Raw genomic sequence first — 115343 nt, 5'->3', positions numbered from 1 at the left:
CCCGCCCGGGACCTCCGGCGCCCCCGCGACCGTACGAAAGCAGGAGCTGAACCCACCGTGGCAGGAGTCGCACGCCGCCGTCTGGACGCCGAACTGGTCCGGCGGAAGCTCGCGCGGTCGCGTGAGCACGCGAGCCAGCTGATCGCCGCCGGTCGGGTCACCGTCGGCAAGACCGTCGCGACCAAGTCCGCCACCCAGGTGGAGACCGCGGCCGCGATCGTGGTCGTGAGCGACGACAGCGACCCCGAGTACGTGTCCAGAGGCGGCCACAAGCTCGCCGGAGCCCTGGAGGTCTTCGTCCCGCTGGGGCTGGCCGTCGAGGGGCGCCGGGCGCTGGACGCGGGGGCGTCCACCGGGGGGTTCACCGACGTACTGCTGCGGGCCGGTGCCGCGCACGTCGTCGCCGTGGACGTGGGATACGGACAACTCGCGTGGACCTTGCAGAGCGATGAACGCGTCACCGTCAAGGACCGTACGAACGTACGCGAGTTGACGCTCGAAGCGATCGATTGGGAGCCTGTGGATCTTGTCGTGGGGGATCTGTCCTTCATCCCGCTCGGCCTGGTACTGCCCGCCCTGGTGCGGTGCGTGAAGCCGGACGCCGATCTGGTGATGATGGTCAAGCCGCAGTTCGAGGTGGGTAAGGAGCGGCTGGGCAGTGGGGGAGTCGTGAGGAGTCCGGAGCTGCGCGCCGAGGCGGTGCGCGGGGTGGCCCGGCGGGCCGGGGAGCTGGGACTCGGGGTGAAGGGTGTGACGGCCAGTCCGCTGCCCGGTCCCTCGGGCAATGTGGAGTACTTTCTGTGGCTGCGTGCCGGGGCACCCGCGCTGGACCCGGCCGACGTCGACCGAGCAGTGGCGGAGGGCCCGCGGTGACCCAGGACCGATCTCGAACTGTTTTCCTGCTCACCCACACCGGGCGGCCGGCGGCGATCCGCAGTGCCGAACTCGTCGTCAAGGGGCTGCTGCACCACGGCATCGTCGTGCGCGTCCTGGAGTACGAGGCCGAGGACATCCCGCTGCCGGAGGAGGTGGAGCTCGTCAAGGAGGCCACCCCGCAGTGCCTCGACGGGTGCGAGCTGCTCATCGTCCTCGGCGGTGACGGCACGCTGCTGCGCGGCGCCGAGTTCGCCCGCGCGTCCGGGGTGCCGATGCTCGGCGTCAACCTCGGCAGCGTCGGCTTCCTCGCTGAGGCCGAGCGGGACGACCTCGACAAGGTCGTCGACCGGGTGGTGACCAAGTCCTACGAGGTCGAGGAGCGGATGACCGTCGACGTCGTCGTTCATCAGAACGGGGACATCGTCCACACGGACTGGGCGCTGAACGAGGCGGCCGTGCAGAAGGCCGGCGCCGAGAAGCTGCTCGAAGTCGTCCTGGAGATCGACGGGCGGCCGGTGACCGGGTTCGGGTGCGACGGGATCGTGCTGTCGACCCCGACCGGGTCGACGGCGTACGCGTTCTCGGCGGGCGGGCCCGTGGTGTGGCCGGAGGTCGAGGCGCTGCTGATGGTGCCGATCTCCGCGCACGCGCTGTTCGCCAAGCCGTTGGTGACGTCGCCGAACTCGGTGCTGGCGGTGGAGGTGCTGCCGCACATTCCGCCGGGGGTGCTGTGGTGCGACGGGCGGCGGACCGTCGAGCTGCCGCCGGGGGCGCGGGTCGAGGTGCGGCGGGGGGCTGTGCCGGTGCGGCTGGCTCGGCTGCACCACGCTTCGTTCACCGACCGGCTGGTGGCCAAGTTCGCGTTGCCCGTTTCCGGGTGGCGGGGGGCTCGGCACTAGCGCGATGAGGGGGCGGCGGGGACTCGTGGGCGGCTGCGGGTTCGTGGTGGTTGCTCGCGCAGTTCCCCGCGCCCCTGACGGGGCGCTGTAGCTCTCCGGGGTGACATTGGGGACGGGGGGCGTCGCACTTCCGTCTCCGGACCTCGTATGGTCGTGTCCGTGTTGGAGGAGATGCGGATACGGTCGCTCGGAGTCATCGACGACGCTGTGGTCGAGTTGTCGCCCGGCTTCACCGCCGTGACGGGTGAGACGGGTGCGGGCAAGACCATGGTCGTCACCAGTCTCGGCCTGCTGCTCGGTGGGCGGGCCGACCCGGCGCTCGTGCGGATCGGTGCGAAGAACGCCGTCGTGGAGGGCCGGATCGCCGTGCCCGAGGGCGCGTCGGCGGTGGTCCGGGCCGAGGAGGCCGGGGCCGAACTCGACGACGGGGCGCTGCTGATCAGCCGTACCGTTTCCGCCGAGGGACGGTCCCGGGCCCATCTGGGCGGGCGTTCCGTCCCCGTGGGCGTGCTCGCCGAGCTGGCCGACGAACTCGTCGCCGTGCACGGGCAGACCGACCAGCAGGGGCTGCTCAAGCTGTCCCGACAGCGGGCGGCGCTCGACCGGTACGCGGGCGACGCGGTGGCCGTACCCCTCACCAAGTACGGCGAGGCCTACCGGCGGCTGCGGGCCGTGGCCGGCGAACTCGACGAGATCGTCACGCGCGCGCGGGAACGGGCCCAGGAAGCCGACATGCTGCGGTACGGCCTGGACGAGATCGCCGGCGTCGAGCCCCGCGCCGGTGAGGACGTGGAGCTGGCCGAGGAGGCCGAGCGGCTCGGGCACGCGGAGGCGCTGGCCTCCGCCGCCACGGCCGCGCACGCAGCGCTCGCGGGCAATCCCGAGGACCCGGAGGGCGTGGACGCCACCACCCTCGTCGCGGGCGCCCACCGCGCCCTGGAGGCCGTGCGGTCGCACGACCCGGCGCTGGCCGTGCTCGCCGAGCGGATCGGGGAGGTCGGGATCCTGTTGGGCGATGTGGCCGGGGAGCTGGCGGGATACGCCGACGACCTGGACGCCGACCCGCTGCGGCTGGCGGCCGTGGAGGAGCGGCGGGCCGCGCTGACGGCGCTGACGAGGAAGTACGGCCAGGACATCACCGCGGTGCTGTCGTGGGCCGAGGAGGGCGCCCAGCGGCTCACCGAACTCGACGGCGACGACGAACGCATCGACGAGCTGACCGCCGAGCGGGACGCGCTGCGGGCCGAACTGGGCGGCCTGGCCCAGGCGCTGACGGACGCCCGAGCGGACGCCGCCGAGCGGTTCGCCGCCGCCGTCACCGCCGAGCTGGCCTCCCTCGCCATGCCGCACGCGCGCGTGTCGTTCGAGATCCGGCAGACCGACGACCCGGACGGCGTCGAGGTGGGCGGGCGCACGGTCGCGTACGGGCCGTCCGGTGCCGACGAGGTCGAACTGCTGCTCGCCCCGCACCCGGGGGCGCCGCCCCGGCCCATCGCCAAGGGCGCGTCCGGCGGTGAGCTGTCCCGGGTGATGCTGGCCGTCGAGGTCGTCTTCGCGGGGACGGACCCCGTGCCGACGTACCTCTTCGACGAGGTCGACGCCGGTGTCGGCGGCAAGGCCGCGGTCGAGATCGGCCGGCGCCTGGCCAAGCTCGCCAGATCGGCGCAGGTCGTGGTGGTCACGCATCTGCCCCAGGTGGCGGCGTTCGCCGACCGGCAGTTGCTGGTGGAGAAGACCAACGACGGTTCGGTGACCCGGTCCGGTGTGAAGGTGCTGGAGGGCGAGGACCGGGTGCGTGAGCTGTCGCGCATGCTCGCCGGCCAGGAGGACTCGGAGACGGCGCGGGCGCACGCGGAGGAACTGCTGGCGGCGGCCCGCGCGGACGCGTAGGAGTGGCGTAGGACTGGGGCTGGAGTCACCCAGAGGGGCAACCCCGTGCGGGTGTTCACTCGTGTGGGTGACTCTGGGTCCGGGGTTGCCCGCGCCTCCGGCGGCTGCCCCGTTCGGCTGTCCCGGAACACCCTTGCGGCCTGGCATCCTTGGTCAGGTATGTCCGACCCCGAACCAGGAGCCCCGGCCACGTGAGCCACGTGAGCAGCCACTCACCGCAGGGCCAGTCGCCGCTGCGGACCGTGCAAGTGCTCGGCGGTGGCAGCGCGGTGAGTAGCGCGCATGTGCGATCGCTGGCCTCGGGGCTGGTCGCCAGGGGCGTGCGGGTCACCGTCTGCGCCCCCAGTGAGACGGACGGCCTGTACGACTTCACCGGCGTCGGCGCCCACCACGTCCATGTGCCCCGCAGCAGCGACCCGGCCTCGGTGGCCGGCCTGCGCAGCGCCTGCGCGGACGCCGACCTGGTGCACGCGCACGGACTGCACGCCGGCTTCCGCGCCACCCTCGCGCTCGGCCGGCGCACCACCCCGCTCGTCGTCACCCTGCACACGCGGTCGTACGCCGAGGGGGCGCGGGCCCATCTGCTGCGGCTGCTGGAGCGGCGGGTCGCCAAGGCCGCCGCCGTGGTCCTCGGTACCTCCTCCGACCTGGTCGACCGGGCCCGCAGCCGGGGCGCGCGCGACGCCCGGCTCGCCGCCGTGGCGCTGCCCCTGTCGCGCCGGGCCGTCCCCGGCGAGGACCCGGACCGCCCCGCGTCCAAGGTCAGGGCCGAACTGGGCGCCACGGACCGCCCGTTGCTCATGGCCGTCGGCACGCTCGACCGCCCGTGGGGGTACGAGACCCTCCTCGACGCAGCCCGGGAGTGGCGTGGTCTGGACCCGGCCCCGCTGCTCGTCGTCGTGGGCGAGGGGACGCTGCGGGGTGTGCTGCAGCGGCGCATCGAGGACGAGGAGCTGCCCGTACGGCTCGTCGGGCGGCGCGACGACGTCTCCGAACTGATCGCGGCCGCCGACCTCGCGCTGCTGCCCGGCGGTCCCGAGGCCCGCTCGATCCTCGCGCAGGAGGCGCTGCACGCGCGCGTGCCGCTCGTCGCCGCCGCCGTCGGATCGCTGCCCGACCTGGTGGGCGACGGCGCCGAGCTCGTCCCGTACGGCGACGCCGGGGCCCTTGCCGGGGCCGTCGTACGCCTTCTCGGGGACCCGGCCGGGTGCGAGGCGCTGCGGGAGCGGGGCGCCCGGCAGGCTGCCACCTGGCCGACCGAGGACGAGACGGTGGCCCAGGTGCTGAGCGTCTACGACGAGTTGACGCAGCTCAGGCCGCTGACCTGACGGTCGTGCGAGGGGCGGCGGCCCGACCGTCAGTGCGACGGGCGAGGCCTCAGCCGACGTGTCGGCGTGCCCGCAGGGCCAGGCTCAGGGCCAGCACTGCCTGGGGGTCGTCCAGGTCGGTGCCGAGCAGTTCGCCGATGCGGGCGAGGCGGTTGTAGAGGGTCTGACGGTTGAGATGCAGCTCGCGGGCGGTCTCCGCCTTGCGGCCGGCGTGCGCGAGATAGGTCTCCAGCGTCGGCAGCAGCGCGGGTTTGGCCCGGTCGTCGTGGTCGCGCAGGGGGCCGATCGCGCGGTCCACGAAGGCGGCCAGGTCGGGGTGGTCGCGCAGCCGCCACAGCAGCAGGTCGATGTCGAGGCGCCGGGCGTCGTACCAGGGGCGGTCGGCCAGGCCCTGCGCGGCCGTCGCCGTCTCCGCCGCGTGCCGGAGGCCCGCCGAGGCGGCCGCCCAGCCGCCGGGCACACCGACGACCACCACGGGCGACCGCCCGCCCGGCCGCCGCATCCCGGCCCGCTCCACGCCGGCCCGCAGCGCCGCCGCGACCCTGTCGGCCACCGCCGGGCGCTCCGACTCCGCGCGCAGGCCCACCAGCAGCGGTACACGGCCCTCCACGGGGCGCACACCGAGCAGCACGGGCACGCCCACGGAGGCCAGCTCCTCGGCCACCGCGCGGGCCAGGACGGCCCAGCCCCCGCCGGGGGAGAGGCCGTCGGCGAGGCGCATCACGACGGGCAGCAGCGGGCCGGAGCCCGGCTTGAAGCCGAGGACGCGGGCCTGCGCGGGGGCGTCCTCGGCCTGGACACGGCCTTCCGCGAGGTCGGTGAGGAAGTCGCCGCGTCCCCGTGCCGCCAGCTCCTCCTCCTGCCGGGCCTGCATCAGGACGACGGCGATGATGCCGGCCGCGCGTTCGGCCGCCATCCGGTGGACGGGCGCCAAGGGGGCGACGACGGGCAGCAGGACCAGGCGGGCCCGTACCGAGCCGGTGCCGGGGCCGCCGCCCGGTACGTCGACGAGGGCCGCCCCGGTCGGCGGCTCGTCCTGCTGCCGGTTGCGCAGCCCTTCCCACACCTGCAGTGGATCGGTGTCGGCCGGACCGGTCCCGGCGGCGTACAGCAGCTGTCCGTCGGGGGTCTCCAGGAACACCGGGTTGCCGCTGAAGTCGGCCAGGATGCCGAGGACCTGCGGGACCCCGCCGCCGCCGAGCAGGGCCTCGGTGCAGCGGCGGTGGACCTCCTCGGCCTGCTGCAGGAGCGCGTAGTGGCCGTTGACGATCTCGGTGTGGATCTCCTCGGTGACCGTCACGAAGGCCACCTCGCGGTGCAGCTGGACGAGCGGGAGCCCGGCCGAGCGCGCCGTCTCGACGAGGGCCGCCGGGAGCCGGGCGAAGCGCGGGCCCAGTTCGACGACCAGGGCCGAGATACCGCGCTCGGCGAGGGTGCGGACGAACGCGCGCTGGTCGGCGGGGCGGGTGCCGAGCCCGTACCCGGTGGTCAGCAGCAGCTCGCCGCCCTTGAGGAGCGAGGCGATGTTGGGGACCTCGCCCGCGTGCACCCAGCGCACGGTGCGGTGCAGCCGGTCGGCGCCCGCCAGGATCTCCGGCAGCCCGCCACGCAGCCCGGGCAGCTCCAGCGCCCGTCGCACGGTGATGCCGCCCTGCGCCTCGCGGCCGTCACCTGGTGCGCGGCCTCCACGGGTGTCCATGGAGCGGACGGTACCCGGTGCTCAGGCCGGCGGGATGTTGTGGTTGAAGCGGAAGACGTTGTCGGGGTCGTACTCGGTCTTCACCGCCGTCAGCCGCCGGTAGTTGTCGACGCCGAGCCCGGCGACGACCCGGTCGGCGCCCTCGTCGCCGACGAAGTTGAGATAGACGTCACCGGTGCTCCACGGCCGTACGTCGGCGCGCACGTCCCGTACCCACCGGACGCACCGGTCGTCGTCCTCGGGGGCCTCCCAGACGCCGAAGGGGTGCACGACCCAGGGGGAGTCCCGGTAGGGCACGGGGTAGTGGGCGGGGCCCTCCGGTATCGCGCCGCCGAGCGGGAAGAGCACGTGCTGGGTACCGGTCGGCACGGGCATCGACCAGGCGCGGGTGGCGAACACGTCCACCAACTCGTCCGGCAGCCCGGTCAGATACTCGGCCGACCAATAGTTCCGCATCCCCGGCGGATCGTCGATCATGCACTGCACGTCCGCGTACGGCATCGCGCCGACCACCTCGGCCTCGTGCGGCATCGCCAGGAGCGGCTGGGCGACCTTGCGCATGTCCTCCTCGGTGCCCGCGTACGTCAGGAGGACGGCACAGGTGAGCCCGCCCACCAGATGCTCGGGGACGAACTCCTCGGGCGGGGCGGTGAGATACAGGACACCGCCGCTCGCCTCCCGCGGGCCGGTCTCGATGAGCTCGCGGTACACGCGGATCACCTCGGGGCCGTGCTCCGGGCGGTAGAACAGCAGGGCGACGGCGAAGGCGGGCAGCTCGTGCAGCCGGAGGGTGAGCGCGGTGGCCACGCCGAAGTTCCCGCCGCCGCCGTGCAGGGCCCAGAACAGGTCCGGGTTCTCCTCGGTGGTGGCGCGGACGGTGTGTCCGTCGGCGGTCACCAGGTCGACGCCGAGCAGGTTGTCGACGGCGAGGCCGAAGGTGCGGTCCAGCCAGCCGCTGCCGCCGCCGAGGACGAAGCCGCCCACGCCCGTCGTCGACGCGCGGCCTCCGGTGGTCGCGAGACGGTGGGGTTCGGTGGCGCGGTCGAGGTGACTCATGGTGGCGCCGCCGCCGACCCGTGCGGTCCTGGCCGCGGGGTCCACCGTGACCCCGTGCATCCGGCGGAGGTCGATGACGAGCCCGTTGTCGTTCAGTGCCATTCCGGCCACGCTGTGGCCGCCGCCGCGCACCGCGATCCGCAGGTCGAGGTCGCGGGCGAAGCACACCGACCGGACGACATCGGTCTCGTCGGCGCACTGCGCGATCACCGCCGGACGCCGGTCGATCATGGCGTTGAAGACCGTGCGGGCGTCGTCGTACCCCGGGTCTCCCGGGGCGAACACATCACCGGCCAGATCCTCGCGCAGTGCGGCGAGGGCCGCCCGCGCCTTCGAGAAGGGAGCCATGGTGAGCCGCCCCCTTTCGGTCGGGGGACAGGGCTCCTTCCAGGCTAGGCGGGGGTGGCGGACGGGGCCTGTTCGGGGGGTGTGGCGCCCGGTGCCGGTGCCGGTGCTGGTCGGGGGAGGGCCCGCTGCTCGGCGGTCACGAGGTGCCGCCTGCGCCCACCTGTGCTGCCCCTAGCGGCACGACTGCCCGCAGACAGGACAAGGCGAGGCAAGACGAGGCAAGACGGGCAAGACAGGTCAGGGCAGCGTGAGTACCCGTACCAGTGAGCGCAAGCGCTTGCCGTGTGCGCCTGGGCGCGCCCCGGTCCGCCGCCGTGCGCGCCGGACCGGAGGGCGCGCACGGCAGGCCGTACGCCCCCGACGCGGTCAGCCGCCGTACGCCCCCGAGGCGGTCAGCCGCAGGGCCGTGTCGATGAGCGGGACGTGGCTGAACGCCTGCGGGAAGTTGCCCACCTGGCGCTTGAGCACCGGGTCCCACTCCTCGGCGAGGAGGCCGAGGTCGTTGCGCAGCGAGAGCAGCTTCTCGAAGAGCTTGCGGGCCTCGTCGACCCGGCCGATCATCGCGAGGTCGTCGGCCATCCAGAACGAGCAGGCCAGGAACGCGCCCTCGTCGCCCGGGAGCCCGTCCACGCCCTCCTCCTCGCCGGAGGTCGGGTAGCGCAGGATGAAGCCGTCGGGGGTCGACAGCTCGCGCTGGATCGCCTCGATGGTGCCGATGACCCGCTTGTCGTCCGGCGGCAGGAAGCCCATCTGCGGGATCAGCAGCAGCGAGGCGTCCAGTTCCTTCGATCCGTACGACTGTGTGAAGGTGTTGCGCTCCTTGTCGTAACCCTTCTCACACACGTCCCGGTGGATGTCGTCGCGCAGCTCGCGCCACTTCTCCAGCGGGCCGTCCGCGTCACCGGACTCGATGAGCTTGATCGTCCGGTCCACCGCGACCCAGGCCATGACCTTGGAGTGCACGAAGTGGCGGCGCGGACCGCGCACCTCCCAGATGCCCTCGTCCGGCTCGTCCCAGTGGTCCTCCAGGTAGCGGATCAGCTTCAGCTGGAGGAGCGAGGCGTAGTCGTTGCGCGCCAGGCCCGTCATGTGGGCCAGGTGCAGGGCCTCGGTGACCTCGCCGTACACGTCCAGCTGGAGCTGGTGCGCGGCGCCGTTGCCGACCCGGACCGGGGCGGAGTTCTCGTACCCGGGCAGCCACTCCAGCTCGGCCTCGCCCAGCTCCCGCTCACCGGCGATGCCGTACATGATCTGCAGGTTCTCCGGGTCGCCGGCGACGGCCCGCAGCAGCCACTCGCGCCAGGCGCGGGCCTCGTCGCGGTAGCCGGTGCGCAGCAGCGAGGAGAGGGTGATGGCCGCGTCGCGCAGCCACGTGTAGCGGTAGTCCCAGTTGCGGACGCCGCCGATGTGCTCCGGGAGGGAGGTCGTCGGGGCGGCGACGATGCCGCCGGTCGGGGCGTACGTCAGGGCCTTCAGCGTGATCAGAGAGCGGATCACGGCCTCGCGGTACGGGCCGTGGTACGTGCACTGCTCCACCCAGTCGCGCCAGAACTCCTCGGTCGCCCGCAGCGACGGCTCGGGCTCCGGCAGCGGCGGGGGCTGCTTGTGCGAGGGCTCCCAGGAGATCGTGAACGCGATCCGGTCACCCGGCGTCACGGTGAAGTCGGCGTAGGTGGTCAGCGCCTTGCCGTAGGTCTCGCACTCGGTGTCGAACCACACCGAGTCCGGCCCGGCGACGGCCACCGTGCGCCCCTCGTGCTTGTGCACCCAGGGCACCACCCGGCCGTACGAGAACCGCATCCGCAGCGCCGAGCGCATCGGCACCCGGCCGCTGACGCCCTCCACGATCCGGATCAGCTGCGGGGCGCCGTCACGCGGCGGCATGAAGTCCGTCACACGGACCGTGCCGCGCGGGGTGTCCCACTCGGATTCCAGGATCAGCGAGTCGCCGCGGTACCGGCGGCGGGAGGCCGTCGGCGGTTCGGCGTCGGCCGCGTGGGCGGGACCCAGTCTCCAGAACCCGTGTTCCTCGGTGCCGAGCAGTCCCGCGAAGACGGCGTGGGAGTCGAAGCGGGGCAGGCACAGCCAATCGACCGTGCCGTCCCGGCAGACCAGCGCGGCGGTCTGCATGTCTCCGATGAGTGCGTAGTCTTCGATGCGCCCGGCCACGTGCAACTCCAGTCGAACGGCCACGTCGTCGCCCCCCGAGGGGCGGTCGCTGTGCGGTGTGCGGTCAAGGGACCCAAGGGATCGACAAAGAAACCATGTTTCCAGAGTGATCCAAGGGACGGTGTCGTGCGATGTCGCTCAACGATCCTCAACGCATATGAGGCGGTCGTTGCTCAACGGACTGCCGAGCTCTCATGATTACCGGAGACGGGCGGGGGTGGTGCCGTCGCGCCGGCCGCGCTCGGCAGCGAGTGTCCGAAGAGGATACGACGCACCGGAGGGCTCCGCGTGCCGCTCCAGGCAACACGAGTGAGCCGAACGGGTGAGCTAATGGTGAAGGCCGACCGGGATGCGCCGACCATCGTACGAGGTCCGTGTCGGCCCGTGCGCGGAGCGTGGCCGGAAGCGATCGTGTTCTGTCGCTGATACCCTGGTAGCCCGTGGACCGGTGGGCGCCCCACGTCGAAGATCGCGAGAGGGACCCCCGAACCGCAGCGAAGGCACCCCCGACGGATGAGCTCGGGCGGCGGCCGACCCGCACACCGAACCGCGACCACGGGAGCCCCCTCTTGGCCATGCCGCCCGCTGCATTTCGAAACACGACGACAAAGCACATCTTCGTCACCGGGGGTGTCGCCTCCTCGCTCGGCAAGGGTCTGACCGCCTCCAGCCTCGGCATGCTGCTCAAGGCCCGCGGGCTGCGCGTCGTGATGCAGAAGCTCGACCCCTACCTGAACGTCGACCCCGGCACGATGAACCCCTTCCAGCACGGCGAGGTGTTCGTCACCAACGACGGCGCCGAGACCGACCTGGACATCGGCCACTACGAGCGCTTCCTCGACCGCGACCTGGACGGTTCGGCCAACGTCACCACCGGTCAGGTCTACAACACGGTCATCGCCAAGGAGCGGCGCGGCGAGTACCTGGGCGACACCGTCCAGGTCATCCCGCACATCACCAACGAGATCAAGCACCGCATCCGGCGTATGGCCTCCGACGAGGTCGACGTCGTCATCACCGAGGTCGGCGGCACCGTCGGCGACATCGAGTCGCTGCCGTTCCTGGAGACCGTCCGCCAGGTCCGTCACGAGGTCGGCCGTGACAACGTCTTCGTCGTCCACATCTCGCTCCTGCCGTACATCGGGCCCTCGGGAGAGCTGAAGACGAAGCCGACGCAGCACTCGGTTGCGGCGCTGCGCAACATCGGTATTCAGCCAGATGCGATCGTGCTGCGCTGCGACCGTGAGGTTCCCGCCGCGATCAAGCGCAAAATCTCCCTGATGTGCGACGTCGACGAAGCCGCCGTGGTCGCCTGCCCCGACGCCCGCTCGATCTACGACATCCCGAAGACCGTGCACGGCGAGGGTCTGGACGCCTATGTCGTCCGCAAGCTGGACCTGCCGTTCCGCGACGTGGACTGGACGACCTGGGACGACCTGCTCGACCGCGTCCACAACCCGCTGCACGAGATCAACCTGGCGCTGGTCGGCAAGTACATCGACCTGCCCGACGCCTACCTCTCGGTCACCGAGGCGCTGCGCGCGGGCGGCTTCGCCAACAAGGCCCGGGTGAAGATCAAGTGGGTCACCTCGGACGACTGCAAGACCCAGGCGGGCGCCGCCGCCCAGCTCGCCGACGTCGACGCCATCTGCATCCCCGGCGGCTTCGGCGACCGTGGCGTCTCCGGCAAGGTCGGCGCCATCCGGTACGCCCGCGAGAACAAGATCCCGCTGCTCGGCCTCTGCCTGGGCCTGCAGTGCATCGTGATCGAGGCCGCGCGCAACCTCGCCGACATCCCGGACGCCAACTCCACCGAGTTCGACTCCGGCACCGCCCACCCGGTCATCTCCACCATGGCCGAGCAGCTCGACATCGTCGCCGGTGAGGGCGACATGGGCGGCACGATGCGGCTGGGCATGTACCCGGCCAAGCTCGCCGAGGGCTCGATCGTGCGCGAGGTGTACGACGGCAAGGAGTACGTCGAGGAGCGCCACCGCCACCGCTACGAGGTGAACAACGCCTACCGCGCGGAACTGGAGAAGAAGGCCGGTCTGCAGTTCACCGGGACCTCGCCCGACGGCAAGCTCGTCGAGTACGTCGAGTACCCGCGCGAGGTCCACCCGTACCTGGTCGCGACCCAGGCGCACCCCGAGCTGCGCTCCCGTCCGACCCGCCCGCACCCGCTGTTCGCGGGGCTGGTGAAGGCCGCCGTGGAGCGGAAGACCGGCAAGTAAATCCGAGCGGCGCGAGAGCTGTACGGTGACCGGGGTGCGCGTCTTTCGGGATGTGTGCCCCGGTTTCTTTTTGCATGTGTGGGAGGACGAGTCGACATGACGATCAAGGACACCGCCGAGGAGTGGGAGGTCCGGGCGAGCGAGACCCCGTTCGTCGGCAAGAAGACCTCCGTGCGCACGGACGACGTGGTCATGCCCGACGGGTCGGTCGTCCGCCGCGACTACCAGGTGCACCCCGGGTCCGTCGCCGTCCTCGCCGTCGACGACCAGGACCGGGTCCTCGTCATCCGGCAGTACCGCCACCCGGTCCGCGAGAAGCTCTGGGAGATCCCGGCCGGGCTGCTCGACGTGCCCGGCGAGAACCCGCTGCACGCCGCCCAGCGCGAGCTGTACGAGGAGGCGCACGTCAAGGCGGAGGAGTGGCGGGTGCTCACCGACGTCTACACCACGCCCGGCGGCTGCGACGAGGCGGTGCGGATCTTCCTGGCCCGGGATCTCTCCGAGGCCGAGGGTCAGCGGTTCGAGGTGGAGGACGAGGAGGCCGACATGGAGTTGGCCCGGGTGCCGCTGGACGAACTGGTGCGGGGGGTGCTCGCGGGGGAGTTGCACAACAACTGCCTTGTGGTGGGGGTGCTTTCGCTGGTGGCCGCGCGCGGTGCGGGCGGGGTGGAGTCGCTGCGGGCGGCTGAGGCGCCGTGGCCTGCGCGGCCGTTCGAGAATTAGGGGTTCTTGGGGGCATAGGTGAACTGCGGGCCGACTGTGGCTGGTCGCGCAGTTCCCCGCGCCCCTAAAAGCGTCTGGGGCGCGGCTCTTCTTCACAGCACCCCGACCGAACCAGTCGTACGATCTGCTGATCCGATCGAGCGACCTCACCGCCCTGCTCCGCCCGGACCGTCGCAGAGCGTGAACTAGGCTCGGGAGACGCCCGAACCGGAGTCCCGGCGGGCTTGCTCGTGCGGTGGGACGGGAGTGTGGCCCGTGGCGGATCAGGCGGTGGACCTCGGGGGTGCCCGGGGGTCCGGAACGGGGCGACCCCCGGCTGTCGAGGCCGCCCCCACGGACAGTCAGTTCCTGGGCCGTACACGCGAGTTGAAGGAACTGCGGGCCGACATCGGCCGGGCCGGGCTCAACACCCTCGCGGGCCGCAAGGCACCCCACGCGCGCGTACTGCTCATCGCCGGCCGACCCGGTTACGGCCGCACCGCGCTCGCCGAGGAACTCGTACGGCAGGTTACCGATGGTTACCCCGACGGGGTGCTGCGGACCCGGCTCACCGAGCCCGACGGCACCCGGGTCCCGGTCGAGCGCGCGGCGCGGGAACTGCTCGGGGAACTCGGGCTGCCGGCGCCCGCCGGTGCCGACGAGGACGACCTCAGCGAGGCGTTGCGCGAGGCGCTGGCCGACCGCCGGGTGGTGCTCCTGCTGGACGACGCCGCCGACGCCGAGCAGGTGGACGCGCTGCTGCCGGGCACCCCCGACTCCCTGGTCGTCGCGGTCTCCGGAGGGCCGCTGACGGGCATCTCCGACGTCCGGCCCTGCACCCTGGGCGGACTGGACACCAAGTCCGCCGTGGAGCTGCTGGAACGCTTCAGCGGCTCGGTGCGCATCACCGTGGACCCGCGCTCGGCCGAGGGGCTCGCCGAGGTGTGCGGCGCCCAGCCCGCCGCGCTGCGGCTCGCCGGCGGCTGGCTGGCCGCCCGGCCCTCCGCCGCCGTCTCCGACCTGGCCAAACAGCTGCGCTCCGACGAGGACGACAGCCCGCCGCTCGTCAAGATCTTCAAGCTGTCGTACGCCTCGCTGCCGACCACCGCCGCCCGGATACTGCACCTGCTGTCCCTGGCCCCCGCCGGCCTGGTCGATACGCACATCGCCTCCGGCCTCGCCGGCTGCTCGGTCGGCACCGCCCGCGGCATCCTGGACGATCTCGTGGCCCTGGGCTTCCTGCACGAGGTCGACTCGCCGCTGCCGCAGTACGAGGTCCCCGGCTGTCTCCAGCCGCTGCTGCGCTCCCTCGTCGAGAGCCAGGAGCGGCCGGGCGAGCTGCAGCTGGCCCGCGCGCGGATGCTGGAGCGGACGGTGCGGCTGCTGCAGTCCTGCCGGGCCATCACCGAGACCGACAGCCCGCTGGCCCGCGAGAAGCTCCTCGCGATGCCCAAGGCGCTGCGGTTCCCGACCCCCAGAGCCGCCGAGGAGTGGCTGCGCGTGCGGCGGCCCGCGCTGCTGGCCGCGGCCCGGCTCGCGGTCGCCGACGGCGAGCTGGACACCCTCGCCAGGCGCCTGATGTCACAGCTGGTCCGGGCCCTGGTGGCGCACTTCGGCACCCAGGCCGCCGCCCCCGACCTGTACGACCTGCACGGGCTCGTCCTCGATGTCGCCGAGCGCCGCGCCCTCCACCGCGAGCAGGCCGCCGCCCTGCTGAACCTCGGCGACCTGGACGCCCGGACCGGCCGTACGGCGGCGGCGTTGGCCCGCTACCGGGCCGCGCTCGACGCCGGACGGCGGGCGAACGACCCGTACGCGACCGGCCGCGCGATGGAATCCGTGGGCGCCGCCCACCAGGAGCTGGAGGACTACGAACGGGCCGCCGACTGGTACGGCAGGGCGCTGGCCCAGCGGCTCGCCCGGGACGAGCGCGAGGACGCCACCCGGCTGTACGGCCGGATCGCCGCCGCGCACACCTACGCGGGCCGGTACGGCGAGGCGCTGCGCAACTGGAGCTCGGCACTCACCGGCCACCGCCGGCTCGGCGATGTGGGCGGCCAGGCAAGGGTGTTGAGCGAGATGGCGCGCGTCCAGGAGTACGCGGGCCGGCCCGAGGAGGCGCTGCGGACCTGTCAGGAGGCCGCGGAGTGGGCGCGGCGCGCCGACGACGTCCGGCTGCAGGCCGCGATCCAGCTGCGGATCGCCGACACCCTGGAGCGGCTCGGCGACCCGGCGGCGGCCCGGCTGCACCGGGCGGCCGCCGAGCGACTGCTCGACGACGAGGCCCCGGACCCCGAAACCGATGAGATCGAGCCGGAACAGGGTGCTAACGCCTACGAAATCCGTAGTGCATCTGCGAAAGATTGATGCATTGAAAGGCTAGACAGCGGAGACACCTTCATTAGACTGGCTGCGCCGCCGGTTCTCCTGCGGTGTCTCCCGGTGCGCTCAGATGCGTACGGGTATGTCCTGCATTGCGTGGGCATGTTCCGCCTGTGCGTGCGAGCCCCCACACCCCTCCGAGCCAAGGACCGTGATCGACGTGAAGGTCGGCATCCCCCGCGAGGTCAAGAACAACGAGTTCCGGGTGGCGATCACCCCCGCCGGTGTGCACGAGCTCGTGCGCCACGGCCACCAGGTCGTCATCGAGCAGGGCGCCGGAGTCGGCTCGTCGATCCCGGACGCCGAGTACGTCGCCGCCGGCGCCGAGATCCTGGCCACGGCCGACGAGGTGTGGGCGGCGGCCGACCTGCTGCTCAAGGTCAAGGAGCCCATCGCCGAGGAGTACCACCGCCTCCGCAAGGACCAGACGCTCTTCACCTACCTGCACCTGGCCGCCTCCAAGGAGTGCACGGACGCCCTCGTCGAGTCGGGCACGACCGCGATCGCCTACGAGACCGTCGAGCTGCCGAACCGCGCGCTGCCGCTGCTCGCGCCGATGTCCGAGGTCGCGGGCCGACTCGCCCCCCAGGTCGGCGCGTACCACCTGATGCGGGCCAACGGCGGACGCGGGGTGCTGCCCGGCGGTGTGCCGGGCGTGCTGGCCGGGCGGGCCGTCGTCATCGGCGGTGGGGTGTCGGGCTGGAACGCGGCGCAGATCGCCATCGGCATGGGCTTCCACGTGACCCTGCTCGACAAGGACATCAACAAGCTCAAGGAGGCCGACAAGGTCTTCGGCACCAAGATCCAGACCGTTGTCTCCAACGCCTTCGAGCTGGAGAAGGCGTGCCTGGAGGCCGACCTCGTCATCGGCGCCGTCCTCATCCCGGGCGCCAAGGCCCCGAAGCTGGTCACCAACGAGCTGGTGTCGCGGATGAAGCCGGGAAGTGTCCTTGTCGACATCGCGATCGACCAGGGCGGCTGCTTCGAGGACTCCCGCCCCACCACCCACGCCGAGCCGACCTTCCCGGTCCACGAGTCGGTCTTCTACTGCGTCGCCAACATGCCCGGCGCGGTGCCCAACACCTCCACCTACGCGCTGACCAACGCCACGCTGCCCTACATCGTCGAACTCGCCGACCACGGCTGGGCCGAGGCGGCGCGCCGCGACCCGGCGCTGGCCAGGGGGCTCAACACCCATGACGGCAGGGTCGTTTACCGCGAGGTGGCCGAGGCGCACGGGCTGGAGCACGTCGAACTGGCCTCGCTGCTCGTCTGACCGGCTGTTTTTAAGTCACCTTTCGGTAAAAGGCGATACGTCAACACGGGTCGTCAACAGCACCTTCCCGGCCGGATCTTGCCCGACAAGGTCCGGCCGGATGTGTGTATGGTCACTTTGCGACACTCGTGCAACTCGCCTCGAACGTAACCGTTCGGTTGTTTCGCGCACCGGTGAAACCTGCCGTGCGACGGCCCTACGCCCTTGACAGCCGCATGTTTCATTGCCGACACATCGGGCCGGGTCCGGCGGATTGTGTTGCTGCGGACCGCCGACACGCCATAGAGTCGCCAACCGTCGGCATGGTGCCACGCTGACCTATCTAGAAGTTTCCTGGTCACCAAGGAGGTAAGACGACTTGTGAATGAGTCGACATTTACTCCCGGGGGTGGTCAACCAGGAATGCCTGCGCCGGTCTCGGGTCCCACGGGGTTCGCGGCTGTCGGCTCGGTCGCTGTCCGCACCTTCGCGGCCCACCAGAGTCCGCAGGCAACTCCGACAGCACTCCAGAGCATGGATGGCCAACACGTGAACGCCATGGCCGGCGACGGAAGTGGCGGGGTCCACAACCACTTCGCCGACTACGACGAGCTGCCCGACGGGCACTTCTACGACCCCGACGCCGAGTACGAGCCCGATCCGGAGTACGCGGCCACGCTCGCGCCCGACGCGGCCCGTCAGCGCCGCGAGCGCATCGGTCCCACCGGTCGCCCGCTGCCCTACTTCCCGATCCCGGGCCCGCTGACCGACCACGGTCCCGCGAAGATCATCGCGATGTGCAACCAGAAGGGCGGCGTCGGCAAGACGACGTCGACCATCAACCTGGGTGCCGCGCTGGCGGAGTACGGCCGCCGGGTCCTGCTCGTCGACTTCGACCCGCAGGGCGCCCTCTCGGTCGGCCTCGGCGTGAACCCGATGGAGCTCGACCTCACGGTCTACAACCTGCTCATGGAGCGGGGCATGTCGGCCGACGAGGTCCTGCTGAAGACCGCGGTCCCCAACATGGACCTGCTGCCGAGCAACATCGACCTGTCCGCGGCCGAGGTCCAGCTCGTCTCCGAGGTCGCGCGCGAGTCGACGCTCCAGCGTGCCCTGAAGCCGCTCATGGCCGACTACGACTACATCGTGATCGACTGTCAGCCCTCGCTCGGCCTGCTCACGGTCAACGCCCTGACGGCCGCGCACAAGGTGATAGTGCCCCTGGAGTGTGAGTTCTTCGCCCTCCGTGGTGTCGCGCTGCTGACGGAGACCATCGAGAAGGTCCAGGAGCGGCTCAACCCCGAGCTGGAGCTCGACGGCATCCTCGCCACGATGTACGACTCGCGCACCGTGCACAGCCGTGAGGTCCTCGCGCGCGTCGTCGAGGCGTTCGACGATCACGTCTACCACACGGTCATCGGGCGCACGGTCCGCTTCCCGGAGACCACGGTCGCCGGTGAGCCGATCACCACGTACGCCTCCAACTCCGTCGGCGCCGCCGCCTACCGTCAGCTCGCCAGGGAGGTGCTCGCCCGGTGTCACGCCGAGTGAGTCTGCCGGGGGCCGACGAACTCTTCCGCACGACAGGGGGAATGGCGCTGCAGCCGTCCACTCCCCGGCGGGGGCCGAACGGAGAAACCCGTGTGCCCGCTCCCGCCGGGGAGAGCGACGGAGCCGTCGGCGCGGAGGACGCGCCGCCGTCCGTGCCCGTGCAGGGCGGTGACGGCGAGGGGTCGGAGCACGTGGCCGCGGACGCCGAGTCCGACGGTGAGCAGCCGCGCAGCCGCTCCGCCGCCGCCGGGGCCGAACGGGCCGCCGCGGCCGGGCGTCTGCCGAAGCCGCAGGAAGGTTCTGCCGCCGCCGCGCCCCGCAAGAAGGGGCGGGCCTCCGGGCGCCGGCCCAGCGGGCGGGAGCGGCACGACGAGAAGATCACCGTGTATGTCTCCGCCGAGGAGCTGATGGATCTCGAACACGCGCGGCTGGTGCTGCGCGGGGAGCATGGGCTGGCCGTCGACCGGGGGCGGATCGTGCGGGAGGCCGTCGCCGTGGTCCTGGCGGATCTGGAGTCCCGTGGGGACGCGAGCATCCTCGTACGGCGGCTGCGGGGGCGGTAGGGGTAGCCTGCGGGGGCTATGACCTCGTTTGACTCCTCTGGCTCCGGCCCGGCTTCCGGTGGTTCCGGGGGCCGTCGGCGTGCGCTGGGGAGGGGGGCGCTGGCTCCGCCCTCGGCTCCGCCGGTCGAGCCGGTTTCGAACGAGTCTTCGGTCGAGGACCGTACTGCGGCCGAGGCCGGTGGGGCGTTGTGCCCACCCGTTCCGCCCTGCGGAACGTCTGCCCACAACGCGAGCGGGAGTGACGAGACGTCGCCTGCCGCAGTCCCCGCCGAAGCCGAAGCCGAAGCCGAAGCCGAAGCCGAAGCCGAAGCCGAAGCCGAAGCCGAAGCCGAAGCCGAAGCCGAAGCCGAAGCCGAAGCCGAAGGGGTTTCCTCCGGTGTCGCGTTCGATGGGGCGGAAGCGGGCGGCGGTGGGGGTTTCAAGGTTCGGTTGGCCAATTTTGAGGGGCCGTTCGATCTTCTGCTGCAGTTGATCTCCAAGCACAAGATGGACGTCACCGAGGTGGCGCTGTCCAAGGTCACTGACGAGTTCATGGCGCACATCCGGGCCATGGGGTCGGACTGGGACCTCGACGAGACGACCGAGTTCCTCGTCGTGGCCGCGACGCTGCTGGATCTGAAGGCCGCGCGGCTGCTGCCCGCCGCCCAGGTCGAGGACGAGGCCGACCTCGCGCTCCTCGAAGCCCGGGACCTGCTGTTCGCCCGGCTGCTCCAGTACCGCGCGTACAAACAGATCGCGGACATCTTCAACCGGCGCCTCGACGAGGAGGCCCGGCGCTACCCCCGGACCGTCGGCCTGGAGCCGCACCACGCCGAGCTGCTGCCCGAGGTGGTCATCAGCATCGGGGCGGAAGGATTCGCCAGGCTCGCGGTCAAGGCGATGCAGCCCAAGCCGAAGCCGCAGGTCTACGTCGATCACATCCACGCGCCCCTGGTGAGTGTGCAGGAACAGGCCGGGATCGTGGTCGCACGGCTGCGGGAGCTGGGCGAGGCGTCCTTCCGCGTGCTCGTCGAGGACACCGACGACACCCTCACCGTGGTCGCCCGCTTCCTCGCCCTGCTGGAGCTGTACCGCGAGAAGGCCGTGGCTCTCGACCAGGAGACCGCGCTCGGTGATCTGCTCGTGCGCTGGACCGGTGGGGACGGGGACGCCGAGCCCGTGGTCACGGACGAGTTCGACCGGCCGCCCGAACCGCCGAAGGAGGAGACGAAGGCATGAGCGAGGAGACGACCGGGGGGACGACCGAGGCGCCCGCGGGGGCGCGTACCGTCGCCGACCTCGACCTCAAGCCCGCCCTGGAGGCCGTCCTCATGGTCGTGGACGAGCCCGCGACGGCGGAGCATCTGAGCAAGATCCTGGAGCGGCCGAAGCGGCAGATCTCCAAGGCGCTGCGGGAACTGGCCGACGAGTACGCGACACAGGGACGCGGCTTCGAGCTGCGGCTGATCGCCGGGGGCTGGCGGTTCTATACCCGGCCCGAGTACGCCGCCGCCGTCGAGCGGTTCGTGCTCGACGGGCAGCAGGCCCGGCTGACCCAGGCCGCGCTGGAGACGCTGGCCGTGGTCGCGTACCGGCAGCCGGTGAGCCGGAGCAGGGTCTCGGCCGTACGAGGAGTCAACTGTGACGGGGTCATGCGCACCCTGCTCCAGCGGGGCCTGGTCGAGGAGGCGGGCGCGGAACCCGAAACAGGTGCGATCCTGTACAGGACGACGAACTACTTCCTGGAGCGGATGGGCCTGCGCGGCCTGGACGAACTCCCGGAACTCGCGCCCTTCCTCCCGGAGGCGGAGGCGATCGAGGCCGAGACCCAGGAAGCCGTACCGTCGTTCGATCCGGATGCTCCGGATTCCGAGGACACAGACGACAAGACGGAATTTTGATGCGAAGCAGCAGCGGCAGGAACAGCAGCGGAAACAACGGCGGGAGCCGTGGTGGCAACAGCGGCGGCCGCGGCGGAAGCGGTGGTGGACGCGGCGGAAGCGGTGCCGGACGCGGCGGAAGCGGTGCCGGACGCGGCGGGAGTGGCGGGAGCGGCGGTGGCCGCGGCAACTACCGCGGCGCCGGCAACGACCGCGACGACAGGCAGGGCGGTCGGCCGAAGAAGCCCCGCCCCGAGGAGCGCCGTTACGACGTGGGCCCCGGCGGCTCCCCGGACGGTCCCAAGTCCGGGCGCGGCGCCTCGGCGCGCGGAGGGTCCAAGGGCGGTCCGAAGCAGTCCCAGCAGCAGCGCGGCCGTTGGGCCCCGGCGACCTCGCGTGAGTACGACGCGCGGGCCGAGGAGCGCAACCGGGAGCGGTACGCGGACAAGAAGGACGTCAAGCTGCCCAAGACCTTCCCGGGCGCCGAGCAGGAGGGCGAGCGGCTGCAGAAGATCCTCGCGCGCGCGGGCTACGGCTCGCGGCGGGCCTGCGAGGAGCTGATCGAGCAGGCGCGGGTCGAGGTCAACGGCGAGATCGTCCTGGAGCAGGGCAAGCGCGTCGACCCGGAGAAGGACGAGGTCAAGGTCGACGGCCTGACGGTCGCCACGCAGTCGTACCAGTTCTTCTCGCTGAACAAGCCGGCCGGCGTCGTCTCCACGATGGAGGACAACGAGGGCCGGCAGTGCCTCGGTGACTATGTGACCAACCGCGAGACGCGGCTGTTCCACGTCGGGCGGCTCGACACCGAGACCGAGGGCGTCATCCTGCTCACCAACCACGGTGAGCTGGCGCACCGGCTGACCCACCCCAAGTACGGCGTGAAGAAGGTCTATCTCGCGCACATCGTGGGCCCGATCCCGCGCGACCTGGGCAAGCAGCTCAAGGACGGCATCCAGCTGGAGGACGGGTACGCGCGCGCGGACCACTTCCGGGTCGTCGAGCAGACCGGCAAGAACTACCTCGTCGAGGTGACCCTGCACGAGGGGCGCAAGCACATCGTGCGCCGGATGCTGGCGGAGGCCGGCTTCCCGGTCGACAAGCTGGTGCGCGTCGCCTTCGGGCCGATCACCCTCGGCGACCAGAAGTCGGGCTGGCTGCGCCGCCTGTCGAACACCGAGGTCGGCATGCTGATGCAGGAGGTCGACCTCTAGGTCCGATCGAGCAGGAGCCGGTCCCGTGTTTGCCGTCGGGGCCGGCTCTTTGCCGTTTCCGGCACCGCTCTTGAGGCCCTTCTAGCCGTTCCTTTCCTCGTAAAGGGGTTGTGCCCCGGCGCACGCAGCTTTATAGTCGTGATGACTATTAGTCATGGTGACCATTAAGGGGGCGATGGGCATGACCTCACCCGAGGGCTACGACAAGTACGCCTTCGAACCCTTCGCCGTCACCGTCGACCTGGCCGTCTTCACCGTCCGCGCCGGCACCCTCCAGGTGCTGCTCGTCGAGCGCGGCCAGGAGCCGTACGCGGGCCGCTGGGCGCTGCCCGGCGGGTTCGTGCTGCCGGACGAGTCCGCCGAGGAGGCCGCCTGGCGGGAACTCGCAGAGGAGACCGGCCTCAAGGACGACTCCGGCCTCCACCTGGAGCAGCTGCGGACCTACAGCGAGCCCGGCAGAGACCCGCGGATGCGGATCGTCACCGTCGCGTTCGCCGCGCTGCTCCCGGACCCGCCCGTCCCGCACGGCGGGGGCGACGCCGCACAGGCGCAGTGGCTGCGCTTCAACGCCATCGGGCCGCTCGCCTTCGACCACGACCGCATCCTCGCCGACGCCCACGAACGCGTCGGCGCCAAGCTCGAATACACCTGTCTCGCCACCTCCTTCTGCCCGCCCGAGTTCACCCTCGGCGAGCTGCAGCAGGTCTACGAGACCGTGTGGGGCACTCCGCTCGACCGGCCCAACTTCCGGCGCAAGGTGCTGGCCACGCCGGGCTTCGTCGAACCGGTGCCCGGTGCCGCCCGCCTGACCGGCGGTCGCGGCAAGCCCGCCGCGCTGTACCGCGCGGGTGGGGCCACCGCCCTGCACCCGCCGCTGCTGCGACCCACCACAGAAGGACGGCCCTGATGACCATGACGCTCCGCACGAAGCGCTCCGCCACCGGCTCCCTCATCGGACTCGCCCTCGGAGACGCCCTCGGCTTCCCGACGGAGTTCAACGACGTCGCCTCGATCCTCGCCAAGTGCGGCCCCTGGCGGAAGATGGCCCTGCCGAAGCCCGCGATCGTCACCGACGACACGCAGATGACGCTGGCGCTGGGGCACGGGCTGCGCGCCGCCATGGACCGGGGATCGCTCGGCCCCGAGGCCCTGGTGCGGGCCGTCCGCAAGGAGTTCGTGGAGTGGTCGCGCTCCCCGGAGAACAACCGCGCCCCCGGCCACACCTGCCTGGTCGCCTGCGACCTCCTCGCGGTCGAGCGCCACCCCTGGCAGTTCGCCAGCCAGATCCACTCCAAGGGCTGCGGCGCCAACATGCGGGTCGCGCCGCTCGGGCTGATCGGGCCGCTCAGCGACGAACAGCGCGCGGGCGCCGCCCAGTTGCAGGCCGCCCTCACCCACGGCCACCCCACCGCGCTCGCCGCCTCCGACCTCACCGCCCACGCGATACGGCTGCTCGCCCAGGGCACCGAACCGATGGGCCTGGTCGGCCGGCTGCGCTCGTACGCCTACGAGAACCGCGCCCGGTACCACGCGCGCTGGCTCGGCGACCTGTGGACCTACAGCCAGGACCCCTCGCCCGAGCACTACATCGCCCGCGGCTGGGACGACTGCCTGGAGGCCCTGGACCGCGTCCAGGCGGCCCTGCGGCTCCCGTCGCCCGAGACGGACCCCTGCCTGGCCACGGGGGAGGGCTGGATCGCCGAGGAGGCCCTCGCCACCGGGCTGCTCTGCTTCCTGCTCTTCGTCGACGAGCCCGTCACCGCGCTGCGCCGCGCCGCCTGCACCTCGGGCGACTCCGACTCCATCGCCTGCCTCACCGGTGCCTTCGCGGGGGCCTACCACGGGCCGGACGCCTGGCCCGCCGAGTGGGCCGACCGGATCGAGTACCAGGGCGACCTCGTCTCGCTGGGAGCCCTCTGGGACGCTTGAGGGATGACCGACGCCCTGACCGACCCCCTCGACATCGACCTGGCGCCCGTGGTGGCCGAACAGCCCGACCCGCTCCTTTTCGCGACCGTCTCGGGCGCCCACCTGTACGGCTTCCCCTCGCGCGACTCGGACGTGGACCTGCGCGGTGTGCACCTGCTGCCCGCGGCCGAACTGGTCGGGCTGCGCGAGCCGGAGGAGACCCGGTCGCGGATGTGGGACCGGGACGGTGTCGAGATGGACCTCGTCACGCACGACCTGCGCAAGTTCGCCCGGCTGATGCTGCGCCGCAACGGCTATGTGCTGGAGCAGCTGCTCTCGCCGCTCGTCGTGCACACCGGTGAGGCGCACCGCGAACTGGTCGCGCTGGCCCCCGGGGTCCTCACCCGGCACCACGCCCACCACTACCGGGGCTTCGCCATCACCCAGTGGCGGCTCTTCGAGAAGACCGGCGAACTCAAGCCGCTGCTCTACACGTTCCGCGTGCTGCTCACCGGCATCCACCTCATGCGCAGCGGCGAGGTGCAGGCGCATCTGCCCACGCTGGTGCCGCAGGTGGACGAGGCGCCCGGGTATCTGCCGGACCTCGTCGCGGCGAAGGCGGCCCTGGAGCACGGCAAGGCCGAGGTCGACCAGGAGCGCGTCGCGCAGGACATGGAGCGGCTCCAGGAGGTGCTGGAGCGGGAGCAGGCGCTGTCAGCGCTCCCGGAGAACCCCACCGCGTACGACGCCCTGCACGATTTCGTGGTCCGGGTCCGTCTCGGCGGTGTGCGGGTCTGAGCCGGTCCCGGGGTCCTGGGCGGTCTCGGGGTCCGGGCCCGTGCCGAGGGCCGGGCGGGCGCGCAGGGCCGACGCGTGCCGGGTGCGTACGAGGAAGTCCTCGACCCGGGCGCGGTCCGGTTCCGGCGGCAGCGGGCTGCGGTGCACCGCCTCCTCGGCCTCCGTCGCCAGCCGGGCCATCCAGGACTCGACCCGGGCCCACGCCACCTCGCCGTGCTTCACCGCCAGCAGGGGCTCGCGCTGGTCGCCCACGTCGACGGTGAGCGCGCCGGTGCGCAGCAGGTCGCGGCAGCTCATCAGGAGGCGGAGGAGATGCATGACGTGCTTCCAGCGCGGGGCGCCGTGCGTACGGACGTCCGCGTCGAGCCTCTTGCGCTGGCCGAGGGCGTAGCGGGCGAACGTCTCGTGGGCCTGCCGGGAGAGGAACGCCCCGCGCAGCGCGAGCAGCTCCCGGCCGGTGGCGTCGACGTGCTCCACCAAGGGGGAGTGCAGGCACTCCAGGATGTTCGGGTTGGCGCGCAGGGCCAGGTTGCAGAAGCGCTCCAACTCCCAGCTGAACTGCTCCTCCGCCGGGCCCTCCACATGGGTCGGCGGCTTCTCGAAGCGCCAGAACATCTCAGTGGGGGCCAGGAAGACGCCCCGCAGGTCGGTGTCGCTGTCGTCCGTCGCGAGACCGAAGGCCCGCGACCCCATCACACAGGCGTAGACGGTGTGGTCGCGGACCAGGCTGTGCGGGTGCGGGGGCTGCATGCCCGGGAGCGTACGGGGTGCCTCAGGCCAGCTGAATCGAATTTCCCGAGACCTTGATCTTTTCCTCGGGCAGCGGCCGTGTGGCCGGGCCCCGCACCACCGCACCATCCGTGATCTTGAACTTGCTGCCGTGGCAGGCGCAGTCGATCGTCTCGTCCGAGACGCTGCTGACGATGCAGCCCTGGTGCGTGCAGACCGCCGAGAAGGCCTTGAACTCGCCCTCCTGCGGCTGCGTCACGACGATCTTCTGCTCCTCGAAGATCCTGCCGCCGCCCACCGGGATGTCGGCCGTCTCGGTCAGCTCCTCACCGGCACCGCCCGTGTCGGCGTCCCCGGGGGAGGTCTCCTCCGGGGAGTCGCCCTCGGAGTCGCCGCCGTTGCCGCCGCCGCACCCCACCAGCAGCGCGGCCGTGCCGGCCGCGCCGGTCGTGAGCACCGTGCGCCGCGTCGAACCCATCGTCATGTCGTCACTCCGAACGTGCGGAAGAACCCAACCTAGGAGAGAGTGCCACAAAACGCGCTATCCGCATGTCACGGGCGTCTTGGGCGTCACGGGCGTCTCGGCAGGCGGGCGCCGCGCACCGGCCGGGGGCGGGCTGACTAGGCTGGTCGTGCAACGAGTCGGCGGGTACATCAGCGAGGAGCAGAGTCGTGGCGGTACGAGCGGTCCGGGGCGCCGTCCAACTCGAACGGGACGAGGCGGGGCACATGGACGAGCAGGTGGGCGAGCTGCTCACCGCGGTCCTGGAGCGCAACGGACTCGGTCCGGACGACCTGATCAGCATCTGGTTCACGGCCACCCCCGACCTGCACAGCGACTTCCCGGCCGCCGCGGCCCGCAAGCTCGGCACCGGCTTCGCCGACGTACCCCTGATCTGCGCGCAGGAGTTGGACATCGAGGGCGCCATGCCCCGGGTCGTACGGATCCTCGCGCACATCGAGTCCGACCGGCCGCGCTCCGAGATCGCGCACGTGTACCTGGGCGCCGCGGCCGCGCTCCGCAAGGACATCGCCCAGTGAGAACCGCACTCGTCATCGGCACCGGGCTGATCGGCACCTCCGCCGCCCTCGCTCTCGCCCAGCGCGGGGTGATCGTCCACCTCACCGACCGCGACCCCGAGCAGGCCCGTACGGCCGCCGCGCTCGGCGCGGGCACCGACGAGGCGCCCGAGGGCCCGGTGGACCTCGCGATCGTCGCCGCCCCGCCCGCGCACGTGGCCGCGACCCTCGCCGACGCCATGCGCCGGGGTCTCGCGCGCGGTTACCTCGACGTGGCGTCCGTGAAGGGCGGCCCCCGCCGGGAGCTGGAGGCGCTGGGCCTCGACCTCTCCTCCTACATCGGCAGCCACCCCATGTCGGGCCGCGAGAAGTCGGGGCCGCTGGCCGCGACCGGTGACCTCTTCGAGGGCCGCCCCTGGGTGCTCACCCCGACCCGGGACACCGACACCGAGGTCCTGAACCTCGCCCTGGAGCTGGTCTCGCACTGTCGCGCCGTGCCGGTGGTGATGGACGCGGACGCCCACGACCGGGCCGTCGCCCTGGTCTCGCACATGCCGCACCTCGTCTCCAGCCTGGTCGCCGCGCGGCTGGAGCACGCCGAGGAGGCGGCCGTCCGGCTGTGCGGGCAGGGCATCCGGGACGTGACCCGGATCGCGGCCTCCGACCCGGGCATGTGGATCGACATCCTCTCCGCCAACCCCGGCCCGGTCGCCGACCTCCTCGCCGACGTCTCCGCCGACCTCGACGAGACCGTCCAGGCCCTGCGCGCCCTCCAGGCCTCCGACGAGGCCAAGCGCCACGAGGGCGTCACCGGCATCGAGGACGTCCTGCGCCGCGGCAACGCCGGCCAGGTCCGCGTCCCCGGCAAGCACGGGTCCGCGCCGCGGAGCTACGAGGTGGTGGCGGTGCTGATCGACGACCAGCCGGGCCAGCTGGCCCGTATCTTCGCCGACGCGGGGGCCGCCGGCGTCAACATCGAGGACGTACGCATCGAGCACGCCACCGGGCAGCAGGCCGGTCTGGTGCAGCTGATGGTGGAGCCGAAGGCGGCGGTGGTGCTGACGGGGGCCCTGCGGGAGCGGGGTTGGGCGATCCGGCAGTAGGAGCGGGCCGGACGGGGCTGTCGGAGGGCCGGGCCGAGGGGCTTCGGGCAACCAGTACCCTTGTCCGGGGCGCTTTTCGCCCCGCCCCACCGCCTCGGACCAGGAAAGGTGCTCCCCAGTGGAACGCGCCACAGTGATCGTTGCCATCGACGGCCCCTCCGGCACGGGCAAGTCGAGCACCTCGAAGGCCGTGGCCGCACAGCTCGGGCTGAGCTACCTGGACACGGGCGCCCAGTACCGGGCGATCACCTGGTGGATGGTCAACAACGGCATCGACATAGAAGACCCCTCGGCGATCGCCGCCGTGGCGGGCAAGCCGGAGATCGTCTCGGGGACCGACCCGTCCGGGCCGACCATCACCGTCGACGGCACGGACGTCGCCGGGCCCATCCGCACCCAGGAGGTCACCTCCAAGGTCAGCGCCGTGAGCGCCGTCCCCGAGGTGCGGGCCCGGATCACCGAGCTGCAGCGGTCCATCGCGTCGGGCGCCGAGAACGGCATCGTCGTCGAGGGCCGCGACATCGGCACGACCGTCCTGCCGGACGCCGACCTGAAGATCTTCCTCACCGCCTCCCCGGAGGCCCGCGCCGCCCGCCGCAGCGGCGAGCTGAAGGGCTCCGACGTGCAGGCGACCCGCGAGGCGCTCCTCAAGCGGGACGCGGCGGACTCCAGCCGCAAGACCTCCCCGCTCGCCAAGGCGGACGACGCGGTCGAGGTGGACACCTCCGACCTCACCCTCCAGCAGGTCATCGAGTGCGTGGTGACCCTCGTCGAGGAGAAGCGGGCGGGGAAGTGAGCGGGGCGTCGGCGGACCGGACGACCTCGGCCGGGGCATCCCCGACCGGGATGTCTCCGGCCAGGACGCCTTCGGCCGCGGCTCCCTCGGTCACGGCTCCCTCGGTCACGGCTCCCTCGCTGCTCGGCGCCGAGGTCGGCCGGCGTATCGGCGTCGGGCTGATGTACGGCCTCTGGAAGCCGCGGGTGCTGGGCGCCTGGCGGGTCCCCACGACCGGACCGGTCATCCTCGCCGTCAACCACTCCCACAACATCGACGGTCCGATGGTCATGGGCGTGGCACCCCGCCCGACGCACTTCCTGATCAAGAAGGAGGCGTTCATCGGTCCCCTCGACCCCTTCCTGCTCGGCATCGGACAGGTCAAGGTGGACCGGTCGACCGCCGACCGCACCGCCATCACCCAGGCGCTGGCCGTCCTGGCGAACGGCGGAGTGCTGGGCATCTTCCCGGAGGGCACCCGGGGCGAGGGTGACTTCGCCTCGCTGCGCGCCGGGCTCTCCTACTTCGCCGTGCGCGGCGGAGCGCCGATCGTCCCGGTCGCCGTACTGGGAAGCACCGAGCGGCGCGGACGGTTGATCAGAGGGCTGCCCCCGCTGCGCTCCCGCGTCGACGTCGTCTTCGGCGACCCGTTCGAGGCGGGCGACGGCACCGGGCGGCGGACCCGCAAGGCACTGGACGAGGCGACCGTGCGCATCCAGAAGCAGCTCGGCGCCCACCTGGAGAACGCCCGGCGGCTCACCGGCCGCCGGTAAAACGCCGGGCGTCCGATCGGGCGCCGGGTGACACTGAGTAGTGGATCAGCCGGTTCGACAGGCCGGGCGCTCCACCGATCACCACGATGAACTACGAGGTACGGACTTCATGAACGACCAGTTTCCCTCCGAGCACGAGCACGGAGAGCTTGGCGACGCCGAGTACGCGGAGTTCATGGAGCTCGCCGCGGAAGAGGGCTTCGACATCGAGGACGTCGAGGGCGCGATCGAGGAGGCGGGTCACGGCCCGCTGCCCGTCCTCGCCGTCGTCGGCCGCCCGAACGTCGGCAAGTCGACCCTGGTGAACCGCATCATCGGCCGCCGCGAGGCGGTCGTCGAGGACAAGCCCGGCGTCACCCGCGACCGCGTCACCTACGAGGCCGAGTGGGCGGGCCGCCGCTTCAAGGTCGTCGACACCGGCGGCTGGGAGCAGGACGTCCTCGGCATCGACGCCTCCGTCGCCGCCCAGGCCGAGTACGCCATCGAGGCCGCCGACGCGGTCGTCTTCGTCGTGGACGCCAAGGTCGGCGTCACCGACACCGACGAGGCCGTCGTCCGGCTGCTCCGCAAGGCCAACAAGCCCGTGGTGCTCTGCGCCAACAAGGTCGACGGCCCGAGCGGCGAGGCCGACGCGACCGCGCTGTGGTCCCTCGGCATCGGCGAGCCGCACCCGGTCTCCTCGCTGCACGGCCGTGGCACCGGCGACATGCTGGACGCCGTCCTGGAGGCCCTGCCGGAGGCGCCCGCGCAGAGCTTCGGCACGGCCGTCGGTGGCCCGCGCCGCATCGCCCTGATCGGCCGCCCGAACGTCGGCAAGTCCTCCCTCCTCAACAAGGTGGCGAACGAGGAGCGCGTCGTCGTCAACGAGCTCGCGGGCACCACCCGTGACCCGGTCGACGAGCTGATCGAACTCGGCGGTGTCACCTGGAAGTTCGTCGACACGGCGGGCATCCGCAAGCGCGTCCATCTCCAGCAGGGCGCCGACTACTACGCCTCGCTGCGCACCGCGGCCGCCGTGGAGAAGGCGGAGGTGGCGGTCATCCTCATCGACGCCTCCGAGTCCATCTCCGTGCAGGACCAGCGCATCGTGACGATGGCCGTCGAGGCCGGTCGCGCGATGGTCATCGCCTACAACAAGTGGGACACCCTCGACGAGGAGCGCCGCTACTACCTGGAGCGGGAGATCGAGACCGAGTTCGGTCAGGTCGCCTGGGCGCCCCGGGTCAACGTCTCGGCACGCACCGGCCGCCACATGGAGAAGCTGGTCCCCGCGATCGAGACGGCCCTCGCCGGCTGGGAGACCCGCGTCCCGACGGGCCGGCTGAACGCCTTCCTCGGCGAGTTGGTCGCCGCCCACCCGCACCCGATCCGGGGCGGCAAGCAGCCCCGCATCCTCTTCGGCACCCAGGCCGGCACCAAGCCCCCGCGCTTCGTCCTCTTCGCCTCCGGCTTCATCGAGGCGGGCTACCGCCGCTTCATCGAGCGCCGGCTGCGCGAGGAGTTCGGCTTCGACGGCACCCCGATCCACATCTCGGTGCGGGTGCGCGAGAAGCGCGGCAAGAAGAAGTAGGCGCGCGAGACACGAGGAGGCGGCCACCCGGACATCCGGGTGGCCGCCTCCTCGTGTGCTGCGCTCCGCTTCAAAGACCTCGGCGCTTCAAAGACCTCGGCGTGGCCCCGGGGGCAGCGGGGACGGGATGTGGTGCATCCCCGTGTGCCCGGTGGGGATCCGCCCCACGGGCTGCCACACGGCCGTCGTCGTGGTCGTGTGACCGGGCTGGGTCTCGCGCTGGGTGGCGAGATGCCCCGCCGCGTGCCGGGCGCCGTACGAGCCGGAGGTGTACGACGCGGTGGCGCGCTGTCCCCCGGAGCCGTGCGACAGGCTCCCGAAACCCGTGAACCCCAGCTCCTCCTCCCCGTGCCGGTCGCCCGGCAGGGTCCGGTAGGTCCTGACCCACTCCGCGTAGAGCGAGTCGTAGATGGGCGTGGCCGAGGGCCCGCCCGACGGATCCTGAGTCGGCCGCATGGACGGGATCGACTGATAGGACTGGCGGCGAGGAACGTCGTATGCGTGCACGTCTGTGCCAACGACCCCACGACGGAAGGGATGCGCTCCCTCAACCATTCAGCCTCCGGCCCGGGAAGCGCCCTGAAGGGGCGCGGGGAACTGCGCGACAAGCCCCACACGACTCGCAGCCGACTGACCAGCCGCATTGCTACGGCGGGTTGTCACGGCTCGCCGAGCGGAGCGATCAGGTGCCGGCCAGCGGCAGCGTGGCGGCCACCAACTTCCCGTTCGCTGCCGCCTTGTCGAGCGCGTCCCGCAGCAGGTCCTCCCGCGGCTGACGCCCGATCGACCCGACCGGCGCCGCGAACATCAGCACCTGCTGGTGTTTGTTCGCGGCCGCCCGCCACGCGTCGGCGACCTGGAGTGCCTGGTGGGCCTGCCACCACGCGACCGGCGAACCACCAGAGTTACCCGGCTGCAGGATCGCGTGCAGCTGCCCCATGGCGAGCAGCACGGACCAGCCGTGCAGCACGGGAGGCACGGAGTCGATCTGGGGGAGCGGCATGAAGCCCTGCTCGATGAGCAGCGGTAGGAAGTCGTCGCCCGCGCCGGTCGTGCCCGGGCGTGCGATGGGGGCGGTCGGCTCGACGACCAGGGCCGGGTGCAACTCGCCGCTGAGCAGGATCAGTCCGCTGGTCACACCGAGCACGGCCTGCTCGGGCGCGGCCTGGGGCTGGCTGTCCCCGGCGATGGAACGGGCGGCGCCCTGCAGCTGCTCCTCGGTGACCTGGACGACCTGGGAGGGCAGACAGGTGGCGTGGGCGAAGGCGAGTACGGCTGTCTCGTCGCCGACGAAGAGGACGGTGCTGGTGCGCTCCTGCTCGGAGTCGCCGGGGGTGCGGCACGACGTGCAGTCGTAGCCGCCGGGGGCGTTCTCTCCGGCGAGCAGCCGGTCGGCTTCTTCGTCGCCGATCTCGGCGCGTACCTCGTCGCTGACCTCGAGCATGCGCGGCACGGGTGGCTCCTCGGGATGCGGTGCGTGTCGGTGCCGGGTGGCGCCCGGCCCATGAGCGCGGAGGTTCCGGCCCATGCAGAAGACAACGGGCGATCTGTGGCCGGAGTCACGCCCGAGGACGAACGGAATCGAACCAACCACAGCGCAGGGTGAATCCCTGGGCGGAATCGGTTACTCCGCGCCAACTTCCCGAGGGTCCGGCGAAGTTGGTCCGGTGAAGTGGGTCACAGGCCGTCGAGGTCGCGAGCCGACATATCAGGAAATCAGGGAATGAAATGAGTGGCCGGAATTGGTCGCTACTCCGGGTAACAGTGAACTGGCCTCGCAGGACAGGCGATTCCTTGCTGACAACCCGTCAACCTCCCTACATTCCCGGCCGTGTGCAACGAGCACCGCTCGGGTACGTCCACCGGTCGCGCAGAGCCAGACAGCGCGCAGCACCACCTCCGGCGGACGGGGCGGAGCGCGACACCCGCGCCCGTGCGCGGGAAGCGCCCCGCTCGGGGGGACCCCGGGTCCGTGGAGAGGGATCTTCATGTCCGACTGTGCTGATACCACGCGCGGCAACGCCCGGAAGACGCGTACGACGGCGGTTCTCGCCGGGGCGGTACTGCTCGCCCCGCTCGGACTCCTGGCCGTCGGCGGCAGCGCCTCGGCTGCCGACAGCGGAGTGTGGGACCGCATCGCCAAGTGCGAGAGCGGCGGCAACTGGCACATCAACACCGGCAACGGCTACTACGGCGGCCTGCAGTTCGCCGCCTCCACCTGGCGTGCCTACGGCGGCACCGCCTACGCGGCCACCGCCGACAAGGCCTCCAAGGCCCAGCAGATCGCGATCGCCACGAAGGTCCAGCGCGCCCAGGGCTGGGGCGCGTGGCCCACCTGTTCCGGCCGCGCCGGAGCGTCCGGCAGCGCGCCCGCAGCGCCCGCCGCGGGTTCGGCCCCCGCCGGGGCGGACGCGTCCACCGGGGCCGGGAAGTCCGCCAAGTCGGCCCCCGCGAACCCCTCGAAGGCACCCTCGAAGGCGCCGTCGCGCTCCGCCGGTCACCCCGACCGCAGCGCGTCCCGCGGCGACTACACCGTCCGGCAGGGCGACTCCCTGAGCGGCATCGCCGCCCGGCACGGGACCACCTGGCGGCAGGTCTACGCCGCCAACAGGGACGTGATCGGCGGCGACCCGAATCTGATCGTCCCGGGGCAGCGGCTCGACCTCTGACCTCTGGGCTCTGACCCGCTCAGCCCTGTCGGCCGGCCGGTCAGGCGAGTTCGGCCGCCTCCCCGGCGAACGTCAGTGCCCCGCGCCGGAGTTCGTGGACGAGGACGCCCGGTACCGCGCCCAGTCCCGGCGGCAGGCGCTGCTCGGCGACGACCACGCAGGCGTCGAGGCCGCCCAGCAGCTCGTACGTGCGGGCCGCGACCGCGGGTGACAAGCCCTGGGCGGGTTCGTCGACGAGCACGACACGCGCCCGTGCCGACAGGGCCCGGGTGAGGGCGAGCATCCGCTGCTCGCCGCCCGAGAGGGTGCCCGCACGGCGGGGGAGCAGGGGTTCGAGCGCCGGGTAGGCGTCCAGGGCGCGGGCGAGCCCGGGCGCGTCGGGTGCGGCGAGTTCGAGGTTCTCGCGCACGGTGAGCGTGCCGAAGACGGCTCGTCGTTCCGGTACGAGGACCAGGCCCCGCCGGGCGCGCTCGTACGCGGGCGTCCCGGTGATGTCGGCCCCGTCCCACACCACGGCACCCCCGGAGAGCGGGACCGTGCCGGCGAGGGCCCGCAGCGAGGTCGTACGGCCGGAGCCGTTGCGGCCCAGCAGCACGGTGAGGCCGGGGCCGGGGGCGGCCAGGGTGAGGCCGTGCAGGGCCTCCAGGGGGCCGTAGCGGACACGGGCGCGGCGCAGGGAGATGAGCGTCATCGGCCGGCCTCCGGGGCGAGGGGGCCCAGCGGGTCGAGGACGCGGTCGGCGGGGCCGGAGGTGACGATCCGGCCCGCCGCCATGACATGGACGACGTCCGCGAGTTCCGCGACGAGGTCGAGGTCGTGCTCGACGACGAGCAGGGCCGTGCCGTCGTCGGCGAGGGCGCGCAACACGCGGGCGAGGGCGGCCACCTCGGCCGAGTCGAGGCCGGCGGCGGGCTCGTCGAGCAGCAGTACGCGGGGGCTGCCGGCGAGCGCCCGCGCCAGTTCGACCCGCCGCAGCGTGCCGGTAGGCAGCCCGGCTGCCGGTGCGGTCCGTACCGCCCCGTCCAGCCCGAACAGCCGCAGGGCCCGCTCCACGGCCCGGGGGTCGGCGATCCGTCCCTGCTCGGCGCCCACGCGTACGTTGTCCGCCACGCTCAATGACGGGAAGACCGCCAGCTGTTGGAACGTCCGTGCGATGCCGAGCCGGGTACGGGCGTGTGCCGACAGCCGGGTGATGTCGCGCCCGCCGAGGCGCACCTGCCCGGTGTCCGGCCGCAGCGTTCCGGCGAGACAGTGGAAGAGGGTGCTCTTCCCGGCGCCGTTGGGACCCACGACCGCGCTGACCCGTCCCGGGAGGACGTCGAGGTCGACACCGTCGAGCGCGGCGAACTCGCCGTAGCGGAGCCGGAGCCGACGGGCGCGTAGGGAGGGGGCGGGAGAAGGGGAGGGAGCCGGGGCGGCGCCGATGGGGGTGCGGGCGGCCTGGGCGGGGCCTACCGGATCGGGGGCGGTACGAGGAGTGGAGGCGCCGACGCGGCCTTCGGGCGGACGGCTGGTGCTGGTGTCGGCGTCGGGCCCGAGTGGCTGGCGCGGGGCCCCGGACGTGGCCTTGTCGCGACCCACAGTTCGTGTCCAACCGGGCTGGCTCGCCCCCTGTCGCCCCTTCGCCGTCTCGCGCGTGCCCGTTCCGGCTTCGGCTGCCCCGCTGTCCACCGTCCCGTGCCTGCCCGTCTCGGCTCTCGCGGCTGCCTTGCTCACCGGTCCCCTCCGCCCCACCCCGGCTGCCGGCGCGCCCGACCGCAGCCGTTCCCGAGCGCGTACCCCGGTCCACGTCAGCTCGCGTCGTCCACCTGGCTCCAGCCCCGGTCGCAGGCGGGCGAAGCCCCTCCGCGCCGCCTCGTACGGGCCGTCGGGGAAGCGGCCGACCAGGGCCGCCAGGACGCCGATGACCGCGGTGGCCACGCCGGCCTCGGTGCCCGCGTCCAGGCCCACCAGCAGGGCGGCCGCCGCGAGGGCGCCGAGGGAGTTGTCGGCGCCGAGGACGACGATCGCGGCGAACCAGAGGAGGCTGCGGACGGGGTCGTAGGCGGCCGGGTCGAAGGCGCGGACACCCATCGCGAGCATGCCGCCGCCGAGCGCGGCGAGGGCGGCGCCCGTGACGAACGCCGAGAGCTTGAGCGACGGGACGCGAACGCCCGCCGCCGACGCCCCCAACTCGTGGTCCCGCACGGCGGCGAGCGCTCTGCCCGTGCGGCCCCGGCGCAGGGCGTGGGTGGCCAGGAGCGCCAGGCACAGCAGACCCAACTCCAGGACGTAGTACGCGCGGTCGCCCTCGAAGCCCGGGGGCCGGGAGAGGGTGAGGCCCGAGGTCGCGTACGGCTGGGCGAAGACGAACCGGCTCACGCCGACACCCACGGCGAACGTGGCCAGCGCCAGCGCCAAGCCCTGGCGGCTGATGGCGGGCCAGCCGGTGAGCAGGCCGAGGGGAGCCACCAGAAGGACGGCCACCAGCAGGGCGGCCGGCGCGGGGAGGCCGGGCAGGAACGGGAAGCGGCCCGCTGTCAGGAGGGCCGTGAACAGGGCGCCCAGACCCGCGTAGGCCGCCTGACCCAGGGAGATCTGGCCGCCTCGGCCCGTCACCACCACCAGGGAGAGCAGGATCACGCCGAGCGCCGGCACCTGGACGGCCGTGTGCAGGTCCTGGCCCGCGAAGCCCAGCGGGATCAGGAACAGCAGCAGGGCCACGATCCACGCCCCGCCGGGTGTGCCGGCCCGCGCGGTCGCCGGGCGGGGCAGCGCGTCGCGGTCGCCCACACCCGGCAGGACCAGCGCCGCCACGAGGAGGGCGACCACGAACAGGTTGGCGCCCACGGCCTGGAGCAACGGTTCCGCCCAGCCCGACGGATGCAGCCGGGTGAGCTGGCTCTGCGCGACCGCGACGCCCAGCGCCACCAGCACCGCCACCGGCAGGCTCCGCATCCGGGCGGCGACCGCCACGGCCACCACCTCCATCACCAGCAGCGGCATCCCGTACGGGTCGAGCCGTACGTACGGCGCCAGCAGGACGCCCGTCAGGCCGGCCGTGAAGGAGCCGAAGGCCCAGCCGGCGGCGGCGACCCGGTCCGCGTCGATGCCGCCGAGCACGGCGAGGGAGCGGTCGTCGACGACGGCGCGCAGCTCCCGGCCGAAGCGCGTCCAGCGCGTGACCGCGCCCACGGCCGCCGTGACGGCGACGGCCACCGCCAACGGGCCCCACGGGTCGGCGGAGAACAGCGTTGGCGCGTCGTCCCGTGCGCCCTGGCCCCACAGCAGTGTGGTCCCGCCGACGAGGAGGACGAAGACGCCGATGGAGGCGACGAGGGTCTGCGCCGGGTCACCGCCGAGCACGGCGAGCGGGCGGAAGACGAAGCGCTCCAGGACCAGGCCGATCGAGGGGGCCACGACCAGCAGGGTCACCACCGCCCCCGCCCAGAGGGGCCACCCCCACTCCACGGTGAACTGGCGCAGCAGATACGCGCACACCACGGCGATCGCCCCGTGCGCGAAGTTGAGCACACCGGTCGCCCGGTAGGTCACGATCAGACCGATCCCGGTGAGGGCCGCCGCGCTGCCGACCGACAGGCCGGCCAGCGTGAGGTCGTACGTCAGCGACGCCATCAGTTCTCCGGGGAGTCGTCCCGGGAGGGCGCTTCACAGATCGGGCACGGCCGCAGTTCGCCGCTCGTCAGGACCCGGGAGTCCACCGGCACCGCTTCCGTCTTGCCGGCCACCAGCGGGCAGTCGGCGCGGTGCCAGAGGGTGCCGCCGGGCACCATCAGCAGGGTGCCGCTGGTGGCGAGGGGCCCGAGCGGCTCCCGCGCGGACGCGTCGTCGTCGGCGGGCTCGGCGGCGACCAGGAGGCCGTACAACTCCTCGACCCGCGAGGCGGCCAGGGCGTTCCGGCCGTGGGCCAGGAGGACCGCGCCCGCGACGATCAGCGCGGCGCCGGGGACCGTGCAGGAGGCCAGGTAGGGGAGTTGCCGTTCGGCGAAGCGTTCGCCGGAGACGCCGTACCAGCCGACGACGCACAGCACCGCGCCGCCGGCGAGCGCGGCCCAGCCGGCCCAGAGGACGGGGTGCGCGGTCTGTAGTCGGGCTGTCCGCATCCGGGGCATCCGGGGCTCCCACACGTCGTGTGTCTGTCCATCGCAGCCGATGGCTTGCACTATGCCTTCTGCAAGCTGACCCTGAAAGAACCGGGCGCATGCCGCCCGGTCCGACACCCGGTGGTGAGCCAGATGGTTCTCGGGAGCGACCTCAGGCGGGCGAACGGACGCAGGTCCGGGGCGGCGGGACGGGGCACGGCCATGGCGGCCGCCCTGGTCCTCCTCCTCGCCCCGGCCCTCGCGGCGTGCAGCGACGACAGCGGTGGCGGCGGCGACAGCCCTCCGCCCACCCCCTCCGTGGAGCGGACGACGAGCGAACCCGCCGAGGAGACCACGAGCGCGCCCGCGGACACGGCGGCGGCCGAGCAGGAGATCAAGAAGAACTGGAAGGCGTTCTTCGACCCGGCCACCTCCACCGAGGAGAAACAGGCCGTCCTGGAGAACGGCGACGAGATGGGCCCCGTCCTCGCGGCGTTCAGCGGTGACGAGCGCGGCGGGCAGGTCGAGGCGGAGGTCCGGAAGATCGAGTTCACCTCGGCGACCGGCGCCGATGTCACGTACACCCTGCTGCTGGAGGGCGCCACGGCACTGCCGGACGCGGCGGGCACGGCCGTCGAACAGGACGGCACCTGGAAGGTGTCCGTGAAGACCCTGTGCGGGCTGGTCGCGCTGAGCGGCAATGCGACTCCGGGCCCGGGCTGCTGAGACGGCCGCCGCGGGCCTGCTGCTCCTGCTGGCCACGGCCTGCGGCAGCCGGCTCCCGGAGAGCGACTTCGAGCGGGGGAGCGCCACGCCCGCCCCGTCGAACCGTGAGCCGTTGCGCGTCGGGATCATCACCAGTGTCACCAGCCCGGTCGGCGGCGCCGCGTTCACCGGTCCGCGCGACGGCGCGAAGGCCTACTTCGCCGCGCTCAACGCGCGCGGCGGCGTCGACGGCCGCCGTGTCGAGGTGCGGGAGTGCGACGACGGCGGCAGCGGTGTCGGCAACAACGAGTGCGTGCACCGGCTCGTCGAGGAGGACGGCGTGGTGGCGCTGGTCGCCACCACCGCCCTCGACTACGCGGGCGCCGCCCGGGTCGCACGCGCGCGCGTGCCCGACATCGGGGGCCAGCCCATCGGGCCGGCGTACGACACGTACCCGTATCTCTACAGCGTCTACGGCAGCCTCGCGCCCCGGGACGGCACGACCGGCTGGGACGGGAAGCAGTACGGCGGCACCGAGGTCTACCGCTACTTCAAGCGCGAGCACGGTGCCCGGACCGCCGCCGTGGTCTCGTACAACCAGTCGGCGTCGGCCGCGTACGCCCGCCTGCTGGTCCAGGGGTTGCGGGCCGAGGGGTACGAAGTGGTCACCGAGCAGGTCGACTTCGCGCTGCCCAACTTCCGCGCGGCCGCCGCCGACCTCAAGGAGCAGGGCGCCGACCTGGTCTTCGACGCCATCGACGGCCACGGCAACGCCCGCCTCTGCGAGGCGATGGACGACGTGGGCGCCGACGTCACCGCCAAGGTCACCAACGTCCAGAACTGGACCTCCACGGTCGCCGAGGACTACGCGGACGCCCCGCGCTGCCGCAACGCCCTGTGGGCCACCGGCTCCAGCCGCAACCACGCGGACGTCGGCGACGCGGCCGTACGGGAGTTCCGGGACGCGACGAAGGGCCTGAAGACGCACTCCCAGTGGCAGTTGGAGGGCTGGGCGGCCGCGATGTGGTTCACGGACGCGGCGAGATCGTGCGCGGGGAGCGCGGAGGGCGTCACCCGCGCGTGCGTCGACCGGTTCATGAACCGCGACGAGCCCTACAGCGCCGACGGACTGCTCGTCCCCGTCCGCTTCGAGCGGCTCGCCGAGCCGCCGGCCACGCGCCGGACCTGTGTGTCGGTGGCCCGGTGGCGGGACGGGAAGGGGTGGGTGAGTCAGGGCGACATGAACGACACCTGCTTCGACGTTCCTCAACTGCCGTACAGACCCTGATGCGTTTCGAGGTGAACAGGTTGCCTCGTCCGGCTATCGATCACACAACCGTTCAAAAACAAGTTGATGATGATGTCCAACCATTCCAGGGGACGCCGGGTCTAACCGTATGGCGCTGGACCAGCAGTGCCATTGACGGACGACCAGGGAAAACAGGGGGCTCGGGGGACGCATGCACATTTCTTTCCTGATACACAACGCGTACGGGATCGGGGGAACGATCCGGACGACGTACAACCTCGCCAACACCCTGGCCGAACAGCACGACGTGGAGATCGTCTCGGTCTTCCGCCACCGTGACGAGCCGGTCTTCGCCGTCGATCCGAGGGTCCGGCTGCGTGGCCTCGTCGACATCCGGGAGGGTGGCGCCGACAAGGGCCACGCCGACCTGGAGCGCCCCGCCAAGGTCTTCCCGCGCGCCGAGGGCCGCTACGGGCAGTACAGCGTCATGACCGACCGGCGGATCGCCGAGCACCTCGCCTCGGTCGACGCCGACGTCCTGATCGGCACCCGGCCCGGGCTGAACGTGCACATGGCCCGGCAGACCCGTCGCGGCCCGATCCGCGTGGGCCAGGAGCACCTCACGCTCGACAGCCATTCCGCCGCCCTGCGCGCCACCCTGCGCGGTGTCTACCCGAGGCTCGACGCCCTCACCACGACCACCGAGGCCGACGCGCGCGCGTACGGCTCGAAGATGCGGCTGCCGGGCGTCCGCCTCCAGGCCGTGCCCAACCCGGTGCCCGCACCCGGCATCGACCCGGCGGACGGCACCGGCAAATGGGTCGTCGCCGCCGGGCGGCTCGCCCCCGTCAAGCGGTACGACCTGCTCATCAAGGCCTTCGACAAGGTGCGCGAGGAACGGCCCGACTGGCGTCTGCGGATCTACGGCGGCGGCAAGCAGAAGGACAAACTCCGCGCCCTCGTCGACAAGTTGGGCCTCTACAACCACGTCTATCTGATGGGCCCGGCCAACCCCATCGAGCCCGAGTGGGCCAAGGGTTCCGTCGCCGCCGTCACCTCCAGCCTGGAGTCGTTCGGCATGACGATCGTCGAGGCCATGCGCTGCGGTCTCCCGGTCGTCTCCACCAACTGCCCGCACGGCCCCGGCGAGATCATCGACGACGGCGTCGACGGCCGCCTGGTCAAGGTCGGCAGCGTCAAGGCCATCGCCGACGGTCTCCTGGAGCTCATCAACGACGACGACAGGCGTCAGCAGATGGCGCACGCCGCGCTCAAGGACTCCGAGCGCTTCGACCCGTCCCACATCGCCGAGCGCTACGAGACGCTCTTCGGCGACCTCGTCGCCCGCGGCGGCGCCTCCTCGGTGGGCCGGATGCGCGGCTCGCTGCACCGCACCCGTGGCGCTCTGCTCGGCGGCGCGTACGCCGTTCGGGATGCCGGACGTTCCGCCTTCAAGAAGGGGCGCACCACATGATGACGCTGGCTCCGCGGCAGTCCACGCACCGCGACGACCCGGAGGACAGGGCCACGATCCCCCGCACCGACTGCGTCGCCGACTTCGCGGGCGGCCTGACCTTCGAGGTCCCCGCCCGCGGCGAGTCCGGCCCCGCCCACCTGCTCCTCGTCCCGCGCGACGGCGACCGGAAGGTGCGCCTGCCGCTCACCCCGGCCGGGGACGGCCTGCTGCGGGCCGCGCTGCCGAGCAGCGTGGACGTCCCCGAGGGCTTCTGGGACGTCTACCTCCAGACGGGCGAGGACGAGCCGCGACGCCTGGCCCCGGGCGTCAACGACCTGCGCTCCCTCGTCGACCGTGCGCCCGCCACGTCGTCCGAGCGGATCGTCGTCCGCATCCCGTACGCCACGAAGCACGGCAACCTCACCATCCGCAGCTGGGAGCGCTCCCCGCACGCCGAGGCCGGTGAACTCCACATCGGCGACGGCCGGTTGGAGGTGACCGCCCGGCTGTACGGCACCGGGCCCACCTCCGAGGCGTACGCCGAACTCACCGACCAGAACGGGGTGCTGACCGCCGTACGGACCGACCTCACCGCGCACGACGAGGGCGAGGTCCGCTTCACCGTGGCCTACGGCGATCTGCGGCCCGGCCACTGGGACCTGTGGCTGCGGCCCCGGGGTGAGGACGGCCCGAAGGTCCGGGTCGCGCGGCTGCTCGACGACGTCGTCGACAAGCACCCGGTCTTCGTCTACCCCAAGGCCCGCGCCGAGTCCGCGCACGGCCCGGTGGAGGGCGCGCCGTACTACACGGCCCACAACGACCTGTCCGTCACGGTCGTCGCCGTCGACTGAACCGGCCACCGGCCACCCTCGGCGGGCGCCCCGGAGTCCTGGACCATCAGGATCCTTCGGGGCCGCCTGTCGACCGTTCCTGACCGAACCGGGGGTGCGGGGTGCGCTCCTGGCCCTTCCGGGTCTGCGGCGGTGTGATCGCCGCGAACCTCGGATGGTGCAGGTCGAACGCCGGGGACTCCGAGCGCACCCGGGGCAGCGTCACGAAGTTGTGGCGCGGCGGCGGACACGAGGTCGCCCACTCGAGCGACCGGCCGAAGCCCCACGGGTCGTCGACGTCGACCCGTACGCCGTACCGGGACGTCTTCCAGACGTTGTAGAGGAACGGCAGCGTGGACAGGCCCAGCAGGAAGGAGCCGATCGTCGAGACCGTGTTGAGGGCCGTGAACCCGTCGGCGGCCAGATAGTCCGCGTACCGCCGGGGCATGCCCTCGGCGCCCAGCCAGTGCTGCACCAGGAACGTGGTGTGGAACCCGACGAAGAGCGTCCAGAACTGGATCTTGCCGAGCCGCTCGTCGAGCATCTTCCCGGTGAACTTGGGCCACCAGAAGAAGAACCCCGCGAAGGTGGCGAAGACGACCGTCCCGAAGACGACGTAGTGGAAGTGCGCGACCACGAAGTAGGAGTCGGTGACGTGGAAGTCCAACGGCGGTGACGCGAGGATCACCCCCGTCAGACCGCCGAAGAGGAACGACACCAGGAAGCCGGTCGCCCACAGCATCGGGGTCTCGAACGACAGCGAGCCCTTCAGCATCGTCCCCGTCCAGTTGAAGAACTTCACCCCCGTCGGCACGGCGATCAGGAAGCTCATGAACGAGAAGAACGGCAGCAGCACCGCGCCCGTGGCGAACATGTGGTGCGCCCACACCACCACCGAGAGACCGGTGATCGCCATCGTCGCCCCGACCAGCGTGAGATAGCCGAAGATCGGCTTCCGGCTGAAGACGGGGATGATCTCCGTGATGATCCCGAAGAACGGGAGGGCGATGATGTAGACCTCCGGGTGCCCGAAGAACCAGAACAGGTGCTGCCACAGCAGCGCGCCGCCGTTGGCCGCGTCGAAGACCTGCGAGCCGAAGCGCCGGTCCGCTTCCAGGACCAGCAGCGCCGCCGCGAGCACCGGGAACGCCATCAGGATCAGGATCGATGTGAACAGCGTGTTCCAGGTGAAGATCGGCATCCGGAACATCGTCATCCCGGGCGCCCGCATCCCGATGATCGTGGTCAGGAAGTTCACCGCGCCGAGGATCGTCCCGAACCCGGACAGCGCCAGCCCCATGATCCACATGTCGGCCCCGATCCCCGGCGACCGTTCCGCGTTGTTCAGCGGCGCGTAGGCGAACCACCCGAAGTCGGCGGGCCCCGACGGCACCAGCAGCGAGCCCATCACGATCAGCCCGCCGAACAGGAACAGCCAGTACGACAGCATGTTCAGCCGGGGGAAGGCCACATCGGGCGCGCCGATCTGGAGCGGCATGATCTCGTTGGCGAACCCGGCGAAGGTCGGTGTCGCGAAGAGCAGCAGCATGATCGTGCCGTGCAGCGTGAACAGCTGGTTGAACTGCTCGTTGTCCACGATCTGGGTGCCCGGCCTGGCCAGCTCGGCGCGCATCACCAGCGCCATCAGACCGGCAGCCAGGAAGAACAGGAAGGACGTGACCAGATAGAGATGGCCGATCTTCTTGTGGTCGGTCGTGGTCAGCCAGTCGACCATCAGCCGCCCCGGTGCCCTCGCCCCCACGGGCCGGGTCGGCGCCTGTACGGTCTCGGTCCCCATCGCTCGCCCCTTCGCTGCCGCGTCCTGGGCCCGTGATGCACGCACGCCATGATGCTCGTGCCCCGGTCGCTCCGACAGGGGGCGTACGGGGGAAGTGTGCGGGAACCGTGTATTTCCCATGAGGTGAGGGCTTCCGGGAGCCGTCCGGGAATCAGTGGGAAAAGGCTGGACATGCACCGGACACACACGGCCCCGGACATGCTTTCCGACGGGCTATTCGCGATGGTGTCGAAGCGGTCGGGAATTACGTTCGGCAGCACGCGGAAGGCGTAAGGAACCGCTCGTACGTGTGACTGCGTTGGGCCGAAACGGGTGTCGTGGTTCTGTGACAGAAGCGTGACTGCGGGGCGACAGCGGGGCCTGGGTCCGCCTACCGTGGCGGTCATGGCACCCTTTCCCACCCCTTCCGAAGAGCCCCGGGACGACCCCGACGCCTACGTCGGTCTGGAGGCATCGCAGGCCGAGCGCCGAGCCGCCGAACGGGGCTGGTCCACGGTCAGAAAGCTGCCGCCGGGCGCGATCATCACCATGGAGTACCGCTTCGGCCGGCTGAACCTGGAGGTCGAGGACGGCCGGGTGAAGCGAGCCTGGAAGGGCTGAACCCGAGCGTCGTCGGTCGAGGACGCCGAAGGCCCGGCTCCGAAGGGAGCCGGGCCTTCGCCGTGCGGGGCATGGGCTGTGCGTACCGGGCCCCGCTGTCTCGTGTCAGCCGCCTCCGACTGGTCGGGCCGAGGTCGCGTTGCGTGCCACCCGGTCCGCGTGGGGCGGCCTACGGGTGCCGAGCGGGGTCACGGGGGTCCGCTCCGACCTGGTCAGATGCGGGCCTGGGGCGAGGTGCAGCGGCACGATGGAGGGGTGGGCGGCGCGGGCCGCGATGCCGGTCTCCCGGGCGCTCGCGGGCTCCTCCTCGGGCGCGCGCAGCGGGGACGTGCCCACGGCGGGCGTCGGCGCGGACACCGGTGCGGACACCGGGGCGGTCGCGGTGCGACGGTCGCGCCAGGCGTCCCGCAGCGAGAACAGCCAGACCTCCGCGCGGGCGATCAACGGCTCGAACCAGGGCAGCGCCAGCATGATCAGCAGACCGGCGGCCCAGCCCAGCAGGACGTCGCTCAACCAGTGCGTACCGAGGTAGACCGTGGTGAGACCGACGCCGAGCGAGATCACGGCGGAGAGCGCGGACAGCCAGCGCCTGGCCCTCGGCGTCGACGCCAGATAGGCCAGGATGCCCCAGGTCACCACGGCGTTGGCGGTGTGTCCCGAAGGAAATATGTCGCCGCCCAGCCACATCTCGTTGGAGCCGATCTCGGTGGCGTAGTGCGGACCGAGCCGGCCCATGCCGAGCTTGGCGGCGCCGACGGTGATGTTCAGCAGCAGCAGCGAGACGCCGAGCGCGAGCATCGGCCGCAGGGTGTGCTGTCTCCAGGAGCGCCAGCCCAGCCAGGCGGCGACCATCACGGCGGTGGGGCCACGCTGGCCCAGGACGACGTAGTAGTCCAGGAAGGCGTGGATCTGCTGCCACTGCTGGTACGGCCGGAAGAACATGATCTGCCAGTCGAGCCGGACCAGCCAGGACGTGATCACGACGGCCCACACGATGGCGACGTAGAAGGCCAGGGTGGAGGCGAACAGCACCACCCGGTGGCGGGTCATCGCCGGTACATCGATGTGGGCCGGCCGTTCCGGCTCACGGTCCAGCCTGGAGAAGACCCGGTCCAGACGGGTCGGCTTTAGTTCGGTACGCACTCAATCGACGTTACAGCGAGTGAGCTCCGACGCGGTGAGAATCACCGGCTTTGTGATGACGCCGTGATGTGGGATTCATCTCAGAATGATGTTTATTTCTGCTGAATGGCGAATCGTTGCGCCACTCGGCCTTCAATTCCATGGGTCAATGCTGAGCGGTCGTTTTGCGTCCCTTTTGAATTCGTTCACCGATTGCTCGCACGGAATTACCCGTTCGCTTGCTGTCCGTCGCGGCCGGTCATGGCGGACCGGAACCATTCAGCCAGAACGCGCCGTAGACCGCCGACACCGCCGCGACACCCCCGACGATCGCCGCTGACCTGGGCGTACGCGCACCGGCGAGGGCCCGCGCGAGAGGCAGCAGCAGCGGGAAGGCCGGCATCAGCAGCCGGGGCTTCGAGCCGAAGTAGCTCGACGCGCACAGCGCCAGCGCGGTGACGACCCCCGCGTAGACCAGCAGCGGGAGCGGCTGCCGCTGACGCACACAGACCGCGTACAGCCAAATGATCGACGCCACTCCGACGATCAGCCCGGCACCGGCCAGGGCCGACGGGAACGACGTGAACTTGTCGGCGACAAAACGCGCGAAGGCGTAGCCGCCGTCGAAGCCGTTGCGCCACCCCGCCTGGACGTCGAGATAGCCGAGCGGGCCCTTGCCCGTGCGTCGGCCGACCCACAGGACATAGCCGAGGGCCCCCAGGGGCGCGAGGAGCATCCCGAGAGCGCGCGGCCACACGCGAGCGCCTCCTGATACTTCCTCACTCCGGTTGCGTACGAACGGGGGACGGGTGACGGAGTCTCCGGCGCGCGGGAGGGTGTGTCGCCGCTCCCGTACGTACGTCACGATCGCCGCCGCCCACACCGCCGCCACCACCGCGAGCCCCACCGGGCGGGTCAGCCCGGCGAGCGCCGCGAGGACGCCCGCCGTCACCCAGCGGCCGGTGAGGACGGCGTACAGCGACCAGGCGGCCAGCGCGGTGAACAGGGACTCCGTGTACGCCATCGACTGCACCACCCCGACCGGCAGCACGGCCCACAGCAGCACCGCGCACACCCCGACCCGGCGCCCGTACACCCGGTCCGCGACCGCGAAGATCCCCCAGGCCGCGGCGAGCGAGGCGAGGGTGGCGACGACGAGACCGGCGTGCGCGTGCGACAGCGGGGTCACCGCCGACACCCCCCGCTCCAGCCAGGGCAGCAGCGGGAAGAAGGCCAGGTTCGAGTGGATGTCGCCGTTCGGCAGCCGCACCTCGTAGCCGTAACCGAGCTCGGCGACGCGGGTGTACCAGAGCGAGTCCCAGCGGGCCGACAGCAGGGTCAGGGCGCTCTTGTCGCGCGCCGCGCTCCACACGGCGAGGACGACGAGGCCCAGGACACGCACGGCCGCGTACCCGAGGAGCGCGGGGGCGGCCCGCCTCAGGAGGGGCGCCGCCGGGCGTGTGGCGAGATCGGTCACGCGCTCGATTATCGACGGCGCCGGGAACCGGTCGGGGACGCCGTCACGTGGTGGCCCGTGATGGACCGTGACCGAGGAACCACGGACGAGTGATGAAGGAGCCATGGAGGACCGGTGGACGGCCCGGCGCGTGGCGTATGCCACACCTCACATGAGGGTTCCATGAGACACCCACCACGTTCCACCGGCGGGAACTCGCGTACGCTGACGGCTCGCTCGCCTTTCGTTGCGCGGGCCCGGGACACCGCTCCTTCCGGGCCGTGACCGCCGGGGACTCCCCGCCCCGCCGGTTCCGCCGAACGCGAGAGCCTTCTGGGAGGTACGTACATGTCCGGGATGCCCACGGCCGCCGCACGACGCCGTCGGGACGCCGGGGCCGGTGCACACCGCTGGGTCGTCCTCGTCGTCCTCTGCGTCAGCCTGCTGCTCGTCGCCGTCGACGCCACCGTGCTGCACGTGGCGGTGCCCGCCGTCACCGAGGACATCAAGCCGAGCGCCATGGAGCTGCTCTGGATCGTCGATGTCTACCCGCTGGTCTGCGCCTCGCTGCTGATCCTCTTCGGCACGCTCGGCGACCGGGTCGGCCGCAGACGGATCCTCCTCCTCGGCTACGCCCTCTTCGGCATCGCCTCCGCCCTGGCCGCCTTCGCGGACAGCCCCCAGGTGCTGATCGCGGCCCGTGCCCTGCTCGGCGTCGGCGGCGCGATGATTATGCCGGCGACGCTGTCGATCCTGCGCCAGGTCTTCCCCGACCGCCGGGAACGGGCGCTCGCCATCGGCATCTGGAGCGCGGTCGCCGCCGTGGGCGCGGCCGTCGGACCCCTCCTCGGCGGGTTCCTGCTCGAGCACTTCTGGTGGGGCTCGGTCTTCCTCGTCAACATCCCGCTGATGCTCGTCAGCCTGCCGATCGGACGGCTGCTGCTGCCCGAGTCGACGGGCGACCGCGACGGTCCCTGGGACGTGGTCGGCGCCCTGATGGCCGCCGTCGGTCTCTTCGGCCTCGTCCTCGCTGTCAAGCGGCTCGGCGGCGGCCACCCGCCGTTCGAGCCGGCCACCGCGCTCGCGCTCCTCGGCGGCGCCGCCCTGATGATCGCGTTCGTGCGACGACAGCGGCGCCGGACGCATCCGCTGGTCGACCTGCGGATGTTCGCGCGGCCCGCGTTCAGCACCTCGGTCGGCTGCATCGTCCTCGCGATGCTCGCGCTGGTGGGGCTCGAACTGATCGCCGCGCAGTATCTGCAACTCGTCCTCGGCCTCTCGCCGCTGGAGACGGGGCTACGGCTGCTGCCGCTGACCGTCGCCGCGATGGCCGCCGGGCTCTTCGGCTCCCACCTGCTGCACCGCTTCGGGCCGCGCCGCATGGTGTCCCTCGGCTTCTGCCTCACCGCCTTCGCGGTCGTGCTGCTGACCGCGATGGGCCGCCACGACAACGCGGGGCTGCTGCTCACCGGGTTCGTGCTGCTGGGCTTCGGCCTGGAGACGACCCTGTTCGGGGCGTACGAGTCGATGCTGAGCGAGGCGCCCGCGTCGTCGGCGGGCGGGGCGGCGGCGATCGGCGAGACCTCCTACCAACTGGGCGCCGGCATCGGGATCGCGCTCCTCGGCAGTGTGATGAACGCGGCGTACGCACCCGGGCTGTCGTCCGTGCCGGGGGTGCCTTCATCGGCGTCCGCTGCCGCCGGGCACTCGCTGGGGGAGGCGTACGAGGTCGCGGACCGGCTGGGCGGTTCCCCGGGCGAGGCCCTGCGCCATGCCGCCCGCGACTCCTTCGTCCACGGCCTGCACGTGACGCTGCTGGTGAGCGCGGCGCTGCTGGTGCTCGGTGCGGTCATGGCGCTGCGGCTGCCTCGAGGGATGGAGTGCGAGGGCTCCGCCGAGGTGCCGGGACCGCGGGAGGCCTCGGGGGCGACACCGGTGCGCGCGGAGTCGATGCGCTGAGCTCGTCCGCAGCTGAGGACGGCGCGGACTGGGTACGGTGGTTAGCGTCGCTAGTTTTTGAGCCGGAGGTGCACCCATGAGCTTCGACCCCGCCGATCCCCTCGGTCTCGACGATCTGCTCGACCCGGAGGATCTCGCCGTGCGGGACACCGTGCGGAGTTGGGCGGCGAACCGGGTGCTGCCGTACGTGGCCGAATGGTACGAGCGGGGCGAACTGCCCCAGATCCGGGAGCTGGCGCGGGAGTTGGGGGCGATCGGGGCCCTCGGGATGTCGCTCGAGGGGTACGGGTGCGCGGGGGCGAGCGCCGTGCAGTACGGCCTTGCCTGTCTGGAACTGGAGGCCGCGGACTCGGGGATCCGGTCCCTCGTGTCCGTGCAGGGGTCGCTCGCGATGTACGCGATCCACCGGTTCGGCAGCGAGGAGCAGAAGCAGACGTGGCTGCCGCGCATGGCCTCCGGCGACGTCATCGGATGCTTCGGGCTGACCGAGCCCGACCACGGGTCCGACCCGGCGTCGATGCGCACGTACGCCAAGCGGGACGGCTCCGACTGGGTGCTCGACGGGCGGAAGATGTGGATCACCAACGGGTCCGTCGCCGGGGTCGCCGTGGTGTGGGCGCAGACCGAGGAGGGCGTGCGGGGCTTCGTCGTCCCCACCGACACGGCCGGGTTCTCCGCCCCGGAGATCAAGCACAAGTGGTCCCTGCGCGCCTCCGTCACCAGCGAACTCGTCCTGGACGACGTGCGGTTGCCCGCCGACGCCGTGCTGCCGGACGTGATCGGGCTGAAAGGCCCGCTGAGTTGTCTTTCGCACGCCCGCTACGGAATCGTCTGGGGTTCGATGGGCGCCGCGCGCGCCTGTTTCGAGTCGGCCGTCGAATACGCGAAGACGCGGGAGCAGTTCGGGAAGCCGATCGGGGCGTTCCAGCTCACCCAGGCCAAACTCGCCGATATGGCGGTCGAGTTGCACAAGGGGATTCTGCTCGCCCACCATCTGGGGCGGCGGATGGACGCGGGACGGCTCCGTCCCGAGCAGATCAGTTTCGGCAAGCTGAACAACGTGCGTGAGGCGATCGAGATCTGCCGTACCGCCCGCACGATTCTCGGCGCGAACGGGATCTCCCTGGAGTACCCGGTGATGCGGCACGCGACGAATCTGGAGTCCGTGCTCACCTATGAGGGCACCGTCGAAATGCACCAACTCGTGCTGGGCAAGGCGCTCACCGGTCTTGACGCCTTCCGGTGAGCCGCGTCGGGTGACCCGGACACCGAAAGGACGGGCCGGCGAGCGGCCCTGCCTCAGCTCTGGTTGAAGAAGCCGTCCACCGGACGGCTCGCGACCTCGCCGCTGACGATCTCCGTGTCGGCGGGGGTCAGCAGGAACACGCGGTTCGACACGCGCTCGATGGACCCGCGCAGACCGAAGATCAGGCCGGCCGCGAAGTCGACGACACGCTTGGCGTCGGCGGGCTCCATGTTCGTGAGGTTCATGATCACCGGGACGCCGTCCCGGAAGAGCTCGCCGATGTGCCGGGCGTCACGGAAGCTGTCCGGCGTGACCGTGCCGATCCGGCGGCCGTGGTCCTGCGCGGCCTCGGACGCGACCTTGACGCGAGGGTCGGTGACCCAGGCCTCGCCGGAGCCGGACTCCCGCTCATCGGCGTAGTCGTCGTCGTAGTAACGCTCGTCATCGTTGTCGTCGACGAGGCCAAGCCAGGCACTCGCCTTGCGCACCGATCCCATGGACGCCTCCTCTCGCAGCGGTCTTTCGTGCTTTCCGCATCCCTATCGTCGTCCATGATGCGGATGTCTCGCCAAGTGGATTGACGCCGCACGGGGGTTTCGTGACGGTACTGGTGCAGAACGAATTCGTCGAGAGTCCATGTGCCCCAAGGGCTCCGCTGTACACACCTGCTGACAGGGAGTGAAATAATATTGTTCACGGCGTTTGGGTGAGTCCTGCTGCGTCCGGGTGAACGTTCCGGCGGCTACGATGCGGCGACGCCGACGGGCGTGCGGATGCAGCGGGAGACACGGGGGAGTGTCGTGTTCGGAATCGTGAGGCCCTGCAGCCATCGGCTGGGCGAGGGGCTGCGGACCCAGTGGATGGCGCATCTGTGCGGGCTCTGTCTCGCACTGCGCGGGGATCACGGGCAGTTCGCTCGGATCGTCACCAATTATGACGGTTTGCTGGTCTCGGTTCTGACGGAGGCTCAGGCCGAACGCACCACGGACTGGCGGCGCACCGCCGGTCCCTGTCCACTGCGCGGGATGCGCACCGCCTCCGTCGCACGCGGTGAGGGCGCGCGGCTCGCCGCCGCCGTCTCTCTTGTTCTCGCCTCGGCCAAGGTGCGTGACCATGTCGCCGATGGGGATGGACTGCTCGCGCGCAAGCCGGTGGCGCACGCCGCGCGCCGGATCGCGACGAACTGGGGGCGCGCGGGGGCGCGTACGGGATCGGACATCGGGTTCGACACGACCGTGCTGGTCGACGCCGTGGACCGGCAACTCGGCATCGAGGCGCTCGCCGGCCTGGGCACCCCGCTGCTGACGGTCACCGAACCGACCGAGACGGCGACCGCGGCGGCGTTCGCGCACACCGCGTTCCTGGCCGGACGACCGGGCAACGCCGAACCGCTCGCCGAGGCCGGACGGCTCTTCGGGCGGCTCGCCCATCTCCTGGACGCGGTGGAGGACCGGACCGCCGACGCCGCCGTCGGCGCGTGGAACCCGCTGACCGCCACGGGCACCTCCCTCGCCGAGGCCCGACGGCTCGCCGACGACGCCCTGCACGGCATCCGCCTCGCCCTGCGCGAAGTCGACTTCGTGGACGCCCAGCTGGCCCATCTGCTCCTCGTGCACGAGCTGCGCAGGTCGGTGGAGCGCGCGTTCGGAACGGTGGCGGTGTGCTCGGCGCATCAGCAGGGCGGGGCGCCTCAGCAGGGTGGGGTGCCGGTGCCGGGCAACCCGTACGCGGGTGGCGCCGGTGACCCCTATGCGGGCGGCGGGGGCAATCCGTACGCCGGCGGTGGTGGGAATCCCTTCGGTGGTGGCGCGGGATACGGCGGTGGCGGAGGCGGTGGCTTCGGTGGTGCGCCGGCGCCGCAGCCGCCGCGGCGGCGGGGGTTCTGGGCGGGGTGCGGGATGTTCACGCTGCTGTGCTGCACCTGCCAGATGTGCTGTGCGAACGAGTACGAGGGCCCCTGGTCCCGGAAGAAGCGCGAGGGCATCTGCCGGGACTGCGACTGCTGTGACGCGTGCGAGTGCTGTGGCTGTGACTGCTGAGAAGGCAGCCGCGCGGGACCGGAGAACAGGGGAACGCGAGGGGAGGGGCGCGTGTGTGAAGGCCGGGGGAAAACGCGAACGGCGCCCCTCGGAATCGGGGCGCGCAGTGGGATCGGCTCAGCTCAACAGGAGGAGGACCACACTCGACCGAAGTCGATGTGGGAGCGCTTGACCAGCCACTGCTGCGGATGCATGGACCAAGTGGAACAGGCATACGAAGGCACGTCAACCGACTTGAGACGTGGCGCTCACAGTTCGGACAACCTTGACAGCGAGGGGAAAGACCGCCGTACTCTCGGCGCAGACCGCTGCTGAGGGGCTCGGTCGCCCGCGTCCGTCTCACCGGACGCGCTCGTGTGAAGGCACCCGTGTTCGACTCGGACATCACGGAGCCTTTCGCATGCCGTCTGCCCCTTCCTCTCGTCCCTCCTCGCCCTTCTCCCGTCCGTCCCTGGTGATCGTCGGGGCCGGGCCGCGCGGCACCGGGCTGATCGAGCGGATCGCCGCCAACGCCGGTGCGCTCTACGCGGGCGCGGGCTTCGACATCCATCTCGTCGATCCGCATCCGCCGGGCGCCGGGCGGATCTGGCGGGCGGAGCAGTCGCCGCTGCTGTGGATGAACTCGCAGGCCGAGGACGTCACCATGTTCACCGACGAGACGGTGACCATGGAGGGGCCCGTACGGGAGGGACCCACCCTGCACGAGTGGGCGGGCCTCGACGGACGGGTCTTCCCGGACCGGCGGACCCAGGGCGAGTATCTGCGCTGGGTGCACGGACGTGCCGTGGCCGACCTGCCCGAAGGGGTCACCGTCCACCATCATCCGCGGCGGGCGCTCCGGGTGACCGGTCCGCCCGAAGGGCGTCAGCAGGTGTGGCTGGAGGGGCGGCCCCGTCCGCTGTCCGCGGACCTCGTCGTCCTCGCACTCGGCCATCTGGACGCCGAACTCGACGAGGAACAGCGCGAGTTGGCGGCATACGCCCGTACTCATGGGCTCGTCCATCTGCCGCCCGACTTCACCGCCGACAGTGACCTGTCGTCGCTGGCGCCAGGGGAACCGGTGCTCGTAAGGGGCTTCGGGCTCGCGTTCGTCGACCTCATGGTGCTGCTGACGGAGGGGCGGGGCGGGCGGTACGAGGGTGACACCGACGGGGGCAACGACGGGGAGTTGACGTATCACCCCTCGGGACGGGAGCCCGTGCTGTACGTGGGGTCGCGGCGCGGAGTGCCGTACCACTCGAAGATCGGGTACGACCTGGAGGGGGAACGGCCGCCGCTGCCACGGTTCTTCGGGCCGGCCGAGGTCGACGCGGTACTGGAGCGGGCGGGCCGGGCCGGGCGGGTGGACTTCCGGCGTGACGTGTGGCCGTCGGTGGAGAAGGAGTTGGGGTTCGCGCACTACCACCGGCTGTTCCGTGCCCACCCCGAGCGGACCGCCATGGCCTGGGCGGACTTCGAGGAGAAGTACGCGGCGGCCGACGTGGGGGAGCGGGCGGCGCTGGTGGCCTCGGCGGTGCCGGACGCGGCCGACCGGCTGGACCTGGCCGCGCTGGACCGCCCGTTGGAGGGGGTGCGGTACGGGTCGTACGAGGAGTTCCAAGTCGGCCTGCGCGGCTATGTCGAGGCCGATCTGGCACGCCGTCATGATCCTTCGTTCAGCCCGGACCTGGGGGTCTTCTTCGGACTGCTCTCCGTCTACGGGCAGTTGATCCGGCTCGGGGACGTCGGCCCCTGGTGGCACGGGTTCTTCAGCTACCTCGCCTCCGGCCCGCCCGGCCCCCGGCTGCGGCAGCTGCTCGCGCTGTCGCGGGCCGGCGTCCTGAACTTCGTCGGGGCGGACATGACCGTGACCACCGGGGACGGGGTGTTCCGGGCGTCCGGGGCCACCGTGCCCGGCCGGTCGGTCGAGGCGAGGGCACTGGTCGAGGCACGGCTCCCGGAGCCGACGGTCGCGCGGGTACGGGACGGGTTGCTGCGCGAGCTCTACGAGGACGGGGGTGTCGTCGAGACGGCGGAGGGGCTGGTCGCCGTCGATCCCGGGGACGGACGCGTCCTGGACCGGGCCGGACGCCCGCACCCCAGACGCTTCGCCCTCGGCCCCTACACGAACAGCCGTACGCCGGGCGCGTTCACCCGGCCGCGTACGGGCGGGCCGGCCTTCCGCCAGAACGACGCGACGGCCCGGGCCGTACTGACGTTCCTGCGCGACCTCGGGCAGCGCGCGGCCGCGTGAGGACGGGCCGGGGGGAGGGGGTTTCTGTACGTGGTCGTGCGGTCGTGCGGTCGTCATGGGTCGGAGTGGAGAGAGGTCGGTCGGTATGGGGTCGTCGTACGGTCGGGGGCGGTTGCACCTGGCCGCAGCCATCGATCAGCGGGCGGAGGGCGACGGGGAGGCGTTCGTCGAACTCGCCCGGCTCGCGGAGCGCGGGACGTTGGATTTCGTGACGGTCGGGGACGCGTTCGCGCGGCCGGGGCTGGACGCGTTGGCGGTGTCGGCCCGGGTGGCGCCGGAGACGGACCGGCTCGGCCTCGTGCCGGTGGTGACGGCGGCGCCCACCGAGCCGTGCCGGGTGCGGGCGGCCGTGGCGACGCTCGACCGGGTCAGCCGGGGGCGGGCCGGGTGGTGGATCGAGGCGCCGGGGACGGAGGAGGAGACGCAGCCGGTGAGGGCGCGTCACATCGGCCCCGGGGCGGTCGCGGATGTCGAGGGTGTCGGGCTCCCGGCCCAGGGGGCTTCGGTGATGACCCGGTCGGCGCAAGGGCATCCCGTGCGGGTCGTCGACGTGACCGAGGAGGAGAGCCGCGGGGCCGCCGCCCGGTACGCGGAGGTGGCACTCCTGCGGGTCGCCGACCCGGCCCACGCCGGCGCCGTACGGACTGAGCTGCGGGACGGGGCGGCCCGGATGGGACGGGACCCCGATGAACTGCGGATTCTGGTGAGCCTCAGAGTGGATCTCGGCGGCGGGGAGCACGCGGCCGAGCCGGGCCACGGCGGGGGAGGGCCACGCCGTACCTCGGACGGCCCGCTGTACCGGGGCGGCCCCGTCGCCCTCGCCGAGCTGATCACCGACTGGCACCGGGCCGGGGCCACGGACGGCTTCCATCTCGTCCCCGTCGAACCGCGCCGTGACCTGGAGCGACTCGTCAACGGGACGGTGGCGCTGCTCCAGCACCGCGGACTGTTCCGCACCTTCTACCCGGGCAGCACGCTCCGCGAGCACCTGGGCCTCACCCGGCCCGCCCACCGGCACGTCGTGACAGGGGGAGCGTCATGACACACCGCCGAACGGCTGAACGGCCCAACGCATCACTTCCGGACACCCCCGGGCGGTGGACCCGGGTACTCCGACCGGGCGCCCCGGGCGGTGGCCTCCACCGCGGCCGACGATAGTGGTGATCAACGCTTCCGGGCCCTGCGGCCTGCTCCGACGACCCGTCAGCCGATCCCTCCGGGAGCCGACAAGGATTCACACAGAACCCGCACATATGGCCTGGTGAGATCAACTGGCATGGAAGGCGAGCCGGTTGGGTTCCGAGAGGCCGAAAGGCACCCTTGCGTGGGTCGGCGGTACGGCCGAATACTTCCCCCCAGCGCCTTGTCAGGGGCACGGCGTGTCCGGAATCCGGACCGATGTCCTTGATCTGCGCCTCACGGGCCCCGACCCCACGCGGGCCCCCGACTTCCCTTTGGAGGGAACGAACAGTGAGGATCACGCGCACCACCCCCCGCAGCGGCATAGCGAGACGGACCCGGCTGATCGCCGTGACCGCCGGACTCGCGGCCGCGGCCGCCGTCACGGTCCCCACCGCCAACGCGGCAGGCACCCAGACGTTCAGCGCCTCCGAGCTCAAGAGTGCCAGCTCATCGGTGCTCAAGGCCGATATCCCGGGTACCGCCTGGGCGATCGACCCGGCGACGGACAAGGTCGTCGTCACCATCGACAGCACCGTCTCCCAGGGCGAGCTGGCGAAGATCAAGGAGGCGGCGGGCGAGAACGCCGACGCCCTGACGATCAAGCGGACCCCGGGCAAGTTCAACAAGCTGATCAAGGGCGGCGACGCCATCTATGCGAGTAGCTGGCGCTGCTCCCTGGGCTTCAACGTCCGCAGCGGGAGCACGTACTACTTCGTGACCGCCGGTCACTGCACCGACGGCGCGGGCACCTGGTACTCCAACTCCGGCCGCACCACGGTCCTCGGCCCGACCGCCGGGTCGAGCTTCCCGACCAACGACTACGGTCTCGTCCGCTACAGCAACACGTCCATCGCCAAGGACGGCACCGCGGGCAGCGTGGACATCACCAGCGCGGCCACCCCGAGCGTGGGCACCAACGTCATCCGTACCGGCTCCACCACCGGTACCCGTACCGGACGCGTGACCGCTCTCAACGCGACCGTGAACTACGGTGGCGGCGACGTCGTCTACGGCATGATCCAGACCACGGTCTGTGCCGAGCCCGGCGACTCCGGCGGCCCGCTCTACGGCAGCAACGGCGTGGCGTACGGTCTCACCTCCGGCGGCAGCGGCAACTGCACCTCCGGTGGTACGACCTTCTTCCAGCCGGTCACCGAGGCCCTGAGCGCGTACGGCGTCTCGGTCTACTAGGTCGGTAGATCGTCCGGTCGTCCGGTCGAGAGGCTGACAGGTAGGCAGGCCGACAGGCCGAGTGGGAGCCGGCGCACTTCCCCCCGGCGCCGACTCCCCACCCGGCCGCAGTCGGCAGCACGCTGCAACAGGCGAGCCCCCGCACATCCTGTGTGCGGGGGCTCGCCCTTGTTCCGGCGGCGGGGTTACCTTCGATCTGTACTCCCTCTCATACGCCCACTTCGGACCCTGGGGGGCCGTGATGGTCGAGGAGCTGGTGACGGCGGGGGTCGCCCTCGCGTCGGTCGGCACGGCGTACGTGATGTCGGCGGCCCGGGTCGTGAAGCAGTACGAGCGGGGGGTGGTGTTCCGGCTCGGCCGGCTGAAGCCGAAGGTGCGGGGGCCCGGGTTCACGATGATCGTGCCGTTCGTCGACCGGCTCCAGAAGGTCAACATGCAGATCGTCACGATGCCGGTGCCCGCGCAGGAGGGCATCACCCGGGACAACGTCACCGTGCGGGTGGACGCCGTCGTGTACTTCAAGGTGACCTCGGCGGCGGACGCGATCGTGCGGGTGGAGGACTACCGGTTCGCCGTCTCCCAGATGGCCCAGACCTCGCTCAGGTCCATCATCGGCAAGAGCGAGCTGGACGATCTGCTCTCCGACCGGGAGAAGCTCAACCAGGGGCTGGAGCTGATGATCGACAGCCCGGCGGTGGAGTGGGGCGTCACCATCGACCGGGTCGAGATCAAGGACGTCTCGCTGCCCGAGACCATGAAGCGGTCCATGGCGCGGCAGGCCGAGGCCGACCGGGAGCGCCGGGCGCGGGTCATCAACGCGGACGCGGAGCTGCAGGCGTCGAAGAAGCTCGCCGAGGCGGCCAAGGAGATGTCCGAGCAGCCTGCCGCGCTGCAACTGCGGTTGCTGCAGACGGTGGTGGCGGTGGCGGCCGAGAAGAACTCCACGCTGGTGCTGCCGTTCCCGGTGGAACTGCTGCGGTTCCTGGAACGGGCACAGCAGGGGGCTCCGCCGGTGCAGGAGGCTCCGCCGGTGAGTGGGGGGCCGTCCTAGGCGGTGGGGCGTCTGCGGGCCGGTGGGGCGTCTGCGGGCCGGTGGGGCTTCTCGCGCAGTTCCCCGCGCCCCTAAAAGATCAGGCCCTGCGGGCCTGGAAAAGTTGGGGCGTAGCCCCGTTTTTTCAGGGGCGCGGGGAACTGCGCGACCAGCCCCCACCGACCCGCAGCCGACTGTCAAGGTTGGGGGCAAAGGGGATGCGGATGCAACTCCCGCACCGCGAGACCCGTTCGGTTCCGAGCCTCCCATGGGTGAATTCAAGCCAGGCCTAGACCTCACCCGTTGCTGACGAGGCCGTTGCTTCCCGTGTTTGCAGTGCGAATTCCCGTGACTCTCAAGTGGTGCGTTACCGGACGGTAATGACATAGGGGGCGTGCGCCCTCGTTGTGCGCTCGGCCTGAAGTCGACCTTGTGTGCCCCCCGCGCGCCTAGGAATAGTTGTCGCCGCACAGTTGGCATGGACGCGGCGTTTTTACCGTCTGTCGCCTCCTTGCCCGCACACCTTCCGGTCGAGAGGGCCCCCACGCCCCTCTCGACCAACCCCCCACAGGAGGACGCGAGTTGAAGCACCGACGCATACCCAGGCGCCGTGCCGTCGTGACGGGTGCCGGCATCGCCGCACTGGTCGCCGCGGGAGTGACCTTCCAGACTGCGAACGCGAGTGAGACCGCACCGACCCCCGAGCCGAAAGCGCTCTCCATCACGGCGGCCGGAAAGCTCGCCCTGACCCTCGACGCGGACCTCGGCGCCGACGCGGCGGGAACGTACTACGACGCGAAGAGCAAGCTCCTCGTCGTGAACGTGCTCGACCAGGCCGCCGCCGAGACCGTCGAGGCGGCCGGCGCCAAGGCCCGCATCGTGGAGAACTCCCTCGCCGAGCTGAAGAGCGCCCGGACCACCCTCAAGGCCGACGCCACCATCCCCGGTACCGCCTGGGCCACCGACCCGACCACCAACAAGGTCGTCGTCACCGCGGACCGCACCGTCTCGAAGGCCGAGCTGGCGAGACTCACCAAGGTCGTGGACGGTCTCGGGGCCAAGGCCGAACTCAAGCGCACCAAGGGCGAGTACAAGCCCTTCGTCGCGGGCGGCGACGCCATCACCGGCGGCAGCGGCCGCTGCTCCCTCGGCTTCAACGTGGTCAAGGGCGGCGAGCCGTTCTTCCTGACGGCCGGTCACTGCACCGAGGGCATCTCCACGTGGTCGGCCGGCGGCCAGGTCATCGGCGAGAACGCGGACTCCAGCTTCCCCGGCGACGACTACGGCCTGGTCAAGTACACCGCCGACGTCGACCACCCGAGCGAGGTCAACCTCTACAACGGCTCCACCCAGGCCATCTCCGGGGCCGCCGAGGCGACCGTGGGCATGAAGGTCACCCGCAGCGGCTCGACCACCCAGGTCCACAGCGGCACGGTCACCGGACTCGACGCCACCGTGAACTACGGCAACGGCGACATCGTCAACGGCCTCGTCCAGACCGACGTCTGCGCCGAGCCCGGCGACAGCGGCGGCTCGCTCTTCTCGGGCGACAAGGCCATCGGCCTCACCTCCGGCGGCAGCGGCGACTGCACCTCGGGCGGCGAGACGTTCTTCCAGCCCGTCACCGAGGCGCTCTCGGCGACCGGCACGCAGATCGGCTGACAGCCGGTCAGCTGATCGGTCGGTCAGAAGCGGGCTGAGTAGAAGCCGGTCGGTCAGAAGCCGGTCGGTCAGAAGCCGGTCGGTCAGCCGGTCGATCGGAAGTCGACCGATCAGGAGCCGGCCGATCCGTCGGCTTCTTTCTCAGGGCCGCCATCGCCACGGTGATGGCGGCCCCCGCCACTGCCCAGGCGGAGAGCACCAACAGCGGGCCGGTGGTGTCGTTGCCCTCGAAGTACGCGATCGAGCGGGCCACCCAGACACCCGCTCCCGGTGGCAGGGCCGGGCCGATCGCCGCCCAGAACGGCGGGAGCAGCGGCGGCGGCAGCGCGCCGCCCGCGCTCGGGTTGCCCGCGATCACCACCAGCAGGACGGCCACGCCGATGCCGGCGATCCCGAAGACGCACTGGAGCGCCAGCGTGGCCGCGCCCACCGCGAAGACGACCAGAGCACCGAGCCCCCACAGGGCCGCCAGGCTTCCCGGCAGGGCGCCCAGGACCGGCCCCGCGATGACCGCGCCGCCGAGTCCGCCGAGGATCGCGAACAGTGCGAGGGCGCCGAGGCGGATGATCCCGCGCCGGATGTTGGTGGGCCGTGCCCCCGCGCTCATCGCCAGCGCCGACGCGCACAGATAGCCGCCCACGCACCAGCCCACGACCAGATAGAAAGACGTGAGCCCGTTGGCGTCCCCGGTGTCGGCCGGGGCCACGTCCACCGTCCGCACCGTGCGGCCCTCGGACCGCTCCAGCGCGGTGACGAGGGTGGCCAGCGCGTTGGCCAGGGTGCGTCCGCCGCCGGAGGCGACCAGCAGGGTGTCGGTCGTGCCGGCCGGGTCGATCAGCAGGGCGCCGTCGATCTCCCGGTCCACGATCCGCTCGCGCGCCGCCGCCCGGTCGGCCACCGTACGCGGGTCCAGCGGCTCGCCCGGCAGGCCCTCCAGTCGGGTCACCGCCTGCTCGGCCGCCGCCCGTGGCGCGACCACGCCGAACGGCACGTCCCTGAGCTTCGGGTGGTGCAGCGCCCCCACGTACGAGGCGATGAAGAGCAGCTGCAGGGCGAGCACCCCGACGACGAGCAGGGTGGCCCGTGGGGTGACCCCGTCCTTGAACTCGTCGAGGAAGGACCTGGAGGCGGGCTCGGCCGTCTGTGTCATGTCCCCACGGTCGGAGGAGGGCGGTGTTTGCGCAGGTGGGACGGGGCCGAATGGTTGTCGTACAGAAGTTCGAAAAGTGGTCTATGGTGGAGGCGAGGAGGCTGTGAACTGATGTTCGAGCCGAGTGGCTGATCGAGTGGCCGACGGGTGGCTGGGCGACTGGTGGATCGAGTGCGGGAGGTGCGTGTGCCGGGGTTCACGCATCTGCACACCGTCTCCGGGTTCTCCCTGCGGTACGGGGCCTCGCACCCGGAGCGGCTGGCCGAGCGCGCCTCCGAGCGGGGCATGGACGCCCTCGCGCTCACCGACCGGGACACCCTCGCGGGCGCCGTCCGGTTCGCCAAGGCGTGCGCCGGGGCCGGGGTCCGCCCGCTGTTCGGGGTGGAGCTGGCGGTGGGGGCGCCCGCGCCTTCCGTACGGCAGGCGCGGCGGCGTACCCCCGTGCGCGGTGGCGCCTTCCTCGACGAGTCGACCCGCCGGGTGACGTTCCTCGCCCGGGAGGGTGCCAAGGGCTGGGCCGAGCTGTGCAGAATCGTTTCGGCGGCGCATGCGGGCGGCGGCCCGGACAGGAACAGGAGCGAGGTTCCGCCGCTGCTGCCCTGGTCGGAGTGTGCCGCCGAGGGGCTGACCGTGCTCCTCGGCCCCGCCTCCGACGTCGGGCGCGCACTGGCTGCCGGGCGCCCCGACCGGGCCGCGAAGCTCCTGCTGCCCTGGCGGGAGAGGTACGGCGACGCCCTGCGCCTGGAGGCGATGTGGCACGGCCGCGAGGGCACCGGCCCCGGTTCGCTGCGGCTGGCCGCCCGGACCGTCGGCTTCGCCGCCGAGCAGCGGATACGGCCCGTGCTCAGCAACGCCGTCCGGTACGCGGACCCCGGCATGGGTCCGGTCGCCGACGTCCTGGACGCGGCCCGGCGGCTCGTCCCCGTCGACCCCCGGGGTGAGCTGGACTCCGGCGAGGCCTGGCTCAAGGGCGCGGACGCCATGCTGGGCGTCGCCGAGCGGATCGTCGAGGCCGCCGGGTACCGCCGTGACACCGCGCACCGGCTGCTGGAGCAGACCCGGGCCACCGCCGCCGAGTGCCTGGTCGACCCGGAGGACGACCTCGGCCTCGGCACCGTCCACTTCCCCGAGCCGCGTCTCGTCGGCGCGGGCCGCCGCACCGCCCAGCGGGTGCTGGCCTCGCGGGCGGCCGCCGGGATGATGCGGCACGGCTACGGCACCCGGCGCGACTACTGGGAGCGGATGCACCGGGAGCTGGACATCATCGCCCACCACGGCTTCGCCTCCTACTTCCTGACGGTCGCTCAGGTCGTCGACGACGTACGCAAGATGGGGATTCGGGTCGCCGCGCGCGGTTCCGGCGCCGGTTCCCTGGTGAACCACCTCCTGGACATCGCGCACGCCGACCCCGTCGAACACGGGCTGCTGATGGAGCGGTTCCTGTCCAAGCGGCGGGTCGCGCTGCCCGACATCGACATCGACGTGGAGTCCGCGCGCAGGCTGGAGGTCTACCGCGCGATCATCGGCCGCTTCGGCACCGAGCGGGTCGCGACCGTCGCGATGCCCGAGACGTACCGTGTCCGCCACGCCGTCCGGGACGTGGGTGCGGCCCTCTCCCTGGACCCCGCCGACATCGACCGGATCGCCAAGTCCTTCCCGCACATCCGGGCGCGGGACGCGCGGGCGGCGCTCGAAGAGCTGCCCGAGCTGCGGCAGTTGGCGGGGGAGCAGGAGCGGTACGGCCGGCTGTGGGAGCTGGTCGAGGCGCTGGACGCGCTCCCGCGCGGGGTCGCCATGCATCCGTGCGGGGTGCTCCTCTCCGACGCTTCCCTGCTCCGCCGTACGCCGGTGATGCCGACCAGCGGCGAGGGCCTGCCCATGTCCCAGTTCGACAAGGACGACGTCGAGGACCTCGGGCTGCTCAAGCTCGATGTGCTGGGTGTGCGGATGCAGTCGGCGATGGCGCACGCCGTGGCGGAGGTGGCGCGGGCGACGGGGGAGCGGGTCGACTTGGACGCGCTCGACTTCGAGCGGGGCGCGGGCGATCCGGCGACGTACGAACTCATCCGCTCCACCGAGACGTTGGGCTGCTTCCAGATCGAGTCGCCGGGTCAGCGGGACCTGGTGGGGCGGCTCCAGCCGGCCACCTTCCACGACCTCGTGGTGGACATCTCGCTGTTCCGGCCCGGTCCGGTCGCCGCCGACATGGTGCGGCCGTTCATCGCGGCCCGGCACGGGCGGGCGCCGGTCCGCTACCCGCACGACGATCTGGCGGAGCCCCTGCGGGAGACGTACGGCGTGGTCGTCTTCCACGAGCAGGTCATCGACATCGTGCACCGTATGACCGGCTGCGGCCGGGACGAGGCCGACCGGGTGCGGCGCGGGCTGTCCGACCCCGAGTCGCAGGGGCGGATCCGGGTCTGGTTCGCGCAGCACGCGGCGGCGAAGGGGTACGACGCCGAGACGATCGCCCGGACCTGGGAGATCGTCGAGGCCTTCGGGTCGTACGGCTTCTGCAAGGCGCACGCGGTGGCCTTCGCGGTGCCGACGTACCAGTCGGCGTGGCTGAAGACGCATCATCCGGCGGCCTTCTACGCCGGGCTGCTCACGCACGATCCCGGGATGTACCCGAAGCGGCTGCTGCTGGCGGACGCGCGGCGGCGCGGGGTGCCGATCCTGCCGGTGGACGTGAACCGGTCCGCGGTCGCTCACCGGATCGAACTGGTGTCTGAATCAAAGGGGGTGGAGGAGAGAGAGGGGAGAGCGGAGACAAGGCGGGTGCCGGGGAAGGGCTCGGCCGGGGAGAAGGCCTGGGGTATCCGGCTCGCGCTCTCCGATGTGCACGGCATCAGCGAGGCCGAGGCGGCGCGGATCGCGGACGGGCAGCCGTACGCCTCGCTGCTGGACTTCTGGGAGCGGGCGCGGCCGAGCAGGCCGCTGGCCCAACGGCTCGCCCAGGTCGGCGCGTTGGACGCGTTCGGCGCCAACCGGCGTGATCTGCAACTGCACCTGACCGAGCTGCACCGGGCCGGCCGGGGCGCGGGCGGCGGTCAGCTCCCGTTGTCCGGCGGGCGGCGGACCGCGTCGGCCGGTCTGCCGGACCTGTCCTCCGCCGAGCGGCTCAGCGCCGAGCTGGGCGTGCTGTCGATGGACGTCTCGCGCAATCTGATGGACGACCACCGGGCCTTCCTCGACGAGCTGGGTGTGGTGTCGGCCCGGCGGCTGCGCGAGGCGCGGCACGGCGAGACGGTGCTGGTCGCGGGGGCCAAGGCGGCCACCCAGACCCCGCCGATCCGCTCCGGCAAGCGGGTCGTCTTCACCACCCTCGACGACGGCACCGGCCTGGTCGACCTCGCCTTCTTCGACGACTCCCACGACACCTGCGCCCACACCGTTTTCCACTCCTGGCTGCTGCTGGTGCGCGGAGTGGTGCAGCGGCGCGGACCGCGCAGCCTCAGCGTGGTGGGCGCGGCCGCCTGGAACCTCGCCGAACTGGTGGAGCTGCGGCGCGAGGGCGGCCTCGACGCGGTGGCACCCCGGCTGGCGGCGCCGGTGGGCACCGGGAACGACGGAAACACCGGGGGTGCCGGGAGCGCCGGTGGTGAGCCGGACGGCAGGCGCGGCGACACCGGGCGGCGGATCCGGATGCCCACCGGCTACGAGATGCATCCATGGGCCGATCTGCGGCCCGCGGGCGAAGAGCCCTCGCAAGGTCCTTCTCAGCTGCGGAAGTTGTGGCACCAGAGCCCAGGGAGTGCGGGATGACCATCCTCTGCGTACGTTTCCAGCTGCCGTCGGGGTACGAGGCCGCCCTGTCCGGGCTCCTCGGCCTGATCGAGGACTTCACCCCGGTCGTGGAGGCGCTGCCGCCGGACGGCGCGCTGGCCGATCTCCGGGGCGCCGAACGGTACTTCGGCCGGGACGCCGAGGAACTGGCCCGGCTGATCCGGGTCCGCGCCCTCGCGCTGTACGGCGTCGACTGCGTGATCGGCGCCGGGCCCGGACCGCTCACGGCTCGGCTGGCGCTGGGGGCGGCGGCGCCCGGCTCGCCCTGCGCGGTGCCCGAGGACCTCGTCGTGGACTTCCTCGCCGAACTGCCCGTCGGCGCGCTGCCCGGCGTCGGCACCGCGACCGCCCGCACCCTGCGGGAGTACGGCCTCGAAACCCTCGGCGGGGTCGCCTGCGCACCCCTGTCCACACTGCAGCGTCTGGTCGGCGCGCGCACCGGCCGCGACCTGCACGAGAAGGCCAACGGCATCGACCGGGGACGGGTGGTGCCGAACGCCGTCGCCCGCTCCCTCGCCACCGAACAGACCTTCCCGTACGACGAGTTGAACCCCGACCGGCACCGCCGCGCCCTGCTCGCCGGCGCCGAGGAGCTGGGCTCCCGGCTGCGCGCCCTGGAGAAGGTCTGCCGCACCCTGACCCTCACCGTCCGCTACGCCGACCGGTCCTCGACGACCCGCACCCGCACGCTCAAGGAGCCGACCGCGCACTCCCCGGCGCTCACCGCGACCGCCTACGCCCTGTACGAGGCCCTCGGTCTCCAGCGCGCCCGCGTCCGCGCGATCGCCCTGCGCGCCGAGGGCCTCACCCCCGCCGACCAGGCCTCGCACCAGCTCGCCTTCGACCCCGTCGACGAGAAGCTCCGCCGGATCGAGGAGGTCGCGGACCGGGCTCGGGCGAAGTTCGGCCCGCACGCGGTGATACCGGGGACGCTGGCCGCGTAACCGCCCTCGTACGGTTGCCGGTTGCGGCTGTCAGTTGGCCCACGGTGGCACGATCCGCGTGCCGTCGGCCAGCTCCGCCTCCAGGCCGAGGGAGGTGGTGACCCAGGTGACGGCCGTCTCCGTCGTCGGGTTCTCGACGGTGAGGGTTGCGCCCGGGTTGATGATCAGGGTGTCGCCCGCGGCGACGCGGTCGGTGCGGCCGTCGAGGGTGACCAGCAGTTCGCCGCTGAGCAGATGAAGGATCTCCTCCTTGGTGACGGTGTGCGCGGGCGCCTTGGTCCCCGGCGGGATCTCGCCCCGCCAGGCGGCCAGTTCCCTGCTGCCCGTGCGGGGAGTGGCGTACGAGACGAAGCGGGCGCCGTGGATCTCGTGGACGACGGCTTCGGACGGGCGGACGACAGGCATGGGTGTCTCCTGGGTCTTTCGGGGCTCCGGCCGCTCCGGGGCTCCGGGAACTGGTTGGTCAAGCAGATTGACTATATGGTCAAGCTACTTGACCAGTTCGTCAAGGGTGTTTCAATGCAGGCGTGCAGAACTCCGAAGCCCTGGCCCTGACCGCCGCCCTGATCGCCGCCGCCGGTGAGCTGACGCGGCGTATCGACGAGGGCGTGACCGCGCGCGGCTTCGACGGGCGGCCCTCGTACGGCTTCGCGTTCACCCGGCTCGCCCCGGGCGGGGCGACGGTCACCGAACTCGCCGTCCATCTCGGGGTGACCAAGCAGGCGGCGAGTCAGCTGGTCGACGAGATGGTGCGCAAGGGGTACGTGGAGCGCCGGCCGCATCCCGGCGATGCCAGGGCTCGGCTCGTCGTCATGACCGAGCAGGGATGGGCCTGTGCCCGGGCGGCGGAAGAGGTGGCGGCCGAGGTCGTGGCGGGGTGGGCCGAACTGCTCGGCGGCGAGAGCGAACTGCGGGTATTGCGTGGCCAGTTGGGACGTATCGCTCCCTACGGTCCCATCAGGCCCGCCTGGTGACGGTTCGGCGTCACGTGTCAGTGGTCCCGATCATCACTTGAATATTTTACTGACGCGTAACTTCCCACTTTTTCTACTCGCCCGTAACTTGGCGAAGAAGAACAGCATCCTCGTGATCCGGATCACAGGGCGAACGTCGTCGCACGTCCCTTGAGCCGCAAGGAGATCACCCGATGCTGCCCTGGAAGCGCCTGATCAGACCGTTGGCGGCCCTGTGCCTGGCTGCCGCGGCGACCCTCGTGCCCGTCACCGCCGCGGAGGCCGCCGACACGGCCGCCGCACCGAGTCGTGGCTGGAACGACTACTCCTGCAAACCCTCCAGCGCCCACCCCCGCCCCGTCGTCCTCGTCCACGGAACGTTCGCGAACTCCGTCGACAACTGGCTGGGCCTCGCGCCGTACCTCGTGAACCGCGGCTACTGCGTCTACTCCCTCGACTACGGCCAACTCCCCGGCGTGGCCTTCTTCAACGGGCTCGGCCCCATCGACAGGTCGGCGGAGCAGCTCGACGCGTTCGTCGACCGGGTGCTCGCCGCGACCGGCGCCGCCGAGGCCGACCTCGTCGGCCACTCGCAGGGCGGCATGATGCCCCGCTACTACCTCAAGTTCCTCGGCGGGGCCGCCGAGGTGAACGCGCTCGTCGGCATCGCGCCCTCAACGGCCTCACCCAGCTCCTCGACCACTTCCCCGGCGCCGGCGACCTGCTCTCCACCGCCACCCCCGCCCTCGCCGACCAGGTCGTCGGATCCCCGTTCCTGACCAGGCTCAACGCGGGCGGCGACACCGTCCCCGGTGTGACCTACACGGTCCTCGCCACCCAGTACGACGAGGTGGTCACGCCGTACCGGTCCCAGTTCCTCGACGGGGCGAACGTACGCAACATCGTCATCCAGGACCTCTGCGCGCTCGACCTCTCCGCGCACGCGGCGATCGGGCTCCTCGACCGGATCGCGTTCCACGAGGTCGTCAACGCCCTGGATCCGGCCCACGCCACCCCGACGACGTGTCTCTCGGTCGTCGGCTGACACGTGCCGACGCGTTCCACCGGGGCCTGTCCGGCCTGAGCCGCCCGACAGGCCCCGGAAGTCGTCAGCGGCCGTGCCGGCCACCGGTCGTCGCACGGCGGCGGGCGGCGGCGAAGAGGAGGGAGGAACCGAGCGCCAGGACGGCCGCGCCGCCGAGGGCCAGATACGGGGTCAGGCCGTCGCCGCCGGTGTCGGCGAGCCCGTCCTCGCCGCCGGCGGGCTCCGCGAGGCCGCCCGAACCGGTCCCCGCCACCGACTCCCCGACCGTCGTCGACTTCGCGGCCGTCGTCGACTTCGCGGTCGGCGACGCGTCGTCGGAGGTGGCCCCCGCGGGCCCTTGGGCCGAGGTCTGCCCCGATGTCTTCGCCGACGCCTTCGGTGTCGGGTCCGTCGTCGAGCTCGCGTCGTCGTCGCCGTGGCCGCCGTGCTCGACGGTCGACTCGTCGGCGCCCTCCTCGATCTGCTCCTCCGAGGGAGTGGACGCGCCGGCCCCGCTGTCGCCGAACGAGACGTCCGAGCAGGAGTAGAACGCCTCCGGGCTGTCCGAGCGCTGCCAGACCGCGTACAGCAGATGCCTGCCGGAGCGCTGTGGGAGGGTGCCCGAGAACCTGTAGAAGCCGCCCGACGCGGCCGGGTCGGTGGCGGTCGCCACCGGGTTCGCCAGGTCGAGGTCGTCCCAGGCGAGCGGCCGGGACGGGTCGTAGCCGCTCCTGGTGACGTACACCTTGAACGTCCCCTTGTGAGGGGCCGTCACCCGGTACGCGAAGGCGTACGACCCGGCGCGCACGCTCGTCGTCGGCCAGTCGGCGCGGGCCAGGTCGAGGCCCTTGAACGCCTCGTCGCCCGCGCCGCACAGCTCGCCGTCCGGGATCAGCTCCCGATGGCGGCCGACCGCGTCGCCGATCCGTACGCCGTTCCAGTCGTAGAGTGCCTGGGTGCCGCCGGCCGCGACCGCCGCCCGGCAGGCCGCCGACCTCGGGTTCTCGGGGCCCTCCGCGTAACACTGCGCCACCCGGCTCACCGGGTCGTCCAACGAACCGTGCGCCACGGCCGGTCCTGCGGCGAACACGGTCAGCGCGAGCGGGACGGCGCCGACCGCCCCCAGCGCGCCGACGACACGTGCGGTGGCGGACGCGGTGGCCTCGCGGCGGGCAGCGGGCATGGCGGCGCACTCCTCGAAACGGTCCTGGACGGCTCCCGGGTGGTCCCGGATGCCGGGGGCGATCAGCAAGGTAGCCCCAAGGAACCGCGGAATCGCCTGCTGAGGGCGGGTGCGGGGGATCCTTATGGTGGCGTTAAGGATGGGCTAACCGAGGGCTCAGGAAAGGCCGTTGGGAACCTGCCGAAGATCCGGTTCTTACCTCGGTGCGTGACACTGGGCCCGTTCGTACCCGTCAGAGAAGGGAACCCGCGCATGAGCGCCGTACGCGGAACATCCGTGGACATCACCACCGAGGACGGCACCGTCGACGCCTACCTCGTGCACCCCGACGACGACGCCGCGCATCCGGCGGTCCTGTTCTACATGGACGCGTTCGGGCTGCGGCCGCATCTGCGGGCGATGGCCGACCGGCTGGCCGGTGCCGGGTACACGGTCCTCGTGCCCAACGTCTTCCACCGCTCGGGGCGGACCCCGGTGTTCGACCTGCCCGAGTTCATCGATCCGGCCGCGCGTCCGGAGATATGGGACCAGATCCTGCCGGTCATGCTGTCGCTGACGCCGGAACTCGCGCTGCGGGACGCGGCGGCGTATCTGGGATGGCTCGCCGACAGCCCGCACGCCGCCGACGGACCCGTCGGGATCACCGGGTACTGCATGGGCGCCCGGCTGGCCCTGCACACCGCCGGCGCCTTTCCCGAACGGGTCGCCGCCGCGGCCGGTTTCCACGGGGGACGTCTGGCGACCGACGACCCGGACAGCCCGCATCTGGCGGTGGCCCGGATCACCGGCGAGGTCTACCTCGGCCACGCCGACGAGGACCCGTCGCTGCCCCCGGAGCAGATCGAGCTGCTCGACAAGACGCTCACCGAGGCCGGGGTCCGCCATCGCACCGAGGTCTACGCCGGTGCCCCGCACGGCTACACCCAGGCCGACACCGCCGCGTACGACGCGGAGGCGACGGAACGCCACTGGACGGCCCTGCTGGACCTGCTGGACCGCAATCTGCGGTCAGGGACCTGATCGGCCCCCCGAGGCTCCCCGGGGCGGTCCGTCCCCGACGCCCGAGGTCGGGGCGTCGGGGACGGCTGCCGCTGGAGTCGGTGGTGATCGGTGGTGATCGGTGGGATCGCCGGAGTCGGTGGACGCGCGTACGTGCTCGTGGCCGGGGCGCGGGTGCTCAGCCGTCAGGCCACCAGGTGCGCGCGATGTCCTTTCGCACTTCCCGGCGCTCGACGGGGCGTTCGTCGGCCTCGTCCCGCACCCGGCGGGACGTGGACTTCCTCAGGGGCTTCTGCACGGTCGTACGGCGCATGGCTGCCTCCTTGCGTCTACCGTGTTCCGCGTTTTCACGGAGGTAGACCTTTTCCGGGAGCGTTACTCATCGTTCGTGCTCTGTCAGTGGCGGCTGTCACCATCTGGACTGTCAGTGGCAGGTGTCACTCTGGCGGCATGACCAACATCGACGACGGTGAAACCTCCCCAGCCCTGCGAACACCGGGGAACCCGGCGGCAGATGACTCCTCGGGAGCCTTCGACTGGGACGCGGAAGCCGCCGCTTTCGACGACGAACCCGATCACGGCCTGCGGGAACCCGCCGTGCGGGAGGCCTGGTCGGCCCGGCTGCGGGACTGGCTGCCCAGGCGCCCCTCGGACGTGCTCGACCTCGGCTGCGGCACCGGCAGCCTGTCACTCCTCGCGACCGAGCGGGGGCACCGGGTGACCGGAGTGGACTCCTCCCCGGCCATGGTCGCCCTGGCCCGCGCCAAGCTCGCCGGGCGCCCCGCCGTGTTCCTCGTCGGCGACGCGGCGGCTCCACCCGTCGGGGAGGAGCGGTTCGACGTGATCCTCGTCCGCCATGTGCTGTGGACCCTGCCCGATCCGGCCCGCGTGCTGCGCCGCTGGTGCGGACTGCTGCGGCCCGGCGGGCGGCTCGTGCTGGTCGAGGGGGTGTGGGGCACGGTCAGCCCGGTCGGCATACCCGCCGAGCGGCTGTACGGGCTGGTCGCGCCCCTCGTGTCCGAAGCGGAGCTGGTGCGGCTGCAGGACGACCCGCTGCTGTGGGGCAGGGAGGTCGAGGACGAACGCTACGCGATCGTGGCCCGCCTCTGACCGCCCCCCACCGGCGCGGCTAGGACAGCAGGGACTCCAGGCCGCCCTCGGTGGTGGCGAGGGACTCCAGCGTGTCGAGGGCGGCGACGGCTGCCGCCGCGGCCTCCGGGTCGCTCCGCGCGAGCCCGCTCTCCTCGAACTCGTCCTCGTCCAGCCGCAGTACGGTTGTGCCGTCGGCGGACCGCCACAGGTCCAGGTCGAGGTCCTCCACGACGACCTCCCCACCGGAGAACGTGGCGGGCCTGGTGATGTCGCAGTACCAGCCCTTCAGCGTGCCCCGCGCGTCCCGCACCTCCTTCACCGCGTACCACCGGTCGCGCCAGTAGTACTCGGTGAACACGTCACCGGGCTCGAAGCGTACGAAGCCGAAGTCCCGCACCCCCTCGGTCGCCCAGTCGGCGTGCACCACGATCCGGGTGCCGTCGTCGCTCACCAGCCGTGCGGGGTAACGGATCTTCGTGCGGCCCGCCTTGAGCAGGACGACGTCCACCTCGCGCCCCTCCTGCCGGGAGTCAGCCGAGTTCACGGACATACCGCACCTCCGTCGCGCACACCTCGTACCCGAACCACTTGTTGACCGCGAGCATCGGCCCGTTGCCCGCGTCGTTGCCCGTGAACGCCTCCGTGTAGCCGGCGGCGCGGGCGCGGTGCAGGGAGTCGTTCTTGGCGAGCTTGGCGAGGCCCCGGCCGCGGAAGGCACGGGCGGTGCCCGTCATCGCGGTGAAGTAGCGGTCCCGGCCGTCCGTGCGGACCGCGGTGAAGGCGGCGGGGGTGCCGTCCACGACGACCACCGTGCTCAGGGCGCGGTCCAGCAGGGGGTGGTCGTAGGTCTCCTTCACCCACTGCTCGTAGTCGTCCAACTCGGCGTCGACGTCGCCCGGTTCGTCCGCCGTGGTCTCCGCGTCCAGGTCGAACAGGGGGCGCGGGTCGTCGGCGAAGTCGGCGGCCGTCCGCAGCTCCACGTCCCCGGGCGGGGAGTCGAGCGGGGGGAGGGTGCCGTGGGCCAGGTCCAGGCGCAGGAAGTGTGCGGAGCGGCTCGGCGCATAGCCGCGGCGCTCGGCGAACGCGCGGTTCTCCGGGGTGTCCAGCACCCAGGACAGCAGCCGCCGCGCGCCCACCGCCGTCAGCCGCTCCTCTGCGGTGCGCGCCAGCAGGGCGCCCGCGCCCCGGCGCAGGTACGCCGGGTGCACATACACGTTGAGCTCGCCCTGGCCCGGTACGGGGCTGTCGTGGGCGATGGACAGCTGCGCGGTGCCGATCACCTCGCCGTCCGCCTCGGCGACCAGCTGTCGCTGGTGGGCCTCGGGGGGAGCGTGCGTGGCGTCGTGGAGCAGGGACTCGGCGGTGCCGACCAGGAAGGGCAGGGCGTGCCGTCGAACGTCGGCGAAGGCCTCGGCGTCCGCCGGGTCGGCGGCGCGGAGGTCGCGCACGATCAGTGTCATGGGTGGGCACGCTACGTGGGCGGCGCCGGGAGTCGCCTCCGATTTTCCGGTGGGTACGGGACAATCGCCGCGTGACCTTGAAGATTCGCATCGTGGACGGGGGCGCGCCCTATGAGCAGGTGCGCGCCCAGATCTCGGAACAGGCCCGCTCCGGGGCGCTGCCCGTGGGGTACCGGTTGCCGACCGTACGGGGGCTCGCCGAACAGCTCGGGCTCGCGGCCAACACCGTCGCCAAGGCGTACCGGGCGCTGGAGACCGACGGGGTGATCGAGACGCGGGGGCGCAACGGGACGTTCGTGGCCGCGGCCGGCTCCGCCGCGGAACGGGAGGCGGCGGTGGCTGCGGGGGCGTACGCGGAGCGGGCGCGCCGACTCGGGCTGAGCGAGACGGAGGCGTTGGCGGCGGCCCGGGACGCCCTGCGGGCCGCGTACGTGGAGTAGAGCCACTGGCGCCCGAGGCCGGTCCGGCACCGCCGAAACACGCCGCCGGTGGCTGAGCGCCGTCGCGGCGGGATCAGTCAACCGGCGGAAACACGTCAGCCGGGCACGTGAGCCGCGGGCGGGGCGGGGGCAGCAGAGCCGTAGGCAGCGGGGTGCGCTGTGAGCGGCGGGGCGAGAGAGGCCGGGTGGGGCGGTGCTGGGGGCCGATGGTGGGGGCTGGAGGCTTAGCGGGGGAGGTGTTCCGGTGTTCGGGTTGGCTGCAAACCCGCTTTTCTCGCTGTCCTCGCGAACGTCGTCGCGTCCTGCACCGCCGCCGCGTGGGGGTCGTTGTTGAAGTAGACGTAGGCGTCGGCGGTGGCGGGCCAGGTGTCGGCGATGCGGTGGGCCCAGGTGGACAGGGACCGCTCGCCGTAGTGGGGCCAGGGGTGGGCCCGGCCCTGGTGGAGGCGGAGGTAGCACCAGTCGGTGGTGCGCCAGAGCGGCGTGGCCGGGCGGGAGTGGCTGTCCGCCCAGCACAGGGCCGCGCCCCGGGATTCCAGGACCTCGCGGACCTCGGCGGTCCACCACGAGTCGTGGCGGGGCTCGACCGCGATCCGGGTGCCGGAGGGGAAGCAGCCCAGGCAGGCGTCCAGGAGAGCGGGGTCGGCCCGTAGCGTCGGGGGGAGCTGGAGCAGGATCGGGCCCAGCCGGTCGCCCAGGCCCTCCGCGTGGCTCATCAGGCGGTGCACCGGCTCCTCGGGGTCCCGCAGGCGCTTGATGTGGGTCAGGTACCGGCTCGCCTTCACCGCGACCACGAAGTCCGCCGGCACCCTTGCCCGCCACGCCTCGAAGTTCTCCTTCGTCGGCAGCCGGTAGAACGCGTTGTTGAGCTCGACCGTCGCGAAGCGGGCCGCGTACTCCTCCAGCCACAGCCGGGTGGGGCAGCCCTCCGGGTAGACGGCGCCCCGCCAGTCCTTGTACTGCCACCCCGACGTGCCGACGAACAAGGTCATACATCCATGAAAACACCCGAGCGGGACCGCCTACAGGTGACCGCCTAGAGGTACAGGCCCGCGTCCGCCCCGCCCCGCGGCTCCGGCAGCGACGTCGGTGACGTGCCGCGACGCAGCGCGTACAGCTCGGCCAGGGTCGCGCCCTCGCGGCCGACACCCTCGTCCGTGCCGAGCCAGCCCACCGCCTCCGCGCGGGTCAGCGCGCCCACCTCGATCCGGGCGAGACAGCGGCCGGGGCGGACGACAGCCGGGTGGAGGCGCTCCAGGTCCTCGTTGGTGGTGACGCCCACCAGGACGTTGCGGCCCTGGCCGAGCAGGCCGTCGGTCAGGTTCAGCAGCCGCGAGAGCGCCTGGCCCGCCGTGTGCTTGGCCTCGCCCCGGATCAGTTCGTCGCAGTCCTCCAGCAGGAGCAGCCGCCAGCGGCCCTTGCCCGTGGAGTCGTCCTCGCCGATCGCGATGTCCATCAGATAGCCGACGTCGGAGAAGAGCCGCTCGGGGTCCAGGACGCAGTCGACCTGGCACCAGTCCCGCCAGGAACGCGCAAGCGTGCGCAGCGCGGACGTCTTGCCGGTGCCGGGCGGGCCGTGCAGCAGCAGGAGACGGCCCGCGATGTCCTCCGGGGTCGTCTTCATCAGCCGGTCCATCGCGTCCGCCACCGGCGCCGTGTAGTTCGGCCGTACCTCCTCCCACGTACCCGCCGAGATCTGCCGGGTGGTGCGGTGCGGGCCTCGGCGCGGCGAGACGTACCAGAAGCCCATCGTCACGTTCTCCGGCTGCGGCTCGGGTTCGTCGGCCGCGCCGTCGGTGGCCTGGCCGAGCACCTTCTCCGCCAGCTCGGCGGTGGTCGCGGTCACCGTGACGTCGGCGCCCCGGTTCCAGCGGGAGATCAGCACCGTCCAGCCGTCGCCCTCGGCGAGGGTCGCGCTGCGGTCGTCGTCCCGCGCGGAGCGCAGCACCCGGGCGCCCGGCGGCAGCAGGGTGGCCCCGGACCGTACCCGGTCGATGTTCGCCGCGTGCGCGTGCGGCTGCTCGCCCGTCGCGAAACGGCCGAGGAACAGCGCGTCGACGACATCGGACGGGGAGTCGCTGTCGTCGACGTTGAGCCGGATCGGCAGTGCGTCGTGTGGGTTGGCAGACATGTCGCCATGATCCGTCACCGAGGGCTCCCCGTGCACCCGCTTTCCGTGGCGCGCCGGAGATGCCCGCCCGTGAGCCGCCCGATCGCCCAGGAGTTCACCGGCGGAACCTCCCCCAGGACGGGCCCGCGCGGTTACTGTTGCCCATGATGGGACGTCATGGGTGGATTGCGGGGGACCGGCGGTGGCGGCTCACCGCGCTGCTGGGCGTGGCGGTGGCCGCGCTGGCCCTCGTCGTGACCCTGCTCAACACTCTTCCCGGGGGCGGCAGCACCGCCGGCACCACCCCCGACGGCGACAAGGTGCACGGCACGCCCGCGACCCCGCCGGGGGACATCGGACCCAGTGTGGGCTGGGGATTCACCCACACCCAGTTCAGCGCGGACGTGGGCAGCGGGACGGCTGTCGAGCGCGTCGAGAAGCGGCTCGCCGAGCGGCCCCTGCCGCAGATCCAGCACATCATGGGCTGGGGCGCGGGCAACCCCGAACCCGTCGAGGGGCGTTACGACTTCGAGGAGATGGACCGGCGCATCGACTTCGTCCGCGCCACCGGTGGCACGCCCGTCGTCACCCTGTGCTGCGCGCCCGACTGGATGAAGGGCGGCAGACCGGGCGCCGACCGGACCGACTGGAGCCAGGCCGCGCTGGAGACCGCGCCCGAGCCGGAGCACTTCGCGGACTACGCCGCCCTCGCCGCCACCGTCGCCAAGCGCTACCCGGACGTACGGCACTTCATCGTCTGGAACGAGTTCAAGGGCTTCTGGAACGACGCGGAGGCCCGCTGGGACTACGAGGGGTACACCGAGCTGTACAACCTCGTTTACAAGGCCCTGAAGAAGGTCGACGAGGACATCATGGTCGGCGGGCCCTACCTGGTCATGGACAGTGTCGACCCGCGCCAGGAGCAGGACGCGTCGACCCGGCTCAAGGGGCCGTGGGGCGCCATGGACCGGCGGATCCTCGACGCCTTCGACTACTGGAACGAGAACAAGGCCGGCGCCGACTTCGTGGTGGTCGACGGATCCAGCTACACCCGGGACGACGAGCTGGTCCCGGACGAGTTCGCGGCGACCGACAAGTTCACGGACGTGAGCCGGTGGGTGCGGGAGCGGTCCGGCGATCTGCCGCTGTGGTGGGCCGAGTACTACGTCGAACCGGGCGACGGGGACGACAACCGGCACGGCTGGTCCGAGAACCGCCGGGTCGCCGTCCAGGCCTCCGGGCTGATGGCCATGGCCAAGGGCGGTGCCACCTCCGGTTTCTACTGGAACCCGGAGGAGAGGACCGGCGAGTGCCCCGGCTGTCTGTGGACGCCGACCGACAAGCGTGACGGCGGACGCGAACTGCCCATGCACGGGTTGCTGTCCCGGTTCAGCGAGGAGTTCCCGCCGGGGACGACGTACGAGACGGTGTCCGTCGCGACGGACGACAAGCCGAACGTGCGCGTGCTGGCCGACGACAAGGCCGTGCTCGTCGTCAACACCCTCGACCGCAGGATCAGTGCGGAGATCGACGGGAAGAAGTTCGACATGGGAGCGTACGAAACGAAGTGGCTCGACAGGTAGTCGGGTGACCGCGCGCCGGTTGTGGCTGGTCGCGCAGTTCCCCGCGCCCCTTTCAGGGGCGCTACGGCGAGCCCATCGTCAGGAACCTCTGCACCAGTGACGCCAGCAGCAAGGCCAGGAGCGGCAGGCTGAACCAGAAGCTGCTCTGCAGCCAGCGGAGTTGGCGTACCCCGGGGCGGACCGCCACACGGACCATCTCGCGGACGCTCAGCAGCACGATCAGGGCGATCGCGGCCAGGCCGCCCACCACCGACCACGGGGTCCAGGTGACCTGGGGGCCGATCGGGCCGGGATCGGGATCCGGGGCCTTCCCGGGCTGGTCGCGCAGGGCGAAGACCGTGGCGTCGTCGTTGGAGAACACCTTCTCGATGTCGGCGCGCTCGTCGAGGTTCCGGATGAGCCGGGACTCCCAGTTCGCCGAGTAACCGGCGTCCATCTGAAGGTTGGTGACCTGGCTGCGGTTGACGATCAGGAACGAGCCCGCGCCCGCGTCCTTGAGCGCCTTGGCCACACCGGACACCAGGACCGGATCCACCGGCGCGAGCGTCGGCACGTACTCGACCTTCTCCATGTCCCGGGCGCCCCACGGCATCGCGGGCGTCACGTTGTTCACCGGGTCGTCGCTGAGCCACAGCAGCCGTACCGTCGGGTCGTCGTGGGCGTAGACGTACTCCATGGCGGCGACCTCGCCCGGACGGACGCGCTCGAAGGGCTCGTTGCCCCAGCGGGCGACCAGGAAGCCGCCGATGAGGACGAGGCCGGCCATCAGGGCGGCCGGCGGGGCGAGGCTCCTTCGGTCCTTGTCGCGTTCCTCGGCGGTGACGCCGGTGCGCGGGAAGAGGGCGAGGGCGGCCAGCAGCGCGGCGCCCGGCAGCGCGAACATGAAGACCCGCAGGGCCATCTCACCGCCGTACGACTGCATACCGAAGCCCAGGAACGGCACGAACGTCAGCACGAGCAGGGAGCGTTCACGGTACTTGTTCGCGCGGCGCCGCCAGAAGCCGTAACAGGCGAGGAGCATGACCGAGCCGGCGAGGGCCACGCGCGCGTACAGCACTAGCTTGTGGGTCGAACTGCCCTCGCCGATCCGGCCGGAGACCGAGGAGGTGACGTTTCCACCCACACCGCCGACCCCGCCGAAGAGTTCGTCGAAGTGGCCCGACCAGTACGGCTCGGCGAGGAAGCCCACCCAGACGGCGACCAGCACGGCGAACAGGATGGGCAGGCCGCGCAGTTCGGAGCGGCCGACCAGGACGAGGGCCGCGAGGACGCCCAGCATCACGAACGGGGTGAGCTGGTGGGCGGGCACCGTCGCCGCGTACAGCGCGATCAGGACCGCCAGGAGGACCGCGCGCTGCCGGCGGTCCGTCGGCTCGACCTCCGCCTCGCCGGGGCGCACCGCGCCCCACAGCATGTGCGGGGCGCGGAACCAGACCAGCAGGATCGCGACGAAGACCAGGTAGAGGAGGTAGGTGAAGCCCTGCGGGGAGAAGTAGTCCTGCCCCACCCAGCCGCTCAGGACGAAGATCCAGACACCCGTCCACCGGGCGCGCCAGCTCGCCCGCATATGGCGGGCGAGGAGGAACATCGGGGCCAGATAGAGGAGTTGGACGGCCGTCGGCCACCAGCGGATGATCTCGGTGAAGTCGGTGACCCCGCAGGCCTGCGCCACGAACGCCGCCGCCGCGAAGAATCCCGGCCAGCTCCACCGGGCGTCCAGGTCGGGTACGGCCGTGCCGGTGCGGTCGATGTAGTCGATGAACCCCAGGTGCTGCCAGGCCGTCGCGAACCGGGGTTCGGTCTCGATCACGGCGGGCAGCGCGTGCAGCGAGAACACGGTGGCCAGGAGAGTGATCAGCAGCAGCGCGCGGTGCTCCCGGGCCGGCCGGAGCAGCGCGGCGAACACGACCGCCAGCAGGCCCGCCCCGACCAGGGTCGGCGTCGGCAGCACGGAGATCAGGCCGAGGCCGCCCATGCGGTCCAGGTCGGAGTCGTCCAGCGCCAGCGCGGGCACCCAGTAGAGCAGCAGCGCGGAGAGCAGCAGGGAGCCGAGGACCGCCCCGGTGATCGTGGGGTGCGAGAGGCGTTCGCGGAGGGACACCCGGGGTGCGTCCTGGTCGGACGGCGTCTCCTCGGCCTCGGGTGCCACCGGCTCCCGTACGGACTTCTCCAGCTTCTCGGCCTCTCGTGCGAAGTCCGGTTCCCTTGCGGCCTCTTCGAACGGGGCGTCCACCTCCGGCGGACGGGTGGGCCGGTCCTGGGCCCAGGCCGGCCGGTGCTCCCCACGCGTCGGCAGCGCGGTTCCGGTGGGCGGGGTTCCCGGGCCGGGCCGGACGTCCGGGCGGCGTTCCAGGTGGTCGAAGTCGACATGGATGCCGAGGGCGAGGGTGTCGGAGTCCAGGCGCCGGGACCGGGCGCCGCTCTGCCTCGCGGCGGAGGCCATGCGGCCGAGGTCGGCGAGATCGCCGTCGGGTGCCGCGTCCGCGGGTACCTCGGCGGGCCCGGCGCCGCACAGGATCCGGTACAGCCGTGGCGCGGCGATCAGCACGATCACCGCGAGGCTGGAGATCTCGGCGACGCCCGCGCCGGTCAGCCCCATCCGGGGGAGCAGGACCAGGGTCAGGCCGAGGACCAGGGCGCACAACAGGCCCTGCAGCCAGGCGAGTCCGGCGGTGCGGCTCTGGGCGCGCAGCACCGCGAAGTACGTCTCCATGACGACCCGCAGGACCGCGCCGACCGCGAACCAGCGCAGCAGCGGGGTCGCCGCGTCCGCGTAGGCCGGCCCGAAGACGGCCAGGATCCAGGGCGCCCCGACGAACAGCACCGCGCACACCGGCAGCATGATCCGGGCCATCCGCTTCAGCGCGGCCCGGGTGTTGGCGGCCAGACGTGCCGGGTCGTGGGCGCCCTCGACGGTCAGCGAGGCACCCATGTTGATGGCGAGCAGATTGACGGTGCCGCCGATGGTGGTGGTGATGTAGAAGTACGCGTTGTCGGCGGAGCCGACCTGCGCGGCGACGATCACCGGGACCAGATAGACGACCGCGAGCGAGAAGAGGGAGCCCGTGTAGTCACCGGCGAGGAAGCGGCCGATCTCCCGCAGCGACGGCGGGTGCGCGTGGTCGTCGGTGGCCCGCACATGGGCCGGGATCAGCCGCCGGAACACCAGCCAGCCCAGCGGCAGCACGGACATCGCGATCGCCGCGACCCAGGACACGAAGACGCCCATGGTCGGGATCGCGGCGGCGAACACCACCAGCAGCACCAGCTTCACCGCCGAGAACGCGGTGTTGCCGACCGGCACCCACACCGCGCTGCGCAGCCCGGTGAGCACCCCGTCCTGGAGCGTCAGCGTCGACCAGGCCACCACCGCGAGCACGAAGAACACGGCGTAGAGCGGATCGTGCAGAAAGCTGTACGACGACCCCCACAGGCCCAGCGTCAGCAGGAACACGCCCGCCGCCAGCGCCACGACCACCGCACTGCCCGCGTACGTGCGGAAGATCAGCCGGCCGGTGTCCCGGCCCGCGACCGGGATGAACCGCGCCAGCGCACCCGTCAGCGTCAGCGCGGTGAGCCCGGCGAGGAGCTTCATCGCGGCGATCGCGGCGGAGCCCTGACCGACCGAGGCCTCGGTGTAGTAGCGGGCGGCGGCCAGCCAGAAGCCGAGGCCGAGCACGGCCGAGATACCGGTGTTCAGCATCAGGGCGTAGGCGTTGCGGAACAGCTGGTCGCCCCCCGCCCCCTTGCCCAGCCCGGGCAGGCGCAGCCTGCGGCCGGGGCCCGGCCCGGGCCCGGTCTCCTCGGTCGTGGTGTCCTCGGCCTCGTGAGCCGTGGTGGTCGTCGTGTCAGACACGGGAACGGATGGCCTTCCGGACCTGTCGTGCTCTTCGGACCATGGCGTACCCCTTGGTCAGGGCACGGTCCCGGGCGAAGGTGCGGGCGATCGCACGGCCTTCGACGAGCCGCTCGAACTCCGTGATGTCCGTGGAACGCCGCACGGTCACCCGCCGCAGCGCGTACGGGCCCTGTGCGCGCCGGGCCAGCGCGTTGCCGACCGCGAGCGACTGGGCGAAGCCCGTCTCCCGCACCGCCACGCGCACCCGGCGGCTGGAGTAGCCGTACGGATAGGCGAACGAGACGGGCCGGGTGCCCAGTTCGTCGGCGACGATCTGCCGGCAGCGCCGCAGCTCGAACCGGAGCCGGTCGTCGTCCAGCATGTCGAGCTGCGGATGGGTGTGGCTGTGCCCGCCGATCTCCACGCCGTGGTCGGCGAGCTCGCGGACCTGGTTCCAGCCGAGCATGGTGTCGAGGGCGTCGCCGTTGTCGTGGGGGCCCTCGATCCAGCCCGTGGTGACGAACAGCGAGGCCGCGAAGCCGTGCTTGGCGAGGACAGGCAGGGCGTGCCGGTGCACGCCCGCGTAGCCGTCGTCGAAGGTGATCAGCACGGGCCGGGCGGTGAGCGGGCGGCCGCGCCGCCAACTCGCCGCCAGGTCGGCGGTGTTCACCGGGGTGAGGCCCAGGTCGTCGATGAGCGCCATCTGCTGCGCGAAGGCCTCCGGGGTCACCGACAGGTCCCTGGTGGCGTCGTTCGGCGCGGTGGACACCGCGTGGTACATCAGGATCGGCACGGCCGCCGCCGTCCCCGCCGTCCCCGTCGTCTCCGTCATGACGAGCCCCCCTCGCCCCCCTTGCCGACCGGGCCGCCCGGAATCTCGCCGACCGAGAACGTGACCTCGCCCCTGCGGGCCCGGACGCTCCCGACAACGTACCCCCCGGCCGCCGCCGCCACCCCCGTGACGATCGCGCCCGCACGTCCCGCGCCGCCCGCGCGGCCGAGCAGCGCGTCCCGCAGGCCGCGCGCCACGCCGGCGGGCAGCACCCGGGTGGTGTACCGGCGCTCCGACTCCAGCCCCTTGTCCGCGCCCACGCTCCGCGCCACCAGCGCCTTCGACAGCCCCTCCGCGTAGGTGCGGGCGCGGAAGTACGCGAAGCGCTCCCGCACGCCCGGCACCCGGTGGTGGATCACCGCCCGGTCGTCGAGCAGCAGCACCGCCTCCGGCCGGGCCCGGGAGAGCCGGATGCACAGCTCCGTCTCCTCGCAGCCCAGCGGGCGCTTGTCCCCGTCGCGGCCGATACCGGTGGCGAAGCCCCCGGCCGCGTCGAAGGCGCTGCGGCGGAAGGAGGCGTTGCCGCCGAGGACGTTGCGGACCTCGGCGACACCGCCGGGCAGCCCCTTGTAGGCGCAGCCCACCACCCAGTCGAACTCCTCGGGGAACCAGGCCGGGCGGCGGCCGGACGCCCACACGGGCACCGTACGGCCGCCGACGGCCATGACCCGGGGGTCGGCGTATCCCTGGACGAAGTAGCGCAGCCAGTCGCGCTCGGCCACGGCGTCGTCGTCGAGGAAGGCGATGATCTCCCCGTACGAGGCGGCGATGCCCGTGTTGCGTCCGGCGGACAGCCCCCGGGGGCCCGCGTTGGCGAGCACGCGAACCTCATGGACCTCTTTGTACTCCCCGGTCAGACGCTCCAGCAGGGACCGGTTGTGGTCCACCACCAGGAGCGTCTCCAGGGCCGGCCGGGACTGGGCGCGCACCGAGGAGACCGCCGCGAGGATGTCCTCCCAGCGGTCCTCGGTGTACACACAGATCACGACCGAGACGGTCGGCTCGTTCAAGACGCCTCTCCCCGCCCGGCGGTGAGCATCGTCGGGGCCGAACGGCGGCGCAGGGCACGCCGGTTGGAGCGCTCCTTCAAGATCACCTTCAGCACCCGCAGTCCGTCGCGGACGGCCCGCAGATTGCTCGCGCCGTGGATGCGCAGATACTCGTGGCTGGGGATCTCCTGCACCTTCAGGCCCGCCTTGACGACCCGGATGTTCATCAGGGTCTCCACCTCGAAGCCGGTGCAGTCGAGGTCGATCTTGTCGAGGCAGTGCCGCCAGAACGCGTTGTAGCCGTAGCACAGGTCGGTGTAGCGGGCGCCGAACTTGCGGTTCACCGTGGTGCACAGCGCCCAGTTGCCGAGCTTGCGGATCAGGGTCATGTCGTCGGTGCCGCCGCCGTTGGCGAAGCGGGAGCCCTTGGCGAAGTCGGCGCCCGAGACGAGGGCGGAGACATACGACACGATCTCGTGCCCGTCGGCCGAGCCGTCCGCGTCGACCATCACGATGATGTCACCGGTGCACGCCGCGAAGCCGGTGATCAGGGCGTCCCCCTTGCCCTTGCCCCGCTGCGGGACGACCTTGACGTCCGGCCACAGTTCGCGGGCCACCTCGACCGTGTTGTCGGTGGAGTTGCCGTCGACCAGGACCACCTCGTGGATCCAGCCGGGCAGCGTCTTGAAGACGTACGGAAGGTTCTCCGCCTCGTTCATGGCGGGGATCACCACGCTCACCGGTGGTGCGATGGCCAGGTGGTTGGAGATCGGCCGGTACTTCGCGAGCGCCGACGTCTCGGCGCTGTCGGTGTCGGATTCGGATATCGCCGGGCGCAGAACTGAGCTCATGAGTCTGGTCCCTCTCGTCCGGTGAACCACCCGCCCCTGGGCGGTTCGGAATGTTGTCCGGTTCGAAAGGGGGGTCCTCACTCACGGCACGGCGAAGTAGACCTCCGTGCGTGCCGGGTGAGCTGGCAAAGCCTGCCGACTGTCGCGACTCGGCAGTCGGTCGCGCGGCACGACTCGGTGAACGGTGTGCTCACCGAGCACGGCACCCCCCTACCGCGCCCCACGCCGGGACCGCCGCGCTCCTTGAGCCCTCCCCTAGGAGCATGTGCCGACGGACCGATGCGGGTTTATGTACAACGATGCAAGACGGTATTGATGATTGAGACCATATGGCAATACCTTGTACGAGGTCTCACGTTTTTGTTGATGTGTCCGTTACCTGACCTCCCGACCGGATTTTCCCCATCCGTTTCAACAATCTGTCGGCGGGTTCGAACAGTTCCGGTCGGGCCAGCACCGCGTTCCGCAAGGCCCGGACCGGCGCCCGTCGCGCCCGGTGCCCGAGCGCCACCGGATGGCGCCGGGTGACCCACCCCTCCGACACCGAGATCTCCCGGGTCTTCAGGGAGTCCTTGTACTGCTTCTGCCCCCGGCCCAGGTCCAGGTAGGCGATGCCGTCGGCGGCGCCCTCCTCGGCCATGTGCAGATGCAGCAGCAGGCCCGGCGAGAACCTCGCGAACGCCGGGTCGTACGCCGGGAACCAGCATGTCAGTACCCGCTCGGAGCGCAGTCCGAAATGAGCCGCGGCCGGCTTGCCGTCCGCGTACAGCACGGACAGCTGGCCGGCGAAGGACGCGGAGCGGGTGTGGAAGAGCTGGTGCACCAGGCGGGTGATCCACGGGTGCGCGAAGCGGTCGCTGCGGCCCGTCCTGCGGTACTGCGCCGACTTCCAGGCCATCAGGGTGCGCAGGGCCCGCGGGTCCCGCTCGTCGTGCACATAACGCACCTCGTTCACCGCGCGGCCGAGCCTGCGCTCCTTGGCGAGCGTCGAGCGGAGGAACTTCGGCGAGCGGGCCCGCACCTGGCCCAGATACGCCTCGTAGCCCTGCTCCAGATCCATGACCGGCGACGGGAAGCTCTCGGTGACATGAGCGGCGAACGGCGTCTGGCCCGCCGCCAGATGGTCGAACTCCCACACCGCGAGCCCGCAGGCCCGCAGCAGTTCCTCGGGGTCCCAGGTGAAGCCCGGCCGGTGGACCACGCCCTGGCAGTCGGAGAGGCCGAGACCGACGGCTCTGCCCACCCCGACGGTGGTTCTCTGGTACGGGAAGAAGGCCGCCGGCTCGCCGCCCTCCCGTACGACCGCGATCCGCACCCCACGTCTGCAGCGGCCCACCGAGAGGGCGAACTCCGGGGACAGGAACGGGTTCGCCAGTTCGGGCGCGCCGTGGAGATGGGCCTTGGACTGCAGAGCGGTCCAGGCCGCCCGGTCGGCGGCGGTCAGTTCGCCGGGGCGGTACACACTGATGTCCACGTCTCAGGTCCGTCTTCTCTCCGTACGGGCGCCCGGGCGCCGTACCAGACTCGGCAGGAGAACGAGCGAGCTGATCACGGTCACGGCCGTGATCCCACGGGTCACCGACCACGAGTGGGTGGCGATCATGCCCTGCGCGACGAGGAGGTTCACCGCGATCGCGCCCGCGAGGGACGTCACGACGCGGCCGAACGGCTCCAGTCCGCGCAGGGCGGCCCCGATGGCGGCTCCTGGCGCGACGAGGAGGAAGAACAGGGTGAACGGGCCGCGCAGCACGGAGTCGGTGTCGGCGAACGCGAGCACCGCGCCGACCCCCGCCACGGCCGCGGCCACGCCCGCCAGCAGCGGCCCACCACTGTCTGACAACGATGGCTTGATACCCGAGGTCTGCATTGGCGACTTTGCCCCCTGAAGCGCCGGATGCCGGGCTTCAATGTCGCTCAGTCGGCGCGGGGGAGTCAATACGTCGAGACCCGCCACGCCCGACCGTATGCCCGATTGTCACGCGCCGGCGAGGAGATGCGCGGTCGCACACGAAGAATCCCCGGAGGCGACCCACGCCTCCGGGGAAACTTCTCTCACAAGGGGACATTCACAAGGGGACATTCACAGGGGGACCTGCACAGAGGAACGGTCGCCCTTACGGGACGATCTGCAGCAGGCGGTTCGGGGAACCGGTGCCGGGGCTGGTGACCTTGCCGGTCACGGCGCCGGCGGTCAGGGCCGAGGCGACCTGGGCCGGGGTGGCCGAGGTGTGGCCGGCCAGGTAGACGGCGGCAGCGCCCGCGACGTGCGGCGTGGCCATCGAGGTGCCCGAGATGGTGTTGGTCGCGGTGTCGCTGGTGTACCAGCCGGCCGTGATCGACGAACCCGGGGCGAAGATGTCGAGGACCGAGCCGAAGTTGGAGTAGCTCGCCCGGGCGTCCGTGTTGGTGGTGGCGCCGACCGTGATCGCCTCGGTGACGCGGGCCGGGGAGTACGAGGAGGCGTTGGCGCTGCTGTTGCCGGCCGCGACGGCGTAGGTCACCCCGCTGGATATGGAGTTGCGGACGGCCGTGTCGATGGCGGTGGAGGCGCCGCCGCCGAGCGACATGTTGGCGACGGAGGGGCCGCTGTGGTTCGCGGTCACCCAGTCGATGCCCGCGACGACGCCGGCCGTGGTGCCCGAGCCGGCGTTGTTCAGCACGCGCACGGCCACGATCTTCGCCTGCTTGGCGATGCCGTAGGTCGAGCCCGCGATCGTGGACGCGACGTGCGTGCCGTGGCCGTTGCCGTCCTGGGCGACGCTGTCGCCGTCGACGGCGTCGTAGCCGTTGACCGCCCGGCCGCCGAACTGGGCGTGCGAGATGCGCACACCGGTGTCGATGACGTACGCGGTCACCCCGCTGCCCGCGCTGTCCGGGTAGGTGTACGTGCCGGACAACGGCAGCGACGCCTGGTCGGAGCGGTCCAGGCCCCACGGGGCGTTGGTCTGGGTGGCGTCCACCGTGAAGACCTGGTCCTGCTCGACGGAGGCGATCGCCGGGTCGGCGGCGAGTCTCTTCGCCTCGGTCGCGGAGAGCTTCGCCGAGTAGCCGTTGAGCGCGGACTTGAAGGTCCGCTTCACCGTGCCGCCGTACTCCTCGACCAGGTCCTTGCCCGCGCTCGACGCGGCCTTGAGACCCGCGCCCTTCTTGAGCGTGACGATGTAGCTGTCCTTGACGGCGGTGGGGGAGCCGGCCGCGAGCACCTTGCCCTCGGCCGGGGCGGCCTGGGCGGGGAGCGCGGTCAGACCGCCGAGCAGGGCGGCGGTCGCCACGGTGGTGACGGCGGCGACGCGGATGTTCTTGCTACGCAGGTGTGCCATTACGAGGGTTTCCTCCTCATAGGCGACGCGCGTCTGGGTGGGGCGCGCGTTCGTGGGGGGTACGTGCGGGATCGCACGCACGGCCGGGAGCGTCGCGTTCCGCTCGCGGCTGTAAGCAGACTGGGTGATCTACGGGTGTAGCTCAAGAGAGTTGAACTGTTGTCATGTTTCTGTCACACACCTGAAATCGAACGCGAGGGGAACGCGGCGGGTACGTTCGCTTGCGGACGGGAAAGTATTGACATGAACACTTCCGATCAACACGCGTAGTTGCTACGACGGTTGAGGCAGAGATCCTGCTAAAGGGAGGTTCCATGAGACGTTCCCGACTTGCGGCATACATGACCTCACTCCTCCTCGCCGTCGGCGTCACCCTCACCGGGGCCGCGACGGCGCAGGCGTCCCAACAGGCCGCCGCCACCGGCTATGTGGCGCTCGGCGACTCCTACTCCTCGGGTGTCGGCGCGGGGAGCTACCTCTCCTCCAGCGGCGACTGCAAGCGCAGCACGAAGGCCTACCCCTACCTCTGGGCGGCCGCCAACGCTCCCTCGACCTTCGACTTCACGGCCTGCTCGGGCGCCCGAACGGGTGATGTTCTGGCGAGTCAGCTCGGGCCGCTCGGCCCGAGCACGGGGCTGGTCTCCGTCTCCGTCGGCGGCAACGACGCCGGCTTCGCCGACGTCATGACGACCTGCGTCCTGCAGTCAGACAGCGCCTGCGTCTCCCGCATCAACACGGCGAAGGCGTACGTCGACTCCACGCTCCCCGGTCAGCTCGACAAGGTGTACTCGGCGATCAGCGCGAAGGCACCGGCCGCCCATGTGGTCGTGCTCGGCTACCCCCGCTTCTACCAACTCGGCGGCACCTGCGCCGGCCTCTCCCAGACCAAGCGGTCCGCCATCAACAACGCGGCCGACTACCTGAACACCGCCATCGCCAAACGCGCCGCCGACCACGGGTTCACCTTCGGCGACGTCCGCTCCGCGTTCACCGGCCACGAACTGTGCTCGGGCAGCGCGTGGCTGCACAGCCTCAACCTGCTGAACATCGGGGAGTCCTACCACCCGAAGGCCGCCGGGCAGTCGGGCGGCTATCTGCCGGTGTTCAGGAACGCGGTCTGAGGTCAGGAAGGGGCATGAGGTCAGGCACGCGGCCTGGGATCAGGCGCGCGGCCTGACGGCCCCGTTCAGGGCTCCGGCTCCGGCGCCGGCTTCGTCGTCGTAGTCGGCGTCCGAGCCGCTGTAGCCGTCCGGGTTCTCCGAGTCGTCGGAGGGGGAGGTCCCGCCCGTGGTCGGGGCCTCCGACTCGCACGTCACCGAGAACGCGACCTTGTTCGACTCCGTCTTCACCGGGCCGCGCACCTCGACGCTGATCTCGTCCGTGTGGCTCCCGTTGGTCGAGACGACGACCCGGTCCTGCTTGGTCCTCTCACCACCGGACGCGAACGACAGGGTCTTCCAGCCCTCGTCCTCGACCTCGCCGCTCCTCGCCACCCACCGGTAGTCGACGTCCACGGGGACGCTGCCCACGGTGAACGTCGCGGTGAAGGTGGGCGCCTCGGCGTCCTGCGGCGGACAGGCGCCGGTGTAGTCGGTGTTCGAACCCTCGACGGTCACCTCGACCGACTGGGCGGGCGGCTCGGTGGTCGGCTTCTCCTCGTCGGTGGGTGTCTCCGAGGGCGTGTCGTCGCCGCTCGTCTCGTCTCCGCCGCCGGGCTCCTCGCCCGTACCGCCGTCGCCCGTCTGGTCGTTGGTGCCGCCCACCGTGCCCGCCCCGTTGGTCGGACTGCCGTCCTTCCCGCCGTCGTCCTGGTTGACCAGGGCGTACGTCAGACCGGCGATGGCGAAGGCGATCGCCGCGATCCCCGCGACCAGGAAGACGAGGGCCCTGCGGTTGCGGTCCGGCGCCGGGGAGGAGCGGGTCGCCGCCGGGGTGGCGTGCGGCGGGGTCGGCGGCCCGAACTCGTTCGTGCCCGGCCCCGGGCCGGTGCGTGCGCCCGGCGCCGGGCTCGGGAAGGCGGACACCGTCGGGCTGTACGGGGGCGTCGCGACCGTGTCGGAGCGCGGGGTGCCCCCGGCGCCGATGATCCGCAGGTCCCGCTCGGCCTGCTCGGCGGGGATCCGTTCGGCCGGATCCTTGCGCAGCAGCCCCTCGATCACCGGGGCCAGCGGACCGGCCCGGTGCGGCGGCGGAAGCTCCTCGTCGACCACCGCGCGCAGGGTGCTCAGCGGGGTGTTCTGCCGGAACGGCGAGTTGCCCTCGACCGCCGCGTACAGCAGCACCCCGAGCGACCACAGGTCGGACTCGGGGCCGAACGCCCGGCCGAGCGCCCGCTCGGGGGCGAGGAACTCAGGGGAGCCGATGACCTCACCGGTCATGGTCAGCGCGGAACTGCCCTCGACCGTGGCGATGCCGAAGTCGGTGAGCACGACCCGGTTGTCGTTGGAGATGAGCACGTTGGCCGGTTTCACGTCCCGGTGCAGCACCCCGGCCTCGTGCGCGGCGCGCAGCGCGGACAGCACCTCGGCGCCGATCTGCGCGGCGCGCTGCGGAGACAGGGGGCCCTCGCCGTCCAGGAGGTCGGCGAGCGACAGACCGCGCACCAGCTCCATCACGATCCACGGGCGGCCGTCCTCCATCGCCACGTCGTACACCGTGACGACGTTGCGGTTGGCGACCCGGGCCGCCGCCCAGGCCTCCCGCTCCAGCCGGGCGTACATCCGCTCCACGTCGGAGACGGCGATACCGCCCGGCGCCCGCACCTCCTTGACGGCGACCTCGCGGTGCAGCACCTCGTCGCGGGCCCGCCACACGGTGCCCATGCCGCCCTCGCCCAGCGGGGTGAGCAGCCGGTAGCGGCCCGCGATCACCCGTTCACCGCCCGGTTCTTCGGACACGGCCATCCCCCGTCACTCGCATCCGCCCACGCATCGGCCCGGAATCTCCACTCGGTGCGATTTCTCCCCAAAAGTAGCTCAGCCCAGTGCGGATGTTGCCCCCCTGAACACCAGAACGGCACCGAGCGCGACGACCAGCAGAGCCGAGGCCAGCGGTACGGTCCGGCGCACCAGCGCGGCCGTCGGCCCGCCGAGCCGGCCCTCGCCCCGGTCCATCACCCGCGTCACCCAGCCGCCCGCCTTCACGACGGCGTACCCGGCCGCCGTCAGCGTGAGCGCCAGCCCGATGCCGTACGCCAGCACGAGCAGCAGCCCGAACCACGCCTTCCCCAGCGCCGCCGCGCCGACCAGGACGACCACGGCCGACGGGCTCGGCACCATGCCGCCCGCGAAGCCGAGCAGGATCGTGCCGCGCAGGGTGGGCGCGGTGGGGTGCGTGTGGGTGAAGCCGCCGTGGGTGTGCGTGACACCACCGCCGAAGAGGGAGCGCTTCTCCTTGGGGGCGTGGTCGTGGCTGTGACCGTGCGTGTGGTCGTGACCGTGGCCGTGGTCATGGCTGTGGGAGTGGCCGTGGTCGTCGTCGTGTTCGTGGCTGTGGGGGGCGACCGACGTGTGGGTGTGCGTGTGGGTCGCGCTGTGCGCGTGGGTGTGTGAGGGTGCGGCCTGGGCGAGTACGAGTTCGCGGCTGGGCTCGGGCTGGTGGTCGTGCGAGTGGGTGTGCCCGTCTCCGTGGTCGTGGCTGTGGCTGTGCCCATGACTGTGGTCGTGGCCGTGGTCGTGCTCATGGCTGTGGTCGTGACCGTGGTCGTGATCGTCGGCGTGGTCGTGGTCGTGGTCGTGGTCGTGGTCGTGCGAGTGACCATGACCGTGGCCGTGCCCGTGCGTGCTCGCATGCGTGAGTGACAGTTTGCGGTTCAGCCATGCGCGGCGGGCGAGGGTGACGCCCGCGCCCATCACGAACAGGCCGCTGGCGATGCCGAGCCAGGTGATCACGGACGGGGCGGCGGCGGAACCGGCCAGGACCAGGAGGCCGAGGGCGACGACGCCCAGGGTGTGGGTGACCGTCACGGACGCGGCCATGGGCAGGACGTCACGCATCCGGGCCCGGTCGCGGGCGGCGGCCGTCGCGGCCATCAGGGTCTTGCCGTGGCCCGGCCCGAGCGCGTGCATGGCGCCCAGGAACATGGCGATACCGAAGGCCAGGGCACCGAAGCCGAGGGTGAGGTCCTGGCTGGAGACCAGGTCGTCCAGGGCCCTGGTCCAGCGGTCCGCGCCGCGCGGCAGGATCGAGGAGCCCGGCGCCGCGCCCTCCTGCTCGGCCAGCGCGGGACCGCCCGGCTCCACCTGGAGGGAGGCCTTCGCCGTGTCCTCCGGGGACTGCAGCAACTCCGCCGGATACTCGGTGAGTTGCTTCGAGACCGACTCCTCCGGCACGTCCGACCCGGTCAGCGTCATCCGGTCGCCCCGGGCGGTGACCTCACGCCAGCCGGGCCCGGAGTCCACGGCCGCGTGGAAGGCCACGTCGGCGGCCCGGTCCGGCAGCGGGGCCGTCAGCCGGCACTCCACCCGCAGCGTCTTCAGGCCCGCCTGGCCCGGCCGTTCCTCGGCCCGGCTCGACTTCAGCGCCACCTCGGCGGCACTCCCGTCGACGGTGACCTCACTGCCCGCGGCGGCCTTCTCGCACCGATCGCGGGCCCAACTCTCCATGCCCTGGCGCTCGATGGCGGGCTCGGCCTGGGTCGCCGGGATCTCCGCCAGGTCCTCGACGTGGAGGATCCTCAGCTGTCCGGGGGCGGCGACCAGGCCGTCGTACCGGTTGACGGTGAAGTTGCCGAGGGGGTGGGCGCTCGCGGCCTGGGCGGGACCGAGGACGAGCGCGCAGGCGGCCACCAGGACCGCCGTGCCGGAGGCGAACACGCGCCGGGTAGGGGTCACTTGGCGGTCTCCAGAGCCTGCAGTGCCTTCAGGGTCTTTCGGGCCTCTGCCGCGCCGAGCGGCGAGAAACCGGCGTTGAGGTCGAGCGCCGCCTTCAGCGAGGTGCGGGCGTCCTTCTTCTCGCCGGCCGCGTACTCGACCATGCCCCGGTGGTACAGGAACGTCGCGTCCTTGTATCCGGTGGCGGTGGCCCGGCGGGCGTACGGCAGGGCCTCCTCGTCGCGGCCGTTGACGTGCAGCGCCCAGGCGAGGGCGTCCGCCGTGTGCACCGTCTCCCGGCGTTTCCACTCGGCCTCGGCGGCCCGCAGCGCGGCCTTGGTGTCGCCGTGGTCGGCGGCGGCGAGCGCGGTGTCGAGGTCGGCGTTGACGCCGTTGGAGCGGGCGATCGCGGTGTAGGCGTCCACCAGGGCGTACTGGTCGCCCGCCTTGGTCCTCTCGCCCTTCGCCTCGTACAGCTCGCCGAGCACGACGAGCGGTCCCGGCAGCGGATAGGAGGACACGACCTGCTCCAGGCCGCGGATCGCCTCCGCGTCGTCGCCGCTCGCGGCCTGGGCGCGGGCGCGGCCCTCCAGGGCGGGGAGATAGGTGTCGTCGGCGCCGAGGGCGCGGGCGTAGTGGTCGAGCGAGGTCTTGTAGTCGCCCTGTTTCCAGGCGAGTTGGCCGAGCTGGGTGGCCACGTAGGCGATGTCGCCGCGGGTGGCCGCCGAGTCGAGGGCCTGTTCCAGGACGCGTCGGGCGGTCTTCACGTCGCCGCGCAGTTCGTACACATAGGCGTACCGGGTGAAGACGGGGATGCCGGGGCGGCGGGTGTCGGCGAGGCGGACCGCTTTCAACGCGTCGTCGTAGCGCCCCAGTTCGACCAGGGCGTCGACGCGGCTGCACAACGCCCGTTCGCTGTACGGGTTCTGCTTCAGCGCCTTGTCCGCGTACCGCAGGGCGTCCTCGAACTCGTGGCGGGCGGCGGCGAGGGCGGCGAGGCCCGCGAGCGCCGGGTCGTTGTCCGGGCGCAGCTCCAGCGAGCGCTGCAGGGCCTTCTCGGCCTGCGGGTAGCGGGAGGGGTCGCCCTTGACCCTGGCCTGCTCGACGTAGGCGAGACCGAGCGTGGACCAGGAGCCGAAGTCCTTCGGCTGAGCCTTGAGATGGGCCTGGAGCCGCTCGACGGCCGTGTCGAGGTCGCCACCGGCGAGCTGGGCCGCCGAGACACCCGGCGAGGAGGACATGGCCACGGTCCGGTCGTCGTCCCTGGCCCCCAGCGCCACCGCGAACCCGGTGAACGCCACGGCCAGCGCCGCCGCGCACGCGGTGACCCGAGCCAGCCGCCGCCGCCCTGACTCGGGCACGCTCTCCCGCCCCCGCCGGGAAGCCGCCCCAGGACCGGGCACGAGCGCGGTTACCGGGAGCCCCTCGCTCGTCGACGCGGCCTCGGACGCCCCACCGGACGTGGAGTCGGCCTCGGCGTCGGCCACCGGGCTCCCCTCAGCCTCGGACACCGACTGCGGGCCCGCGTCGGAACCGGCGTCGGCCCCGGGCTCGATCGCGGCGTCGGACCCGGTGTCAGTCCCCGGCCCAATCGCGGCAGTGGCGCCGATGCCGGCCGTCCGCCCCGACGCGGCAGCGGACCCGGTGTCGGTGTTCCGGTCGGAGTCGGTGTCCCGGTCGGATTCGGTGGGTTCGGCCCGGTCGTCGGGTTCGGGGGTTCCCTCGTCGGGACGCGGACGCCCGTGCTGCGGCGCGCTCTCGTTCGTACGCGGGGACATTCCCTCTCCTCAACAGCCTTGCCGGGTGCGGTGATCGTGGTCGTGGGGCGCGGCCCGCGCCGTGGGGGATGGATACGAGCGGGCCGCGCCGGTCACGGCGGCCGGGCCCCATGGGGAAGGGCCCGGACGCGGGGCCGGCTAGTAGTACGCGCGGTCGTTGCGACGGCGCCACCACAGCAGACCCGAGCCGATCAGCAGGACACCGGCCGCGCCGGCGCCGGCCGAGGCGGCGATCAGCGTGGTGTCGTCGGTGCCGCTCTCGACACCGCCGCCCAGCGCGCTGCGGACGTTGTTCGTGGTGTTGCCCTTGACCGTCTTGCCCCGCGAACCGGCCGTCGGCAGACCGACGTACGGGAAGGACTTGCCGAACTTCTTGTCGTTCTTGTCGACCGCGTCACCCAGGTCGTTGGGCGCGTCGACCAGTTCGCCCTCGACGACCTGGAGCGCGATGTCGAGCACGTCGTCGGTGAGCCGGCGTCCGTTCGGGAAGCCCTGGTTGTCACCGTCGAGCACGCCCAGCCGCTTCGGCTTCGCCGTGGGCTCGATGGAGGTGTTGAGCCGCAGCTGCTCCGAAGGGGTCACGTGCGGCGGCTGGTTGAGGCCCTCGACGCCCTTGAGGAAGACGTCGACGAGGTCGTTGCGCGGCTCCTTGGGCGCCGGGATCTTGTAGATCGCCTCGATGAGCTTGGGCAGCTCGGGCTCGGTGACGTTCTTCAGGAACTGGGCGTCGTCGACCGGCGAGGACGCGTTGAACTTGTCCTTGTCGCCTATGGGGTTGACGACCTCGTTCACCAGCGGCATGCCGAGGCGCGACACCTGGTGGTACTGGCCGTCGGCGCCCTCGCGCTGCGTCGTGGACCAGATGCCGACGATCGGCTGGTCCTTGGACTGGACGAGCGCCTCGCTCGGGATCTGCAGGGCGATCGAGTTGACGTTGTAGCCCTTCAGCGTGTCCCGCCCGACCTCGGAGAGGTCACCGCCGTACAGCAAGTCGAAGACGCGCAGGTCCAGGAAGAACGGGTCGTCGGCCTGACCCGCGTACGTGGTCACCCCGCTCGCCGTCTTGTACACGGCCTCGTCGCGCAGCTTCTTGAAGTCCGGCATCGACGCCTTGCCGACGTTCGACGGCGCCACCCACACGTCGTCCGCGAGCTTGGTCTTGGAGACCGCGCGCCGGTCCTTCAGCTTGATCAGGTCGATGTCGTACGTCTGCGTGATGTTCAGGTCGGGGTCGTCGAGGCTCTCGACGACGCCCGTGTTGTACAGGAAGGTCCTGTCGTTCTTCGTCTTCGTCTTGAACGTGTACCGGAAGACGAGGTCTTCCTGGGCGTCGCCGTCCTGGTCGACGCGGATGTCGTACTCCGCGTCCTCGGAGAAGGTGAAGAAGTTCGGTCCGCCCGCCGGCTCCTCGAAGGGGATCCAGTTGGCGATGACCGTCGTCGTGTCCGGCTTGTCGGGGCTGACGAACGCGTACACGTCGGTGTTGTCGAACTGGGGCTCCCCCGAGATCAGCGGGGCCTCCCGGTGGCTGGAGGCGGAGGCCGCCCCCGGCTGCAACACGGTGACGCCGGCGGCCGCGAGTCCTCCGGCGGCCAGCGAAGCACAGATGAGGGACGCGATGCTCCGCCGTCCCGCGCCGCTCCTGGAAGTAGGTGTCGTCATGCCGTCCGTCCTCTGTCCCAACTTGCCTGACGAACGCCATTCGGAGCGGTCGGCAGGGTGGATTGGTCGAATCCCAAACGTTCTTACGGCGCGTTTGAAAGGTTGTTTCAGCGGAGAGCGGGATTTGTTGATCCGGATCTCGTCCGGATCCGTAACCCCATCCGGAGGTGGGTCGGTTGCGAATGCCTTACGCGCGGGGATGGCCGTGCTCGGTCGGAGGCGAGGGGGAGCGAGTGGAGGCGGACAGTCTTCTGGTCCGGGTGGCCGGGGGCGACCAGCGGGCGTTCGAGGATCTGTACGCCCTGGTGTCCGGCCCGGTGTTCGGGTTGGTGCGCCGGGTCGTACGGGATCCCGCGCAGTCGGAGGAGGTGGCCCAGGAGGTGCTGCTCGAACTCTGGCGCTCCGCGGGCCGGTTCGACCCGGCGCGGGGCAGCGCCCTGTCCTGGATACTCACGCTCGCACACCGTCGCGCGGTGGACCGGGTGCGCAGCGCCCGCGCCGCCACCGAGCGCGAGCAGCGCGAGGGACGACGCAACCACCACCCCGCCTTCGACCAGGTCGCCGAGGAGGTCGAGGCGGGACTCGAACGCCAGTGGGTGCGCCACTGCCTGGAGAAGCTCACCACCCTCCAGCGCGAGTCCGTCACCCTCGCCTACTACGACGGCTACACCTACCGTGAAGTGGCCGAGCGGCTCTCACTGCCGCTGGGCACGGTCAAGACCCGTATGCGCGACGGACTCACACGGCTGCGCGAATGCCTGGGAGGAGTCGCATGAGCGCCCTGTACGGCCGGCCCGGGGGAGGTGCGCGGTGAGCCTGTTCCGCCGCGAGGATCTCCACTCGCTCGCCGCTCCCTACGCACTGGACGCCCTGGAGCCCGACGAGCGGCGCCGCTTCGAGCAGCATCTGGAGGGCTGCGACCGCTGTCCGGCCGAGGTGCGCGCCCTGTCCGAGGACGCGGTCCGCCTCGCCTGGTCGACGGCCGCGCCGGCCCCGGCCGCGATGCGCGACCGGGTCTTCGCCGCCGTGCGCAACACGCCGCAGGAGGCCAACGCGCCTCAGCAGAACCAGTCCTGGAGCGCCCAGCCGCCGCGGTCCCAGCACCTGCCGAGGCATGTGTGGGGGACCGAGCCGCCGCCCAGGTCGCGCGCCCGTGCGCCCCGGCTGCGCTCTTGGCTCGTCCCGCTGGCCACCGTCACGGCCGCCGCCGCGCTCGTGGTGGCCTCCCTCTTCGCCGTGCAGGCCGACCGCACCCGTGACGAGCTGGCCGCCGAGCGCGCACAGGCGAGTGAGATCGCCCACGTTCTCGCCGCGCCGGACGCCCGCGCGACCAGTGACCGGGACGGGAAGGGCCACAGAATCGGAGTGATCGCTTCCGCAGAGGAGGGGAGCGCGATCGTGACCCTCAGCGGATTCGAGGACCTCCCGAAGGACCAGGTGCACCAGCTCTGGCTCATGCGCCCCGACGTGCAACCACGCTCCCTGGGCCTCTTCGACGGCGACACGCCCTTGGTCACGAGCGGAATGAACACCGACGCGACGTCACTCGCCGTGACCGTCGAACCCGACGGTGGATCACCGCAGCCCACCAGCCAGCCAGTTGTCCAACTCGCCCTGGAATCGGTCGGATTCGGAGAGTAATCAACAACGCCGTTACAGGGTAGGTGAATACCGGGACCGTGATTCCCGAGTGCTCCAACGGGGCGATATGGTTACGCTGCCCGGGCCGGGTGGACTCGTACGGGTGGGGAGTGACATGGAACAGATAACAGTGCGCAGGGCGCGAGTCCCTGCGATCACATGCGGGAGCAGCGCGACCAGCTCGCGCCTCGACCGGCATCTCTCGGTGCTGAGCGGCCCCGCCGTGCCACAGCGCGAGGCGGCCGAGGCGACCTCGCTGATGCGCGAGATAACGTCACGTTCCCCGCAGGAGCGCAGCAGCCGCAAGGACACGCGCGTCGGCCGGGTCTCGCTGTTCGCCCCCCTCAAGAGGCTGCGCCGCTCGCTGTTCGGCAGCCGCTAGCACCACAGCACCAAGGGTTTCCCCGCAGGAGGCCCGCGCTCAGGCCACCACGCCGTCCCGGCGCAACGCTGCGATCTCGTCGTCCGTCATCCCCGCGGCACGCAGCAGCGACCCGGTGTGCTCCCCGAGCGCGGGCACCGCACCCATCCGCGGCTCGTCCCCGCCCGGCAGCGTGATGGGCGGCAGCAACGCCCGGAGCGGCCCCACCGGTGACTCCACTTCCCGCCACCGGTCCCGGGCCGCCAATTGCGGATGCTCAGCCACCTCCGTCACGTCCCGTAGCCGCGCGCAGGCGATCCCCGCCGCCTCCAGCCGTGCCAGCGCCTCGTCGGTGTCCAGCACCCCGAGCGCCTGCGCGACCAGCTCGTCCGTGCGTTCCCGGTGCTCGACCCGCGCCGGATTCGTCGCGAAGGCCGGGTCGTCCGCCAACCCCGGTCGCCCCAGCACCTGTTCGGCGAGCCGCCGCCACTCCCGGTCGTTCTGCACCGACAACAGCACCCGCCCGCCGTCCGCCGTCGGATAGGCGTCGTACGGCGCGATCACCGCGTGCCCGAGCCCCGTGCGGGCCGGGGCGCCGCCGCCGTGCATGGCGTGGTGCAGCGGATGTCCCATCCACTCGGCCAGCGCCTCCAGCATCGACACCTCCACCGGCCCACCCCGCCCGGTCGTGCCCCGCCGGACGAGCGCCGCGAGCACCCCCGAGAACGCGTACATCCCGGCGGCGATGTCCGCCGCCGGGATGCCCGCCTTCACGGGCCGCTCCGGGGTCCCCGTCACCGACACCAGCCCCGCCTCGCACTGCACGAGCATGTCGTACGCCCGCTTGTCCGCGTACGGACCCGACGCCCCGTAGCCCGAGATGTCCACGGCGATCAGCCGGGGGTGCACGGCGCACAGCGTGGCCGCGTCCAGGCCGAGCCGGGCCGCCGCGCCGTGCGCGAGGTTCTGCACGAACACGTCCGCGTCCGCCACCAGTCGACGGACGACGGCCAGGCCGCGCGGGTCCTTCAGATCCAGCGCGAGCGACTCCTTGCCCCGGTTGCACCACACGAAGTGCGAGGCCAGACCCCGGGCCGCCGTGTCGTAGCCGCGGGCGAAGTCACCGCCGTCCACCCGCTCGACCTTGATCACCCGCGCGCCGAGGTCGGCGAGCTGCCGGGTGGCGAAGGGTGCCGCGACGGCCTGCTCGACGGCGACGACGGTGACGCCGTCGAGGGGCAGGGGATCACCGGCGCGGGGGAGTGGACGCATGCGGTGGATCATGTCCCCGCCGGGGCGCGGTTGTCACCAGGGAGTGCCGCGTGTCACGTGCCCCGGCACGGTCCCCCGGGGTCGGCGAAGTCCGGCCCGTCCCCCGAACGGGCCGGACGTCACCTCGGGCCCGCCGCGTACGTGCGGACCGCGAGCGGCACGAACACCGCGAGCAGGAGCGCGCACCAGAGCAGCGACCCGGCGACGGGATGCGTCACCGGCCAGGCGGCCCCCTCCGGGACGGCCGCGTTGCCGAAGAGGTCGCGCAGGGCCGTCGCGACCGCGCTGATCGGGTTCCACTCGGCGGCCGTGCGCAGCCAGCCCGGCAGACCCTCGGTCGGGATGTACGCGCTGGAGAGCAGCGGCAGCAGGAAGGTCGCACCGCCCAGCTGTCCGGCTGCCTCCTCGTTGCGGGTGAGCAGCCCCAGGAAGATGCCGATCCACACGCAGGCGAACCGGAACAGCAGCAACAGCCCGAAGGCGCCGGCCGCCGCGAGCGCGCCCCCCTCGATCCGCCAGCCCACCGCCAGCCCGACGAGCAGGAACAGCAGCGACCCCACGACGGTGACCACCAGGTCCGCCAGCGCCTGACCCAGGGGCACGGCGGCCCGGCTCATCGGCAGTGTTCGGAAGCGGTCCATCACGCCCCGGTGGGTGTCCTGGGCGGCCTGGAACATCCCGGTCATGATCCCGCCGGAGGCCGTCGCCACCAGCAGACCGGGCACCAGGAACCGCCGGTACTCCTCGCCGGGCACAGCGAGGGCGCTGCCGAAGACGTACCCGAAGAACAGCAGCATCGAGACGGGCATGATCTGGGTGAGGATCAGCAGGCCCGGGTTGTTGCGGACCCGCCGCAGCTGCCGGCCCAGCATCGCCGTGCCGTCGTACGCCAACGCGTTCACGCCGCACGCTCCTTGAGGTCTCGTCGGTCGCGGCGGTCTGCCGGGGCGCCCTCGGTGAGGCGGAGGAAAACGTCGTCGAGGGTGGGCGGGCGCAGGCTCGCGTCGAGCAACGGCACGCCCGCCGCGTCGAGTTCACGTACCAGCCGGGGGAGCGTGAGCGTCGGGTCCAGCGCGATCACGCCGACGGCGTGCCGCTCGTGGTCGAACGACGGCTCCGTGCCGGTCAGTTGGTCGAGCACACCAGCCGCCGCCGTCATCGCGTCCGCGTGGGCCACGACGACCTCCGCGTACGAGCCGATGAGCGCCTTGAGTTGAGGCGGCGAACCGCTGTGCGCGATCCGGCCCCGGTCCATCAGCACGATCCGGTCGGCGAGTTGGTCGGCCTCCTCCAGGTACTGCGTGGTCAGCAGGACGGTCGTCCCCTCCTCCTTCAGCGCGCGCACGGCGTCCCAGGTCCGGTTGCGGCTGACCGGGTCCAGGCCGGTGGTGGGCTCGTCGAGGAAGAGCACCGCCGGGCGTCGGACGAGGCTGACCGCGAGGTCGAGCCGGCGGCGCATACCGCCCGAGTAGGTGGAGACCGGCCGGTCGGCGGCCTCGGTCAGGCCGAAACGGTCGAGGAGTTCGGCCGCGCGGGCGGCCGTGTCGCGGACCCGGTGCAGCCGGGCGAACAGCCGGAGGTTCTGCCGTCCGGTGAGGTCGCCGTCGACCGACGCGTACTGCCCGGTCACCCCGATCACCCGCCGGACCGCGGCCGGCTCCCGCACGAGGTCGTGGCCCGCGATCCGCGCCGATCCCGCGTCCGGCCGCAGCAGCGTCGCCAGCAGCCGTACGGCCGTGGTCTTGCCCGCCCCGTTCGGGCCGAGCATCCCGACCACCGTGCCCTCCTCCACGGCGAGATCAAGGCCGCGCACGGCACGGACGTCGCCGAAGCGCTTCTCCAGACCCTCACTAAGTACAGCGTACGTAGTAGTCATGGGCTGACCATAGCGCATTACGTACGCTGTACGTAACTAGGATGGTGGCCGAGGTGATGATCGATGGCTGGCCGAGCGGCCCGACCCGAAGTGATCTGGGCGCGCCCCGAACGCACCGGCCGGGGGCCGAGACCCGCGTTCAGCCGCGCGGACATCGCGGCGGCGGCCGTACGGCTCGCCGACGCGGGCGGCCTGGACGCCGTGTCCATGCGGCACGTGGCAGCGGAGCTGGGCTGCGGCACGATGTCGCTCTACAACTACGTGCCGCGCAAGGAGGACCTGTACGAGCTGATGGTCGACGCGGTCGGCGGGGAGCACGAACTGTGGGAGCCGGGCGGCGACTGGCGGGCCGATCTGCGGCGGGTCGCCCACCAGACACGTGACCTGCTGCGTCGCCACCCCTGGATGCCCCGGCTGATGTCGCCGGTCTACGGCTTCAGCCCCAACGGGCTGCGGTATCTGGAGCACTGCATGGCCTGCATGGACTCGCTCGAAGCGCCGTACGGGACGAAGATGCAGCTCCTGGGGATGCTGAACGGCTGCGTGACGACCTACGTCGCCAACGAGCTGGCGACCGCCGAGCGGGTGCGGTCGCTGCCGTGGTCGGAGGAGCGGGAGAACGAGGTCCGGATCGCCTACCTCGGGGGGCAGATCGCGAGCGGCGCGTATCCGCGGCTGGCGGCGGCGTTCATGGAGGACTCCGGGCCGATCGATCTGGAGGCCGTGTTCGAGTGGATGCTGGGCAGGGTGCTGGACTCGTTCGCGCCGTAGAGAGCCCTGTGGCGTAGAGCGCCCTACAGCAGGGTGAACTGGCCCTCCGGGCCCTCCTCCCGGTGGTCCAGGACCGAGGCGGGCCGACGGGCGGAGTCCGGCACCGGGAGCACTCCCGCCCGGCGCAGCTCCGCCGTCGTGATCGGGTCCCCGACCGTCACCTCCTCCTGCCTCGGCCGCAGTTCGGCCAGCAGTGCCAGCACGGTGATCAGTTCGAGCAGCTCCGACGTCCAGGTCTGGGGCCAGGTCGTCGGTCGGATCGCCTCCAGGGTGCCCGGCTCGGCGGTCTCCGTTCGGCGGGCGAACCACTCCTCCAGCACGCGCACACCGCCGACGTGGAAGTCCCAGGCCTCGGACGGGACGGGGGAGATACGGCCCTCGTCGACGACGAGGGTCTCCTCGTCGCGGTCGTAGCGGACTGCGACGGGGCGGGACGGGAGCGGCGCGCGCACGTACGGGCGGCGCCCGCCGGGGAGCTTGGGGCGGTCGCCGTCGCGGCGCATCAGCCACAGGGCGCGGCGGCCCAGTTCGACGCCCCGCGACCAGACGCCCGGGTCGGTGGGGAGGGGCACCCCGATACTGTTGGAGCCGGGCCGCGCGGCCACCAGGATCCAGGCGAGGACGTCGACGGCGTCGACCGGGCCGGTGTCGAGGCGCTCGCCCAGATACTCCACCAGACCCGGCGCGAGGTTCGGCTCGGCGGCCCCCGGGCGGCGGAACAGCGGGTGGACGCGGCCGATGCGGGGGCCGTGCGGCGGGGCGAGCGGGAGCACCGACGACGCGGTGATCAGAGGGCTCGCGGAGTCCGGGGTGACCGTCTGTTCGACCACGAAGACCTGCCGCTCGTCCGCCACCCGCCACAGCTCGGGACGGGCGGCGTCGATGAGCCGGTGGTCGGGGATGAGCCACTGCTCGTCGAAGGGGGCGGCCAGGACACGGACCGGCTCCGGGCAGGGCCCCGACTCCCGGGCCAGCCGGCCGGTGCCGGTCGACCGGCCCGGCAACTGCGCCACCGCGGACGTGAGCGTGCGGGAACGGGTGGGGACGAAGAGAATCTCGCGGTCCGGGCCCTCCGCCTTCACCAAGGCGTCCCAGCGGGCCTTCAGGGACACGGCGTCGGGGGCCGTCGGCCACCCCCGGCCCAGCCGTGGCGGTGCGACGGACCACGGCATGAGGTCCGCGAGCGGCGGAGCGTCGTCGGGCGTCACGCTGGGCATCGTACGGCCTCGTCAGGGGGCGTCGAGGGTCACGGTGAACGAGAAGCGGTCGCCGCGGTAGTGGATGACCGCCACGTCGAGGACACGGCCGGACTCGTCGTGGGTGACGCCCGTGTAGTGCAGGATCGGGCTGAGCAGGGGGACCTGGAGGAGGCGGGCGGTCTCCGGGTCGGCGATGCGGGCCTCGACCGTGTCGGTGATCCGGCCGATGGCCACCCCCACGACATCGCGCAGGACCTTGGTCATCGGCCAGCGCAGCAGGTCGTCACGGTCGATGCGGTCGGCCAGCTCGGGGCGGACGTAGTTGCGGGCGTGGTTGGTCGGCTCGCCCGTCCGCTCGTCGCCGCGCAGCCGGTGGTAGGTGGCCACCTCGGTCAAGTCCGGGAAGTACTGCGAGAGTTCACCCGATACGGGGGTGCTGCCCTGGTCCAGCAGCTCCGTCGTCATCCCCGACTGCTGGGCCACGATCGCGTCCACGGAACCGAGCAGCCGCACCGGGGAGCCCCGCCGGGCGCTCGGCTCGATGAACGTGCCGCGCCGACGGTGCCGGCTGATCAGCCCCTCGCCCTCCAGCTCCTTCAGCGCCTGCCGCATGGTCAGCACGCTCACGCCGTAGTGCCCGGCCAACTGCTCCTCGGTCGGCAGCCGCAGCGGCTCCTGCGGCGACCGGCCCAGTATCGAGGCGCGCAGGGACTGCGACACCTGGTACCAGAGCGGCAGTTTGCGGTTCAGGACGATCGAGTCCGGAGCGAATGAGGTCACAGCGGTATCCGTACCCGGCCCGGCGGGTTCAGCGCAACGGGCCGAAGTGGCGGCGGAGCCCCGACCACACGTCGTCGTACCCCCGCTGCAGCTGCTCGGCGCGAGCCGCCTGCTCGGTGGTGAGGACGGGCCAGCGCGTCTCGAACATGAACGCGAGCCCGTCGTCCACCCGTTGCGGCGCCAGCTCCGCCGCGCTCGCCCGGTCGAAGGTCTCCCGGTCAGGACCGTGCGCCGACATCATGTTGTGCAGCGAGCCGCCGCCGGGCACGAAGCCCCCTTCTCCGGCTGTCTTTGCGTCGTACGCGCCCTCGATCAGGCCCATGTACTCGCTCATCACGTTCCGGTGGAAGTAGGGCGGCCGGAACGTGTCCTCACCCACCAGCCACCGGGGCGCGAACACCACGAAGTCCACCGCCGCGAGCCCCGGGGTGTCGCTCGGCGAGGTCAGCACCGTGAAGATCGACGGGTCCGGGTGGTCGTACGAGATCGTCCCGATGACGTTGAAACGGCGCAGGTCGTAGACGTACGGGGTGTGGTTGCCGTGCCAGGCGACCACGTCGAGCGGGGAGTGGTCGTAGGTGGCCGTCCAGAGGTTCCCGCAGTACTTGTTCACCACCTCCACCGGGCCCTCGACGTCCTCGTACGCGGCCGTCGGCGCCCGGAAGTCACGGGCGTTCGCGAGGCCGTTGGCGCCGATCGGGCCGAGGTCGGGGAGGCGGAAGGGGGCGCCGTAGTTCTCGCAGACGTAGCCGCGGGCGGTGGCGTCCAGGAGGTCGACACGGAAGCGGACGCCCCGGGGGACCAGGGCGACCTCGCCGGGCTCGGCGCGCAGCAGGCCGAGCTCCGTGCGCAGCAGGAGGCCGCCCCGCTCCGGGACGATCAGGAGTTCGCCGTCCGCGTCGCCGAAGACGCGCTGCATGGCGGAATTGGCGTGATACAGGTGCACGGCCATGCCCGTGCGCAGCGTCGCGTCGCCGTTGCCGCCGAGGGTCCACAGGCCGCCGAGGAAGTCGGTGCCCGCCGGCGGCTCCGGCAGCGGGTTCCAGCGCAGCCGGTTGGGGTCGGGGACGGTCTCGGTGAAGGGGGCCGTGCGCAGCGCGCCGTTGTCCGTGCGCGTGAACGCGGGGTGCGCGGCCGACGGGCGGATCCGGTAGAGCCAGGAGCGGCGGTTGTGCGCTCTCGGTTCGGTGAACGCGGTGCCGCTGAGCTGCTCCGCGTACAGGCCGAGCGGGGCGCGCTGCGGGGAGTTGCGGCCGTGCGGCAGCGCGCCCGGGACCGCCTCCGAGGCGTGCTCGTTGCCGAAACCGGAGAGGTACTCCAGCCCCTCGGCCGTCTTCCTCGCGTCCCCGCTCATGCCGCTCCCTCACACTCCTGATTCCTGTGCTTCACCGTAGGATTCGGCTGGGGCGGGTGCAAGGGGACGAACCGGTGACGGGGCGTCGACGGACGACAACCGGACGTCGACGGGGCGTCCACAGATCGGGTGCATCGGGCGGAGAGGGAGAACCGGACCGCGAGGGGATCCGTCCTGTCAGTGCGGTGCTCTAGTCTCCCGGCAGGCTGTGGGCGTGCGGATGTTCGGTGTCCGTACGGTCCAGCGCTGAGCGGGAGCGGCGGTACCGGCCGTACTGATATTCGGACAGTTCATCGGACCTCGGCGGAAAGGCATCATGAAGCCCGTGTCCCAGGCGACCTCCCTGCGCCGCGCCCCCGTGCAACGGCGCAGTGCCGAACGACTGACCAGGATCCTCGACGCCTGCGCCGACCTCCTCGACGAGGTCGGCTACGACGCGCTGAGCACCCGTGCCGTGGCGCTGCGCGCGGGTGTGCCCATCGGCTCCGTCTACCGCTTCTTCGGCAACAAGCGCGCGATGGCCGACGCGCTGGCCGAACGCAACCTCGACCGGTTCACCGACGGGGTCACCCGCCGCCTCCACGCGAGGGGCCGCCGGGACTGGCGCACCGCGATGGACGCCGTCCTCGACGAGTACCTCGACATGAAGCGCAACACCCCGGGCTTCGCCCTCATCGACTTCGGCAACCAGATCCCGGTCGGCGGCAGCCGCCAGGAACCCAATCACCGTGTCGCCGACCGTCTGTCGGAGCTGCTCTCCGCGTTCATCGACCGCACCCCCGACGAGGATCTGCGCCGCACCTTCCTGATCGCCGTCGAGACCGCCGACACCCTGGTCCACCTGGCCTTCCGGGTCTCCCCGGAGGGCGACGAACGGATCATCCTGGAGATGCGGGAGCTGCTACGGGCCTATCTCGCGCGCGTGCTGGACTGAGGACTGCCGCGCGCGTGCTGGACTTGAGGTCCGCCTCTCGCACAGGCCGGGCCGAGGCCCGCCCGGGCCCGGCGATCCTGCCGGGTCCCGGGCCCCGGGCGCGGCCTCGGCGCCGGGCCGTCTCCGTGGGGCCGCGCCCCGAGGGTGCCGCTGAGTCCCGGCGAGCCCCGCCCCGCCGCTGCCCCCGTTTCCCGGCGAGCCCCGCCCGGCAAAGGCCCCATTCCCGTCAATCCCCTCCCCGTAGGCGCCCCCTTTCCCGGCAAGCCCCTCCCCGTCGTTCTCGCCGTTTCCCGACAAGGCCCCGGCGGCCCCTCCCCGTGGTGCATACCGGTCGGTATGCTCGGCCTCGGTGTCGCGTGCCCCGCACGCGGCGCCCGTCCGAGCGTCACCGTCGCCGCCGCCCCCTCCGGGAGGACCCGTGTCCACCACCACCGACGCCCGCACCGCCCTGCGGGTCTGCCCGCTCTGCGAGGCGACCTGCGGACTCACCCTCACCATCGAGGGCACCCGGGTGACCGGGGCCCGCGGCGACCGGGACGACGTGTTCAGCAAGGGCTTCATCTGCCCCAAGGGCGCCTCGTTCGGCGCGGCCGACGGCGACCCCGACCGGCTGCGCACCCCGCTGGTCCGCAAGGACGGGGAGCTGCGGGAGGCCACCTGGGCGGAGGCCTTCGACGCCGTCGCCGCCGGACTGCGACCGGTCGTCGAGGCACACGGCCCGAACGCCGTCGGCGTCGTCCTCGGCAACCCCAACGTCCACACCATGGCCGGTGCCCTCTACCCGCCCGTCCTGCTCGCCGGACTCGGCACCCGCAGCCTGTTCACCGCCTCCACCGTCGACCAGATGCCCAAGCACGTCTCCAGCGGACTGCTCTACGGCGACGCCCACGCCATCCCCGTCCCCGACCTGGACCGCACCGACCACCTGCTGCTCCTCGGCGCCAACCCGCTGGAGTCCAACGGCAGTCTGTGCACCGCCCCCGACTTCCCCGGCAAGCTCAAGGCCCTCAAGGCGCGCGGCGGCACCCTCACCGTCGTCGACCCCCGACTGACCCGCACGGCCAAGCTCGCCGACCGGCACCTCGCCATCCGGCCGGGCACGGACGCCCTGCTGCTGGCGGCGATGGCCCAGGTGCTGTTCGAGGAGGAGCTCACCGACCTCCGTGACCTCGCCCCGCATGTGCAGGGGGTCGACGAACTCGCCGCCGCCATGCGGGAGTTCACCCCCGAGGCCGTCGCCGAGGCCTGTGACGTCGACGCCGGTACCATCCGCGCGCTCGCCCGCGACCTGGCCGCCGCGCCCACCGCGGCCGTATACGGCCGCATCGGCAGCTGCACCGTCCCGCACGGCACCCTCGCCAGCTGGCTGGTCGACGTCCTCAACATCCTCACCGGCAACCTCGACCGGCCCGGCGGCGCCCTCTTCCCGCACTCCGCGACGGACAAGACCCCCCGACCCGCCGGACCCGGCCGGGGCTTCGCCCTCGGACGCTGGCACAGCCGGGTCGGCGGCCACCCCGAGGCCAAGGGCGAACTGCCGCTGTCCGCGCTCGCCGAGGAGATCGACACCGCGACCCCCGAGGGCAGCCCGGTCCGCGCGCTCATCACCGTGGCCGCCAACCCCGTGCTCTCCGCACCCGACGGCGACCGCCTCGACAAGGCGCTCGACTCGCTGGACTTCATGGTCAGCGTCGACCCCTACCTCGGCGAGACCGCACGCCACGCCGACGTGGTCCTGCCGCCGCCCCCGCCCTCGCAGGCCCCGCACTTCGACTTCGCGTTCAACGCCTTCGCCGTGCGCAACCAGGTCCGCTACAACCGGGCCGCCGTCCCCCTGGAGGACGGCCGCATGGCCGAGACCGAGATCCTCGCCCGCCTCACCCTCGCCGCCACCGGCATGCACGGCGCCGACCCCTCCGCCGTCGACGACCTGGTCATCGGCCAGACCCTGGGCAAGGCCGTCAAGGAGGCCCACTCACCCGTCCACGGCCGCGACCCGCGCGAACTCGCGGGCCTGCTCACCGGCGACACCGGCCCCGAGCGGCGGCTCGACATGATGCTGCGCCTCGGCCCGTACGGCGAGGGCTTCGGCACGGACCCGGACGGACTGACGCTGGAGAGGCTCCTCGCCCACCCGCACGGCATCGACCTCGGGCCGCTGCGGCCCCGGCTGCCGCAGCCGCTGAAGACGGTCAGCGGCCGCATCGAACTGCTGCCCGAGCCGATCGTCGGCGATCTGCCGAGGCTCCGCACCGCCCTGCGCGAGCGCCCCGACGGCCTGGTCCTCATCGGCCGCCGGCATCTGCGCTCCAACAACAGCTGGCTGCACAACATCCCCGCCCTCACCGGCGGCACCAACCGCTGCACCCTCCACATCCACCCCGACGACGCCGACCGCCTCGGCCTCGCCGACGGCGACGCCGTACGGATCAAGGGCGCCGGGGGAGAGGTCACCGCTCCCGCCGAGGTCACCGACGTCGTACGCCAGGGCGTCGTGAGCCTTCCGCACGGCTGGGGACACGACCGTCCGGGCACCCGCATGAGCCACGCGGCGATCGACCCCGGGGTCAACGTCAACCAGCTTCTCGACGGCTCGCTGCTCGACCCGCTGTCGGGCAACGCGGTCCTCAACGGCATCCCCGTGGAGCTGTCCCGAGCAGGCGCAACGCTGTGACCTGGAGTTCTGCGCTTATTGCTCGCATGTCAACGTCTTGTTAAGACTTGTCGGGCCGCCCTAACGTCGTCGCACCGCCGGTGCCCTGGTGGGAGTTCAAGGGCGAACGTTAGGTATCCACATGTTGACCATCCTCGGCTTCGCCATGATCGCGACCTTCCTGGTCCTGATCATGATGAAGAAGATGTCGCCGATCGCGGCACTCGTACTGATCCCCGCGCTCTTCTGCGTGTTCGTCGGAAAGGGAGCCCAACTCGGCGACTACGTCATCGAGGGGGTGGGCAATCTCGCGCCCACCGCCGCGATGCTGATGTTCGCCATCGTCTACTTCGGCCTCATGATCGACGTCGGTCTCTTCGACCCGATCGTCCGGGGCATCCTGAAGTTCTGCAAGGCCGACCCGCTGCGCATCGTCGTCGGCACGGCCCTGCTCGCCGCGATCGTCTCGCTGGACGGCGACGGCTCGACCACCTTCATGATCACCGTCTCGGCGATGTACCCGCTGTACAAGCGCCTGAAGATGAGCCTGGTCGTGATGACCGGTGTCGCCGCCACCGCCAACGGCGTGATGAACACGCTGCCCTGGGGCGGCCCGACCGCCCGCGCCGCCACCGCGCTCAAGCTCGACGCCGGCGACATCTTCGTCCCGATGATCCCGGCGCTCCTCGTCGGTCTGCTCTTCGTCTTCGTCCTCGCCTACTTCCTCGGTCTGCGCGAGCGCAAGCGCCTCGGTGTGCTGAGCCTCGACGAGGTCCTGGAGCAGGAGAAGATCGTCAAGGACGAGGAGAAGTCCGGCTCGGAGGAGACCGTGCTCGTCGGCGCGGGCGCCTCGTCGGCCGCCGGCTCCGGTTCCGGTGACGACAAGGCCCGTACGACGAAGGCCACCGGCGGAGCGGGCTCCGGCACCGACGCCGACTCCGAGGACGACGACGCGGACGACGTCCGCCTCCAGGGGCTGGACCCCAACCGCCCGACGCTGCGCCCCAAGCTGTACTGGTTCAACGCGCTGCTCACGGTCGCGCTGCTGACCGCCATGATCATGGAGTTGCTGCCGATCCCGGTGCTGTTCATCCTCGGCGCCGCGCTCGCCCTGACGGTCAACTTCCCCCACATCCCCGACCAGAAGGACCGGCTCGCCGCCCACGCGGACAACGTCCTCAACGTGTCCGGCATGGTCTTCGCCGCCGCCGTCTTCACCGGCGTCCTCCAGGGCACCGGCATGGTCGACTCGATGGCCAAGTGGATCGTCGACGGCATCCCGGCCGGCATGGGCCCGCACATGGCCCTGGTCACCGGCTTCCTGAGCCTGCCGCTCACCTACTTCATGTCCAACGACGGCTTCTACTTCGGTGTCCTCCCGGTCCTCGCCGAGGCCGGTGCCGCCCACGGCGTCTCGCCGCTGGAGATCGCCCGCGCCTCCCTCGTCGGCCAGCCGCTGCACATGTCCAGCCCGCTGGTCCCGGCCGTGTACGTGCTCGTGGGCATGGCCAAGGTCGAGTTCGGCGACCACACCAAGTTCGTGGTCAAGTGGGCGGCGGCGACCTCGCTGATCATTCTCGGCGCCGGCGTGCTGTTCGGCATCATCTGAACCGTGGAACCCGACGCCCTCGCCACCGTGGACCCCAAGTCCCGCCGACCGGGCCGAAGTTCCTTCGAACCGGCGTGAACTTCCCCCAGGAGGACCCGCATCGTGAGGCCCGGTAGGAACCGCGGCTGGCTGCTTCGCCTCGTCATCGCCTTCAGCTTCGCGCAGGGGGCGGTGTCGATGGCACGGCCCGCCGTGTCCTACCGGGCCCTCGCGTTGGGCGCCGACGAACGGGCGGTCGGTGTGATCGCGGGGGTCTACGCCCTGCTCCCGCTGTTCGCCGCCGTCCCGCTCGGCCGCAGGACCGACCGGGGCCGGTGCGCGCCCCTGCTGCCGATCGGTGTCGTCCTCATCTCCGGCGGCTGCGTCCTGAGCGGTCTGGCCGACTCCCTGGTGGCGATGGCCGTCTGGAGCGGGGTGATGGGCCTCGGTCACCTCTCCTTCGTGATCGGCGCCCAGTCCCTGGTGGCCCGCCAGTCCGCGCCGCACGAACACGACCGCAACTTCGGCCACTTCACCATCGGCGCCTCCCTCGGCCAACTGGTCGGCCCGATCGCCGCGGGCGCCCTGATCGGCGGCCCGGACATGGCCCGGACGAGCGCCCTCGCGCTGGTGGTCGCCGGTGCCGGGGCGGCCGTCGCGTTCACCTCGTTGTGGCGCATAGAGCGTCCCGCCGAGCCCAAGTCCCGTACGGCGCAGGGCGAACGCGTGCCCGTGCACCGCATCCTGCGCACCAGGGGCGTGCCGGGCGGCATCTTCATCAGCCTCGCCGTGCTGTCGGCGACGGACATCCTCACCGCGTATCTGCCGGTGGTCGGTGAACACCGGGGCATCGCTCCCTCGGTGATCGGCGTCCTGCTGAGCCTGCGGGCGGCGGCGACCATCGCGTGCCGTCTGGTGATGACCCCCATGCTGCGGCTGCTCGGCCGGACCGCACTGCTCACGGTCACCTGCGTGCTGGGGGCCGTGCTGTGCGCCGGGATCGCGCTGCCGGTGCCGGTGTGGGCGCTCGCCCTGATCCTCGCCGCCCTCGGGTTCTGCCTCGGGGTCGGGCAGCCGCTGTCCATGACGACGGTGGTGCAGGCCGCGCCGGACGAGGCCCGCTCCACCGCGCTCGCGCTGCGGCTGACGGGAAACCGGCTGGGGCAGGCCGGGGCGCCGGCCGCCGCGGGCCTGATCGCCGGGGTCGCGGGCGTGGCCGCGCCGTTCGTGATGCTGGGCGCGCTGCTGCTGGTGTCGTCGGTCATCGCCCTGCGCTCACCGGCGGAGCCGGGGCGTGGGGAGCCGGGGCGGGGGAGCGGCACCTCGGCGAGGCGGAGGGTGAGGGGCTCACGGTCGGGTGTGTCGGACGAGTCCCTGAGCCGTAAGGGGGATATCTGACGGGCCGTCGGGCGCGGCTCCCCCCGCCCCCGGTGTGATGTGACAGAGAGTCAGGCGAAAGAGCGATTTGTGTGAAAATCGTCTGACTCGGAGGTTCTGCATGTCCACCTCGTCCCGCCCGCGCCCCGCCGGAGTGCGCGCGAGTGCCGCCGCCGTCCTCGCGGCACTCACCGTCACGGGAGCCAGCCTCATCACGGCACCGGCCGCCGTCGCCGCCCCGGGCGACCCCGACGTCGTGATCCACAAGGTGGGCTTCCCGTTCGACAACCAGCGCAACCAGCAGCTGGTCTGCGACTTCTACCTCTCCGCCTTCAACTTCCCCACGGACCCCACCCCGACGCAGCGCATCAGCTGGACCATCGACCGCCAGCCCCCCGCGCCGCGCACCGACCCCGTCGCCACGGGCGAGATCACCCTCGCCGCCGACGGCACCGGGCACAGCACGCCCGTGGCGCCCCCGAACGCGGCGCGGCTCCCCAACGGGGACTACGTGCTGACCTGGAGGACCATCGGCGGAACGCTGGAGGAGGGCCGCAGGGACATCAACGTCAACTGCCCGCTCAACGGTCTCGCCGGACCCGAGGGCGCGGTGCCGGCCGGTGGTGGCGGTCTCGCCCTCACCCAGAACTTCTCGCCGGTCGCCGGCGCGGCCGCCGTGGGTCTCGCCGCGGCCGGCGGCGTGGCCTATCTGCGGCTGCGCCGTCGCCGCGCCGATGGCGCCGCGTAGACGCCGGCGCAGGCCCTGGCACCGGACGCGCGCCTACCGCCTGACGCGGACGGTCGTCATGGCCACCGCGCTGGTGGTGGGCGGCGTCCATCTGGCGGAGAACGGGGACCGGACCGGGGCCGCCGAGGCCGGCGCCGCCTGGGCCGACTCCAGGGCGCGCGGTGCGGGGGCACCACACGCCCAAGCGTCCCTGTACTTCACGCCTCCACCACCCGACGAGCCCGCATCCCCGCCGCCCCCGACAGCGACTGGTGCGCAAGGGACCGAGCGCACGGAACCGGAGGCGCCGACCGAGCCGGGGACCGCGGCGGGGACCCCGCCGGGGACCAGTGCGGGGAGGGTGGCGGGGGCTGCGGCGGAGACCCCGGCGGGGACCCTGCCACCGACCGGGTGGGAGACCCGACCCTCGACCGGGTGGGAGACCGGGCCCCCGACCGGGTGGGCGAGTCAGACGCCCGCCCGGCCGACGGTACCCACCTCCGCGGCCGCACCGACGGGACCGGCCCCCGCCGAACCGACGGGCGCCGAACCCACGGGCCCGGCACCCGTCGCGCCCACCGGAGCGACGCCCGTGCGGCCCGCCCCCACCCGGCCCGTGCGACCCGCGCCGCCCACCCCCAGGCCCGCCGAGCCACGCAAGCCCGCCCGCCCGCGTACGCTGCCGCCCTCCCCGGCGAGGACCGTCACCATCCCCTACCTCGGCATCGAGGCGCCGGTGACCGAGCTCCGCCTCGACGCCCGACGGCGGCTCCCCGCACCGCCTGACGACAAGCCGAAGGTGGTCGGCTGGTACGCGGACGGTCCCGCGCCCGGCGGACCCGGCACGGCGGTCGTCGTCGGCCACCGGGACACCCGGACGGGCCCCGCCGTCTTCGCGGCGCTCGACGTGATCAAGCCCGGCCGTCTGGTGGAGGTCCTGCGGGCGGACGGCCGCACCGCCGTCTACACCGTGGACGCCGTGAAGTCGTACGAGAAGGACCGCTTCCCCAGCAAGAAGGTGTACGGCCACCGCGGGCGCCCCGAACTGCGCCTGATCACCTGCGGCGGGACGTACGACCGACGGAAGGGCTACACGAGCAACGTCGTCGTCTTCGCCCACCTCACCGCGACCAAGGAACCGGCGCGCAAGCCGTGAACCGGCGTGCGGGGCGTGCGCCGCACGCCTCGCCGAGCCGCCGGGGGCGTACGGACGCACGTGGGGACCGGCACCGGCGCGGCCGACACAACCGGAAGCGGTGGTACCGCTAGAGGTGGACACATGAGCGCACACGCCACCTCTCCCCGTACCCACCGCTTCCCCCGCGCCCGCGTCGCCCTCGCGGCCACCGCCTGTCTGCTGGCGGTGGGGGCCCCGACCGCTTACGCCACCCTCGCCGAGGACGCCCCCGCCGGTTCCGTGGTCGCCCCGGCACGCGGAACGCCCTACATCGAGACGCGGCTCCTCTTCGGCACCGAGCGGCCCGACGGCGGTCCCGCCGTCACGGACGACCAGTTCATGACCTTTGTCGACCGCGAGGTCACCCCCGGGTTTCCGGACGGGCTGACCGTGCAGGAGGGGCGTGGGCAGTGGCGGGACGCGAACGGGACGATCGAGAAGGAGCGGTCGTACGAACTGGTTCTGCTGTATCCGGTGTCGTCGGCCCCCGTGAGCGACCGCAGGATCGAGGAGATCCGGGGCGACTACCGCGAGGAGTTCGCCCAGGAGGCGGTGGCGCGGGTCGATGACCGCAAGCGCGTCGACTTCTGAGGCGAAGAGACTCCCCGCCGCCACCGGAACCGACGAGTCCTGCCTCACTCCTCGAAGGCCTGGTGCCGGAAAACTATCAGGGCTAGTTTCTGGGGCGGACGACCACGCCCGCTCGGGAGGCAGCACGATGAAGGCACACGACGGCATGTACATCGGCGGTACCTGGCGCCCCGCTGCCGGGACCGACACGATCGAGGTCGTGAACCCCGCCGACGAACAGGTGATCGGCCGCGTCCCGGCGGGCACCGCCGAGGACGTCGACGCCGCCGTGGGCGCGGCCCGCGCCGCTCTCCCCGGCTGGGCCGCCACCCCGCCCGCCGAGCGGGGAGCGATCATCGGCGCGCTGCGCGACGCGCTCGCCGCGCGCCGGGAGGAGATCGCCGAGACGGTGACGGCGGAGCTCGGCTCGCCGCCGCCGTTCTCGCAGAGGGTGCACGCGGACCTGCCCGTCACGGTCGCCGGTTCGTACGCCGAGCTGGCCGCCGAGCACGCCTTCGAGGAGAAGGTCGGCAACTCCACCGTGCACCACGAGCCCATCGGCGTCGTCGGGGCCATCACCCCCTGGAACTACCCGCTGCACCAGATCGTCGCCAAGGTCGCCCCGGCCCTCGCCGCCGGCTGCACCGTCGTCCTGAAGCCCGCCGAGGACACCCCGCTGGTCGCCCAGCTCTTCGCCGAGGCCGTCCACGACGCGGGCGTGCCCGCCGGAGTGTTCAACCTGGTCACCGGCCTGGGCCCGGTCGCCGGACAGGCGCTCGCCGAGCACGACGGTGTCGACCTGGTCTCCTTCACCGGCTCCACGGCGGTGGGCCGGCGGATCGCCGCGACCGCCGGTGCCGCGATCAAGAAGGTCGCCCTCGAACTCGGCGGCAAGTCCGCCAACGTCATCCTCCCGAGCGCCGACCTCGCCAAGGCGGTGAGCGTCGGTGTCGCCAACGTCATGTCCAACTCCGGTCAGACGTGCAGCGCCTGGACCCGGATGCTCGTCCACACCTCCCAGTACGACGAGGCCGTCGAACTGGCCGCGCAGGCCGCCGCGAAGTACGGCGACCGCATCGGCCCGCTCGTCAACGCCAAGCAGCAGGCGCGGGTGCGGGGTTACATCGAGAAGGGCGTGGCCGAGGGCGCCCGCCTGGTCGCGGGCGGCCCTGAATCCCCGCGCGAGCAGGGCTACTTCGTCAGCCCGACCGTCTTCGCCGACGTGACCCCCGAGATGACGATCGCCCAGGAGGAGATCTTCGGCCCCGTCCTGTCGATCCTCCGCTACGAGGACGAGGCCGACGCCCTGCGGATCGCCAACGGCACGGTGTACGGGCTGGCCGGCGCGGTCTGGGCCGGCAGCGAGAGCGAGGCCGTGGCCTTCGCCCGCCGGATGGACACCGGCCAGGTCGACATCAACGGCGGTCGCTTCAACCCGAGGGCCCCGTTCGGGGGTTACAAGCAGTCGGGTGTGGGGCGCGAACTGGGCGAACACGGCCTGGCCGAGTACCTCCAGACCAAGTCCCTCCAGTTCTGACCGGGTTCCAGGCGAACCAGTAGGAGAGTCGTCCCCATGGCCGTTCGAGCCGCCGTACTGCCCGCCGTCGGTGCCCCGTTGGAGATCACCGAGATCGAGCTGCCGGACCCGGGGCCCGGCCAGGTCCGGGTGCGGCTCGCCGCCGCCGGGGTCTGCCACTCCGACCTGTCGCTGTCCGACGGCACCATGCGGGTGCCGGTGCCCGCCGTACTCGGCCACGAGGGGGCGGGCACCGTCCTGGCGGTCGGCGACGGGGTCACCCATGTCTCGCCCGGGGACGGCGTCGTCCTCAACTGGGCCCCGTCCTGCGGGAGCTGCCACGCCTGCTCGCTCGGCGAGGTCTGGCTGTGCGCGAACGCGCTGGTCGGCTCCGGGAACGTGTACGCCCGGCGCGCCTCGGACGGCGCCGACCTCCACCCCGGGCTGAACGTGGCGGCCTTCGCGGAGGAGACGGTCGTGGCCGCCGGCTGTGTGCTCCCCGCGCCGGACGGCGTTCCGCTCACCGACGCGGCCCTGCTCGGCTGCGCCGTCCTCACCGGCTACGGCGCGGTCCACCACTCGGCGCGGGTCCGCGAGGGCGAGACAGTCGCCGTGTTCGGGGCGGGCGGCGTCGGGCTGGCCGCGCTCCAGGCCGCGCGGATCGCCGGCGCGTCCCGGATCGTCGCCGTGGACGTCTCCCCGGCGAAGGAGGAACTGGCCCGCGCGGCGGGGGCCACGGAGTACGTCGTCGCCTCCGAGAACACCGCCCGCGAGATCCGCGCGCTCACCGGCAAACAGGGCGTGGACGTCGCCGTGGAGTGCGTCGGCCGCGCGGTCACCATCCGGACGGCCTGGGAGTCGACCCGGCGCGGCGGCCGCACCACGGTCGTCGGCATCGGCGGCAAGGACCAGCAGGTCACCTTCAACGCGCTGGAGATCTTCCACTGGGGCCGCACCCTGGCCGGGTGCGTCTACGGCAACTCCGACCCGGCACGCGACGTACCGGTCCTGGCGGACCACATCACCGCCGGCCGCCTGAACCTCTCCGCCCTGGTGACCGACCGCATCGCCCTGGAGGACATCCCCGCGGCCTTCGACAACATGCGAGCGGGCAAGGGCGGCCGGGCGCTGGTGACGTTCTGATTCGACCGCGGGTCCGGTGGGGCTTCTCGCGCAGTTCCCCGCGCCCCTGACAAGCAGGGGCTGCGCCCCATGCTGTTCACCCCCGCAGCCCCGTCGCCCTTCAGGCCGGCGGGGCCGTGGTCTTTTCAGGCCCGCAGGGGCCTGAATCTTTTAGGGGCGCGGGGAACTGCGCGACCAGCCCCCCCCCCCCCCCCCCCCCCGGGGGGGGGGCGGGGCGGGGGGGCGCGCGGGGGCGCGGGGGGGCGCGGGCGGCGGGGGGCGGGCGGGGGGGGGGGGGGGGGGGGGGCCGGGCGGGGGCCGGGGTCGGGGCCGCGCGGTGGGGTTGGGGGCCCCCGGGGGGCCCGGGCGGGGGGGGGGGGCGGGCGCGGATTGGGGGGGGGGGGGGGGTGGGG

96 protein-coding genes and 1 pseudogene (1 of these 97 running past the window's edge) are annotated in these 115343 nt (G+C 72.0%); 58 read left to right on the top strand and 39 right to left on the bottom strand.

What is annotated here, in order from left to right:
• The 5 genes from PUR53_RS19285 to PUR53_RS19265 all read left to right on the top strand — a co-directional run.
• Positions 1–50, top strand: partial view of a hypothetical protein gene (locus PUR53_RS19285; protein ID WP_329909032.1) — the end only. Its footprint begins 253 nt before the window's first position; 50 of the gene's 303 nt are visible here — the last part of the coding sequence; its start codon lies beyond the left edge, outside the window; its stop codon occupies positions 48–50.
• 7 nt (positions 51–57) lie between these two features.
• The gene (locus PUR53_RS19280) at positions 58–873 is read left to right on the top strand and encodes a TlyA family RNA methyltransferase (RefSeq protein ID WP_329909031.1); all 816 of its coding nucleotides are present in this window, start codon (positions 58–60) and stop codon (positions 871–873) included.
• On the top strand, positions 870–1775 hold the full coding sequence (locus PUR53_RS19275; protein WP_033528902.1) for an NAD kinase: 906 nt from the start codon (positions 870–872) through the stop codon (positions 1773–1775). The genes PUR53_RS19280 and PUR53_RS19275 overlap by 4 nt, the downstream gene beginning before the upstream one ends.
• Before the next feature lie 147 nt (positions 1776–1922).
• Positions 1923–3665 carry a DNA repair protein RecN gene (gene recN / locus PUR53_RS19270; protein ID WP_329900462.1) on the top strand — a complete coding sequence of 581 codons (1743 nt, stop codon included), beginning with the start codon at positions 1923–1925 and terminating at the stop codon, positions 3663–3665.
• A gap of 191 nt (positions 3666–3856) precedes the next feature.
• Positions 3857–4993, top strand: a complete 1137-nt coding sequence (locus PUR53_RS19265) for a glycosyltransferase family 4 protein (protein WP_329909030.1) — start codon at positions 3857–3859, stop codon at positions 4991–4993.
• 49 nt (positions 4994–5042) lie between these two features.
• Here PUR53_RS19265 and PUR53_RS19260 read toward each other — a convergent pair whose 3' ends face one another.
• From PUR53_RS19260 to PUR53_RS19250, 3 genes are all read right to left on the bottom strand, one after another.
• Positions 5043–6692 carry a PucR family transcriptional regulator gene (locus tag PUR53_RS19260; RefSeq protein ID WP_329909029.1) on the bottom strand — a complete coding sequence of 550 codons (1650 nt, stop codon included), beginning with the start codon at positions 6690–6692 and terminating at the stop codon, positions 5043–5045.
• 21 nt (positions 6693–6713) lie between these two features.
• On the bottom strand, positions 6714–8096 hold the full coding sequence (locus tag PUR53_RS19255) for an FAD-binding oxidoreductase (RefSeq protein ID WP_329909028.1): 1383 nt from the start codon (positions 8094–8096) through the stop codon (positions 6714–6716).
• A 366-nt stretch (positions 8097–8462) separates the two neighbouring features.
• Positions 8463–10265 carry a glycoside hydrolase family 15 protein gene (locus PUR53_RS19250; RefSeq protein ID WP_239760270.1) on the bottom strand — a complete coding sequence of 601 codons (1803 nt, stop codon included), beginning with the start codon at positions 10263–10265 and terminating at the stop codon, positions 8463–8465.
• A 575-nt stretch (positions 10266–10840) separates the two neighbouring features.
• Between PUR53_RS19250 and PUR53_RS19245 the strand changes: the two genes are divergently transcribed.
• The 12 genes from PUR53_RS19245 (at position 10841) to PUR53_RS19190 (ending at position 24728) form a co-directional block, all read left to right on the top strand.
• Positions 10841–12499, top strand: coding sequence for a CTP synthase (locus PUR53_RS19245; RefSeq protein ID WP_329900458.1), 1659 nt, complete (start codon positions 10841–10843; stop codon positions 12497–12499).
• A 96-nt stretch (positions 12500–12595) separates the two neighbouring features.
• Positions 12596–13222, top strand: a complete 627-nt coding sequence (locus PUR53_RS19240) for an NUDIX hydrolase (protein WP_329900457.1) — start codon at positions 12596–12598, stop codon at positions 13220–13222.
• A gap of 255 nt (positions 13223–13477) precedes the next feature.
• On the top strand, positions 13478–15568 hold the full coding sequence (locus tag PUR53_RS19235) for a tetratricopeptide repeat protein (RefSeq protein WP_329900456.1): 2091 nt from the start codon (positions 13478–13480) through the stop codon (positions 15566–15568).
• Between the two features lie 166 nt (positions 15569–15734).
• Complete coding sequence (gene ald, locus PUR53_RS19230) at positions 15735–16859, top strand: alanine dehydrogenase (RefSeq protein WP_329900455.1); 1125 nt, start codon at positions 15735–15737, stop codon at positions 16857–16859.
• A 402-nt stretch (positions 16860–17261) separates the two neighbouring features.
• Positions 17262–18389, top strand: coding sequence for a ParA family protein (locus tag PUR53_RS19225; RefSeq protein WP_239753114.1), 1128 nt, complete (start codon positions 17262–17264; stop codon positions 18387–18389).
• Positions 18374–18952, top strand: coding sequence for a hypothetical protein (locus PUR53_RS19220; RefSeq protein ID WP_329909027.1), 579 nt, complete (start codon positions 18374–18376; stop codon positions 18950–18952). The genes PUR53_RS19225 and PUR53_RS19220 overlap by 16 nt, the downstream gene beginning before the upstream one ends.
• An 18-nt stretch (positions 18953–18970) precedes the next feature.
• A complete protein-coding gene (locus PUR53_RS19215; protein ID WP_329909026.1) occupies positions 18971–20170 on the top strand; it encodes a segregation and condensation protein A in 1200 nt (399 codons plus the stop codon).
• A complete protein-coding gene (gene scpB, locus PUR53_RS19210) occupies positions 20167–20832 on the top strand; it encodes an SMC-Scp complex subunit ScpB (protein WP_329900452.1) in 666 nt (221 codons plus the stop codon). Before PUR53_RS19215 ends, scpB begins: the two co-directional genes overlap by 4 nt.
• Positions 20832–22022 (top strand): pseudouridine synthase, encoded by a 1191-nt coding sequence (locus PUR53_RS19205; protein WP_329909025.1) that lies wholly within the window; start codon positions 20832–20834, stop codon positions 22020–22022. The genes scpB and PUR53_RS19205 overlap by 1 nt, the downstream gene beginning before the upstream one ends.
• Positions 22023–22203: 181 nt before the next feature.
• Positions 22204–22929 (top strand): NUDIX hydrolase, encoded by a 726-nt coding sequence (locus PUR53_RS19200; protein WP_329900450.1) that lies wholly within the window; start codon positions 22204–22206, stop codon positions 22927–22929.
• Positions 22929–23951, top strand: a complete 1023-nt coding sequence (locus PUR53_RS19195; RefSeq protein ID WP_329900449.1) for an ADP-ribosylglycohydrolase family protein — start codon at positions 22929–22931, stop codon at positions 23949–23951. The genes PUR53_RS19200 and PUR53_RS19195 overlap by 1 nt, the downstream gene beginning before the upstream one ends.
• 15 nt (positions 23952–23966) lie before the next feature.
• Entirely contained in the window at positions 23967–24728 is a 762-nt protein-coding gene (locus tag PUR53_RS19190) for a nucleotidyltransferase domain-containing protein (protein ID WP_329909039.1), read from the top strand.
• On the opposite strand, the gene PUR53_RS19185 is transcribed toward PUR53_RS19190, so the two are convergent.
• Positions 24645–25478, bottom strand: coding sequence for a nucleotidyltransferase domain-containing protein (locus PUR53_RS19185; RefSeq protein WP_329909024.1), 834 nt, complete (start codon positions 25476–25478; stop codon positions 24645–24647). The genes PUR53_RS19190 and PUR53_RS19185 overlap by 84 nt on opposite strands.
• Positions 25479–25500: 22 nt before the next feature.
• Positions 25501–25941, bottom strand: coding sequence for a Rieske (2Fe-2S) protein (locus PUR53_RS19180; RefSeq protein WP_329909023.1), 441 nt, complete (start codon positions 25939–25941; stop codon positions 25501–25503).
• A gap of 188 nt (positions 25942–26129) precedes the next feature.
• Here PUR53_RS19180 and aroH point away from each other — a divergent pair, with 188 nt between their 5' ends.
• From aroH to der, 5 genes are all read left to right on the top strand, one after another.
• Positions 26130–26498, top strand: coding sequence for a chorismate mutase (aroH, locus tag PUR53_RS19175; RefSeq protein WP_319236270.1), 369 nt, complete (start codon positions 26130–26132; stop codon positions 26496–26498).
• Positions 26495–27580, top strand: a complete 1086-nt coding sequence (locus tag PUR53_RS19170) for a prephenate dehydrogenase (RefSeq protein ID WP_329900446.1) — start codon at positions 26495–26497, stop codon at positions 27578–27580. Before aroH ends, PUR53_RS19170 begins: the two co-directional genes overlap by 4 nt.
• Before the next feature lie 118 nt (positions 27581–27698).
• Positions 27699–28376 (top strand): (d)CMP kinase, encoded by a 678-nt coding sequence (gene cmk / locus PUR53_RS19165; protein WP_239753092.1) that lies wholly within the window; start codon positions 27699–27701, stop codon positions 28374–28376.
• A 50-nt stretch (positions 28377–28426) separates the two neighbouring features.
• The gene (locus PUR53_RS19160) at positions 28427–29128 is read left to right on the top strand and encodes a lysophospholipid acyltransferase family protein (protein WP_329909022.1); all 702 of its coding nucleotides are present in this window, start codon (positions 28427–28429) and stop codon (positions 29126–29128) included.
• 109 nt (positions 29129–29237) lie between these two features.
• Entirely contained in the window at positions 29238–30698 is a 1461-nt protein-coding gene (gene der, locus PUR53_RS19155) for a ribosome biogenesis GTPase Der (protein ID WP_329900444.1), read from the top strand.
• A gap of 87 nt (positions 30699–30785) precedes the next feature.
• Here the strand turns inward: der and PUR53_RS19150 are convergent, their stop codons facing one another.
• On the bottom strand, positions 30786–31154 hold the full coding sequence (locus PUR53_RS19150; RefSeq protein ID WP_329900443.1) for a hypothetical protein: 369 nt from the start codon (positions 31152–31154) through the stop codon (positions 30786–30788).
• Positions 31155–31380: 226 nt separating this feature from the next.
• Entirely contained in the window at positions 31381–32151 is a 771-nt protein-coding gene (locus PUR53_RS19145) for a hypothetical protein (RefSeq protein ID WP_329900442.1), read from the bottom strand.
• Positions 32152–32686: 535 nt separating this feature from the next.
• Between PUR53_RS19145 and PUR53_RS19140 the strand changes: the two genes are divergently transcribed.
• Positions 32687–33367 carry a LysM peptidoglycan-binding domain-containing protein gene (locus tag PUR53_RS19140; RefSeq protein WP_329909021.1) on the top strand — a complete coding sequence of 227 codons (681 nt, stop codon included), beginning with the start codon at positions 32687–32689 and terminating at the stop codon, positions 33365–33367.
• Between the two features lie 40 nt (positions 33368–33407).
• Here the strand turns inward: PUR53_RS19140 and PUR53_RS19135 are convergent, their stop codons facing one another.
• The 3 genes from PUR53_RS19135 to PUR53_RS19125 are packed head-to-tail and all read right to left on the bottom strand — an operon-like array spanning position 33408 to position 37470.
• The gene (locus tag PUR53_RS19135) at positions 33408–34058 is read right to left on the bottom strand and encodes an ATP-binding cassette domain-containing protein (RefSeq protein ID WP_329909020.1); all 651 of its coding nucleotides are present in this window, start codon (positions 34056–34058) and stop codon (positions 33408–33410) included.
• Positions 34055–36982 (bottom strand): ABC transporter permease subunit, encoded by a 2928-nt coding sequence (locus tag PUR53_RS19130; protein WP_329909019.1) that lies wholly within the window; start codon positions 36980–36982, stop codon positions 34055–34057. Before PUR53_RS19130 ends, PUR53_RS19135 begins: the two co-directional genes overlap by 4 nt.
• On the bottom strand, positions 36982–37470 hold the full coding sequence (locus PUR53_RS19125) for a hypothetical protein (RefSeq protein ID WP_329909038.1): 489 nt from the start codon (positions 37468–37470) through the stop codon (positions 36982–36984). Before PUR53_RS19125 ends, PUR53_RS19130 begins: the two co-directional genes overlap by 1 nt.
• A gap of 132 nt (positions 37471–37602) precedes the next feature.
• Between PUR53_RS19125 and PUR53_RS19120 the strand changes: the two genes are divergently transcribed.
• The 4 genes from PUR53_RS19120 to PUR53_RS19105 all read left to right on the top strand — a co-directional run bounded on the left by PUR53_RS19120 (position 37603) and on the right by PUR53_RS19105 (position 41710).
• A complete protein-coding gene (locus PUR53_RS19120) occupies positions 37603–38175 on the top strand; it encodes a hypothetical protein (RefSeq protein ID WP_443080326.1) in 573 nt (190 codons plus the stop codon).
• Positions 38150–39442, top strand: coding sequence for an ABC transporter substrate-binding protein (locus PUR53_RS19115; protein WP_329900436.1), 1293 nt, complete (start codon positions 38150–38152; stop codon positions 39440–39442). The genes PUR53_RS19120 and PUR53_RS19115 overlap by 26 nt, the downstream gene beginning before the upstream one ends.
• A 172-nt stretch (positions 39443–39614) precedes the next feature.
• On the top strand, positions 39615–40877 hold the full coding sequence (locus PUR53_RS19110) for a glycosyltransferase family 4 protein (RefSeq protein WP_329909018.1): 1263 nt from the start codon (positions 39615–39617) through the stop codon (positions 40875–40877).
• Positions 40874–41710 (top strand): hypothetical protein, encoded by an 837-nt coding sequence (locus PUR53_RS19105; protein WP_329909017.1) that lies wholly within the window; start codon positions 40874–40876, stop codon positions 41708–41710. The genes PUR53_RS19110 and PUR53_RS19105 overlap by 4 nt, the downstream gene beginning before the upstream one ends.
• Positions 41711–41756: 46 nt before the next feature.
• Here the strand turns inward: PUR53_RS19105 and ctaD are convergent, their stop codons facing one another.
• The gene (gene ctaD / locus PUR53_RS19100) at positions 41757–43487 is read right to left on the bottom strand and encodes an aa3-type cytochrome oxidase subunit I (protein WP_329900433.1); all 1731 of its coding nucleotides are present in this window, start codon (positions 43485–43487) and stop codon (positions 41757–41759) included.
• Positions 43488–43871: 384 nt separating this feature from the next.
• Between ctaD and PUR53_RS19095 the strand changes: the two genes are divergently transcribed.
• On the top strand, positions 43872–44087 hold the full coding sequence (locus PUR53_RS19095; RefSeq protein ID WP_329900432.1) for an I78 family peptidase inhibitor: 216 nt from the start codon (positions 43872–43874) through the stop codon (positions 44085–44087).
• A gap of 105 nt (positions 44088–44192) precedes the next feature.
• On the opposite strand, the gene PUR53_RS19090 is transcribed toward PUR53_RS19095, so the two are convergent.
• Both PUR53_RS19090 and PUR53_RS19085 read right to left on the bottom strand, forming a co-directional pair.
• Positions 44193–45230, bottom strand: coding sequence for a phosphatase PAP2 family protein (locus tag PUR53_RS19090; protein WP_329909016.1), 1038 nt, complete (start codon positions 45228–45230; stop codon positions 44193–44195).
• 238 nt (positions 45231–45468) lie between these two features.
• Entirely contained in the window at positions 45469–46686 is a 1218-nt protein-coding gene (locus PUR53_RS19085) for a glycosyltransferase family 39 protein (RefSeq protein WP_329900430.1), read from the bottom strand.
• A 327-nt stretch (positions 46687–47013) separates the two neighbouring features.
• Between PUR53_RS19085 and PUR53_RS19080 the strand changes: the two genes are divergently transcribed.
• Together PUR53_RS19080 and PUR53_RS19075 are read left to right on the top strand one after the other, a co-directional pair.
• The gene (locus PUR53_RS19080; RefSeq protein WP_329909015.1) at positions 47014–48624 is read left to right on the top strand and encodes an MFS transporter; all 1611 of its coding nucleotides are present in this window, start codon (positions 47014–47016) and stop codon (positions 48622–48624) included.
• Between the two features lie 76 nt (positions 48625–48700).
• Positions 48701–49870, top strand: a complete 1170-nt coding sequence (locus tag PUR53_RS19075; protein WP_329900428.1) for an acyl-CoA dehydrogenase family protein — start codon at positions 48701–48703, stop codon at positions 49868–49870.
• 53 nt (positions 49871–49923) lie between these two features.
• On the opposite strand, the gene PUR53_RS19070 is transcribed toward PUR53_RS19075, so the two are convergent.
• Positions 49924–50367, bottom strand: a complete 444-nt coding sequence (locus tag PUR53_RS19070; RefSeq protein WP_329900427.1) for a cell division protein SepF — start codon at positions 50365–50367, stop codon at positions 49924–49926.
• A 303-nt stretch (positions 50368–50670) separates the two neighbouring features.
• On the opposite strand from PUR53_RS19070, the gene PUR53_RS19065 reads away from it, so the two are divergent.
• From PUR53_RS19065 to PUR53_RS19040, 6 genes are all read left to right on the top strand, one after another.
• Complete coding sequence (locus tag PUR53_RS19065; protein WP_329909014.1) at positions 50671–51909, top strand: DUF5685 family protein; 1239 nt, start codon at positions 50671–50673, stop codon at positions 51907–51909.
• A gap of 400 nt (positions 51910–52309) precedes the next feature.
• On the top strand, positions 52310–54142 hold the full coding sequence (locus PUR53_RS19060; protein WP_329900425.1) for an FAD/NAD(P)-binding protein: 1833 nt from the start codon (positions 52310–52312) through the stop codon (positions 54140–54142).
• 85 nt (positions 54143–54227) lie between these two features.
• On the top strand, positions 54228–55184 hold the full coding sequence (locus tag PUR53_RS19055) for an LLM class flavin-dependent oxidoreductase (RefSeq protein WP_329900424.1): 957 nt from the start codon (positions 54228–54230) through the stop codon (positions 55182–55184).
• A 428-nt stretch (positions 55185–55612) separates the two neighbouring features.
• Positions 55613–56515: a S1 family peptidase gene (locus tag PUR53_RS19050; protein ID WP_329900423.1), complete on the top strand. Its 903-nt coding sequence runs from the start codon at positions 55613–55615 to the stop codon at positions 56513–56515.
• 241 nt (positions 56516–56756) lie between these two features.
• Positions 56757–57566, top strand: coding sequence for a slipin family protein (locus tag PUR53_RS19045; RefSeq protein WP_329900473.1), 810 nt, complete (start codon positions 56757–56759; stop codon positions 57564–57566).
• 561 nt (positions 57567–58127) lie between these two features.
• Positions 58128–59207: a S1 family peptidase gene (locus tag PUR53_RS19040; RefSeq protein ID WP_329900422.1), complete on the top strand. Its 1080-nt coding sequence runs from the start codon at positions 58128–58130 to the stop codon at positions 59205–59207.
• Between the two features lie 7 nt (positions 59208–59214).
• Here PUR53_RS19040 and PUR53_RS19035 read toward each other — a convergent pair whose 3' ends face one another.
• Positions 59215–60357, bottom strand: a complete 1143-nt coding sequence (locus PUR53_RS19035) for an ABC transporter permease (RefSeq protein WP_329909013.1) — start codon at positions 60355–60357, stop codon at positions 59215–59217.
• Positions 60358–60543: 186 nt separating this feature from the next.
• Here PUR53_RS19035 and PUR53_RS19030 point away from each other — a divergent pair, with 186 nt between their 5' ends.
• The gene (locus tag PUR53_RS19030; protein WP_329909012.1) at positions 60544–64122 is read left to right on the top strand and encodes a DNA polymerase III subunit alpha; all 3579 of its coding nucleotides are present in this window, start codon (positions 60544–60546) and stop codon (positions 64120–64122) included.
• Positions 64119–65087, top strand: coding sequence for a DNA polymerase Y family protein (locus PUR53_RS19025; RefSeq protein ID WP_329909011.1), 969 nt, complete (start codon positions 64119–64121; stop codon positions 65085–65087). Before PUR53_RS19030 ends, PUR53_RS19025 begins: the two co-directional genes overlap by 4 nt.
• 30 nt (positions 65088–65117) lie before the next feature.
• Here the strand turns inward: PUR53_RS19025 and PUR53_RS19020 are convergent, their stop codons facing one another.
• Positions 65118–65492 (bottom strand): cupin domain-containing protein, encoded by a 375-nt coding sequence (locus PUR53_RS19020; protein WP_329900418.1) that lies wholly within the window; start codon positions 65490–65492, stop codon positions 65118–65120.
• Positions 65493–65614: 122 nt separating this feature from the next.
• Between PUR53_RS19020 and PUR53_RS19015 the strand changes: the two genes are divergently transcribed.
• Positions 65615–66061: a MarR family winged helix-turn-helix transcriptional regulator gene (locus PUR53_RS19015; protein ID WP_329909010.1), complete on the top strand. Its 447-nt coding sequence runs from the start codon at positions 65615–65617 to the stop codon at positions 66059–66061.
• Positions 66062–66234: 173 nt separating this feature from the next.
• A pseudogene (locus tag PUR53_RS19010) lies at positions 66235–67085 on the top strand (esterase/lipase family protein).
• A 64-nt stretch (positions 67086–67149) separates the two neighbouring features.
• Here the strand turns inward: PUR53_RS19010 and PUR53_RS19005 are convergent.
• Complete coding sequence (locus tag PUR53_RS19005) at positions 67150–68247, bottom strand: lytic polysaccharide monooxygenase (protein WP_329909036.1); 1098 nt, start codon at positions 68245–68247, stop codon at positions 67150–67152.
• A 252-nt stretch (positions 68248–68499) separates the two neighbouring features.
• Here PUR53_RS19005 and PUR53_RS19000 point away from each other — a divergent pair, with 252 nt between their 5' ends.
• Positions 68500–69267 carry a dienelactone hydrolase family protein gene (locus PUR53_RS19000; protein ID WP_329900415.1) on the top strand — a complete coding sequence of 256 codons (768 nt, stop codon included), beginning with the start codon at positions 68500–68502 and terminating at the stop codon, positions 69265–69267.
• Positions 69268–69424: 157 nt separating this feature from the next.
• Here PUR53_RS19000 and PUR53_RS18995 read toward each other — a convergent pair whose 3' ends face one another.
• The gene (locus PUR53_RS18995) at positions 69425–69559 is read right to left on the bottom strand and encodes a hypothetical protein (protein WP_086751667.1); all 135 of its coding nucleotides are present in this window, start codon (positions 69557–69559) and stop codon (positions 69425–69427) included.
• Positions 69560–69696: 137 nt separating this feature from the next.
• Here PUR53_RS18995 and PUR53_RS18990 point away from each other — a divergent pair, with 137 nt between their 5' ends.
• Positions 69697–70356 (top strand): class I SAM-dependent methyltransferase, encoded by a 660-nt coding sequence (locus tag PUR53_RS18990; protein WP_329909009.1) that lies wholly within the window; start codon positions 69697–69699, stop codon positions 70354–70356.
• A 19-nt stretch (positions 70357–70375) separates the two neighbouring features.
• Here PUR53_RS18990 and PUR53_RS18985 read toward each other — a convergent pair whose 3' ends face one another.
• Both PUR53_RS18985 and PUR53_RS18980 read right to left on the bottom strand, forming a co-directional pair.
• Entirely contained in the window at positions 70376–70888 is a 513-nt protein-coding gene (locus tag PUR53_RS18985) for a DUF402 domain-containing protein (protein WP_329909008.1), read from the bottom strand.
• Positions 70869–71798 (bottom strand): GNAT family N-acetyltransferase, encoded by a 930-nt coding sequence (locus tag PUR53_RS18980; protein WP_329909007.1) that lies wholly within the window; start codon positions 71796–71798, stop codon positions 70869–70871. Before PUR53_RS18980 ends, PUR53_RS18985 begins: the two co-directional genes overlap by 20 nt.
• A 71-nt stretch (positions 71799–71869) precedes the next feature.
• On the opposite strand from PUR53_RS18980, the gene PUR53_RS18975 reads away from it, so the two are divergent.
• Positions 71870–72238, top strand: a complete 369-nt coding sequence (locus PUR53_RS18975; RefSeq protein WP_329900411.1) for a GntR family transcriptional regulator — start codon at positions 71870–71872, stop codon at positions 72236–72238.
• Between the two features lie 224 nt (positions 72239–72462).
• Here PUR53_RS18975 and PUR53_RS18970 read toward each other — a convergent pair whose 3' ends face one another.
• Together PUR53_RS18970 and PUR53_RS18965 are read right to left on the bottom strand one after the other, a co-directional pair.
• A complete protein-coding gene (locus tag PUR53_RS18970) occupies positions 72463–73230 on the bottom strand; it encodes a DUF72 domain-containing protein (RefSeq protein ID WP_329900410.1) in 768 nt (255 codons plus the stop codon).
• 44 nt (positions 73231–73274) lie between these two features.
• A complete protein-coding gene (locus PUR53_RS18965) occupies positions 73275–74369 on the bottom strand; it encodes a DUF5925 domain-containing protein (RefSeq protein ID WP_443078269.1) in 1095 nt (364 codons plus the stop codon).
• A 146-nt stretch (positions 74370–74515) separates the two neighbouring features.
• Here PUR53_RS18965 and PUR53_RS18960 point away from each other — a divergent pair, with 146 nt between their 5' ends.
• Positions 74516–75931 carry a GH39 family glycosyl hydrolase gene (locus PUR53_RS18960; RefSeq protein WP_329909035.1) on the top strand — a complete coding sequence of 472 codons (1416 nt, stop codon included), beginning with the start codon at positions 74516–74518 and terminating at the stop codon, positions 75929–75931.
• Positions 75932–75992: 61 nt separating this feature from the next.
• Here the strand turns inward: PUR53_RS18960 and PUR53_RS18955 are convergent, their stop codons facing one another.
• The 7 genes from PUR53_RS18955 to PUR53_RS18925 form a co-directional block, all read right to left on the bottom strand.
• Entirely contained in the window at positions 75993–79787 is a 3795-nt protein-coding gene (locus PUR53_RS18955) for a lipopolysaccharide biosynthesis protein (protein ID WP_329909006.1), read from the bottom strand.
• Positions 79780–80601 (bottom strand): polysaccharide deacetylase family protein, encoded by an 822-nt coding sequence (locus tag PUR53_RS18950; protein WP_329909005.1) that lies wholly within the window; start codon positions 80599–80601, stop codon positions 79780–79782. Before PUR53_RS18950 ends, PUR53_RS18955 begins: the two co-directional genes overlap by 8 nt.
• A complete protein-coding gene (locus tag PUR53_RS18945; RefSeq protein WP_329909004.1) occupies positions 80598–81611 on the bottom strand; it encodes a glycosyltransferase in 1014 nt (337 codons plus the stop codon). Before PUR53_RS18945 ends, PUR53_RS18950 begins: the two co-directional genes overlap by 4 nt.
• Entirely contained in the window at positions 81608–82441 is an 834-nt protein-coding gene (locus PUR53_RS18940; protein ID WP_329900405.1) for a glycosyltransferase family 2 protein, read from the bottom strand. The genes PUR53_RS18945 and PUR53_RS18940 overlap by 4 nt, the downstream gene beginning before the upstream one ends.
• 352 nt (positions 82442–82793) lie before the next feature.
• Positions 82794–83915 carry a GNAT family N-acetyltransferase gene (locus PUR53_RS18935; protein ID WP_329900404.1) on the bottom strand — a complete coding sequence of 374 codons (1122 nt, stop codon included), beginning with the start codon at positions 83913–83915 and terminating at the stop codon, positions 82794–82796.
• A gap of 3 nt (positions 83916–83918) precedes the next feature.
• Positions 83919–84281 carry a hypothetical protein gene (locus PUR53_RS18930; RefSeq protein WP_329900403.1) on the bottom strand — a complete coding sequence of 121 codons (363 nt, stop codon included), beginning with the start codon at positions 84279–84281 and terminating at the stop codon, positions 83919–83921.
• A gap of 274 nt (positions 84282–84555) precedes the next feature.
• Complete coding sequence (locus tag PUR53_RS18925; protein ID WP_329900402.1) at positions 84556–85761, bottom strand: S8 family peptidase; 1206 nt, start codon at positions 85759–85761, stop codon at positions 84556–84558.
• A gap of 314 nt (positions 85762–86075) precedes the next feature.
• Here PUR53_RS18925 and PUR53_RS18920 point away from each other — a divergent pair, with 314 nt between their 5' ends.
• On the top strand, positions 86076–86882 hold the full coding sequence (locus PUR53_RS18920) for an SGNH/GDSL hydrolase family protein (protein WP_329900401.1): 807 nt from the start codon (positions 86076–86078) through the stop codon (positions 86880–86882).
• Positions 86883–86921: 39 nt separating this feature from the next.
• Here the strand turns inward: PUR53_RS18920 and PUR53_RS18915 are convergent, their stop codons facing one another.
• The 4 genes from PUR53_RS18915 to PUR53_RS18900 all read right to left on the bottom strand — a co-directional run bounded on the left by PUR53_RS18915 (position 86922) and on the right by PUR53_RS18900 (position 94012).
• Entirely contained in the window at positions 86922–88664 is a 1743-nt protein-coding gene (locus tag PUR53_RS18915) for a serine/threonine-protein kinase (RefSeq protein ID WP_329909003.1), read from the bottom strand.
• Positions 88665–88736: 72 nt separating this feature from the next.
• Positions 88737–90593, bottom strand: coding sequence for a nickel transporter (locus PUR53_RS18910; protein ID WP_329909002.1), 1857 nt, complete (start codon positions 90591–90593; stop codon positions 88737–88739).
• Positions 90590–92350, bottom strand: coding sequence for a tetratricopeptide repeat protein (locus PUR53_RS18905; RefSeq protein ID WP_329900398.1), 1761 nt, complete (start codon positions 92348–92350; stop codon positions 90590–90592). Before PUR53_RS18905 ends, PUR53_RS18910 begins: the two co-directional genes overlap by 4 nt.
• Before the next feature lie 138 nt (positions 92351–92488).
• Positions 92489–94012: a DUF4331 domain-containing protein gene (locus tag PUR53_RS18900; protein ID WP_319239183.1), complete on the bottom strand. Its 1524-nt coding sequence runs from the start codon at positions 94010–94012 to the stop codon at positions 92489–92491.
• A 233-nt stretch (positions 94013–94245) separates the two neighbouring features.
• On the opposite strand from PUR53_RS18900, the gene PUR53_RS18895 reads away from it, so the two are divergent.
• From PUR53_RS18895 to PUR53_RS18885, 3 genes are all read left to right on the top strand, one after another.
• On the top strand, positions 94246–94788 hold the full coding sequence (locus PUR53_RS18895; RefSeq protein ID WP_239753044.1) for a sigma-70 family RNA polymerase sigma factor: 543 nt from the start codon (positions 94246–94248) through the stop codon (positions 94786–94788).
• A gap of 34 nt (positions 94789–94822) precedes the next feature.
• Positions 94823–95653, top strand: a complete 831-nt coding sequence (locus PUR53_RS18890) for an anti-sigma factor (protein ID WP_329900397.1) — start codon at positions 94823–94825, stop codon at positions 95651–95653.
• Positions 95654–95768: 115 nt separating this feature from the next.
• Positions 95769–96035 (top strand): hypothetical protein, encoded by a 267-nt coding sequence (locus tag PUR53_RS18885; RefSeq protein ID WP_033531581.1) that lies wholly within the window; start codon positions 95769–95771, stop codon positions 96033–96035.
• A 39-nt stretch (positions 96036–96074) separates the two neighbouring features.
• On the opposite strand, the gene PUR53_RS18880 is transcribed toward PUR53_RS18885, so the two are convergent.
• The 3 genes from PUR53_RS18880 to PUR53_RS18870 form a co-directional block, all read right to left on the bottom strand.
• On the bottom strand, positions 96075–97298 hold the full coding sequence (locus PUR53_RS18880) for a CaiB/BaiF CoA transferase family protein (protein ID WP_329900396.1): 1224 nt from the start codon (positions 97296–97298) through the stop codon (positions 96075–96077).
• A 107-nt stretch (positions 97299–97405) separates the two neighbouring features.
• Entirely contained in the window at positions 97406–98188 is a 783-nt protein-coding gene (locus tag PUR53_RS18875; RefSeq protein WP_329900395.1) for an ABC transporter permease, read from the bottom strand.
• Positions 98185–99162, bottom strand: a complete 978-nt coding sequence (locus PUR53_RS18870; RefSeq protein ID WP_329909001.1) for an ATP-binding cassette domain-containing protein — start codon at positions 99160–99162, stop codon at positions 98185–98187. Before PUR53_RS18870 ends, PUR53_RS18875 begins: the two co-directional genes overlap by 4 nt.
• Before the next feature lie 63 nt (positions 99163–99225).
• On the opposite strand from PUR53_RS18870, the gene PUR53_RS18865 reads away from it, so the two are divergent.
• The gene (locus tag PUR53_RS18865; protein WP_329900393.1) at positions 99226–99933 is read left to right on the top strand and encodes a TetR/AcrR family transcriptional regulator; all 708 of its coding nucleotides are present in this window, start codon (positions 99226–99228) and stop codon (positions 99931–99933) included.
• A 23-nt stretch (positions 99934–99956) separates the two neighbouring features.
• Here PUR53_RS18865 and PUR53_RS18860 read toward each other — a convergent pair whose 3' ends face one another.
• The 3 genes from PUR53_RS18860 to hmgA are packed head-to-tail and all read right to left on the bottom strand — an operon-like array spanning position 99957 to position 103266.
• Positions 99957–101150 carry a type ISP restriction/modification enzyme gene (locus PUR53_RS18860; RefSeq protein WP_329909000.1) on the bottom strand — a complete coding sequence of 398 codons (1194 nt, stop codon included), beginning with the start codon at positions 101148–101150 and terminating at the stop codon, positions 99957–99959.
• Positions 101151–101162: 12 nt separating this feature from the next.
• Complete coding sequence (locus PUR53_RS18855) at positions 101163–101912, bottom strand: GntR family transcriptional regulator (protein ID WP_329908999.1); 750 nt, start codon at positions 101910–101912, stop codon at positions 101163–101165.
• A gap of 28 nt (positions 101913–101940) precedes the next feature.
• Positions 101941–103266: a homogentisate 1,2-dioxygenase gene (gene hmgA, locus PUR53_RS18850; protein WP_329908998.1), complete on the bottom strand. Its 1326-nt coding sequence runs from the start codon at positions 103264–103266 to the stop codon at positions 101941–101943.
• Positions 103267–103582: 316 nt separating this feature from the next.
• Here hmgA and PUR53_RS18845 point away from each other — a divergent pair, with 316 nt between their 5' ends.
• The 9 genes from PUR53_RS18845 to PUR53_RS18805 all read left to right on the top strand — a co-directional run bounded on the left by PUR53_RS18845 (position 103583) and on the right by PUR53_RS18805 (position 114951).
• Complete coding sequence (locus tag PUR53_RS18845; RefSeq protein ID WP_329900389.1) at positions 103583–104200, top strand: TetR/AcrR family transcriptional regulator; 618 nt, start codon at positions 103583–103585, stop codon at positions 104198–104200.
• 418 nt (positions 104201–104618) lie between these two features.
• A complete protein-coding gene (locus PUR53_RS18840) occupies positions 104619–106874 on the top strand; it encodes a molybdopterin oxidoreductase family protein (protein WP_329908997.1) in 2256 nt (751 codons plus the stop codon).
• A gap of 121 nt (positions 106875–106995) precedes the next feature.
• Positions 106996–108462 (top strand): CitMHS family transporter, encoded by a 1467-nt coding sequence (locus tag PUR53_RS18835; protein ID WP_329908996.1) that lies wholly within the window; start codon positions 106996–106998, stop codon positions 108460–108462.
• A 102-nt stretch (positions 108463–108564) separates the two neighbouring features.
• Positions 108565–109839, top strand: coding sequence for an MFS transporter (locus PUR53_RS18830; RefSeq protein WP_329900386.1), 1275 nt, complete (start codon positions 108565–108567; stop codon positions 109837–109839).
• A gap of 100 nt (positions 109840–109939) precedes the next feature.
• Positions 109940–110566 carry a hypothetical protein gene (locus PUR53_RS18825; RefSeq protein ID WP_329900385.1) on the top strand — a complete coding sequence of 209 codons (627 nt, stop codon included), beginning with the start codon at positions 109940–109942 and terminating at the stop codon, positions 110564–110566.
• A gap of 571 nt (positions 110567–111137) precedes the next feature.
• A complete protein-coding gene (locus tag PUR53_RS18820; protein ID WP_329900384.1) occupies positions 111138–111701 on the top strand; it encodes a class F sortase in 564 nt (187 codons plus the stop codon).
• Between the two features lie 123 nt (positions 111702–111824).
• On the top strand, positions 111825–112313 hold the full coding sequence (locus PUR53_RS18815) for a DUF3574 domain-containing protein (protein ID WP_329908995.1): 489 nt from the start codon (positions 111825–111827) through the stop codon (positions 112311–112313).
• 127 nt (positions 112314–112440) lie between these two features.
• Positions 112441–113829 (top strand): aldehyde dehydrogenase family protein, encoded by a 1389-nt coding sequence (locus tag PUR53_RS18810; protein ID WP_329900382.1) that lies wholly within the window; start codon positions 112441–112443, stop codon positions 113827–113829.
• Positions 113830–113865: 36 nt separating this feature from the next.
• Entirely contained in the window at positions 113866–114951 is a 1086-nt protein-coding gene (locus tag PUR53_RS18805) for a Zn-dependent alcohol dehydrogenase (protein ID WP_329900381.1), read from the top strand.
• The last annotated feature ends 392 nt before the right edge of the window (positions 114952–115343 follow it).

The sequence above is a fragment of the Streptomyces sp. SP18BB07 genome (genome assembly GCF_036322545.1).
GTDB classification, from domain to species: Bacteria; Actinomycetota; Actinomycetes; order Streptomycetales; family Streptomycetaceae; genus Streptomyces; species Streptomyces deccanensis.
The sequence above is the reverse complement of the archived record's forward strand: the minus strand, read 5'-3'. Positions and strand labels throughout refer to the sequence as shown.

Excerpts from the sequence above, each read along its gene's own strand:
- PUR53_RS19095 (WP_329900432.1), top strand. The coding sequence starts at position 43,872 with ATGGCACCCTTTCCCACCCCTTCCGAAGAGCCCCGGGACGACCCCGAC.
- PUR53_RS18805 (WP_329900381.1), top strand. The coding sequence starts at position 113,866 with ATGGCCGTTCGAGCCGCCGTACTGCCCGCCGTCGGTGCCCCGTTGGAG.
- PUR53_RS19055 (WP_329900424.1), top strand. The coding sequence starts at position 54,228 with ATGGGGTCGTCGTACGGTCGGGGGCGGTTGCACCTGGCCGCAGCCATC.
- scpB (WP_329900452.1), top strand. The coding sequence starts at position 20,167 with ATGAGCGAGGAGACGACCGGGGGGACGACCGAGGCGCCCGCGGGGGCG.
- PUR53_RS18905 (WP_329900398.1), bottom strand. The coding sequence starts at position 92,350 with ATGTCCCCGCGTACGAACGAGAGCGCGCCGCAGCACGGGCGTCCGCGT.
- PUR53_RS18880 (WP_329900396.1), bottom strand. The coding sequence starts at position 97,298 with ATGATCCACCGCATGCGTCCACTCCCCCGCGCCGGTGATCCCCTGCCC.
- PUR53_RS18995 (WP_086751667.1), bottom strand. The coding sequence starts at position 69,559 with ATGCGCCGTACGACCGTGCAGAAGCCCCTGAGGAAGTCCACGTCCCGC.
- PUR53_RS18825 (WP_329900385.1), top strand. The coding sequence starts at position 109,940 with ATGTCCACCTCGTCCCGCCCGCGCCCCGCCGGAGTGCGCGCGAGTGCC.
- PUR53_RS19260 (WP_329909029.1), bottom strand. The coding sequence starts at position 6,692 with ATGGACACCCGTGGAGGCCGCGCACCAGGTGACGGCCGCGAGGCGCAG.
- PUR53_RS19160 (WP_329909022.1), top strand. The coding sequence starts at position 28,427 with ATGTCTCCGGCCAGGACGCCTTCGGCCGCGGCTCCCTCGGTCACGGCT.
- PUR53_RS19125 (WP_329909038.1), bottom strand. The coding sequence starts at position 37,470 with ATGCGGACAGCCCGACTACAGACCGCGCACCCCGTCCTCTGGGCCGGC.
- PUR53_RS19115 (WP_329900436.1), top strand. The coding sequence starts at position 38,150 with ATGCGACTCCGGGCCCGGGCTGCTGAGACGGCCGCCGCGGGCCTGCTG.
- PUR53_RS18815 (WP_329908995.1), top strand. The coding sequence starts at position 111,825 with ATGAGCGCACACGCCACCTCTCCCCGTACCCACCGCTTCCCCCGCGCC.
- PUR53_RS19000 (WP_329900415.1), top strand. The coding sequence starts at position 68,500 with ATGAGCGCCGTACGCGGAACATCCGTGGACATCACCACCGAGGACGGC.
- PUR53_RS19215 (WP_329909026.1), top strand. The coding sequence starts at position 18,971 with ATGACCTCGTTTGACTCCTCTGGCTCCGGCCCGGCTTCCGGTGGTTCC.
- PUR53_RS19105 (WP_329909017.1), top strand. The coding sequence starts at position 40,874 with ATGATGACGCTGGCTCCGCGGCAGTCCACGCACCGCGACGACCCGGAG.
- PUR53_RS19225 (WP_239753114.1), top strand. The coding sequence starts at position 17,262 with ATGCCTGCGCCGGTCTCGGGTCCCACGGGGTTCGCGGCTGTCGGCTCG.
- PUR53_RS19200 (WP_329900450.1), top strand. The coding sequence starts at position 22,204 with ATGACCTCACCCGAGGGCTACGACAAGTACGCCTTCGAACCCTTCGCC.
- PUR53_RS18915 (WP_329909003.1), bottom strand. The coding sequence starts at position 88,664 with ATGGCCGTGTCCGAAGAACCGGGCGGTGAACGGGTGATCGCGGGCCGC.
- PUR53_RS18835 (WP_329908996.1), top strand. The coding sequence starts at position 106,996 with ATGTTGACCATCCTCGGCTTCGCCATGATCGCGACCTTCCTGGTCCTG.
- PUR53_RS18900 (WP_319239183.1), bottom strand. The coding sequence starts at position 94,012 with ATGACGACACCTACTTCCAGGAGCGGCGCGGGACGGCGGAGCATCGCG.
- PUR53_RS19140 (WP_329909021.1), top strand. The coding sequence starts at position 32,687 with ATGTCCGACTGTGCTGATACCACGCGCGGCAACGCCCGGAAGACGCGT.
- hmgA (WP_329908998.1), bottom strand. The coding sequence starts at position 103,266 with ATGAGCGGGGACGCGAGGAAGACGGCCGAGGGGCTGGAGTACCTCTCC.
- PUR53_RS19035 (WP_329909013.1), bottom strand. The coding sequence starts at position 60,357 with ATGACACAGACGGCCGAGCCCGCCTCCAGGTCCTTCCTCGACGAGTTC.
- PUR53_RS18990 (WP_329909009.1), top strand. The coding sequence starts at position 69,697 with ATGACCAACATCGACGACGGTGAAACCTCCCCAGCCCTGCGAACACCG.
- recN (WP_329900462.1), top strand. The coding sequence starts at position 1,923 with ATGGTCGTGTCCGTGTTGGAGGAGATGCGGATACGGTCGCTCGGAGTC.
- PUR53_RS19120 (WP_443080326.1), top strand. The coding sequence starts at position 37,603 with ATGGTTCTCGGGAGCGACCTCAGGCGGGCGAACGGACGCAGGTCCGGG.
- PUR53_RS18810 (WP_329900382.1), top strand. The coding sequence starts at position 112,441 with ATGAAGGCACACGACGGCATGTACATCGGCGGTACCTGGCGCCCCGCT.
- ctaD (WP_329900433.1), bottom strand. The coding sequence starts at position 43,487 with ATGGGGACCGAGACCGTACAGGCGCCGACCCGGCCCGTGGGGGCGAGG.
- PUR53_RS19045 (WP_329900473.1), top strand. The coding sequence starts at position 56,757 with ATGGTCGAGGAGCTGGTGACGGCGGGGGTCGCCCTCGCGTCGGTCGGC.
- PUR53_RS18870 (WP_329909001.1), bottom strand. The coding sequence starts at position 99,162 with ATGACTACTACGTACGCTGTACTTAGTGAGGGTCTGGAGAAGCGCTTC.
- PUR53_RS19255 (WP_329909028.1), bottom strand. The coding sequence starts at position 8,096 with ATGGCTCCCTTCTCGAAGGCGCGGGCGGCCCTCGCCGCACTGCGCGAG.
- PUR53_RS18985 (WP_329909008.1), bottom strand. The coding sequence starts at position 70,888 with ATGTCCGTGAACTCGGCTGACTCCCGGCAGGAGGGGCGCGAGGTGGAC.
- PUR53_RS18940 (WP_329900405.1), bottom strand. The coding sequence starts at position 82,441 with ATGAGCTCAGTTCTGCGCCCGGCGATATCCGAATCCGACACCGACAGC.
- PUR53_RS19075 (WP_329900428.1), top strand. The coding sequence starts at position 48,701 with ATGAGCTTCGACCCCGCCGATCCCCTCGGTCTCGACGATCTGCTCGAC.
- PUR53_RS19080 (WP_329909015.1), top strand. The coding sequence starts at position 47,014 with ATGTCCGGGATGCCCACGGCCGCCGCACGACGCCGTCGGGACGCCGGG.
- PUR53_RS18960 (WP_329909035.1), top strand. The coding sequence starts at position 74,516 with ATGGGACGTCATGGGTGGATTGCGGGGGACCGGCGGTGGCGGCTCACC.
- PUR53_RS19110 (WP_329909018.1), top strand. The coding sequence starts at position 39,615 with ATGCACATTTCTTTCCTGATACACAACGCGTACGGGATCGGGGGAACG.
- PUR53_RS19150 (WP_329900443.1), bottom strand. The coding sequence starts at position 31,154 with ATGCGGCCGACTCAGGATCCGTCGGGCGGGCCCTCGGCCACGCCCATC.
- PUR53_RS19020 (WP_329900418.1), bottom strand. The coding sequence starts at position 65,492 with ATGCCTGTCGTCCGCCCGTCCGAAGCCGTCGTCCACGAGATCCACGGC.
- PUR53_RS19180 (WP_329909023.1), bottom strand. The coding sequence starts at position 25,941 with ATGACGATGGGTTCGACGCGGCGCACGGTGCTCACGACCGGCGCGGCC.
- PUR53_RS19240 (WP_329900457.1), top strand. The coding sequence starts at position 12,596 with ATGACGATCAAGGACACCGCCGAGGAGTGGGAGGTCCGGGCGAGCGAG.
- PUR53_RS18860 (WP_329909000.1), bottom strand. The coding sequence starts at position 101,150 with ATGCCCAGCGTGACGCCCGACGACGCTCCGCCGCTCGCGGACCTCATG.
- PUR53_RS19130 (WP_329909019.1), bottom strand. The coding sequence starts at position 36,982 with ATGGCGTCGCTGACGTACGACCTCACGCTGGCCGGCCTGTCGGTCGGC.
- PUR53_RS18965 (WP_443078269.1), bottom strand. The coding sequence starts at position 74,369 with ATGTCTGCCAACCCACACGACGCACTGCCGATCCGGCTCAACGTCGAC.
- PUR53_RS18885 (WP_033531581.1), top strand. The coding sequence starts at position 95,769 with ATGGAACAGATAACAGTGCGCAGGGCGCGAGTCCCTGCGATCACATGC.
- PUR53_RS19005 (WP_329909036.1), bottom strand. The coding sequence starts at position 68,247 with ATGCCCGCTGCCCGCCGCGAGGCCACCGCGTCCGCCACCGCACGTGTC.
- PUR53_RS18925 (WP_329900402.1), bottom strand. The coding sequence starts at position 85,761 with ATGGCACACCTGCGTAGCAAGAACATCCGCGTCGCCGCCGTCACCACC.
- PUR53_RS18845 (WP_329900389.1), top strand. The coding sequence starts at position 103,583 with ATGAAGCCCGTGTCCCAGGCGACCTCCCTGCGCCGCGCCCCCGTGCAA.
- der (WP_329900444.1), top strand. The coding sequence starts at position 29,238 with ATGAACGACCAGTTTCCCTCCGAGCACGAGCACGGAGAGCTTGGCGAC.
- PUR53_RS18865 (WP_329900393.1), top strand. The coding sequence starts at position 99,226 with ATGGCTGGCCGAGCGGCCCGACCCGAAGTGATCTGGGCGCGCCCCGAA.
- PUR53_RS19185 (WP_329909024.1), bottom strand. The coding sequence starts at position 25,478 with ATGCAGCCCCCGCACCCGCACAGCCTGGTCCGCGACCACACCGTCTAC.
- PUR53_RS18980 (WP_329909007.1), bottom strand. The coding sequence starts at position 71,798 with ATGACACTGATCGTGCGCGACCTCCGCGCCGCCGACCCGGCGGACGCC.
- PUR53_RS19245 (WP_329900458.1), top strand. The coding sequence starts at position 10,841 with ATGCCGCCCGCTGCATTTCGAAACACGACGACAAAGCACATCTTCGTC.
- PUR53_RS18950 (WP_329909005.1), bottom strand. The coding sequence starts at position 80,601 with ATGACGGAGACGACGGGGACGGCGGGGACGGCGGCGGCCGTGCCGATC.
- PUR53_RS19025 (WP_329909011.1), top strand. The coding sequence starts at position 64,119 with ATGACCATCCTCTGCGTACGTTTCCAGCTGCCGTCGGGGTACGAGGCC.
- PUR53_RS19135 (WP_329909020.1), bottom strand. The coding sequence starts at position 34,058 with ATGACGCTCATCTCCCTGCGCCGCGCCCGTGTCCGCTACGGCCCCCTG.
- PUR53_RS19070 (WP_329900427.1), bottom strand. The coding sequence starts at position 50,367 with ATGGGATCGGTGCGCAAGGCGAGTGCCTGGCTTGGCCTCGTCGACGAC.
- PUR53_RS19195 (WP_329900449.1), top strand. The coding sequence starts at position 22,929 with ATGACCATGACGCTCCGCACGAAGCGCTCCGCCACCGGCTCCCTCATC.
- PUR53_RS19060 (WP_329900425.1), top strand. The coding sequence starts at position 52,310 with ATGCCGTCTGCCCCTTCCTCTCGTCCCTCCTCGCCCTTCTCCCGTCCG.
- PUR53_RS18970 (WP_329900410.1), bottom strand. The coding sequence starts at position 73,230 with ATGACCTTGTTCGTCGGCACGTCGGGGTGGCAGTACAAGGACTGGCGG.
- PUR53_RS18920 (WP_329900401.1), top strand. The coding sequence starts at position 86,076 with ATGAGACGTTCCCGACTTGCGGCATACATGACCTCACTCCTCCTCGCC.
- PUR53_RS19205 (WP_329909025.1), top strand. The coding sequence starts at position 20,832 with ATGCGAAGCAGCAGCGGCAGGAACAGCAGCGGAAACAACGGCGGGAGC.